Genomic DNA, 94,810 nt, shown 5'->3' with positions numbered 1-94,810 from the left:
GGCCATCGACCGGTTCATCCACCCACGCCCAGTCGAGAACCCATGGCTGCTCGTCGCGGCCGGGGTGATCGGATTCGCCGGCAACGAGATCGTCGCGATCTACCGCATCCGAGTCGGGCAGAAGATCGGCTCCGCCGCGCTGGTCGCCGACGGCGTCCACGCCCGTCTCGACGGCTTCACCTCGCTCTCCGTCGTTCTCGGCGCTATCGGTGTCCTCCTCGGCTTCCCGCTTGCGGATCCCATCATCGGCCTGCTGATCGCGATCTCGATCCTGATGCTGCTCTGGGGCACAGTGAAGTCCATCGGTGCACGCCTCATGGACGCCATCGCCCCGGACCTCTACTCCCGCGCCGAGCATGCACTCGAGCACACCGACGGCGTCCATGGCGTCCGCGACCTCCGGCTCCGCTGGATCGGACACCGCCTGACCGGCTCCGCGACCATCGAGGTCGACACCACCGACCTCAACGCGGCGTCGCACGTCGCTGGGCACGCGTCCGACCACCTGCACGAAGCGATCGGGAACGTCGACGCGTTCACGATCACTCCGACGAGCCATCACCACTGAGCATCACGAAAGGAAGCAGCATGTCCGTCGTCAAGATCAACGCGATCACCGTCCCCGAGGGCAAGGGGGCGGACCTCGAAGCCCGCTTCGTCGGTCGGAACCACGACGTGGAACAGCAGCCCGGGTTCGAGAGTTTCCAACTGCTCCGCCCCGTGCACGGCGAGAGCCGCTACTTCGTTGTCTCCACCTGGGCAGACGAGGACGCCTACCAGGCGTGGCGGGCCGGGCAGGCCGGCGCGCACCACGGCGGCAGTAACCCGGTCGCCACCGGTGCCGAGCTGCTTGAGTTCGAGACCGTCGTCCTCTGACACGAGGTGCGCTCGGAGCACCCGGGAGAAGCGCGGCACTTCGCCTACTTCTCCCGGGGCCCGGCCGCCATCGACGCGAGCACGAGCTCCGGCGAAGTAGTAGATCGGCACTCGTCAGTGCAAAGGGCTAGCTGAATGTCCGCCGGTCGTGCCAAGATGGTCCTGCGTTCATAGTGCGCGCCCACAGCCGGTCCTCTGGATCGGCTTTTTTCATGCCTGACCGCTCCGCTACTCTGAGACCCGCTCGGCACGCGTCTGCCCGGAATCTCCCCGGTGTCGTATCCGCTCTGTACGCTGACGCTCAAGACAGCACGAGGCTGTCTCCGGCCGGCACTTTCGGGACCGGCTTTTTTCATGCCCTGATCTGACTCGGGCATCCGGGGGAAGCGCTCAACGCTCCTGCCCGCCGTCGCACCTTGTTGCGCGTCGGCACTCTCATGCCCCCACCCGAAGCCGGGTGGGTTCTGGCCGCATCTGGCCAACCCCGAAGGAGGCATCATGCCCATCGCCGACACGGTGGACATGCTGATGGCATCCGGTGGTACCGCTGCCCTGACTGGCGTCATCGCCGTCGTCGGTGGCGTGCTCAGTGTCGTCCTGTCTAAGCAGGTCGTCGCACTGATCCAGCACGTCATCGATGTCATCGACGACCGCACGCTGGCCAGGGATCCCGAGCGCGCTCGCATCGTCGCAGAACTACGTCGAGCACGCCGCGGAACAGAAGTAACCGCCGGTTCAAAAAGCCCTCCCTCATTCGGTCAGGAGAGCTCCGTTGGTGAGGAGCTTCGTTCGGTGTCGTCGTTTTCGCTCCACTCCGCGTCGTGATCTCGTTCTGGCAGGCAATCGACGTCGTTTCGGCAGCGATCAGCAGGTTGGCCCGTGACCGGCACGTTCGTCGCGACGCGTGCGCCGCACGAGGAGCACAGCGATGTATCCGCCGGCAAGGGCAGCGATGACTTGCAGCGCGCTGACCGCCCCGCCGAGGCCCTGCAGGAGTGCGCCGATGGGGTCCTTTTCATTGACGGGTGCTGCGGCGATGAGGACGAGTGCGACTGCCAGGAATGGTCCGCGAAGGCGGCACGCTGCGGGCCTGCCCCATCGCGGTGTGAGACGGATCGCCAACGCGATCAGTGCCAGGGTGCCGCTGACTGCAACAGCCCACAGACCAAGTGGCGTCCCCACTTGCCTGGCCCATATTCCCGCCGCGACAACCGCCAGCGCGATGGCAATCCAACGCCAGGCGCGACGCGGCCGCACTCTCCTGCGCTTGGCTTCCCAGGTTCGACAACTTGTCACAGCGATACCTCCGGGGGTATCCTAAAGGTGTTGAGCGAGAGGAACTTCCGATGAGCGTTGCTGTGGATGCCACCCAGAAGCCGGTCTTGAATCGTCTGCGCCGTGCGCGTGGGCAGTTGAACGCGGTGATCGACGCCATCGAGAACGGCGGCAAGTGCCGTGACGTGGTGATCCAGCTCGCAGCCGTGTCCAGTGCGCTTGATCGTGCCGGATTCCAGATCATCTCGACTGCGATGCAGAAGTGCGTCACTGATGAGCAGGACGAGTCCGACCCGATGACGGTGGCGGAGCTCGAGAAGCTCTTCATGACCCTCGCCTGACCATTCAGGCCGGTCGTTCATCGACCCCGCCTGGATTAGTACCTAATCCGCTCGCGGCCGCCTGCTGGTCGCGAGCCTCATCGGTGTGCCCCGCGGGGCCCGAGCAGAAGGAGTCGACCATGTGTCGTGCAGTGACGTGCAAGAAGTGCGGGAAGGCGTCGTGGGCCGGTTGCGGCCAGCACGTGGACCAGGTGATGCGAGGTGTTCCAAAGTCGCAGCGATGCCAGGGGCACCAGAACGAACCGTCTTCGGGCGGGTTCTTCTCCCGCCTGTTCGGGAAGGCCTGATCATGGCGATCCCGGAGGTGTCGGTCGATGACCTCGACGTCCTCGTGGACCGGACGGTCCTCGATGTGCGGGAGCCGGATGAGTACGCCACAGGGCATGTTCCTGGCGCGCGGAACGTGCCGTTGGCGAGTGTGTGGGAGCGCGCTGACGAGCTGCGCACGGCCGGGCCGGTGCACGTGATCTGTCAGAGCGGTCGGCGCAGCGCGCAAGCCACGGAAGTGCTGTGGGCAGCGGGTGTTGAGGCGGTCAACGTGGTCGGTGGGACGTCGGCGTGGGTTGCGGCGGGGAAGCCGGTCGAGCACTGATGGAGCACCGGCATCAGCTCCTGATTCACGCGTTCGCGGAGGAGCCGGGTGTCCTCACGGCTGCGTTGCGAGTCGCCCGGCGCGCAGTGCAAAGCCTCGGATCAGACACGAGCGTGCAGGTCATCGTGCAGGGCGGCGCGGTTCGCGGGCTGGTGACGGATAGTGCGCATCTGGATGATCTGCTGACCACGATCGCTGGGTCCGGTGTCGACGTGTTGGCGTGTGCGAACAGCATGGAGCGTGTCGGTGTCGCAGCTGAGGCGCTATTGCCTGATGTGGGGACGGTGCCGGCGGCGGTGACGTACTTGACGCAGCAGCAGTGGGCTGGCGCTGCGTACGTGCGGATCTGATGCTGATCGGTGTCGCCGCGTTCGGGCTCTTCGTGGGCGCGGTCCTCGGCCTGGTCGGTGCGGGTGGCGCGATCATCGCCGTCCCGGCGCTGGTGTACGTGATCGGGGTGCCGGTCACGGAAGCGATGTCCACGTCGCTGGTGATGGCGGCGAGCTCCTCCGTCGCAGCTGTCCTCCCGAGGCTGCGGCACGGTATCAAGTGGCGAATTGCTGCGACGGTCGGTGCTGTCGGGATCCCGGCAGCGTTTCTCGGTACCGCGGTGAACGCGGCGCTGCCGCAACACGTGGTGCTCCTCGCGTTCGCGGCGTTGATGATCGCCGCGGGCGTCCAGATGCTCCGGCCCCGCCCGACCGCATCGGGCGAGCTCCTCGCGAGGGGTCGGTGGGTGTGGCGGGGGCTCCTGGTCGGCGTCGGGGTCGGGTTCCTCACGGGACTGCTCGGTGTCGGCGGCGGCTTCATCATCGTGCCGGCGCTGGTGCTGCTGCTGAACCTGCCGATTGGTGCCGCAATCGGCACCTCCCTGGTGATCACGATCGTCAACTCCATCGGCGGCGTCGCCGCGCACGCCGGGTCAGGATTTGTGGACTGGCCCCTGACGATCGCGTTCGCCGTCCCCGCGTTCGCAGCTTCCCTGATCGCGGCACGCTTCGCTGCCCGCATCAGCGGTAAGGCCCTGCAACGGGTGTTCGCAGCTCTCGTCCTCGCGATCGCCGTCCTCACCGTCGTCCGCACCGTGCTGACATGGTGAGCATGGGCCGTCGCATCATCCCCGGAGCGGCCCTGCTCACGGCGGTCGGGTTGCCCGCGGGATGCGCTCCAAGCGATGAGCTTGCCGTGCAGTACGGCGCCGGCGCTGGCGCCGAGGCGTTGGGGCAGCATCAGGTGATGACCCGGATCCCTGTTCCGGAGCGGGGCGCACCGGTCATGTTCTCCGCCCCGGAGGTGGGTGAGGAACCATCGACGCGGCGGCGTTCCCGCCCGGCGGTTCGTGGCCCAGCACGACGTCCCGTACCCGAATGTCCTCGATGCACGGGACGCGCCGGTCCGGACCGCCTTGCAGCGCTCGATCACAGCGAACGCGACCCCCACCACGGTGATCCTGGACCAGGACGGGCGCGTTGCCGCACGCATCCTCGGCGCCGCGACCAGCACCCAGCCCATCACCGCGATCGCCGCCGCATCATGACCGCGTTCTGACACCGCCCGCCAGTAACGCACGCCGGACCATCAACGCCGGACCGCCAGTGCGGCGACCTTCATCAGATCAGGAGCGCACCATGTCCAACTCTTCCCGTCACGACAGCGACGTCGTCGGTGTCACCCGCGGATCCCTGATCACGCTCGCGGTTGGCGCCGCGGTCTTCGCGGCTTCAATTGCCGCTGCCGGCACCATCTGCTTCGCCTGCTTCAATCCGGCTTTCCCCAGCTGAGCGAAGCCGGGGCCGCTGCACAAAAGAGGGGCTGCAATCCGACGCAATCGGATTCCAGCCCCTCTCGTTTGCTCACCTCGTCTGGTCAGGCGGTGGGCTCGGACGCCGGCTGTGCTGGCTCGAGGGCGCGGACTTGCGCGATGAGGTCCTCGAGCGCCGGCGCGGGCAGTGCGCCGGCTTGCCGGAACACCAGTTGCCCATCACGGAACGCCATCAGTGTCGGGATCGCTGTGATCCCCGCCGCTGCAGCGAGATCCTGCTCAGCCTCCGTGTCGACCTTGCAGAAGGTTACGTCCGCGTGCGTCTGGGATGCCTGCTCGAAGATCGGCGCGAACATCTTGCAGGGCCCGCACCACGAGGCCCAGAAGTCGACCAGCACGATGCCGCCGCCCTCGATCACCGGCTGCAACGTCGCCGCGGTCACCGCCTGCACGCTCACGCTGCGACCTCCTCATCGTGGCCCGGGCAGCGCTGCGCCGCCGGGACGTCCCACAGGGCGTCCTCGACGTGCTGGCCGCAGCCACCCCACGTCTCTTTCCCGCACTCGTCGCAGGTCACTCGAAAGCACATCACGGCTCCTTTCCGCTCGCCAAGATACCCCTAGGGGTATCATCAGGCAAGACTCCCGCGTGCAGCCGGTCGTCGAGCGCCTTATCTCGACAGGGTGGACAACATGATACCCCTGGGGGTATCGTCTGATTGGTTCCGATCGAAAGGGGAAGTCATGCTGCTGGAACGCTTCTACGACGAGGACCTCGCGCAGGCGAGCTACCTCATCGGATGTCAGGCCACTGGAGAAGCGGTGGTCGTGGACCCGCGCCGCGAGGTGCAGGTCTACCTCGACACCGCCGCGAAGAACGGCATGCGGATCGTCGCGGTCACCGAGACCCACATCCACGCCGACTACCTCTCCGGCACCCGCGAGCTCGCCCACGTCACCGGCGCCGAGGCGTACGTGTCGGGGGAGGGCGGCGTCGACTGGCAGTACGGGTTCGATGCGACCCGACTGTTCGACGGCGACGTCATCCAGGTCGGTAACATCCGGCTCGCCGCTCGGCACACGCCCGGCCACACTCCCGAGCACCTGGTGTTTCTCGTCACCGACGGTGCACTCACCGATGACCCGGGCTACCTCCTCTCCGGCGACTTCGTCTTCGTCGGCGACCTCGGCCGACCGGACCTTCTCGACGAAGCAGCAGGCGGTAAGGACACCCGCTTCCAGGGGGCGCAGGACCTCTTCGACAGCCTCAAGAACGTGTTGCTGGCGCTACCGGACCACGTGCAGATCCACCCCGCGCACGGCGCTGGGAGCGCCTGCGGGAAGGCGCTCGGGGCGATTGCGTCAACCACTGTCGGCTACGAACGCCTCTACACGTGGTGGGGTCCCTACCTTGCCGCCGACGACCGCGACGGGTTCGTCCGGGAACTCCTCGACGGCCAGCCCGACGCGCACGCCTACTTCGCCCGCATGAAGCGCGAGAACCGCGACGGCCCCGCTGTCCTCGGCCCGCTCCCGAACCTCGAAGCCGTCACCGCGCAGGATGCTGCCGCCCGTGCCGCCGATGGCGACGCGGTCCTGGTTGACACGCGTGCCGCTGCGGATGTTCGGGCCGGCACCGTGCCCGGCGCTCTCGCGATCCCCGCAACCGGCAAGACGGCCGCCTGGGGTGCATGGGCGATCGACCCCGAACGCGAGCAGCGGCCACTCCTGCTGCTCGTGGAGGACCACGAGCAGGCTGAGCACGTGCGGGACCACCTGATCCGCGTCGGCATCGACACCACCGCCGGCTACTTCACCTCCCTCGACGGCATCGAGACAGCACCATCCGAGACGATTGCACCGGACCAGATCGCGGACCTCGACGAACCGTTCCTCCTCGATGTGCGGGAGATGAGCGAGTACCACGCCGGCCACATCCCCGGCGCCACGCGCATCGGCGCGGGCCGTGTGCTTTGGGAAACCAGCCGGCTCCCGAGGGACCGCACGATCGTCAGCTACTGCCAGAGCGGCGCCCGCAACATCGTCGCCGCGCAGGCGCTGCGCCGTGCAGGATTCCCGGTCATCGAGGTCGATGGCAGCTACCTCGGCTACGCCCGCATGCAACAGCACGCCAACGCCGGAGCGGAACGGTAGGCGCACCCGACATTCAGCATCCGGTACCAGGCAGCCCCTCAGCTCTGACCCGCAACGGCGTCAGGGCTGAGGGGTTCTGTCGTGTGCGGAGCGCTTCGTCGCCGGTCTGCCGTCGAGGCGTGGTTGCTGCCGTACGGTGTCGAATCGTGTGCCGGCGCGCAGCACGACAGACTGGACGGTGGTGCGCCGAGGGCTGGTTAGCCCTGCAACTGACTGGGTGCGCCGGAACGGAGGTGCTGTGATCCTGGCTGCTGGCATTCCGAGCCCACCCGTTAACGGGTTCGCGATCGGACCGTTCGAGGTGCACTACTACGCACTGTGCATCCTCGTGGGCGTCGTCATCGCCTCCTGGGTCACCACAGCCCGACTCCGAGCCGTCGGCATCAACGGCGGCACCGTGATCGACATCGCGATCTGGGCCGTCCCGATCGCGCTCGTCGGCGGGCGGCTTTACCACGTGTTCACCCACCCCGGGGACTACTTCTTCCCCGGCGCGAACCTGTGGAACGTGATCGCGATCTGGGAGGGCGGACTTGCGATTTACGGCAGCATCCTCGCCGGCGTCCTCGGCGTCTGGATCGGCTGCCGCCGCACGAACACCCCGTTCGTTGCCCTCGTCGACGCGCTCGCGCCAGGGATGCTCTTCGCGCAAGCGTTCGGCCGTCTCGGCAACTACTTCAACCAGGAACTCTTCGGCGACCGCACCACCCTGCCCTGGGGACTGCAGATCCACACCAGCAGCCCAGCGTTCCCCGCAGGACTACCCGCCGACACCCTGTTCCAGCCACTCTTCCTCTACGAGCTGCTCTGGGACGCAGCCGGCGGTGCGCTGATTCTGCTGCTTGGCAAGCGCCTTCGACTGCCGCGGGGTGTTCCGATCGGGCTGTACTTCCTCTGGTACGGCGCCGGGCGCGCGTACCTCGAGACTCAGCGCCTCGACCCCACCGAGTTGGTCCTTGCGGGCATGAAGTTCAACACCATTGCCGCGATCACGTCCGCACTCGTCGGACTCGTCATCGTTCTCCTCGCCGTTCGGCGATCGCGACGACTGAATGACGGTTCTGGCCTGCTCATCGATGCAGCAGGCAAGAGCGCCAAGCCGCAGCCCGCGGACCACTCTCTGCGATGAGAGGGCCGCGCCCCGAGTAGCCAACTCGCGCGGAAGCATCATCGCCGGACGGTTCGCAGCCGGTTCGGGTCCTAGCCTGACTAGCTCTGGCTGAGGTCAACGGGCCCCGCTGACGGTGAGGATTGGCACTGTGGTGTGATCGGAACCGCACGGACGCCCAGGGGTAGGGAGGGACGCTGGTCCGATGTTCCTGCAGGTCGGTTTCGAATCAGACACGGATGCGCTCGCGTGGCTGCGCGACGGCTTCGAACCAGAGACGCCCATGGCAGCCCCTGGTTCGCACCAGCCGGACGATCACGCGTGACGCTGGCGCGCCGGGATTGAGCTGGAGGATCAGTCCGTCCAGACCGATGTTGCTCCGGCGTGGCCGATGATGATGACCTCGATCATCGAGACGACCCCAACGACGATCAGCAGCACCGGCCCGATGATGTTGATCGCGCGGACGGCGCCACGACCGGCGATGCGGTCGGTGCCGTACCGGTGCCACGCCCACCAGAGCACCAGAAACGCAAACACGGCGACCGACCACGGGAGCATCCCGTCAGCGAGTTCCGTGTGTCGTTCTAGGAGCGCAGTCTCCTTCTCCCGGTGCTCCAACCACTCACCTGACTGCGTCGCCAACGGCACGGACGCCAGCGCGACCAGGCCGATGATGGGCGCTCCGACAGCGAGCCAACGGCGCGCCCGCGGCCACACAGCGACGATGATTGCGGTGAGTGCTGCGACGGGAACCGCGACGGAGGTGAGGTGGACGAAGAGGGGATGCAGCGGGATCCCGCCGAACTGCCAGTCCATGGTGGCCTTTCACGGTCATCGGACGTGCCGAACGTCACGTCGGCAACTGTGCTTACTCAACCGGACGCCTCGCGGAACGGCCATACCCCCGCCGGTGTGACGTGAAATGGCTTCGTACGAGTTCTCACGTGAACGGCCCAGTCCGGGCCTGGTTCGCTGGTGGTCATGAGCCCTTCCGAGCCGCATGTCGGCGAAGCACACGTCGGGGATCTGTCGTCCCGTCTGAACTGGTTGCGCGCCGGTGTCCTCGGCGCGAATGACGGGATCGTATCGACTGCGTCGATCGTGGTCGGCGTTGCTGGCGCGTCGACGTCCGGCGCCGCGATCGCAACGGCTGGTGTTGCTGCCCTGGTTGGTGGTGCGATCTCGATGGCGCTCGGCGAGTACGTGTCGGTCAGTAGCCAGAGCGACAGCCAACGTGCGCTTATCGAGAAGGAACGCACCGAGCTGCGTGACGACCCGGAAACGGAACTCGAGGAACTCACGCAGCTCTGGCAGCAGCGCGGCTTGCAGCGTTCGACCGCCGCGCAGGTGGCTGCCGAACTCACCGAACGCGACCCGTTGGCAGCGCACCTGTCTACGGAACTCGGCATCGACGAGGACGCGGTCGTCAGTCCATGGCATGCCGCGTTCGCATCCGCAGGGGCGTTCGCGGTCGGTGCGATCCTGCCGCTGCTGGCGATCCTGCTACCGCCGGAGAGCATCCGGGTGCCGGTCACGTTCATCGTGGTCCTGATCGCACTCGCCCTCACCGGCGCGACCGGCGCGAAGATCGGCGGCGGCTCCATCCCCCGCGCCACAATCCGTGTCCTCATCGGCGGCGCACTCGCCCTCGCAGCGACCTTCATCATCGGCTCGCTCCTTGGCACCTCAGGAGCCGTCTAACACTGATCGTGCATCGAGGCACCACACTCCCACGCGACAGCCGCCGTGGAGGGCTCACGTCGACCTAATGATGAACCCGAATCATCGTGAGGTCGACGCCAGCTGCTCAGTCGAATAAGCGCAGTCGCCGTCGCCGTCGGATCCGGCACGGTGCCACGGCGGAGCTCCAGGTATGTCGAGGGCAGCGGCCATCACGCCGACGGCGGCGGCATGAGTGAGCGCCGCGATTCGCGCGTCGCGTTCGCGCTGCTGTGCACTCGACCCTGTCGCGCTGGGGAGCACCTGCCAGCCGGGTGGTAGCTGCCTTGAGACAGCGGCGGCAGCGGTGTCGACATCACGATCGACGCAGGTGAGCGGGACGGCGTTCTCCTGCGAGTCGCCGATCCGGGCGACCATGACGACCACCTGCACACTCATCACAGCAGTGTCACACGTTGCCAATCACGGGTGGTGGTGTCGGACGGTGAGCACGATGTTGCCGAACCGGCCCGGACGTTGGAACGCGCGTTGTGCGTCGGCGATCTGGTCGAGCGGGAACGTTTCGGCGACCAGCGGTCGGAGTTCGTCATGCTCGATTGCTGAGATGACCTGGGGAAACACATCGTCGGCCCAGGACGTTGTGCCGACGAGGCGGATGTCTCGAAGGTAGAGGCGGCGCAGGTCCAGCTCGACGATCGGCCCCGCGATCGCTCCGGATGTGACATAGGTGCCGCCGGAGACGAGCGCTTCGAGCACCGAACTGAATCCGGGACCAGCGACGTTGTCGATGACGACGTCGACGCGCAGGTCCCCGAGCGCTTCGATGAGGTCGGCGTCCCGATCGATGACGTCGGTGACGCCGAGATCACGCAGCGGTGCATGCTTCGATGCACTGGCGACAGCCACCACGTCAGCGCCACGACGAAGCGCAAGCTGGACCGCGGCTGACCCCACACCGCCCGCAGCGCCCGTGACGAGGACCCTGCTGCCCCGTCCAATGCCGGTGCGTTCGACCATGTTCTCCGCCGTGCCCGAAGAACACGGGATCGATGCCAGCTCCACGTCTGTCCAATTGGAATCAACGGGGAACGTTTCGGCGGCGGGTACGACCGTGTACTCCGCGAACGCACCGTCGCGGTCCGACCCAAACCACAGCGGTACCCCATTCCGGCGTTGGGTCAGCATGCACGAGCGCACGAGAACGCGGCGCCCCTGCAAGGTCGGCGCCACACCAGCGCCGACGGCTACGACAGTGCCGCAGCCATCGGCGCCTTGGATCAGTGGGAAGACCGTCGCTCCGTTGTACCCACCTGGCTGCTTCGCGCTGATCGGATGCGCATCCGCGGTGCCGCTGCGGACATCACGGCTGTACCAACCGAGCCGCGTATTGATGTCCGTGTTGTTCACTCCCGCTGCGCTGACACGGATCAGCACTTCCTCCGACCCGACAGGAGGAACCGGGACCTGCGTGACCTGCACCATCTCGGGACCACCAATACCGGTCGTCACGACGGCACGCATTGTCTGCAGCTCCGTCATGCTCCACTCCCTACCGGATGTAGTTGCGGATACCCATCGATCAGAGCCTGCGGAGCTGCGGCCGGTGGGGCGCTCTCTGTGGGCGGAGTCGAATCGTCGTAGCGGAGGAACACGACGATCCGATCGTTCGCTTGCCCGACGAAGAGCCCAACGGCACCGTCCTCCCACCCGGACAGATTCGTTGCCCCGGTGCTCTGCAACGCATCCGTCGCCCTCCCGGTGAGCGCTGGAATAGACCCCTTCGGGGCGCTGGGCCGGTCAGCACCCGCGGGCAGGCGAACGAGCGCGGACACGAATCGGCCGTTCCGAGACGCCGATGACCGTAGCCGTTCCGTACCCTGCGGCAGAGTGATACCAGTTCGGGCTTCCACCGTGCTCAGCGGAGTCGCCGTGCACAGCCCGATGCGTAGGCAGTCTCCAAGGGGTCCCGGGTGCGCTGCCCGAGCGACGATCACCCATCCACCGCCGATGAGCACCGCGACGAGGAGTGCGGACAATGCGGCGAACGCCACCATCAGCTGCACCACTGCGGCGGTCCGGGCCGTAGCCTCACGTCCCACCACGTGTTGAACTGGGGGGAGCTGCTGCACCCGTTCGAGCTCTCGGGCAGCAGCACGAGTGAGGTCAGGCAGAGGCGTGCGTGTTTCTTGGAGTGCGGCGCCTGGCGGGAGCGGTTCGACGGCCAGTGACGAGTCGCGGTGGAACCCACGCATGACAACGGCCCGCGCGGTCGCCTCCATGACGGTCGGCGCCTCGATGGCAACGACGCGTCCTGACTGGCTGACTCGAAACACGGGCATCCCACAACCCTCGCCGTTCCGCCGGAGCTGTGCGGCGACTGATACAGAAACGAAACACAGACACTGAGCTCGCTTTCTCGGCATCGCGACACCTGACGGCGAAGAAGATACGTACGCGCCGCCGCTCGCTGGTGCATACTGGTGGAGTCTTCGGACCCGGCAGTGGGGCTTGCCGAACCCAACCTCGACACTCGTCGACAACAGTCCCTATCTCAGCTGGTCGCGCTTGTGCGCGCCTGAGGTAGGGAGACGACATGGGACAAGCAGCATCGGACGGCCCGGTCGTCGTCGGCGTGCAGGCTGGTCAGGTACGCGACGTCGTCACGGTCGCAGCGCAGATCGCGGAACGCTTCTCTGTTCCTCTCGTATGCGTGACCGTCGACCCGGCGCTCCTGTCAGCCGGGAACCGAGCGGACGGGTCCGAGATCATCGAACCGATCGATCCAGACTCGGCGGACGCCAGGCCGACGGATCTTCCTGACGCGGATCGGGCAGTCATCGACCAGATCGCCGCTGTCCATTCAGCCGAAGTCACGGTGCTGACGAAGGTCGGCGATCCCGGGCGCGCACTGGCCGCGGTCGCCGAAGAGCACGACGCGTTGATGATCGTGGTCGGTACCCAGACCGGTCGGCGGCGGATCACGGAGTTCTTCAACGGGTTGGTCGCGGCGCGGCTTGCGCATCAGCAGCACCGTCCCGTTCTCGTGGTCCCCGTGGACCCGGTGGGGTTCGATGACCCGCTTCCGTGGGATGCGTCGTGAGTGGCGCACTGGTGCTCCTTCGGCACGGTGAGAGCACCACGAACCAGGCCGGGACCTTCACCGGCCTGGTCGACGTACCGCTCACCTCCCGCGGCGAGGAGCAGGCCCGACAAGCCGGCCGGCTTCTCGCCGCGCACCACGTGATCCCGGACCTGATCCTCACGTCGACGTTGCAGCGGGCCGTGCACACAGCGGACCTCGTCAGTGACGTCCTCGGCCGGGATATCCCGACTACCGCGGTGTGGGAGTTCAACGAACGCAACTACGGCGCGCTCACCGGGATGACCAAGGCGGCAGCTCGCGCTGCGCTCGGTGAAGTCGAGTACATGCGACTGCGCCGTTCCCGGGACGGCCGACCAGCACCGATGCCACTCCGGCAGTGGCTCACCCTTCGGCGGAGCCCAGCCCTGCGGGGCCTTGGCCGGGCGGCGGTCCGGCGGACGGAAGCACTCTCCGACGTCATCACCCGCATCCGTCCGGTGCTGCACGACCGGCTTTTTCCTGCGGTGGCTGCGGGGCGGATGGTGTTGGTCGTCGCGCACGGGAACTCGCTGCGGGCGCTCTGCGCCTGCATAGATGACCTGTCGGATGCGGAGCTGGCGGAGCTGAACCTGCCCACCGGGCAGCCCTTGCTGTACCGGCCGAACGGCGCCGGTTCGTTGCAGCCGCGGGGCGGGAAGTACCTCGACCCTGCATCACACCACGCCGCGGCGCTCGTCGCGGCAGAAGGCGGAACATGACCACCCGAACGGACACCCCGATGCCCGATGATCTGCTCCCACCCGACCCCGACGTCGATGTCTCCGACCCGCGACCGGTCACGCGGCCCGTGCACCTGCGCTGGCGCTACCTCGGCCTCGTCGCCGTTGGCGGTGCCGTCGGCACCGCGCTCCGCGACGTCATCAGCAGCCTCCTGCCAGCGGATGGTGGGGTGAGCTGGTCGATCTTCTGGATCAACATCGCCGGCGCGCTGCTGCTCGGTCTGCTCCTGGAAGCGCTCGCGCACCGCGGACCCGACCAGGGCCGCCGCCGCATCCTGCGGCTCCTCCTCGGCACAGGGGCCCTCGGCGGGTTCACCACCTACAGCACCCTCGCCGAGTCCACCTCCGCGCTGTTCTTTAACGGGCATGGCCTTGCGGGCACTGGGTACGCACTTCTGACCATCCTGTCCGGTGCGATCGCGACCGCCTGCGGGCTCGTCGTCGTGTCCTGGATCCGCCCCCGGGAGGTGCGCGCATGAGTCCGCTCTTGGTCCTCGCCGTCGCGTTCGGTGGTGGTGCCGGTGCCGCCGGCCGGTTCCTTCTCGACGGGCTCATCAACACGGGTCGGCAGTTCCGGCTCCCGGTCGGGACGTTGACGATCAACATCACCGGGTCGCTGCTGCTCGGCATCATCGTCGGCGCCGTCACCCACCTCGGTGCGGTGCCGGTTGCGGTCCTTGGCACCGGGGTGATGGGCGGGTACACCACGTTCAGCACCGCCAGCTTCGAAACCGTTCGCCTCGCCCGCAGCGGCCGGATCAACGCCGCCGCCCTCAACGGTCTCGGGATGCTCGTCGTCTCCGTCGCCGCAGCGATCGCCGGAATTCTCCTCGGCGGTGCCCTATGACCACACCAACTCCCGAATCGGAGGCCCTGATGCACTTCGGCGTCACGATCGAGATTCCCCGCGGCAGCGGCAACAAGTACGAAGTCGACCAGACCACCGGTCGCATCCGGTTGGACCGGGCCGTGTTCACCAGCATGGTGTTCCCGCAGGACTACGGCTCGATCGACGACACCCTCGGCGCGGACGGCGATCCACTGGACGCGCTCGTGCTCCTGCCCCGTCCCACGTTCCCCGGCGTCGTCATCGACGTCCGTCCGGTCGGGATGCTGCGCATGGTCGACGAGAACGGCGACGACAAGATCCTCACCGTCCCCAACGGCGACAACCGGTTCGACCACGTGCAGGACGTTGTCGACGTTCCCGAGCACACCCGGGCCGAGATCGAGCACTTCTTCTCCCACTACAAGGAGATCGAGCACGGCAAGCACGTCACCACCAACGGGTGGGCCGACCGTGCCGCCGCGGAAGCAGTCATCCGCACCGCGCAAGAAGCGCACACCCGGCACCCCTGACCGCGGCGCCTCACAGACCGCCGCGGGGAGGCAACTGGCGCCCAGTGATCGCCAGGAGGTCGTCCCTCCGCCTCCCCGCGGCCCAGCCCACACCAGCACTACTCGACGCACGACCCGAACGAAGGAGCGTCACCATGAACGACTACATCAGCGGCACCCACCACCACGGCACACCGCAGGGTGAGTACGTCACCCACCACAACCACCCGGTCGGTATCGAGTCGGTGCATGGCAGCCGCATCCTCGACTCCCGCGGCTACCCAACCGTCCGCGTGTCCCTCGAGCTCGAAGACGGCCGCACCGTCACCGGCGACGCCCCCGCCGGAGCATCCACCGGCGCGCACGAAGCCCGTGAACTCCGCGACGGCGGCACCGCGTTCGGCGGCCGCGACGTCACCCAAGCACTGCACATGATCGACACTGAGATCGCGGGGCTCCTCACCGGCCGATCCTGGATCGCGATCGGGCAGATCGACGCGGCCCTCGCGGAGCTCGACGGCACGAGCGTGTGCGCCCAAAAAGGCCGATCGATAGCGGGTCGGCTTTTCTCATGTCCACTCCAAGCCGTACACTGGAGCTGCCTCGGGTGAAGTGCGTCTCTTCCCCGGATGGCGACCAACCGCGATACGTTCGCCAACACGCAGCAGAACTGAGTAAACAGCCGGACCCCCAGGGCCCGGCTTTTTTCATGCCCAGAAGACGCCACGCACCCTGCGTCGTGCAACCACCACCGCTGAATGACGAAGCTGCGACCCATCCGGCCAGAGGCATAAAGCGCACGACCCTGTCGACACGCACCGACACCACGAACCCCCGCGCAACCCGCGCGGGTCTGGCCGGGCTCGGCCAACCCCTCAAGGAGGACAGCCATGCTCACGACGGAAACCGTCATCGAGATGGCGGCGAACTCCGGCGCCAACGCACCCACGCTGATCGCATGCGTCCTGTTCGTCTGGACCGTATCCAGCCACAAGCGCACCAAGCGGGTCGTGAAGATCCTCAACGCAATCGCGCGGGTCTTCAACCGCCGGAAGTAAAAATTGCGCCTGCCGAGTCTGCGGGGAGAGCTCTGTCCTAAAGACGTACCACAAACCTCCGATTCCGCTACAAGTAAGCCCGAGCACGTCGGACCCTGGCTCGGAGCGGCGAGCCTTGTTGCGAAACTCAGTCCCAGAATCTACGTGCCGCTACCGTGCCTGTCGGTCGAGTTTCGATACGTTCTTCCCATGGGTCACCTCCTCGGGTACGCGCGCGTGTCCACCACCGACCAGGACGCGTCGCTACAGATCGACGCGCTCAACGCTGCCGGCTGCTACCGAGTGTTCGTTGACACCATGTCTGGGTCGCCCCAGCACCGACCCGAGCTCGACAAGCTCCTCGACCGGCTCCGCCCCGGGGACACCCTCGTCGTCTGGCGACTTGACCGGCTCGGCCGGTCCATCCGGCACCTCATCGACCAGTTGCACGGCCTCGCCGAGCGCGGGATCGGGTTTCGGTCACTGCAGGAGACCATCGACACCACCTCGCCCGGTGGCCGGCTCGTGTTCCACGTCTTTGCTGCGTTGGCGGAGTTCGAACGGGATCTCATCAAGGAACGCACCAACGCCGGCCTCGCCGCCGCGCGAGCCCGCGGCCGCACCGGCGGCCGGCCGACACGGCTTTCCGCAGACCAGGTGCGCACCGCGCGACGGCTCTACGAGCAGCAGGACATGACCGTTGCGCAGATCGGCGACGTTCTCGGCGTCAGCCGCACCACCATCTACCGGGCTCTCGCCCGCCACGCTGAACCAGTCACCGCGAGGCGGTCCAAGCCCTCACCGAACCTGTAGCCAGCACTCGACGCGCGCGATTGAGCGCGACGCTGATCGCCGCGAAAACGACGACACAGAGCGAAGCTGCTCACAAGCAGAGCTGACTCAACGAGAACGGGCGGGACGACTAGTGGTCGTCCCGCCCGTTCTCCGTCGGCTTACGCCAGGCCCGCAGCCCTCAAGACTGCGAGCACTACCGGAGCCAGTTCGTGTACGAGACACGCGTACGCGAGCACCACTACCGCGTTCTCGTACGCGCCGCCATTACGGCCAACGTTGGACATGTTCGTACAGTCAGCGATACGATTGACACGTCCGATCAACTTTTTCAGCATGTTTTCCATGTTTGATTTCCTTGGTTTGACATTTATTGCGAAAATGATTCGGCCTCCCCGGCGTGCGCTAACACGTCGATTCCGGGAGGTCGTTTCATGTCCCCGAGGGGGGGCTTCTCATTCTACCGGGGACTCCTCCATCTGAGAGTGGGTGTGTAGAAGTTCCTCATCCCTTCCGTGTCGTGATCCCGTCCGGAGGCGCGGTCGATCCGCATGTACATGCCGATCGGTGGGCGAACCCACTGATTAAATTGGCTTCAGAAAGTATTACAAGCAAGTAGTTATCCACAAGAAAACTGGACCTTTAGGCCGTTCCGTGACTCCGGACGCCACGCTCCGCACTCTCACTGGAGGTAACGTCGGGGTGTACGCCGGCCGTCGCTCTGGGCTCGCTCCACTGCTCTGTAGACGGTCGCGCGAGCGACGTCGAACAGTTCGGCCAGCTCGGCTACGGTGTGCTTCGGTGCGCCATCCTCGTTGACCTCGCGTCGCATCGCGACCAGAGCCCGCTCCCGGTTCGGGGTCAACTTCGGGGGCCGGCCTTGCAGTCGGCCCTTCGCCGCCGCGACTCGCAGACTTTCCCTGGTGCGCTGGCGGATGAGGTCGGCTTCGAACTCAGCCACCATTCCGAGGACGTTAAACAGCAGTCGGCCCGCCGGTTCCCGGAGGTCGTACACGGCTCCACCGATGCTGAGCTTCGCGCCCCGATCGGTCAGGTCCGACACGATGCTCGTCGCATTGACAAGGCTCCGAGCCAGCCGATCAAGCTTCGTCACGACCAGCGTCGTGCCACCACAGCAGGCAGCTAGCGCCGTATCGAGACCGGGACGGTCACGATTCGTTCCCGAGAGCCCGTGGTCGACATAGATCCGTGACTCCGGCACGCCGAGCGCCGTCAGGGCCTCACGCTGCTCGGTGAGGTCTTGACCGTCCATCGAGCACAGGGCGTAACCAACGAGTTGTCCGTTCATGCCGGGGAGTCTCGCATGACGGCCGGTCACTGAGACGAGTTTCGGACGGGTCTATCGGACGGGCTCAGAACGGCGTGTCGCGAGTTTTCGAGAGTGTCCGGACGACGTTCGTCTTAGGGACGCCCACTCGGGGGCCCTTCCGCGCATAGAGGGTGTGCGGGTCCCCAGTGGCCCGTGGGAGCGCGACTGGCGTATCAGTCTGAGACTCGGTTCGCGAGCCACGTACAACAGTGGGTAGGCGTACTGCCTACCTCACAGAGAGGTAGTAACCCATGGAGAAGAAGAAGAAGGTCTTCGCGTTCAGCGTGGAGACGACTGTAACGGGGACGCCGCGGCCGCCACGCCGGCCGGCCACGTCGAGTGAAGTCGTCGCCGTTGTGAGTCTCGTGACCACGTTGGTGAGCATCGCCGTCACCGTGACGGCACCGCTCCTCACGAGCTGACCTCTGGGTACTCGCCGGGGCCCGCCTGTGGGGGACACGCTCTCCACAGGCGGGCCGCGGTTGAGGTCGGCTTACGCCGCCCGGCAGCTCGGGCACCGGTCCACATCCTCGGCCGAGCAGCCCCATGCGTAGGACTCGGCGTCACCACATCCGGTCGCACTTCCCCTATCGAGCGTCTCCAGCGGCGGCTACGTTCTTGGTATGGCTACCCGAGATGAGCTGCTGAACGAGGCGATGATTGCGCACCAGCGCCGTACGGACGAGCGCGCGCGAGAGCAGATAGAGGCTGAGCGTGAACAGGCGGCCCGCGCCGTTCGCTTTGTGGAGGACTACAAGGAGCAGTGGAACCACTACCTCGGCGAGAAGCTGTTCAGCTATGCGGCCGCGCCCCATGCGCAACGCGAGTGGTTCGTCTCCGGGCAGTCTCTGGCCGAATACGACCTCACCGAGTCGGGCGGTCTCCGGTACGAACAGCGGAGCACGCAGCAGAGGGCTGGAAAGTTCTTCGTTGCGACGTGGATCAGCAATGATGCTGTTCTCAGCCTGCACGTTGACGGGTTCGGCCAGCCGGAGGGGATGTTCGTCAACATCGATGGCTTTGCCCCACAGTCGGTCACCGACCTGGCCGATGTGGGCGAGGAGGTTTCGCGTCAACGGACGAGCAGCGCCCGCTCCTGACTCCCAGTCAGCGGGCCGGCTTACGCGTCACGCTGCCGACGTCGCTGACGTCGCTGACGAGACGTCTCTTCCTCGCCGAACGCTTTGAGCAGCACTTCCTCTAGCTCATGCGCAAGCTTCTGAGCTGACTCCGCGAAGGTCAGTTCAGCCTCGGGCTGTCCCACACGTTCGTCAGCCTGGTCGATGGTCGCGTCGCGGACGAGATGCTGTTTGTCCTTCGGAAGGAAGGTCGCGTACTCGTGAGCGCGATACTGGGCGGTCCGCACGTCCTCCAAGGTGGCCTTTGTGACTGCGATCGTGCCCCAGTCCCAGTCGATCCCGGCATCTGAGTAGGACATATTCGCGACCCCGACCAGTGTTCGGTGGTAGGCCCAGAGCGCGCGCGACGCCTCGTCGCGGCGCTTCCACAGGGCCAGCGTACGATTCGAACGTCCTGTGACGTAAGCGGCAGCGATGCCGCTTCCAAGGCCCGCGATGATCGCGACAGCGTACGTCCAGTAGTCCAAGCTGAGGGCGCTGGCGGCGACGGCGATTTGGTGCATGCAGAGACATTGCCAGAGTGACGGGGCGCTTGACTAGCCAACAGAACCCTGCTGCGCCCGACAGGTGGGGCACCAATTGACGTGCTCTGCTGCAGCACCAGGGCTCCCGCTTCCCAAGAGTCGAAACGAGCACGTAACACGCCGCCGTCGGGTGCAACTACCGCGAGCCAGTGCGGCGTCGGCAGCGCCTCGCGTCGTGGGGGTCGCACGTGCCATCGAGCACCCGATCGTTGCCTCCGCGCTGGACCAACCAGGCGCCGAGCAGCCCCGCCTGATGCAATGCATGAACCACGGACCCTGAGCGGGGGTATTCGGAAGGCTGCGGAGGCACCGCAGAGTCCCGCTTCGCACAAACCTCACGTCGTCCGCGGTAGTCCGCGCATAGATTGCGAGAAGCTTCGAACGCTTCGGGGTACCCCCTCCACGAACCTGGCCATCCTTCGGAGATGCACACTCCGCCCGGAAGGCGGACACAATGTCGACACCACCCCGCACCGTCCCGCTCATCAGCATCGCGGTCGCCGCCATGGTATTCGCGCACGTCGGTCTCGTCGTCGCGATGTCCGTGTTGTCGCCTCAGCCGTGACCCCTACTTCGCGCAGTGCGCGCGGCAGGTGCTCGGCCTGCTGCTGGCCAATCCACCGAAGTTGACGGGCTGAGCCTGGTGACCCGCGCCCTCGGTGAGCGTGCGGGTCATCAGCTCATCGCGGTGCGCTGGCGCCACCCGCCGCCACTGAGGTCGGGGCCGTCGGCGCCGTCGCGTCCCAGTGCCTCGTCATGTCTCCTGCCGTCGAAGCGTCGCCTGCGCATACAAACTGTCGCTCCGCCACAAGGCGACACTTTGCGCGCTCAGGCGACACTTTGAGGCTGCGCGCACACCTGCGCCTACTGCGGCATGTCGACGAACCGCGAGAACATCCCGTGGAACGCCACGGTGATGGTGTCCGTCGGTCCGTTACGGTGCTTTGCCACGATCAGGTCCGCCTCACCCTGACGCGGGTTGTCCTTCTCGTACGCCGACTCACGGTGCAGCAGGATGACCATGTCGGCGTCCTGCTCGATCGAGCCGGACTCACGGAGGTCGGAGATCGCCGGCTTCTTGTCGGCACGCTGCTCCGGACCACGGTTCAGCTGCGACAGGGCGATGACGGGCACCTGGAGCTCCTTGGCCATCAGCTTCAGGGCACGCGAGAACTCGGAGACCTCTTGCTGGCGGCTCTCGACCTTCTTGCCCGAGGTCATCAGCTGCAGGTAGTCGATCACCACGAGCTTCAGGTTGTGCTGCTGCTTGAGTCGACGGCACTTGGCGCGGATCTCGACGAGCGTCATGTTGGGGGAGTCGTCGATGAAGAACGGGGCGTCGTTGATGCGACCGCGGGTCTGCGCGATGGTGGTCCAGTCGCGGGAGTCCACGGTGCCCTTGCGCATGTTCTGCAGCGGCACGCTGGTCTCGGCGGAGAGCAGACGCATCGCGATCTCGGCGCGACCCATCTCGAGCGAGAAGAAGGCGGCGGTCTGGTCGTGCTTGATCGCGGCGGCGCGGCACAGGTCGAGCGCCAGCGTCGACTTGCCCAGTGCGGGGCGCGCGGCGACGATGATGAGCTGTCCGGGGTGGAAGCCGTTGGTCAGGCCGTCGAGCTGCGCGAACCCGGTCGGCACGCCCGTCATCTGGCCGTCGCGGCCCTTGGCGGCCTCGATCTCGTCGAGCGCGGCGGAGATGGCGTCGGTCAGCGGGACGTAGTCCTCGGTCTGCACACCACCGGCGACGTTGTAGACCTCGGCCTGCGCGCTGTTGACGAGGTCGGTGACCTCACCCTCAGACGCGTAGCCCATCTGCACGATGCGGGTGCCGGCGTCGACCAGACGACGGAGCACGGCCTTCTCGGCGACGATGCCGGCGTAGTAGCCGGCGTTCGCGGCGGTCGGCACCATGCTCGTGACGCTGTGCAGGTACTCGGCGCCGCCGGCACGGGACAGCAGGCCGGTCTTGGTCAGCTCGTCGGTGACGGCGATGACGTCGGTGGGTTCACCGTGCGAGTAGAGCGACAGGATGGCGTCGAAGATGACCTCGTGCTTGGGGACGTAGAAGTCCACACCGCGGGCGGTCTCGATGACGTCGGCGACGGCGTCCTTCGACAGGAGCATGCCACCGATGGTCGACTGCTCCGCGAGCATGTCGTGCGGCGGGGTGCGTTCCATGCCGCGGTCCGCGTAGTCCTGCGGTGCGGGCTCAAGATGTGCGATCGACACACGCTCTCCTCTGTTGACGACACGGACCTGAACCGGCGGGACAGCACCCACCGGCCGGAACCCGCACCCCTGTTTCTACCCCCGGCGACCGACATCCCCGAGTCGCTCGCCCAAGCTACGGCCCAGAGTTATCCCCAACAAACGGCCCTGTGGATAACTCTGTGGAGAGGCTGCGGAACACGCCGGAACGCTGTGTGGAGAACTGTGGACGAGCCTGTGGACAAAGTGGCGTGCGAACACACTTTCGACCACTTGACCTGGGGTTTTCTGTTGCACACCGTGTGTGGAAAAGTGGGGTTCAAGTGCCCCTTGAAGGTTCCGATTTGACACGTTTCCACTGTGTAAAACGACTTGACAAGCACCCCTCCTGTGGGAAGAGTTCTCGGCCCGTTCCCAGCAAGCGTGACCCCGTCTGAACCGTAACCAGCCAGCCCGAGTCGAGCCGCGCCTCCAGGCCCGTGACCATGTCGGCGACAGCCGTAGGACAAGCCGCGCGACCGCCCCCGGAACGCAACGACGGGCGGGCCTCCCGGAGGAGACCCGCCCGTCGTGGAGCGGAACGTCAGTGCTACTTGGCAGCGACGACCTTGAGCGAGATCACGGCAGTGATGTCCTCGCGCAGGCGCACGGTGGCCTCGTGGTCACCGACGGTCTTGATGGTCGCGGGGACCTCGACCTTGCGCTTGTCGAGCGAGCCGACGCCCTGCGCCTGGACGGCGTCAGCGACGTCGCCCGGACGGACGGAGCCGAACAGACGACCGTCCTTGCCGGCCTTGACCGACAGGGTGATGGTCGCGTTCTCGAGCTTCATCTTGAGGTCCTGTGCCTCTTCGATGGTGGCGAGCTCGCGCGCGGTACGCGCGGCACGGATCGACTCGACCTGCTTCTCGCCGCCCTTGGACCACGCGACAGCGAAGCCCTGGGGGATGAGGTAGTTGCGGGCGTAGCCGTTCTTGACGTCGACGACGTCACCAGCGGAACCGAGGCCGGAGACCTCGTGGGTGAGGATGAGCTTCGACATGTGTCGACCTCCGATCAGCGGCCGGAGCCGGCGTAGGGGAGGAGCGCCATCTCACGGGCGTTCTTCACGGCACGGGCGATGAGGCGCTGCTCCTGGACGGAGACGCCGGTGATGCGACGGGCGCGGATCTTTCCACGCTCCGAGATGAACTTGCGAAGGGTCGCAACGTCCTTGTAGTCGATGACGCCGACCTTGATCGACTTCGCGGGAGCAGCGTTCTTGCCGCCCTTGCCGCGAGGCTTCCGGCGGTCGCCGGTGCTCTTTCCAGCCATAGTGATTTGTCCTTAGAAGAAAAGTTGTGTGTCCGTCGGAACGCTGAGGATCAGAACGGGGTCTCGTCGTCGAAGTTGCCGCCGGGGGTGCTCCACACGTCGTTCGACTGTGCGTTGCCGCCACCCTGCTGGCCACCCTGGGGAGACCAGGGCGCGTCCGACTGACCGCCACCGTTGTTGTTCCAGTTGCCGCCGCCGTTGCCCGCGGGGGCGCTGGCGCCGCCGCCGACCTGGCCACGACCGCCGCCACTGCCACCCGCTGCACGGGTGATCTGTGCGGTCGCGTAGCGGAGCGACGGGCCGATCTCGTCGACCTCGAGCTCGATGCTCGTGCGCTGCTGGCCCTCACGGTCCTGGTAGGAACGCTGACGCAGACGACCCTGCGCGATGACGCGCGAGCCCTTCGTCAGCGACCCCGCCACGTGCTCGGCGAACTCGCGCCACACACTCGCGCGGAGGAACAGCGCATCGCCGTCCTTCCACTCGTTCGCCTGACGGTCGAACGTGCGAGGGGTCGACGCGATGGTGAAGTTCGCCACGGCGAGCCCGTTCTGCGTGTACCGCAGCTCGGGGTCCGCGGTGAGGTTGCCCACCACCGTGATGACGGTTTCGCCGGCCACGGGTTACTCGGCGCTCGCGGTCGCGGTTGCGGAGGCGTTGGCGGCCTTGCGGGCCGCGCGAGCCTCGTCACGCTGCTTCTGGGCGGCGACCTGCGCGATGCCCTCTTCAGCGCGGAGGACCTTCGTGCGGAGCACGGCCTCGGAGAGACCGAGCTGACGGTCGAGCTCCTTGGCGGCCTCGGGCGACGACGTGAAGTCGACGACGGCGTAGATGCCCTCGGACTTCTTCGCGATCTCGTAAGCGAGCCGGCGACGGCCCCAGACGTCCACGTTGTCGACGGTGCCACCCGCGTTGCGGATCACGGCCAGGAACTTGTCCAGGCTGGGAGCGACGGTGCGCTCATCGATCTCGGGGTCGAGGATCGCCATCAGTTCGTACTGGTGCATGCGGAACCCACCTCCTCTGGTCTCAGCGGCCCCGGGCGGTTCCCGGGGCAGGAGGGTTGATGCATGTGCCCCAGACCACGCAGGTGCGCGAGGGGCAACCTGGGTAGCCTACCGGACTGCCTGGAGGCGCGCCACCGGCCTGTGGAGAGCGGTCCGCCCGTCAGGCGGTCGCGTCCCAGGCGCCGGTGTCTCAGGCGCTGGCGTCGCCTCGGGCGCTCCACCACTCGCGCAGGCGCTCCTCGGCCGTCTCCGGCCCGAGGGGTCCTTCGTCCATCCGGGCCTCGAGCAGGAACCGGTAGGCCTCGCCCACGGCACGCCCCGGCGGGATGTCGAGGATCCGCATGATGTCGTCGCCGGTCAGGTCCGGACGGATCGACTCCAGTTCCTCCTGCTCGGAGAGGGTCTTGATGCGGTCCTCGAGGTCGTCGTAGGCGAACGCCAGCCGGTCGGCCTTGCGGCGGTTGCGGGTGGTGACGTCCGAACGGGTGAGCTCGTGCAGCCGTTCGAGCTGGGGTCCGGCATCACGGACGTAGCGGCGGACGGCGGAGTCGGTCCATGCGCCCTCGGTGTACCCGAAGAAGCGCAGGTGCAGCTCGATCAGGCGGGACACCGCGGCGATGGTGTCGTTGTCGAAGCGGAGCGCACGGAGTCGCTTCTTCGCCATCTTCGAACCGACCAGGTCGTGGTGGTGGAAGCTCACGGCGCCGCCGGGCTCGAGCTTGCGCGTCGCGGGCTTGCCGATGTCGTGCAGCAGCGCCGCGAGCCGCAGCACGGTGTCCGGGGGATCCCCGGCGTGCCGCTCGGCCTCGTACCCGATGGCCTGCTCGAGCACGGTGAGCGAGTGCTCGTAGACGTCCTTGTGGTGGTGGTGCTCGTCGACCTCGAGCCGCATCTCGGGCAGCTCGGGCAGGAACCGCTCGGCGAGTCCGGTGTCGACGAGCAGCCGGAGACCGGGGACCGGGTCGTCCGTGTTGAGCAGCTTGACGAGCTCGTCGCGGACCCGCTCGGCGGACACGATGTCGATCGACGCGACGAGCTCCTGCATCGCGGCCCGCACGTCGTCGTCGACGGTGAAGCCGAGCTGGGAGGTGAACCGTGCGGCGCGCATCATCCGCAGGGGGTCGTCGCGGAACGAGACGACCGCGGTCTGGGGCGTCCGGAGCCGTGCGGCGAGCAGGTCCTCGACGCCGCCGTGCACGTCGACGAGCTCGCGCGCCGGCAGCCGCAGGGCCATCGCGTTGACGGTGAAGTCGCGACGGAGCAGGTCGTCCTCGATGGTGTCGCCGAACGCGACCTCGGGCTTGCGGGTCTCGCCGTCGTAGACGTCGCTGCGGTACGTGGTGATCTCGACCTGTTCGCCGGCGACCCGTGCGGCGATGGTGCCGAACTGGCGACCGACGTCCCACGTGGCGCTCGCGATGGGCTCGACGATCCGCAGGATGTCGTCCGGCCGGGCGTCGGTGGTGAAGTCCAGATCGGTCACCGGACGGCCGAGGAACGCGTCACGGACGGGGCCGCCGACGAGGGCGAGTTCGTGTCCGGCGTCGGCGAAGGCCCGAGCGAGGAGGTCGACGGGCTCGGTGGTGGCGAGTGCGTCGAGTCGTTCGACGGCCTGGGCAACGGACTGCATGACGGTGCTCATCCTCCCAGATCGAGGCCCCGAGTTCTCCACAAGCCGCGCGCGCACGGGACCTGTTCATGGTCGCGCCTCATACACTCGTGCTCGGCCCGAACCGACCCCGTGGCCCGCTCCCCGTATGCAGATGCTCCGCACCACGCTCGCCGCAGCCGCGTCGACCCTCGTCGCGCTCGGCCTGGTCGTCGCGCCCGTCACCTTCGATCACGCCTCGGCGTCCACGGCATCCGCCGCCAAGAGCCAGGTGGCCGATCCCGCCGCCGCCGACGCGGGCAAGGCGACCATCTCCATCGCCCCGGCGAACCGAGGCGTCGTCCAGCGCGACCAGGACCTCACCCTCTCGGTCACCGTCACGAACGACACCGACGCGGCCCTGCCCGCCGGCACCGCCGAGTTCGACATCTTCCGCTCGGTGAGCACCCGCGACGTGTTGGCGAGCTGGCTGAGCGACACCACCACGACCGGTTACCTCGGCGCCCCGATGGACTCGGTCGACATCCCGGCGATCCCGGCGCACCGTTCGGTCACCATCGACTCGGTCGACATCGTCTCCGGCAACGTGGCGCTCGGCGGGTACTCCTCGTTCGGTGCCCGACGCATCGCTGCCGAGTACACGGCGGGCGACGCCTTCGCCGTGGACCGCTCGGCGATCACCTGGTACCCGGACTTCGAACAGGCCCCGGTCAGCGTCTCCGTCGCGATGCCGGTCACGGTGCCCAAGTCGACCGACGGCGTCCTCACCGCCCCGGTGCTGGCCGCCGCGACCTCGGTGGACGGCACCCTCACGCAACAGCTCGACGCGGCCGAGGACCACAACGTCGCCGTGGCCGTCGACCCGCGGATCATCGCCTCGATCCGGCTCCTCGGCGACAACGCCCCGTCGAGCGCGACCACCTGGCTGCAGCGTCTCGAAGCACTGCGCAACGAGACCTTCGCACTGTCCTACGCCGACGCTGACGTCACCGGCCTCCGCCAAGCCGGGTCAGACGGAATCCTCTCGCCGATCTCCCTCGACCAGTCCGTCGAGTCCGAGAACTTCCCCGGCGCCGAGACCCCGGCCCCGACACCGACGGCCACGCCGGGGCAGACCTCGTCCCCGGCACCCACCGAGACCTCGACCGACGGCGCCACGACCGGCGACGCCGCCGACCAGGCGCAGGAGACCCTGCCGACCACGGAGTCCCTGCTCGACTTCCCGTACTCGATGGACTCGATCGCCTGGCCGACCGAAGGCACCGTGTCCTCCGCCGACCTGCCCGCGCTCGAGCGTGCCGGCACGAAGACCACCATCGTCTCGAGCGGCAACACCTCGGCCGGTGCGGACACCACCATCACGGCGTCCGAGAAGATCGGTGACGACCACGTGCTCGTCTCCGACCAGTCGATGTCGTCGATGCTCCGCCGAGCCGCGGCCGCCACCGACCGGCAGACCTTCTCGTCGGCGATGTCCGAGCTCACCGCGACGCTGGCCACCTCGGCCCGTGCAGCCACCGCCACGGGCCCGATCCTGCTCACCCTCGGGCGCGAGTGGCCGTCTGACTCCACGCGGCTCAGCCAGGCGCTGGACGCCCTCGAGAGCACCGCCTGGGTCGCCCCGGCCGACCTCTCCACCGCTTCGAAGGCCGTCGCCGGGTCGCTCACGCTCGCCAGCGCGTCCACCGGCGAGGCCCGCATCGACCAGCTCCGGCGACTCGTGCGCGGAGAACAGGGGCTCTCCGCGTTCGCGACGATCCTCGACGACCCGAACCAGCTGACCGCGCCGGCCCGGCTCCGTCTGCTCGCGCTCGCCTCGAACGCGTGGCGCGACGACGACCAGGGGCTCGCCGCCGCGGTCGAGGCCCGCACGGCCGCCTGGGCGAAGACCACCACCGAGGTCGGCATCGTCGACTCGAGCAGCCTCACCCTGCTCGGCGACCGGTCGTCCCTGCCGGTGTCCATCCGCAACAGCTCCGACTACCCGGTCACGGTGCACCTGTCCGTGCAACCGTCCAACTCGGCGCTGCGGGTGGTCCGCAACGACATCGTCGTCGAGATCCAGCCCGACTCCTCCACCCGCGCCACCGTCCCCGTGCAGTCGGTCGCGAACGGCAAGGTCGAGCTGACGATGTCGCTCTCGAGCCCGACCGGCGTCGCCGTGGCACAGCCCGCGACCGTCGAGCTGAACGTGCAGGCCCAGTGGGAGACGGTCATCACCGCGGTCGCTGCGATCGCCCTGATCGGCATCTTCGGCTTCGGCATCTTCCGCAGCATCCGCAAGCGCATCCGCCGCCGAAACGGCGAGCTCGACGACGAGGACGACGACGACCCGAACCGCCCCCTGGCGGTCCAGCCGACGGTCGGGGGCACTCAGGCGGCCACCACCCGGCCTGGAGGCACGGATCACCCCTCCGGAGCGGCTCTCGCTCCCAGCGTGGCCGCGTCCACCGCCGGGGTGGCGACCGCAGCGCCGGGTGCAGCGCTGGCCGCGGCGCCGCCCGCGGCGGTGGACCAGGGCCCCCTGCAGGACGCCATCGCGCGCGCCGGAGCCGAGCCGGGCCTCCCGTCCGACGCCGCACGCAGCACCGTCGCGGACGACCGCGACCCCGAGGAGCCGACCATCAGCGCCAGCCAGCCCCAGCCCGACGTCGACGCCGAGCCGGTCGCCGAGCGCAGCCTCGGCCGGGCGAGCGCGATGCTCGCCGCCGGCACGATGCTGTCGCGCATCCTCGGCTTCGCGAAGACCTTCGTGCTGGCGTACGCGATCGGTCAGACGCAGTCACCGGCGGCGGATGCGTTCGCGGTCTCCAACCAGCTCCCGAACAACATCTACGCGCTGATCGCGGGTGGCCTGTTGTCCGCCGTGCTCATCCCGCAGATCGTCCGTGCGATGAAGCAGCACACCGACGGTGGCACGGCCTACGTCAACAAGATCGTCACGCTCGGCGGTTCCCTGTTCATCGTCATCGCCCTCGTGGCGACCCTCATCGCCCCGCTGCTCGTGCAGGTGTACGCGCAGACCGCTTCAGGCGAGGGCAAGGGGTTCACGCCCGGTCAGATCGACCTCGCGGTGGCGTTCGCGTTCTGGTGCCTTCCGCAGATCCTCTTCTACGCGATGTACTCCCTGCTCGGCGAGGTCCTGAACGCCAAGCAGGTGTTCGGCCCGTTCACGTGGGCGCCCCTCATCAACAACGTCATCTCGATCGCCGGGCTGGTGGTCTTCATCGCCATGTTCGGTGGCAGAGCCGCGAACTCCGGCGTCGACGACTGGACTCCGCTCAAGATCGCCGTCCTCGCCGGCAGTGCGACCCTGGGCGTGCTCGCTCAGGCCGCCTTCCTGCCGTTCTTCTGGCGCCGGGCCGGCCTGAGCTTCCGACCCGACTTCCGCTGGCGCGGCGTCGGCCTGAAGTCGACGGGCACGGCGGCCGGGTGGCTCTTCGCGATGATCCTCGTCACCCAGCTGGCGGGCATCGTGCAGTCGCGCGTCGCATCGCTGGGATCCGGTGCCGCGGGCAATGCGGTGCTGCAGAACGCGTGGCTGCTCTTCATGCTGCCGCACTCGATCATCACGGTCTCCATCGCGACCGCGTACTTCACACGGATGAGCCACGATGCCGAACGCGGCGACCTCGGCGCCGTGCGGAAGAACCTGTCGCTCTCGCTGCGGATCGTCGGACTGTTCACGGTCTTCGCCTCCATCGCACTGATGGTCGTCGCCGTTCCGTTCGGACGCATGTTCTCCAACACCTTCGACGGGGCACTGTCGATCGGCGCGGTCCTGCTGGCCTACATGCCGGGGCTCGTGCTCTTCAGCATGTTGTTCATCATCCAGCGCGTCTTCTGGGCGATGCACGACCACCGGACGCCGTTCCTCATGCAGTGCGTCCAGTCGGTGCTGTTCGTGATCGGCGCCCTCGCGGTCACCACGCTCCCGAACGAGGCGATCGGTGTCGCGATCGCAGCCTGCACCACACTCGCGGGCACCGCGCAGACGATCGTCGCCCTGGTGCTCGTCCGCAAGCGGCTCGGCGGCATCGAAGGACCGGTGGTCACCCGTTCGCACGTGCAGTTCGTCATCGCCGCGCTCATCGCGGGCGTCGCGGGACTCCTCGTCGTGAACTTCTTCGGGTCGTTCTCGGCGAGCGGCTTCGCGATGGCCGACTTCACCGGAGCGCTCATCACCCTCGTCCTCGCCGGCGCGGTGATGGCGGCCGTGTACTTCGGAGCCCTCGTCGTCGCGAAGAACGGTGAGATCGGCAACGCCGTCCGGTTGCTCCGCAGCAAGCTCGGCCGCTGATCCCAGCCGAGCACCACACGCTCACGGGCCGCGTGGAATGCCTCGCCGGTACGATGGGTTGACCCGGTCAGACGCAACGGAAGGGCAATCAGGCATGCGCCAGCTCATCATCATCGGTTCCGGCCCGGCCGGGTTCACCGCCGGCATCTACGCAGCGCGCGCAGAGCTCAAGCCGCTCATCGTCGCCTCCAGTGTCGAGACGGGCGGTGAACTCACCAAGACGACCGAGGTCGAGAACTTCCCCGGCTTCCCCGAGGGGATCCAGGGCCCCGACCTCATGATCAAGATGCAGGAACAGGCCGAGAAGTTCGGTGCCGAGGTCCTGTACGACGACGCCGTCTCCGTCGACCTCACCGGCAAGGTCAAGAAGGTCACCGTCGGCTCCGGCGAGACGTACGAGGCCCTCGCGGTCATCTACGCCACCGGCTCGGCCTACCGTCACCTCGGCCTTCCCGACGAAGAGCGCCTGTCCGGCCACGGTGTCTCGTGGTGCGCGACCTGCGACGGCTTCTTCTTCCGACAGAAGAACATCGCCGTCGTCGGTGGCGGCGACTCCGCGATGGAAGAGGCGACGTTCCTCACCCGCTTCGCCGACAAGGTGACGGTCATCCACCGCAAGGACTCCCTGCGTGCGTCGAAGATCATGCAGGACCGCGCGATGAACGACCCGAAGATCGAGTTCGCCTGGAACAAGGAAGTCACCGGCATCACTGGTGACTCCGCGGTCGAGGGCGTCACGCTCAAGGACACCGTGACGGGCGAGGAGTCCGAGCTCGCGCTGGACGGCCTGTTCATCGCGATCGGCAACGACCCGCGCACGCACCTGATCCACGGACAGATCGACATCGCGCCCGAGGGCACGATCGCCGTCCAGGGCCGCTCGTCGAAGACCAACCTGCCGGGTGTCTTCGCCGCCGGTGACGTCATCGACCCGACCTACCGCCAGGCCATCACGGCTGCGGGTTCGGGCACGGTCGCCGCGCTCGACGCCGAGAAGTACCTCGCCGAGCTCGACGACGCACTGACGGACGAGGCCGAGGGCGTCGCCCCGACCGAGCCCGCGATGGTCGACGTCATCGCCGCACGGGCCTGACCCGCCTCGGAATACCACGACGGCATCGCCGTTGTACCCCCTGAACGACTTCTCGAAGGAGCACACATGTCCAACGCCAAGGCTGTCACCGACGCCACCTTCTCGGACGAGGTCCTCAAGTCCGACAAGACGATCCTCGTCGACTTCTGGGCCGAGTGGTGTGGCCCGTGTCGCGCTGTCTCGCCGATCCTCGACCAGATCGCCGAAGAGCACGCCGGCAAGATCGAGATCGTGAAGCTCAACGTGGACGACAACCCCCAGTCGGCCATGAACTACCAGATCACGTCGATCCCGGCGATGAAGGTCTTCAAGGGCGGCGAGGTCGTCAAGACCGTCATCGGCGCCAAGCCGAAGCCCGCGCTCGAGGCCGACCTCGCCGAGTTCCTCGCGTAGGTCGCCCCAGCCGAACGGCCCCGCTCTCCCCGGAGAGCGGGGCCGTTCTCGTCCGGAGCCACCGGATGACGATCGGCCCCGTCGCGGAACCCTGGTTCCCCGGGCCGATGTCGTAGTGTGGCGGGAATGTCCCACTGAACGGAGCACTCGATGACGAACGGCAACAGCCTCGACCCCTGGTACGACTCCTACGCCCAGCGCACCGCCGGGCTGAGCGCCTCCGAGGTCCGAGCCCTGTTCGCCGTCGCCTCGCGGCCCGAAGTGGTCTCGCTGGCCGGTGGCATGCCGTTCGTCTCCGCGCTCCCCAGAGAGCTCGTCACGGGCTCCCTGGACCGTGTCATGACCGAGCACTCCGCCATGGCCCTCCAGTACGGCGGTGGACAGGGCCTGCGGTCCCTCCGCGAGCACATCGTGGACGTCATGAGCCTCGAGGGCATCCGGGCCAGCGCCGAGGACGTCGTGGTCACCACGGGCTCGCAGCACGCCCTCGACCTCGTCACCCGGCTGTTCATCGATCCGGGTGACGTCGTGCTCGCCGAGTCGCCGTCCTACGTCGGCGCGATCGGGGTCTTCCGGTCGTACCAGGCCGAGACGGTGCACGTGACGACGGACGAGCTCGGTCTCGTCCCCGAGGCGCTGCGCGAGGCGATCGCGAACCTCCGCACCCAGGGCAAGCGGATCAAGTTCCTCTACACGATCCCGAACTTCCACAACCCGGCCGGCGTCACGATGAGCCGCGAGCGTCGCATCGAGGTGCTCGACATCTGCCGGTCGAACAACATCCTCGTGCTCGAGGACAACCCGTACGGGCTCCTCTGGTTCGACGAGCCGGCGCCGCAGGCGATCCGATCGATCGACGAAGAGGGCGTGGTGTACCTCGGCTCCTTCTCGAAGACCCTCGCACCGGGCTTCCGCGTCGGCTGGGCCCTCGCACCCCACGCCATCCGCGAGAAGCTCGTGCTCGCCAACGAGTCGGCCGTGCTCGCGCCGAACTCCTTCGGCCAGTACGTCGTGAACGCGTACCTCGACGCGGCGGACTGGAAGGGCCAGGTCGACACCTTCCGGGGCATCTACGCCGAGCGCCGTGACGCCATGCTGTCCGCGCTGGGGGAGTTCCTTCCCGACCTGTCCTGGACCAAGCCGAACGGTGGCTTCTTCGTGTGGCTCACCCTGCCTGAGTCCCTCGACTCCAAGGGCATGCTGCCGCGCGCGGTCAAGGAGCTCGTGGCGTACACCCCGGGGACGGCCTTCTACGCCGACGGACGCGGAGGCGGACACATCCGTCTGTCGTTCTGCTACCCCACGCCGGAGCAGATCCGGGTGGGGGTCAAGCGCCTGGCCAACGTCGTCAACGACGAACTCGAACTCATCGAGACGTTCGGCCCGACGACCCGACCGAACACCGTGGTCCGCCAGACGTCGTCGGTCAGCGCACCGCCGCCGAACATCTCCTGATCAGCGCTTTTCCTCAGTGCTGCTCGCACAGCACCGCAGTTCCACACCGGAGGACCCCGCATGGCCGAGCTCACCCGTCGTCACGTCGTCGTCGTAGCCGGAGGCATCTCGCACGAGCGCGACGTCTCCCTCCGCTCCGGCCGTCGGGTCGCCGACTCACTGACCGGCTACGGCTGGCAAGTTGACCTGCGCGACGCTGACGCGATGCTCCTGCCGGCTCTCGCCGATTCACGCCCGGACGTCGTGTGGCCGGCACTGCACGGCGCCTCCGGTGAAGACGGGGCCCTGCGGGGCATCCTGGAGGCCGTGGACATCCCGTTCGTCGGCTCACGTTCGACGTCGGCCCGGTTGGCATGGGACAAGCCCACGGCGTCAGCACTGGTCGCCCGCGCCGGCGTCCGCACCCCTCGTTCTGTGACGCTCTCCCACGACGTCTTCCGTGAGCTCGGTGCCGTCGGTGTCCTCGAGGCCATCGCGACGGAGCACCCGGTGCCGCTCGCCGTGAAGCCGGCGCGAGGCGGGAGTGCGCAGGGCGTCACCCTGGTCGACGACGTCAAGGACCTTCCCCGGGCAATGGTGACGGCGTACACGTACTGCGACGACGTCGTGGTCGAGCAGCTCATCCGCGGCACCGAGGTCGCGGTAGGGATCATCGACACCGGAGACGGCCCCGTGGCGCTCTCCGCCGTGGAGATCGTGCCGCGGAACGGCATCTACGGGTTCGAGGCCCGCTACAACGCGGGGGAGACGACCTTCTACACGCCCGCGCGGCTCTCGGACGAGTTCGCCGGAGCAGCTGCGGAGGCTGCGGTCGCCGCGCACGCAGCTCTGGGCCTCCGCCACCTGTCCCGCGTCGACCTGATCATCGACGGGGCCGGGACGCCCTGGTTCCTCGAGGCCAACGTGCTCCCCGGGCTCACCGAAACGTCACTGCTGCCACAGGCGCTGTCGGCTTCCGGTTTCGATCTCGGCTGGACCTACGCGGAGCTCGCCGAGCAGGCGATCCGCGACCACCGCGCCTGACCCCGCGGCCGATGTTCCACGTGGAACACCGGCGCATCGTGTCGCTCCTGTTCTGCACGCGAGCTTCGATGTTCCACGTGGAACGTCGCTTCGCAGGCGAAGCGTTGTGTGGCGAGCAGACGGGCGCTCGGCGCGTCGGCCACGTTCCACCGGAACAGCACCAGGTGCCAGAGGCCCGGGGTCTTCCGCGATGGGTCAATCAAGCCGTTCGCCCCGACTTCGATGAGGCGGCCACGCACCGTCCATGACCGAGGCGTCCCGCCGGCCTCCGCGGTCCTCTGCCAACGAGCCAAGGCGTCCTCGAGGTCGATGCCGACTGCCCGCAAGGCGCTCACATCGCACAGGTCGACGATGCCGAATGCCTGGCCGTCGATCGCGACGATCTCCACCGCCTCGCGCTGGACGTCATTGTGGGCGATCATCGCGGAAGCTCGGGTCAACGGCCCGGTAGAACGTCCTTCGGACCGATGGCATGAAGGGCGAGCCGCAGTTGGTCACGACACCACCACCTCACCGGAGGCAGACCACGATAAGCCCTGTTGCAACCGCGCCCGGGCGAGCTGCGGAGCCGCTGAAGCCGCCGAAACGACCTGCCCATGTCCGCACCCGGACTAGCCGTTACAGGGGCTCAAACTGCCGCACAGAGCCGCGCAGCGATGGATTCAGCCCTCGAGGTCCCGTACGCCGAGCTCGCCGAGGATCCGATTGAGGTCGTCACCGTTCGCGAAGTCGATCGTGACGGAACTCTTGCGAGCACCGACTGCGATCTTCACCCGCGTGTTCAGGCGATCACCGAGCCGCTCAGCGAGATCGTTGAAGTGTGCCTGGCGCTTGGACGGCTCGGCCTTCGGCTTCGCCGGCGGCGTCTTCGCGGAGAGTTGCTGCGCGATCGCTTCAGCAGCACGGACGGACAGGTCCTCGTTGACGATCTTCTCGGCCAGGTACTCCATCGCCTCGGCGTCCGGGGCGGCGAGGATGGCACGAGCATGTCCGGCAGAGAGCACGCCTGCGGCCACTCGTCGCTGCACGGGGGAGGGGAGCCGCAGGAGTCGGATCGTGTTCGTGATCTGCGGGCGCGATCGACCGATGCGCTGTCCGAGCTGTTCCTGGGTGATCCCGAAGTCCGCGAGGAGCTGCTGGTACGCCGACGCCTCCTCGAGGGGGTTGAGCTGCGCACGGTGGAGGTTCTCCAGCAGTGCATCGCGCAGCATCGCGTCGTCGGGGGTGTCCTTCACGATCGCCGGGATCGTGCTGAGGCCGAGTTCCTTCGTGGCACGCAGACGACGCTCACCCATGATGAGCTCGTACTGGGGCTCGGTACCCGTCGCGCCGGGGATCGGCCGGACGACGATGGGCTGCAGCACTCCGATCTCACGGATCGAGTGGACGAGCTCCTGGAGCTCCTCTTCGCGGAACTCCTTCCGCGGCTGCTGCGCGTTGGGGATCACGTCGAGGGGGTTGAGGTTGGCAAGTCGTGCTCCCGGCACGGCCACCAGATCGTCGGCCGTCGGCGCGGATGCCGGCGAGCCTCCGGTCGGGAAGAACACGTCGACGGGACGGTCCTGCTGGTCGGTTGCTGTGGGGATCAGGGCGCCGATGCCTCGGCCGAGCCCGGTTCGCTTCGGTGCCATCAGTGCTTCGCTCCTCGTGCTGCGATCTCGGCGGCCGCCTCCAGGTAGGACAGCGACCCGGTGGAGTTCACGTCGTAGGCGACGACACTCTGGCCGTAGCTCGGTGCTTCGCTCACTCGGACGGAGCGGGGGATCATGGCCTTGAGCACCTGGTCGCCGAAGTGCTCACGGACGTCGTTCGCCACCTGGTTCGACAGGTTCGTGCGGCTGTCGTACATGGTCAGCAGGATCGTCGAGACCCGGAGATTCGGGTTGAGGTGCCGTTCGATCAGTTCGATGTTCCGAAGCAGCTGGCTCAGTCCTTCGAGCGCGTAGTACTCGCACTGGATCGGGATGAGTACCTCTTGTGCGGCAACGAAGGCGTTGATCGTCAGGAGGCCCAACGACGGCGGGCAGTCGATGAAGACGTAGTGGTAGGGCTCATCCAGCGACTGCAGGTACATGTCGAGTGCAGTCCGGAGGCGCTGCTCACGTGCCACCAGTGACACGAGTTCGATCTCGGCGCCCGCAAGGTGGATGGTGGCCGGCACACACCAGAGCGTGTCCGACTCGGGGGAGGCTTGCACGGTGTCGGCCATCGGTGCCTCATCGACGATCACGTCGTAGATGCTCGCGACCTCCGCTTGGTGGTCCACGCCGAGCGCCGTCGAGGCGTTGCCCTGCGGGTCGAGGTCGATCACCAGCACCCGAGCGCCGCCATGCGCGAGACCAGCGGCCAGGTTCACCGTCGTCGTCGTCTTGCCGACGCCACCCTTCTGGTTCGAGACGGTGATGATCCGTGTCTCGGAAGGCAGCGGGAACTGCTGCGTGGCGATCGCGCGCCGGCGACGGTTCAGGTCGGCGATCTCGCGAGCGAGCGGTGTCGACGCGTCGTAGTCGGTCGATGAACTCAACGAGTGCCTCTTCCCCGGTTCGATGTTTCACGTGGAACGCGGAGCCACTGGCGGCCGGATGTCCCGGCCCGAGCCGCAGCGTCAGTCAACTGTAGCCCGGAAGACGCGGGTGGTCTCGTCGACCACACCTTCTCCGAGCTCGAGCACCTCGACATCGGAGAGGCGCTTCCGGAGGATGACCTTGCGGGCCTTCTCGATCTCTTCGTCGACCCGCGCACCCTTCATCAGGATGAGCTGCCCGCCCGAGCGCACCAGGGGCACGGTGAGCGGGATGAGCTTCGACAGGGCACTCACGGCCCGTGCGGTGACCTGGTCGACGACGACGTCGTCAGCGACGTCCTCAGCACGCCCGCGGAGCACCGTGACGTTCTGCAGGCCGAGCCGATCGGACTCGGCACGAAGCCAATCCGTCCGACGCTCCATCGGCTCGATGAGGACGAACTCGACGTCCGGACGGGCGATCGCGAGCACGAGACCCGGCAACCCTGCCCCGGAGCCGACGTCGGCAACGCGACCACGGGCCTCCAGGAGCGGTGCAAGCAACGCCGAATTGAGGATGTGTCGTGTCCACAAGCGGGGGAGCTCGAGCGGGCCGATCAGGCCCAACTCCTCACCCCGACGCGCAAGTTCGTTCGTGAACGAGCGAGCACCCTCGATCTGGTCACCGAAGAGTGCTGCGGCCGCTGCAGGCTCAGCCTCGAGCACCGGTGCGGCCTCGGTCGGGACGGGTGCGTCCGTCATCGGGTGACGACCGTGTGGCGGTCCCGACCCTCACCCTCGGACTCCGAGTGGAAGCCCTTCTCAGCGACCAGGTCGTGCACGAGCTTGCGCTCGTAGGACGACATCGGGGGGAGCGCAGCCGACGACGAACCGGCTTCGATGCGCTCGACGGCGGTGTCCACGAGCCGCTGCAGCTCGTCAGCACGGGCGTCCCGCGAGCCGCCGACGTCGAGGATGAGCCGGCTGAACTCGCCGGTCTCTGCCTGCACGGCGATCCGGGTCAGCTCCTGCAGCGCCGTCACGGTGTCGGGCTTCGACAGCACTCGGAGTGCCTCGCCGTCATCGGTGACCGACAGGTACACGCGACCGGCGCGTTCCTCGATCTCGATGTCGCCGTCGAGGTCGCAGATGTCGAGCAGCTCCTCGATGTAGTCCGCCGCGATGTCCGCTTCGTCGCGGGCGTCCTCGATCTCGGTGTCCGTCGTCTCGGTGTCCGTCGCCTGGACGGCGGCTGCGGTGTCCTGCTCGGTCACTTACTTCTTCCCGTTCTTCTTCTGGCGCTGCTTGCCGACCGGCTGCTGACGCTGGGTGGTGACGCGCACGGGCTCGATCTCCGTCGCACCGGCACCCGCACCAGCCTCGGCGAGGACCGGGGTGGCGGTCCCGCGACGCTGTGCCTTCTTGGCCAGGCGGGCTTCACGGGCCAGTGCTGCTTCGGAGCCCGGCGTCGGCATGCTCCGGATGACGAAGTACTGCTGCGCCATCGTCCAGAGGTTCGAGGCCAGCCAGTAGAACATGACGCCGAGGGGGAAGCTCAGACCCGAGATCACGAAGACCAGCGGGAGGATGTACAGCATCATCTTCTGCTGGCGGTACATCGGAGACTCCTTGGTCTCCGGCGACATGTTCTTGGCGACGAGCTGCAGCTGCGTGATGAACTGCGACGCCGTCATCACGACGATCATGAAGCCCGCGATCGCACGGACCTCCCACCCGGACGCGTTCGTGAACGTCTCGTGCAGGGGAGCGCCGAACAGGGCCGCGTTGCCGAACGACGCCGCGAGGTCGTTCGTCAGCAGGCCGATGCCCGTCTTGTTGATCTGGGCCTCGTGCAGCACCGAGTACAGCGAGAAGAAGATCGGCATCTGCAGCAGCAGCGGCAGGCAGGAGCTGAGCGGGTTGGTCCCGGTCTCCTTGTAGAGCGCCATCGTCTCGCGGCTCATGGCCTCACGCGAGAACTGGTCCTTCTTGCCCTTGTACTTGTCCTGGATCTTCTTCAGCTGCGGCGCGACCTCGAGCATGCGGCGCTGCGACTTGATCTGCCGGACGAAGATCGGGATCAACGCCGCGCGGACGACGAACGTCAGGAAGATGATCGAGAGCACCCACGTGATGCCCTCGTTCGGGTCCATGCCGAGGTTCTCGAAGATCCAGTGGAAGCCGACGAGGATGGCCGAGACCACCCATTTGAGCGGCCAGAGGATCGTTCCGATGATGTCCATGGGGACGGCTACGCCTTTCGAGTGCGCTGGGGGAGCAGGACCGGCCGAACCGTTCCGACCGCGGGTTGCGGCTGCTGCGGGATCGGCGCGAGGACGAACCCGAACCGGTTGACGACGAACGGGTGACGGCGTTCCTTGACGTCGTCGATGCCGCCAGCAGCCCAGGGGTTGCAACGGGCGATGCGCCAGGCGCCCATGGCGGATCCGCGCACGACGCCGTACTGCTGGATCGCCTCGAGGGCGTACCGGGAGCACGACGGGTGGTAGCGGCAGACGTTGCCGTACAGCGGGGAGATCACAGCACGGTAGGCCCGGAGCACGACGACGCACGCGTTGCGTGGGAGCAACGCGATGACCCAGGCAAGCCGGGTCCACAGAGTGCGGTTCATGCTGCCTTCTCCACCCCGCGCGCGAAGGAGCGCGTGACGTCTTCGAGCAGGGTAGGCCATCCGGCCTGCGATGCGGCTGGCAGTACACGGACCACTACGTCGAAGCCCTGAGGGCACTCGACGAGCAGGTCGTGCGCGATCGCCTTGAGCCGCCGCCTGATCAGGTTCCGGGTCACGGCGTTGCCCACAGTCTTCGCGACGATGAAGCCGAACCGCGTCGGTCCGTTGCGATCCGCCGGCTGACGGACCACGGACACGACGACGTGCGCCGTGGCGCTCTTGCGACCACGACGCACGACGTTCCGGTAGTCATCCCCGCGCACGATGCGGTTGGCGCTGGCCAACACTGCGACGCCGGGGTCAGACCGAGGACCGGATCAGGCGATGAGCCTGATCAGGCCGAGAGCTCGGTACGGCCCTTGGCGCGACGCGCCGACAGGATGGCGCGGCCGGCACGCGTTCGCATGCGGAGGCGGAAGCCGTGCTTCTTAGCGCGGCGGCGGTTGTTCGGCTGGAAGGTGCGCTTGCTCATGATGTTCTCCACACGGCTGCTCGCGGCGAGCCGTCACGTATGTGTAGCCGTCCGGGTGTCGAACGACGCAGATGGGCGCGACCAAAGGGCCGCAGTCAACTGGTTAACGGTACGTGACAGCGGCGAGCAGGTCAAACCCCGCTCGGAGCGGTCGCGCCGTCGCCGCCGGGTCCGGCGCCCCTCGAGCCCATTCTCCACATTGGGGACAACTTCCGTTCGGTGGGACTCGGTCCGGTCCTTTACAGTGGTGTGATCGATCCCCCCGATGGCCGGTACGACAGGGAAGTACTCCTGTCGGACGGCTCGAGGTGGTCGTGGACAACACTGTGGACAACCCTGTGGGAACCTCCGCGGCAACGAGGCGTCGACGAAGCCCCCGGAGCCACCGACGATCCGCCGGCGACGACCTGGTCCCGAGTGCGGTCGCCGAGGACGCCACGGCATGTCCGACCCCGCAGGACGCACCCTCGTCCGGCAGCGAACGCACGACACGACCCCTGGAGACGAGCGCGACATGACGATGCCGGCCGACCCCGTCGAGGACCTCTGGTCATCCGTACTCGGACTCCTCGCCGAGGACCCCCGCATCACGCCGCAGCTCCACGGGTTCCTGAACCTCGTCGAGCCGAAGGGCGTGCTCGCCGGCACCCTGTACCTCGAGGTACCGAACGACCTGACCCGGGGCATGCTCGAACAGCGCATCCGCATCCCGATCACCGAGGCGGTCGCGCGCATCGGTGACGACTCGGTCGCGAACTTCGCGATCACAGTCAACCCCGACATGGCCTCGGAGCCGCGGGTGGACCCGAACGTCCCCGAGTACGCCGAGCCCGTGCAGGAAGCCGTCGAGCAGAGTGCCGCGCCGCGCCAGTACATCGAGGCGCCGTTCGTGCCGAGCCAGATCGACTCTCCCGGCACCAGCGGGCGCCCCGAGTCGCGGCTCAACCCCAAGTACAACTTCGACAACTTCGTCATCGGGTCGTCGAACCGGTTCGCCCACGCCGCAGCGGTCGCCGTCGCCGAGGCACCGGCCAAGGCCTACAACCCGCTCTTCATCTACGGGGACTCCGGGCTGGGCAAGACCCACCTGCTCCACGCCATCGGGCACTACGCCGAGAGCCTCTACCCGGGGATCCGCGTCCGGTACGTGTCGAGCGAGGAGTTCACCAACGACTTCATCAACTCGATCGCGAACAACCGCTCGAACCAGTTCCAGCAGCGGTACCGCGACATCGACATCCTGCTGATCGACGACATCCAGTTCCTGCAGGGGAAGGACTCCACGCAGGAGGCCTTCTTCCACACGTTCAACACGCTGCACGACCACAACAAGCAGGTCGTCATCACGTCCGACGTCGCGCCGAAGCACCTGACCGGGTTCGAGGACCGGATGCGATCGCGCTTCGAGTGGGGCCTGATCACCGACGTGCAGGCGCCCGAGCTCGAGACGCGCATCGCGATCCTCCGCAAGAAGGCACAGTCCGACCACCTGCAGGTGCCCGACGACATCCTCGAGTTCATGGCGTCGAAGGTGTCGAGCAACATCCGCGAGCTCGAGGGCACCCTGATCCGGGTCACCGCGTTCGCGAGCCTGAACCGGACGGCCGTGGACATGGCCCTGGTGCAGACGGTCCTCAAGGACCTGATCACCCTCGACGAGGACAACGTCGTCGCGCCGACGGACATCATCAACCACACCGCGGAGTACTTCAAGCTCTCCGTCGACGACCTGTACGGGTCGTCCCGCTCCCAGGCGATCGCCACGGCACGACAGATCGCGATGTACCTGTGCCGCGAGCTGACGAGCCTGTCCCTGCCCAAGATCGGGCAGCTGTTCGGCAACCGCGACCACACCACCGTGATGTACGCGAACAAGAAGATCACCGAGCTGATGAAGGAGCGTCGGTCGATCTACAACCAGGTCACCGAGCTCACCAGCCGCATCAAGCAGGACCGCCGCTACCGCTGAGATCGGCCCGTTCCCGGCCCCATCCACCATCTGAGACGGTTCCATGGGCCGGACTTCTCACAGTGTGGATAGCCTGTGGATAACTGTGGAGGACACGCCGCCCGGTTGTACACAGGTGAGGGGTCACCTGTGGAGACTGGGGATGGAAGTGGATAGATGAGATTCATTCATCCCGTTAACGCTCACACACCGCTCACAAGTCACAAGCGTGTAGTTCCCTACTGCGGAGCGGGATGCACAGGGTTATCCACAGTGTGCACAGGCGTTAACACCATTACTCCTGGTTAACGATCAATCTCTGCGGGACAACCTTGTGGACGGCGGGATGACAAGAAATCCGGCCCCCGTCCGCCTGTGCCAGAATGGGGCGGCCGGACAGTCCAAGCCGATCGACAGGGGTTCCAGCTGTGAAGTTCGAGGTCAACCGGGACGTCTTCTCCGAAGCCGTCTCCTTCGCAGTGAAGCTCCTCCCGCAGCGCACGACCCTCCCGATCCTCTCGGGCGTCCTGATCCACGCCGACGGAGATCGTCTGACGCTCTCGTCGTTCGACTACGAGGTGTCGGCGCAGACGTCCATCTCGGCCCAGATCGACGAGCCGGGCACGGTCCTGGTCTCCGGTCGACTGCTGAACGACATCGCGAGCCGGCTGCCGAACGCCCCCGTGTCGTTCACCACCGAGGACGCCAAGATCTCCGTCTCCTGCGGCTCGGCGCACTTCACGTTGCTGTCCATGCCGGTCGAGGAGTACCCGACCCTGCCGGAGATCGGGCCGCAGACCGGTGTGATCCCCGGCGACGCGTTCTCCGAAGCGGTGTCCCAGGTCGCCGTCGCCGCCAGCCGCGACGACGTGACTCCCGTCATCACGGGCGTGCAGCTCGAGGTCGGCGACAACGATCTCTCCCTCATCGCGACGGACCGCTACCGCGTCGCGGTCCGCACCATCGCGTGGGACTCCGGCCGAGTCGGCTCGGACCCCCTGCACGCACTGGTCCCGGCTCGCACCCTGCAGGAGGTCGGCCGCACGTTCGGTTCGGCGTCCACGGTGTCGGTGTCGATCAGCGGCAACTCCGACCGCGAGCTCATCGCGTTCCACGCCGACGACAAGACCGTGACGTCGTTGCTCATCAAGGGCAACTACCCGCCGGTCCGCCGGCTCTTCCCCGAGACCGTCAACGACCACGCGGTGATCAACACCGCGGAGCTCGTCGAGGCGGTCCGACGGGTCTCCCTCGTCCTGGAGCGCGAAGCGGCGCTCCGGTTCTCCTTCACGGTCGACGGGCTCACGCTCGAGGCGATCGGATCCGAACAAGCGCAGGCGTCAGAGTCGATCAGTGCGTTGTTGACCGGCGAGGAAACGGTGGTCTCGTTGAAGCCCGCCTTCCTCCTGGACGGACTGAACGCGGTGCACTCCGAGTTCGTCCGCATCTCCTTCACCAAGACGGAGAACCCCAACAAGCCGGGCCCGGTGCTGATCACCGGCCAGACTTCGCAAGAGGCCGCAGCGACCGATGGATACCGGTACCTGCTGCAGCCGAACCTGCTGCTGCGATAGGCGCAACAGGCAACCTGCGCTGGCGCACACCACCGGCAGCATCAGCGCGACCACGAACAGAAGAGGAAATCATGCACATCGGTCTTGTCGGCCTTGGTCGCATGGGCAACAACATGCGTGCCCGTCTCCGCAACGCAGGTATCGAGGTCACCGGGTACGACGCCAACCCCGCCGTCTCGGACGTCGCCGACCTCGGCGCCCTCGCCGCTGCCCTCCCGGAGGGCAAGCGTCTCGTGTGGGTCATGGTCCCGCACGGCAAGATCACCGACGACGTGATCACCGACCTGGCCGGCGTCCTCGGCGAGGGCGACCTGGTCATCGACGGTGGCAACTCGAAGTGGCTTGACGACACGACGCACGCCGAGCAGCTCGGTGCGCGCGGCATCCGCTACATGGACGTCGGCGTCTCCGGTGGCGTCTGGGGCAAGGACAACGGCTACGGCCTCATGGTCGGCGGTGACGCCGCGGACGTCGAGTTCGCGATGCCCGTGTTCGACGCCCTGCGTCCCGAGGGCCCCCGCGAAGAAGGCTTCTCGCACGCCGGCCCGATCGGCGCCGGCCACTACGCGAAGATGGTCCACAACGGCATCGAGTACGCGATCATGCAGGCGTACGGCGAGGGCTACGAGCTCCTCGAGGCCAAGGACCTGATCACCGACGTCCCCGCCGTGTTCGCCGGCTGGCAGCGCGGAACGGTCGTCCGTTCCTGGCTGCTCGACCTGATGGTGCTCGCGCTGAACGAGGACCCGAAGCTCGACGAGCTCGAGGGCTACGTCGAGGACTCGGGCGAGGGCCGCTGGACGCTGGAAGAGGGCATCGAGCTCGCCGTGCCGATGCCGGCGCTCTCGGCGTCGATCTTCGCGCGCTTCGTCTCGCGCCAGGGCAGCGCCTCGCCGACGATGAAGGCCGTCGCGGCGCTCCGCAACCAGTTCGGCGGTCACGCCGTCAAGAAGTCCTAGGACTTCCCGGGGGAACCCGGACTCGGCCCGCGTGCACGTCGACCATCTCCAACTGACCGACTTCCGGAACTACCGGGAGGCGGACGTCGACCTCGCACGCGGGCCGAACCTGTTCGTCGGGCGCAACGGACAGGGAAAGACCAACCTGGTCGAGGCGATCGGGTACCTCTCCACGCTCGGCTCGCACCGCGTCCCCACCGACGCGGCCCTCGTCCGTCAGGGATGCGACGCCGCGATCGTCCGGGCACGGCTCGCCCACGAGGAACGCAGCATCCTCGCCGAGGTGCAGATCAACCGCACCGGCGCGAACCGTGCGCAGGTGAACCGCTCCGCGATCAAGCCGCGCGAGCTGCCGCGCTACTGCACCAGCGTGCTCTTCGCGCCGGAGGACCTGGCGCTCGTCCGAGGCGAGCCGGCCGGTCGGCGCCGGATGCTCGACGAGCTGCTCGGCCAGATCGCGCCGCGGATGCAGGGCGTGCTCGCCGACTACGACCGCACGCTCCGCCAGCGGAACACCCTGCTCAAGTCAGCCCGTGCCACCGGCGCGAAGGCGAACGCCCTGTCGACGCTCGACGTCTGGGACGACCGGCTCGTCGGACTCGGCGCCGAGATCGTCGCGGCTCGTGACCACCTGACCCGGAGGCTCGCACCCTTCGTGGCCGAGGCCTACGCGACCGTCGCCGGCGAGCACCACGACGCCTCGATCACCGGTGTCCTGTCGATCCGTGGTGGCGACCCCGAGTCGGCGGCGGCCACCGATCCCGTCCTCGGGACCCCCGACGAGCCCGTCACGGTGGCGTCGGCGGCCGAGGCCTTCGCAGCCGCGCTCGAGCGACGTCGCCGGGACGAACTCGATCGCGGGCTCACCCTCGTGGGACCGCACCGGGACGACGTTCTGTTCCAGCTCAACGGGTTACCGGCACGGGGGTACGCCAGTCACGGCGAATCCTGGTCCTTCGCGCTGGCCATCCAGCTCGCGAGCGCCTCGATCCTGCGTGCGGAGTCGAACCTCGGCGACCCGATCATCATCCTCGACGACGTCTTCGCCGAGCTCGACGAATCGCGTCGAGAGCGACTGGCGAACGCCGTCGCCGACTACGAGCAGGTACTCATCACGGCCGCGGTGTTCGGCGACGTGCCCCCGAAGCTGGCGGCGCACACCGTGCGGATCGAGGCGGGCACGATCGTGACCGACGAGGCGGACGCGATCCGGGCCTCCAGTCCGGCGACGGATCGGACGGACGCCACCGACCCGACGGACGCCGCCGGCGCGACGGACCCGACCGACCCGACGGACGCCACCGGCAAGACGGACGCCACCGGCACAACGGACCCGACCGGCACCCCCGACCCGACCCCCGCCGGAGCCGACGCCTGATGCCGAAGCCCCGCAAGCCCACCGAGCCCTCGCAGGTGTACCGGCACCTGCGCGCGGTGTTCGGCGACCCGTCCAAGCGCGGCACCGATGCCCGCCGCCGCCGTGCCCGCGAGTTCGACGCCGACACCGTGCCGTACGGGCGCGGCCGCGAGCCGAAGGGCCTTTCCGACATCGTCGGTTCGCTCGCCCAGGAGCTCGGCTGGACGGAACCCCTCGCCCGTTCGGAGCTCTTCGTGGACTGGCCGAGCGTGGTCGGCGAGGAGCTGGCGAAGCACTCCCGGCCGGTCACCATCGAGGACGGCGCCCTGGTCATCCGGTGCGACTCGACGGCCTGGGCGACCCAGCTCCGACTCATGCGTGCGACGGTCACGACGACCATCGCGGAACGGCACCCAGAAGCCGGGGTCGAGTCGATCAGGGTTTCCGGCCCGGACGCCCCCACGTGGAAACGCGGCCCCAGGACGGTCCAGGGGCGCGGTCCTCGCGACACCTACGGCTGAGGCGACGAAATCATCCTGGAGTGCCAGAAAAGCCCGTCTGAGGGGCAGATGAGCCCTCGAAAGAGGGGGCTCTGCGGTAGACTGGGAGGTGCAGTGCGCGGGCGTTCCGCGCGCAGGCAGGAGCACGCTCGACATGGCAGCAGAATCTGAAGACGACCGGCAGAACCCGCTCGGCGCGGAGACCCCGCAGAGCGAACCGTCCTACGGCGCAGACCAGATTCAGGTGCTCGAAGGGCTCGAGGCCGTCCGCAAGCGCCCCGGTATGTACATCGGCTCGACCGGGCCCCGTGGTCTGCACCACCTGGTCCAGGAGATCGTCGACAACTCCGTCGACGAAGCCCTCGCCGGCTACTGCGACACCATCGACGTGAGCATCCGTGAAGACGGTGGCGTCCGCGTCGTCGACAACGGCCGTGGCATCCCGGTCGACGTCCACGCGGCCGAAGGGGTCTCGACCCTGCAGGTCGTCCTCACCGTCCTGCACGCCGGCGGCAAGTTCGGCGGTGGCGGCTACGCCGTCTCCGGTGGGCTGCACGGCGTCGGCTCGTCCGTCGTGAACGCGCTGAGCTCCGAGCTCGACGTCGAGGTCCGTCGGCAGGGCCACGTCTGGCGCCAGAGCTACACCGACGGTGTCCCCGTCGCGCCCGTCTCCCAGGACGAAGCGACGGACGAGACCGGCACGACGATCACGTTCTGGCCGAACGCCGAGATCTTCGAGTCCGTCGTCTTCGACTACGAGACCCTGCGCACCCGGTTCCAGCAGATGGCCTTCCTCAACAAGGGCCTGCGGATCAACCTGCGCGACGAGCGCACCCCCGAAGAAGGGGAAGAGGCGCGCAACGACACGTTCATGTACGAGCGTGGTCTCGCCGACTACGTCGAGTACATCAACGCGCAGAAGAAGGCCGACCTCGTCCACCCCGACGTCATCGGCTTCGAGTCCGAGGACCCGGAGCGCAAGATCGCGCTCGAGGTCGCGATGCAGTGGAACACCTCGTACCAGGAGAGCGTCCACACCTTCGCGAACACGATCAACACGCACGAGGGCGGCACCCACGAAGAGGGCTTCCGCGCTGCACTGACGACCCTCGTCAACCGCTACGCGCGCGAGACGAAGATCATCAAGGAGAAGGACGACAACCTCACGGGTGACGACATCCGCGAAGGGCTGACGGCCGTCATCTCCGTGAAGCTCGGCGAGCCGCAGTTCGAGGGCCAGACGAAGACCAAGCTCGGCAACACCGAGGCGAAGTCGTTCGTGCAGCGCGTCGTCGGCACCGAGCTGACGCACTGGTTCGAGAGCAACCCGACGCAGGCGCGCGACGTCGTCCGCAAGGCGATCCAGGCGTCGCAGGCACGTCTGGCCGCCCGCAAGGCGCGTGAGACCACCCGCCGCAAGGGGCTGCTCGAGTCGGGCGGCATGCCCGGCAAGCTCAAGGACTGCCAGTCGAAGGACCCGACGGTGTCGGAGATCTTCATGGTCGAGGGTGACTCCGCCGGTGGTTCCGCAGTGCAGGGCCGCAACCCGATGACCCAGGCGATCCTGCCCCTGCGCGGCAAGATCCTGAACGTCGAGAAGGCCCGGCTCGACCGCGCCCTCGCCAACCAGGAGATCCAGTCGATGATCACGGCGTTCGGTGCCGGCATCGGTGAGGACTTCGACCCGGACAAGGCCCGGTACCACAAGATCGTGCTGATGGCCGATGCCGACGTCGACGGCCAGCACATCACCACGCTGCTGCTCACGCTGCTGTTCCGCTACATGCGTCCGCTCATCGAGCACGGCTACGTGTACCTCGCGCAGCCGCCGCTGTACCGCCTGAAGTGGTCGAACTCGGCGCACGAGTACGTGTTCAGCGACCGGGAGCGCGACGCCCTGATGCAGGCGGGCCTCGCAGCCGGCAAGCGCATCCCGAAGGACAACGGGATCCAGCGCTACAAGGGCCTCGGCGAGATGGACTACAAGGAGCTCTGGGACACCACGATGAACCCGGACACCCGCACGCTCCTGCAGGTCACGCTGGAGGACGCGGCTGCTGTGGACAGCGTCTTCTCGACGCTGATGGGTGAGGACGTCGACGCACGTCGCCAGTTCATCCAGCAGAACGCCAAGGACGTCCGCTTCCTCGACATCTAACGGCCAGGAGGCGCGGCGTGAGCCGCGTCGACCAGTCCTGACCACCTGTGGTCGCGCCCGGCGCGACCAACGGAACCACAGCCTCCAGGCTGTCCAGAAAGGGAACGAAGCCACATGGCTGACGACAACGAGAACGGCGCCGACGAGCTGCCCGAGATCGTCCACGGCGACAGCGGGGACATCGTCGTCTCCGGTGACCGCATCTCGCAGGTCGACCTGCAGCTCGAGATGCAGCGCTCGTACCTCGACTACGCGATGTCGGTCATCGTCGGTCGTGCCCTGCCGGAGGTCCGCGACGGCCTCAAGCCGGTGCACCGCCGTGTGATCTACGCGATGTTCGACGGCGGCTACCGCCCGGACCGTGCGTTCTCGAAGTGCTCCCGCGTCGTCGGTGACGTCATGGGGCAGTTCCACCCGCACGGTGACTCGGCGATCTACGACGCCCTCGTCCGCCTGGTGCAGCCGTGGTCGCTCCGGTACCCGCTCGCGCTCGGCCAGGGCAACTTCGGTTCGCCGGGCAACGACGGCGCCGCCGCCCCGCGGTACACCGAGACGAAGATGGCACCGCTCGCGCTCGAGATGGTCCGCGACATCGACGAGGACACCGTCGACTTCCAGGACAACTACGACGGCCGCACCCAGGAGCCGGCGATCCTGCCGGCCCGGTTCCCGAACCTGCTCGTCAACGGCTCGGTCGGCATCGCGGTCGGCATGGCCACGAACATCCCGCCGCACAACCTGCGCGAGGTCGCCGAGGGTGCCAAGTGGGCGCTCGACAACCCCGATGCCACCCGCGAAGAGCTGCTCGCCGCGCTCATGCAGCGCATCAAGGGCCCGGACTTCCCGACCGGTGCGCAGGTGCTCGGCACCAAGGGCATCCAGGACGCCTACCGCACCGGCCGTGGCTCGATCACGATGCGGGCCGTCGTCTCGGTGGAGGAGATCCAGGGTCGCACCTGCCTCGTCGTCACCGAGCTGCCGTACCAGGTCAACCCGGACAACCTGGCGATCAAGATCGCCGAGCTCGTCAAGGACGGCAAGCTCGCCGGTGTCGCCGACATCCGTGACGAGACCTCCGGTCGCACCGGGCAGCGCCTGGTGATCGTGCTGAAGCGCGACGCCGTCGCCAAGGTCGTGCTGAACAACCTGTACAAGCACACCCAGCTGCAGGAGAACTTCGGCGCGAACATGCTCGCGATCGTCGACGGGGTGCCCCGCACCCTGCCGCTCGACGGCTTCATCTCGGCGTGGGTCGCGCACCAGGTCGACGTCATCGTCCGCCGCACGCAGTTCCGTCTGCGCGAGGCCGAGAAGCGCGCCCACATCCTGCGCGGCTACCTGGCCGCGCTCGACGCCCTCGACGAGGTCATCGCGCTCATCCGTCGCTCGCCCGACGTCGAAGAGGCCCGCACCGGCCTGATGGACCTGCTGTCCGTCGACGAGATCCAGGCGCGCGCGATCCTCGAGCTGCAGCTCCGTCGTCTCGCCGCCCTCGAGCGTCAGAAGATCCACGACGAGGCCGAAGAGCTCGAGCGCAAGATCGCCGACTTCCAGGACATCCTCGGGTCGGAGAGCCGTCAGCGCTCGATCATCCGCGACGAACTGAGCGAGATCGTCGACCGCTTCGGCGACGACCGCCGTACCGAGATCATGTTCGGCTACGACGGCGACATGTCGATGGAAGACCTGATCCCCGAAGAGGAGATGGTCGTCACCATCACCCGCGGTGGCTACGTCAAGCGCACGCGCAGCGACCAGTACCGCTCGCAGCATCGCGGTGGCCGAGGTGTCCGTGGCGCCCAGCTCCGCGCCGACGACATCGTCGAGCACTTCTTCGTCACGACGACGCACCACTGGCTCCTGTTCCTCACCGACCAGGGCCGGGTCTACCGCGCGAAGGCGTACGAGCTGCAGGAAGCCGGCCGCGACGCGAAGGGCCAGCACGTCGCGAACCTCCTCGCGATGCAGCCCGACGAGCAGATCCAGCAGGTGCTCGACATCCGCGACTACGAGGTCGCGCAGTACCTGGTCCTCGCGACCGAGCACGGCCTGGTGAAGAAGACCGCGCTCACCGAGTACGACACGAACCGCACCGGCGGCATCATCGCGATCAACCTGCGCGACGGCGACAAGCTCCGCCAGGCGCTGCTCGTCGACGAGCACGACGACCTGCTCCTGGTGTCCCGCCAGGGCATGTCGCTCCGGTTCACGGCGACGAACGACACCCTGCGTCCGATGGGTCGCTCGACCTCGGGCGTGAAGGGCATGTCCTTCCGCGACGGCGACTCGCTGCTCGCAGCCCGGGTCGTGTCCGACGACGGCTACGTCTGGGTGATGACCGAGGGCGGCTACGCCAAGCGCACCGCGGTCGACCAGTACCGCGTGCAGGGCCGTGGTGGTCTGGGCATCAAGGTGGCCAAGTTGGCCGTCGACCGAGGCGATCTTGTGGGCGCTCTCATCGTCGGCGAGGACGACGAGGTGCTCGTCGTGCTGCAATCGGGCAAGGTGGTAAGGTCAGCCGTGGCCGAGGTCCCTGCCAAGGGCCGTGACACGATGGGCGTCGTCTTCGCGAGGTTTGCGGAGAACGACCGGATCATCGCGGTGGCCCGGAACACCGAGCGGAACCTGGACGACCAGGACGACGCCGAGATCGAGCCCGCGGGCCCGGTGGAGACGGTCAGCCCTGCCGAAGCGGCCCCGGATTCCACTGATCCCATCGACACCGAGCCCGTCGCAGACGAGGCCGGAGAGGACCAGTCAAGCAATGAGTAGTGTCGCCGAGAAGCTCCAGAAGAAGGCGAAGCGACCCGTCGGCACCCGCCAGGTGCGGTTGCGACTGGTCTACGTCGACTTCTGGTCGATGGTGAAGCTCAGCTTCCTCATCGCCCTGGCCGGCAGCATCGTGATCGTGGTCGCCACGGCACTGGTGTGGGTCATCCTGAACCAGACGGGTGTGTTCACCCAGGTCGACGCCCTGTTGAAGGACGTCACCGGGCAGAACAGTTACTCGATCATGGACCAGTTCTCGCTGGGCCAGGTCCTCGGGTTCTCCATCGTCGTGGGCATCCTCAACGTGGTCGTCGGCACCGTGCTCGGCGCCATCGTGAGCGTGCTCTACAACCTCAGTGTGCGGATCACGGGCGGTCTGCTCGTGGGCTTCACGAACAACTGACACACCCGGGCCGGGTGGGCCCACTGCTCGATTTCGTTCCGGCGGGATCGTACGGTAGGCTTTCATCCGGTCTGAGGGGCTATAGCTCAGGCGGTTAGAGCGCTTCGCTGATAACGAAGAGGTCCAAGGTTCAAGTCCTTGTAGCCCCACCAGTTCTCCGGAACAGCACGACAATTCCATCCCGTCGCCGATCACCTCGGTGGCACTCGGGGCCTTAGCTCAGTTGGTAGAGCGCCTGCTTTGCAAGCAGGATGTCGGGAGTTCGATTCTCCCAGGCTCCACTCCCTCTGCACGAGTGCTGCTTCGCTCGTTCCTCGCTACGCCGGTCTCGGTCGTCGTGTTTGTCTGCGTGCCTTCGGCGACGCGCCGCTTCGCGGTGGCTGGGTCCGCCGCTCCTGATCGCTTTGGTCAAGTGGTCACGACATCCGCGTCATCGTCTTCGAGTGGTCACGACTTGCCGCGTGCGTGGTGGCGTGGTGGCTGGAACTGTCGTCTGCGGGCCGTCTGGACGACAGGTTGCGACCTCTCGGCGGCGTTCCCGGGGCGCGTGGCGTGACTGCGCGGCCGACGGGAGGCGCGGGGCCAGGCCGGCGCGGGCCTCCAGGCCGGTGGTTGGGCGCGCTCAGGGCACGCGGCGTGTGGGGCGACAGATGCCAGCCCGAGAACGACGAAGGGCCCCGGCAACAGCCGGGGCCCTTCGTACGAACCGGGAGGTCAGGCGGCGGGCTTCTCCGCCGTGTCGGCGTCGTCGGCGACCCACAGGTCGTCGTCGGCGCGGAGCGTCTGGTACGCGGCGTACGCAGCACCGGCGACGGCGACGACGCCGACGATGATGAGTGCGACTCCGCCGAAGCCGAGACCCTTCTTCTGCTGCGACGGGACGTACTTCGCCGCGGCCTTCTTCGCGCTCTTGCTCTTCTTCTGCGCGTTCTTCACGATCTTCTTGACCCGGGGGTCCTTCGCGAGATCGGTCACGCTGAGCACCGAACCAGCGGTCGAGACGAGTCCGGGGACCACCTCGGACTGGAACTTGTGCGAAGCGCTCTGCGCTGCCGAGGTGGCAGCGTGCACGCCGGTTGCGAACGCGGGACGGATCCCGTTGTCGATCGCGTTCTGCACGCGGGGTGCGATGTCCTTGCGAGCTGCGTCCGCGGCGTTCGACCGGGCCTCAGCCAGGATCGCGTTCGCGTGCTCGAGGACCTTGCGCTGCTCGCCGAGGAGCGAGGCGGTCTGGCCCTTGAGCTTCTTGATCTGCTTCCGACGCTTTCGCGGGATCTCGATCGTCGTCATCTGGTACCTCCATCGGATCGGCGTGCCCCCATCCTGCCACCACACTGCCTGACAGGTCACGGAACCGCAGCTGTGCAATCCGTCCGCGGTCAGGAGTACATGCGAGAATCGGAACATGTCTCTGCACACCGCTGTCGCAACGATCCACACCAACAAGGGCGACATCCGCGTCAACCTGTTCGGCAACCACGCACCGAAGACCGTCAAGAACTTCGTCGACCTCGCCACGGGCCAGCAGGAGTGGACCCACCCCGGCACGGGCAAGGTCTCGACCGACAAGCTCTACGACGGCGTGATCTTCCACCGCATCATCAAGGACTTCATGATCCAGGGCGGCGACCCGCTCGGCCAGGGCATCGGTGGCCCGGGTTACCGCTTCGACGACGAGATCTCCCCGGAGCTCACGTTCCAGAACCCCTACATCTTCGCCATGGCGAACGCCGGCATCCAGGGCGGCCGCGGCACCAACGGCTCGCAGTTCTTCATCACCACGGTGGCGACGCCGTGGCTGCAGGGCAAGCACACCATCTTCGGTGAGGTCGCCGACGACGAGTCCCGCGCGGTCGTCGACGCGATCGAGGGTGTTCCGACCGACGGTCGCGACAAGCCCGTCGAGGACGTCGTCATCCAGAGCATCGACGTCGAAGGCGTCTGACCCTCACGTGACCGACCAGGCGTACAACCCGAACAACACCTGCTACCGGCATCCGGACCGGCAGAGCTTCGTCCTCTGCCAGCGCTGTGGGCGGACGATCTGCCCGGAGTGTCAGACGCCGGCGGCGGTTGGGGTGCACTGCCCGGAGTGCGTGCGTGAGCAGCGCGCACAGTTCGCAGCGAACCGCCGAGCGTCCGGAGCCCCGAGTGGGTTCACGGTCGCTCGGCGGCGCTTCGCCATGCTCGACCAGAAGGCCACGGTCGTCATCATCGCGATCTCGGTCGTCATCTGGCTGCTCGACCAGGTGAGCGGGCGGGCGCTCACGAGTTGGCTCGCCTTCTACACGCCGGCCATCGGCACGCAGCCCTGGCGGCTCGTGACCGGGTTGTTCGTGCACTCATCGTTCCTGCACATCGCCTTCAACATGTTCGCCGTCTTCATCTTCGGACGGATCCTCGAGAACATGCTCGGGACGTGGCGGTTCCTCGCCCTCTACTTCCTCGCGGGACTGGGCGGTGATCTCGCCGTGGCGTGGCTGACTCCCGGGACCCCGGTGGTCGGTGCCTCCGGAGCGATCTTCGGTCTGTTCGCCGCGTTCTTCATCATCCAGCGCAGCCTGGGCTACAACGCAGTCCAGCTGCTGGTGGTGATGGGCCTCAACCTCCTCATCGGGTTCCTGCCCGGGACGCAGATCTCGTGGCAAGCGCACGTCGGTGGGATCGTCATCGGCTTCGTGACCGGGTACGTGTTCTCGAAGACGCGCAACGTGCGGAAGCGAGGGCTGCAAGCCGGACTCTTGATCGCCGAGGGCGTTGTGCTGATCCTGGCGATCTACGCCGCGTTCATCAGCATCGGTGGCCTCGGCGTGTGGGGCGTCTGACAGATCCCCTCGAACGCCCCGTCGCACTCCGGCGGGGCGTTCGTCGTTCCCGGGGCACACACCGCTCCTGCTCATCCACAGCTCTCCACAGCGTCCCCGGGAGTTATCCACAGGTGTGGAGAAGTCGGTGAGTTACACCAGTGTGATTATCCCCACTGTGGACTCAGCTGTGGATAACTCCGGGGTGCGGGTGTGGATGACCGTGTGGAGAGTGGGGAAATGTGTGGAGAACGGCCGGATCATCGAGGATCTGCGTTCCTCTGGTGCTCGACCTTGTGGAGAACGACAACGCCCGCCGCACCTTGCGGTGCGACGGGCGTCGAGAGAACAGCGGGCTGGAGGTCAGCGCCACCGGGTGGTCATGAGGAAGCCGACGAACATGATGCCGAAGCCGATCACGATGTTCCACGAGCCGAGGCTCGGAACCGGCAGCGTGGCGTTCGAGATGTAGAAGACGATCACCCACACCAGACCGATGAGCATGAAGCCGAACATGACCGGCTTGAACCACACCGGGTTCGGGGCGTCCCCCGCGGTGTCGACCGAGTCAGCTCGGGTCGTCCGGGCGGGCTTGGTGCGGTCCTTGTCCTTGGCCATGGCCGGTATCCTACCGTGACCACGTGTGTGGATCGGCCCGCGGACCGCCGCACACATCCCCCACGAGTACGGTGAACCGCCATGACCAGGATCCTCGTCGTCGACAACTACGACAGCTTCGTCTACACGCTCAACGGGTACGTGCAGCAACTCGGCGCCGAGACCGACGTCGTGCGCAACGATGCCTTCCCCGAGTCCGAGATCGCCGACCGGATCGCCGAGTACGACGGCGTGCTCCTGTCCCCGGGTCCGGGAACGCCAGCTGCTGCGGGCGTCTCGATCCCCACGGTGCACGCGGCCATCGCTGCCGAGACCCCCCTGCTGGGTGTCTGCCTGGGGCACCAGGCCATCGCTGAGGCCCTCGGTGCCACGGTGACGCACGCCGAGGAGCTCATGCACGGCAAGACCTCCGAGGTCGACCACGACGACAGCGCGCTCTTCGCCGGTGTCCCGCACCCCTTCACGGCAACGCGGTACCACTCGCTCGCCATCGTCGACGGCACCGTCCCCGACGAGCTCACCGTCACCGCGCGCACCGAGGGCGGGGTCATCATGGGCGTCCAGCACCGTGCGCACCCCGTGTTCGGCGTGCAGTTCCACCCGGAGTCGGTCCTGACCGAGGGCGGCTACCGCATGGTCGGCAACTGGCTCGAGACCACCGGCCTGACCGGAGCCGCTGCGCGCGCCGCTGACCTCGGGCCACTCATCGCCACGCACCGCGCCTGACGCACCCGTCTGCCGTGCGCGGACCTGGCGATCACGCTCGGGGCTGTGCCGTCCGACCGGTCGTGGGCGCGGCGGACGGATCAGCGTCCGTCGTCACCGTCGCCCTTGTCGCCGCTCGGGGTCGGGTTCTTCGCCGGCTCGTTCGGTGCCGCGCAGTAGGCCAAGGTGACGGTGCTGCCCTGGGCGATGTCGCCCTGCGGGGTGCTCTGCTGGGTGACCAGGCCGCCGGTGCACGAGTTCGACGGTGCCGGAGCGACCGTCAATCCGAGTTGCTCGAGGGACGCCTTGGCTTCGGTGTACAGCTGGTTCGTCACGTTCGGCAGCTGCACCTTGCCGTTGGAGACCGTGAGGTTCACCGCGGAGCCCTTGGTCTGGATCGAGCCTGACGCCGGGTCGGAGCTCATCACGGTGCCGGAGGGGACATCGGGCGAGTACCCGGACGTGATGGCGCCGAGCGTGAAGCCCGCACTGTCCAACGCCTGCTGTGCTGCTGCCTGTGACTGGCCGCTCAGCTCGGGGATGGCAACGGGTTCCGGACCCGAGGACACGATGACGTTCACGCTCTGGCTGCGTCCGACGTTGATCCCTGAGCCGGGGTCGGTGCGGATGACCGTCCCCTTGTCGACGTCGTCGGAGTTCTCCTCGACCTGGACCGCCTTCAGGTCGCGCCTCTCCAACGCGGCGGCGGCGGCGTCGTAGGACAACCCGGCGACGTTCGGCACCGAGACCGAGGACGACACCGGCGGCTTGCCGGGCTGCAGGTTCGCCACGAAGAAGACGACCCCGACGACGACGGCGACCGTCAGCAGGACGCCGACCCAGATCCACGCGACGGGCGGGCGGTTCTGCGTGCGCTGCGGACGGTGTTCGGCGGTGTCGTCGTCGAGCTCACGGAAGGCCGACGCGGCGTTCGAGGTCATGCGCGGATCGACCCCGAACAACACCGTCGAGGCATCGTTCGCGGCGTTCTGCTGCAGCTTCTTCGTCGATGCCGGGACGTGCCCGGCTGCGGCCTGCTGCAGATCCGAGCGGAACTCGGCGGCGTTCTGGAACCGGCGGGTGCGGTCCTTGACGAGGGCGTGGAGTGTGACCGCGTCGAGCGCCGGGGAGACCGCGGGGGTGATGGTGGACGGCGCGACGGGCTGCTCGCTGACGTGCTGGTACGCGACCGCGACCGGGGTGTCACCGAGGAACGGCGCGCGACCGGTGAGGAGCTCGAAGAGCACGACGCCGGTCGAGTACAGGTCGGTCCGGGCATCCACGGTCTCGCCGCGGGCCTGCTCCGGGGAGAAGTACGACGCGGTACCGAGGATCGACGTGGTCTGCGCGACCGTGGCCGAGGTGTCGGTGATGGCCCGCGCGATGCCGAAGTCCATGACCTTGACCTGGCCGCTGTGCGTGACCATCACGTTGGCCGGCTTGATGTCGCGGTGCACGACGCCCGCCCGGTGCGAGTACTCGAGCGCCGTGAGGATGCCCTCGGTGATGCGAACGGCCTCGTCCGGGGCGACGGCACCCTCGGCGATGATGTCGGAGAGCGGCCGCCCCTCGACGTACTCCATCACGATGAAGGGGACCTGCACCTCGGCACCCGACGGCTCGGACACCGTCTCTTCGCCGGCGTCGTAGACGCGGACGACGGTCGGGTGCGCCATGCGCGCAGCGGCCTGGGCTTCCTGGCGGAACCGCGTGCGGAAGACCGGGTCGTTCGCGAGGCTCGGCTTGAGGAGCTTCACCGCGACCTTCCGGCCGAGGCGGGTGTCGTTGCCGAGGTGCACGGTCGCCATGCCGCCTCGACCGATGACGTCACCGATCTCGTAGCGATTCGCGAGGAGCGTGATCCCCGCGGTCACACCTTCTGGCACGTACTCCTCCGTCTGTCGGTCCGGGCTAGTGTACGGCAGCCCCACCTGGTGGGAGGCTGGTCACCGCGCGCTCGACCGAACCGTTACCGAACGGTGTCGACAGTCCCCGTCCGGGGGGCGTTCAGTTCGGGTCCTGCGGACCCTGGCTGGGGTTGTTGCCCTCGGTCGGGTCGGTGGTCGGCTCGTCGGTGGCCTCCCACGTGGCGCTCGTGGTGGACGAGCTCGGCGAGGTCAGGTCGCCGCACTTCGCCGTGTACGAGAGCGAGATCGTGCCCGGTTCGGCGCCCGTGACCTCGATCGAGGTCGTGGTCACGGTGCCGGTGGACTGGTTCTTCCCGTCGGTGCCGTTGTTGATCGTGTAGTTGTACCCGCTCAACGAGTGGCCGGCCGGGCACGCCGTGAAGGCGTTCCACGAGAACGTCACCTTGCCGTCCGACGAGACCGTCCCGGCGGTCGGGGCATCGGGTGCGGTCGTGACGGTCGGCACCGCGGTGTACGCCTTGATGGTCACGAGCGTGCCGGGTTCGAGGTTGCCGGTGGGGTCGAGTGACTGCACCGTGCCGACCTGACCGGCGTTGGCAGCCGGGTCGCCGTCGACGATCGTCGCCTCGAGCCCGAGCTGCTGCAGGCGCGCCTGGGCCTCCGTCGCCTGCACGCCGGTGTAGTCCGCCAGGGACACCGTCACCCTGCTCGGTGAGGGCGTGGGGGTCGGCGTCGGCGTCGGGGTCCGGCTCGGTTTCGGGGAACTCGAGCTCTTCGTCGGAGCGGGCTCCGGGTCGCCTGCACCGTTCAGGGCGACGGCTCCGATGACGGCTGCGATGGCGAGCACGACGACGACACCGACGACCCACCAGATCCAGGCGCGCTTCTTCTTCGGCTCGTCGGAATCGTCGGAGACGGGCGAGCCGGGGGTACCCGCGCCACCGGCCACCGCGCCGGCCTGGGTGCCGATGAGTGCGGTCGCGGCGTCGTTCCCCTGGCCCTGCGGCGGGTTGAACGCGACGGTGCCGTTCTGCGCGATCGCGGGGACGGCCACGGTGGCTGCGGCCACGTCACCACGACGGAGCGCCTGTGCGGCACGGGCGAGGTTGGCGGCCGTCGCGGGACGGTCGGCGGGCTTCTTCGCGATGCACGAGATGACCAGGGCCGAGACGGGCTCCGGGATGTCCCCGGGCAGCGGCGGCGGCTGCTCGTTGATGTGTGCCATCGCGATCGCGACCTGCGACTCACCGGTGAACGGACGACGACCCGCCAGGGCCTCGTACGCGACGATGCCGAGCGAGTAGATGTCGGTCGACGGCGAGGCGGGGTGGCCGCTCGCCTGCTCGGGCGACAGGTACTGCACCGTGCCCATCACCTGACCGGTCGCGGTGAGCGGGACCTGGTCGGCGATGCGGGCGATGCCGAAGTCGGTGATCTTGACGCGCCCGTCGGGCGTGATGAGCAGGTTGCCGGGCTTGATGTCGCGGTGCACCAGGCCGACCGCGTGCGCGGCCTGCAGGGCGTTCGCGGTCTGCGCGACGATGTCGAGCACCTTGTCGACCGGGAGCGTGTGCTCGCGCTCGATCATGGTCGACAGGGCCTCGCCGGGGACGAGCTCCATCACGAGGTAGGCGCTGCCGTCCTCCTCGCCGTAGTCGAAGACGTTGGCGATGCCCTCGTGGTTGACGAGGGCAGCGTGCCGGGCCTCGGCGCGGAAGCGCTCGAGGAAACCGGGGTCACCGAGGTACTCGTCCTTGAGGATCTTGAGTGCGACGGTTCGGCCGATGACGAGGTCGGTCGCCTGCCACACCTCGCCCATGCCGCCGATGGCGACCCGGGAGGAGAGCTGGTACCGCCCACCGAAGGTGAGTCCGCTGGTGGGTCTCATTTGTTCAGCACCGCCTCCATGACTTTCTTCGCGACCGGGGCCGCGACCGTGTTGCCGACTCCGGACTGCCCGAGCCCGCCGCCGTTGCCGACGACGACCGCCACGGCGACCTCCGGGTCCTTGGCGGGGGCGAACCCCGTGAACCAGAGCGTGTAGGGATCGCCGGTGCCACCTTCGGCCGTGCCGGTCTTGCCGGCGACGTCGACACCGTCGATCTTGGCATTGGTACCGGTCCCCGCGTTCACGACGCTCTGCATGGCCTCGGTGAGGTCAGCGGACTCGGAGGGTGACAGCGGATCACTGTACTGCTTCGGGGAGAAGGACTCGACCGTCTTCAGGTCGCTCGTGGTGATCGAGTCGATCAGCGACGGCTGCATGACCTTGCCACCGTTCGCGATGCCGGCCGACACCATCGCCATCTGCAGCGGGGAGACTCGGACGCTGGCCTGGCCGAAGGCGCTCAGCATGAGCTGGGCCGTCGAGTCGACGTCGGGGTACTGGCTCGCGGTGGCAGCCATCGGGACCTCGATCGCGTCGCCGAAGCCGTACTTGTCGGCCATGCTCTTGATCGCGTCGTACCCGAGCTTCTGGCCGAGTTCCGCGAAGGGGATGTTGCAGGAGTACTGGATGGCCGTGCGGAGCTTGACCTTGTCGCCACCGCCGCAGGTGCCACCCTCGGCGTTGTTGATGTAGGAGCTCGTCCCGGGCAGCTGTAGTCGCGACGGGTTCGGGAACGTGGAGTCGAGGTTGTACTTGCCGCCCTCGAGTGCCGCGGAGGCCACCACGAGCTTGAACACCGACCCGGGCGTGTACAGGTCACCGCCGATGGCGCGGTTCTGCAACGGGGCGGTGTCGGCGCCGAGCAGGGCGTCGTACTGCCGCTTGACCTCGGCCGTGTCGTGCGAGGTGAGCGAGTTCGGGTCGTAGCTCGGCTTCGAGACCATCGCGAGGATCTTGCCGGTCTTCGGCTGGATCGCGACGACGGCACCGCTGTTGGTGCCGAGTGCGTCGTACGCGGCCTGTTGCACGTCGGGGTCGATGGTCAGGTTGACGTTGTCGCCCTGGACGTCCTGGCCGGTGAGGATCGAGTTGAGGTTCTGGAAGAACGAGGCGTCGGAGTTGCCCGACAGCACGGTGTTCTCCGCGCTCTCGATGCCGGTGTTGCCCTGCCCGATCGTGAAGTACCCGGTCACCGCCGAGTACAGGTCGCCGTTCGTGTACTTCCGCTGGTACTGGTACTGGTCGTCCACCGGGGTCGACTCGGCGATCGGGCTGCCGTCGACGAGGATCGCGCCACGCTTGGTTGAGTAACTGTCCAAGATGGTTCGGGAATTCCGGGAGTCGGCGCGCAACGAGTCGGCTGCGAAGAACTGGATCGACGTCGTCGACACGAAGAGTGCGACGAACATGAGCACGATGACGGTCGAGACACCGCGGAGCTGTCGGTTCATCGACGACGCTCCTTCCTGGTCCGCCCGCTCGCGGCGGGCAGCGCGCCCTGCTGGACACGCTGTTCGGCGGGGATCGAGTCGGTCAGGCGCAGCAGCATCGCGGCGATGATCCAGTTGGCGATGAGTGACGAACCACCGGCGGCCATGAACGGCGTCGTCAGGCCCGTCACCGGGATGATCCGGGTGATGCCGCCGACGACCACGAACACCTGCAGGGCGATGATGAAGCCGAAGCCGACACCGAGCAGCTTGCCGAAGTCGTCCTGCGCCATGAACCCGACGCGGATGCCACGCGATGCGAACACGATGAAGAGGGCGAGGATCGCGAAGACGCCGATCAGGCCGAGCTCCTCACCGAGCGACGCGACGATGTAGTCGGCGTTGGCGACCGGCGTGATGTACGGCCTGCCCTGCCCGAGCCCGGTTCCGGTGATCCCGCCGTTCGCGAACCCGAACAGGCCCTGCACGAGCTGGTAGCTCGCCTGGGTGTCGCGGCTGAAGACCTCTTGGTTGAACGGGTCGAGCCACTGTTCGAAGCGGCCGCGCACGTACTCCAGGACGCTCTGCGCGACGAGGGCACCACCGATGAACAGCGTGAGCCCGATCGCGACCCAGCTGACGCGTGCCGTGGCGACGTAGATCATCACGAGGAACAGGCCGAAGTACAGCAGGGCGGTGCCGAGGTCGCGCTGGAACACGAGGACGGCCATCGCGGCGCCCCACATCACCAGGATCGGACCGAGGTCACGGGCACGCGGGAACGTCATGCCGAGGAACTTCTTGCCGACGATCGACAGCGAGTCGCGGGCGGTGACGAGGTACCCGGCGAAGAACAGCGCCATGGTGATCTTCGCGAGTTCACCGGGCTGGAACGAGAACGGGCCGATCTTGATCCAGACCCGCGCGCCACCGATGTTCGTGCCGATGCCCGGCAGCATCGGCAGGAGCAGCAGGACGATCGTCAGCGCCATGAAGATGTAGCGGTACCGCTGCAGGAACCGGTGGTTGCGGACGGCGACGAGCGTGATGATCGCCAGGACCATCGCGAGCATCGTCCAGACGATCTGCTTCACGCCGATGGCGTCCCAGCCGGACAGGCCGTTGTGGACGTCGATGCGGTAGATCTCGGCGATGCCGATGCCGTTCAGGACGAGCGCGATCGGCAGGATGAACGGGTCGGCGTTCTTCGCCACGACCCGCAGCACCACGTGCATGACGAGTGCGAGGCCGAGGATGCCACCGCCGACCCAGAGCACCGACTGGTCGAACAGCCGGCCCTTGGTGCCGAGCTGCACGAGCACCATCGCACCCGCGCAGATGCCGCACGCGATGACGAGCAGGAAGAGCTCGAGGTTCCGCGCGCGGGCGGGCTCCCGGAGCTTGATCGTGATCGCCTGGGTGAAGGACTGGGCGGCCGTGGCGTTGCTCATCGCGGGCTCCGCGTCGGGTTCGGCGACGGTGATCGGGTCGGCGAGGGCGACGGTGACGAGCTGACGTCCCCGTCCCCACCGGTGCCGGCCTGGTCCTCGCCGGTCGCGGCGGCCTTGCGCAGGCGGTCGACGATGTCACGCGCGTCGGTGAGGGACTGCGCGTTGATCGTCGAGCGGACGTTCTCGCGGGTGTAGTCCGGCAGCGACGAGACCGTGATGTCGGTGTCCTCGTACACGTCGGACAAGGCCAACGGCCCGATCGACTGCTGCACGCCCTTGTAGATCGCGACGGTCCCGCGGTCGGTGCCGACGTAGTAGTGGTCCTGCGTGATCCGCCAGCCGATGAACACCGCGCCGACGAGCACGGCGACCGCGACCACGAGCGCGACGGTCCAGGAAACCCGACGGCGGATGCGGCGTCGGCGGTCCTCGGCGATGAGCTCGGCGAAGAACTGGTCGGACTCGGGCTCGAAGTGCGAGTCCTCGGGCGCGGTGGTGACCTTGAGCGGGTGCAGCAGGATCGTGGGGAGGCGGATCGGCTTGCGGCCGGTCGACGCCTCGAAGGTGAGCGGTGCCGCAGCGGAGCCGACCGTGGTGGCCGCGTCGTCGTCGTCCTCGGGTTCGGTGTCCGTGACGTCCATCACCACGACGGTGACGTTGTCGGGGGCGCCGTGGTCGAGCGTCTCCTTCACCAGGCGCTGCGTGACCTGGTTGGCGTCCATGTTCGAGGCCAGGGCGTGGCGGATTCGCTCTTCGGCCAGGTACGAGGACAGGCCGTCGGAGCAGAGCAGCCAGCGGTCGCCCGGCTGGATGTCCATGATCGCCGTGTCGACCTCGGGTGCTGCGTCGACGTCACCGAGCACGCGCATCAGCACGGAGCGACGCGGGTGGACCGCGGCTTCCTCCGGCGTGATCCGGCCGCTGTCGACGAGACGCTGGACGAAGGTGTGGTCGGACGTGATCTGCTGCAGCTCGCCGTCGCGGTGACGGTAGATGCGGGAGTCACCGATGTGCGCGATCGCGATCTGCTCGCCGACGCGGATCATCGCGGACACCGTGGTGCCCATCCCGGTGAGCTCCTGGTGCTCGAACACGGTCTCGGTGATCAGCTGGTTCGCCGCGATGAGTGCCGACTGCAGCGCGAACTCGGCGTCGTGCGCCGACGGGAACTCGCGGTCGACCTCGCGGATGCGCCGGATCGCGATCGCCGAGGCGACGTCACCGCCGGCGTGGCCGCCCATGCCGTCCGCCACCGCGAACAGGTGCGCCCCGGCGTAGCCGGAGTCCTGGTTGTTCGCGCGGATGCGCCCCACGTGGGACACAGCGGCGCTCAGCGTGCGAGCGGTCATGCCGGGTTACCGCCGCAGCTCGAACGTCGTCGTCCCGATCGTGATGGGCGTGCCCTCTGCCACGAGGACGGGAGCGCTCACCTTCTGACCGTTGACGAAGGTGCCGTTCGTGGACTCGAGGTCGGTGAGGAGCCAGCCGTCGGCGCGGAGGTCGAGGCGGGCGTGGTTGGTCGAGGTGTAGTCGTCACGGATCACGACGTTCGACTCGCTCGAACGTCCGATCGTGATGGGGCCGCCACCCAGGGGCATCTCCATGCCCTCGCGTGCACCCTCGGTGATGACCAGGCGGGACGCGGCCGGCGAGGCGGGCCGTTGCGCACCGCCGGGTTGCCCGATCACGTCGGTGAACGCACCGCTCGAGGCGGGGCCGGGGGCCGCCGCCGCCGGGACGGTGGGGGTGCTCGGTCCGGACGGCGCCGACTTGGGATCGGTCGGGATCGTGCGGACGCGCTGGCCGAAGAGATCGCTGCGCAGGGCGAACACGATCACGAACACGAACAGCCAGAGCACCGCGAGGAACGCGAAGCGCAGGACGAGCAGGGTCAGGCCTGTGGTCATCGAGCACCTCCGTCGTTCTCCGGGATCACCCGGAACACCATACGGGTACGACCGATCTCGATGGTGGAGTCCGGCTCGACGATCGCCTGCTGGAAGTGCTGACCGTTCAGCTTCGAGCCGTTCGTGGAGCCGAGATCGGTGGCCTGGGCGTGCTTGCCGTCCCACAGCACCTCGACGTGCTTCCGGCTCGTCCCGGTGTCCGCGATGGTGATGTCGGCGTCGCTGCCGCGCCCGATCACCGTGCGCCCGCGGTGCAGTCGGTGTCGCTGCGAGCCGATGTCGAGCACCGGGATCCAGGCCACGTCGCGCTGCACGGTGGTGGAGTCGACCTGCAGGATGCCCGTCGAGAGCGTGCCGTCCTGCTGGAGCCGGATGGTGACCGGGCCGGAGAACGAGTAGTTCTGCGCGACGGCGTGTTGGTGCACCATCTGGGTCAGTTCGTCGATGAGCGGGCGACCGACGTCGTTCATACGTGTGAAGTCCGGCGGTGCCAGGCGCACGGTGAACTCGTTCGGCACGAGGATGCGCTCGCGGGAGACCACTGCAGCCTTCGTGTCGAGCTCGCGCCGCAGGGCGCTCGAGATCTCGACGGGCTGCACCCCGGAGCGGAAGGTCTTCGCGAACGCGCCGTTGACGGCGCGTTCCAACCCTCGCTCGAAGTTGTCCAGCAGGCCCATGCGTCTCCCGTGTCGTCGGTCGTCAACCACTGCATGGTAGTGGTTGGCGTTGACACCCGTCTGTGCGTGGTAGTGTTTCGGGGCTGGCGCGAGTGGCGGAATTGGTAGACGCGCACGGTTCAGGTCCGTGTGCTGGAAACGGCGTGGGGGTTCAAGTCCCCCCTCGCGCACCAGGCGAAGAACAGGAAAGGCCCCGGAGGAATCCGGGGCCTTTCCTGTTTCTCGGGCGCGGGCAGGGGCCGGCCGTCGACGCGTGTGGCCTCAGGCCCGGTCGGCGTCCGTCGTGTGGTCGGCATCCGGCCTGGAGGCACGGCTCGGCCCCGACACGCCGGTCCCGTCGAACCCGTGGTCGGCTCTCCGGGCCTGCTGCGGGGTGAAGAACGGGCGCGCGCTGGGCAGGAAGAGCAGGATCGCGGCGACGACCGACAGCGCGATCGTCAGCACCGCGAGTTCGCCGCCGGTCAGGCTCAGGACCGCGCGGAAGGCCGCGACGACGACGAGCACGATGCGCGCGACGCGGGAGCCTCCGGCCATCCGGAACACCGCCCACGTCACCAGGGCCCAGAGCGCCAGGGCGACGATCCCGGCGAGGACCGGTGCCTGGCCGACCGCGGCGTCCGTCGCGAAGAACTGGAGCACGGTGGCGACGATGCAGGCTGCCACCCACACCAGCCACAGCACGAAGGACACGGTGACCACCTGCGGTCGGTCCGGTCGTCGGAGGATGAACGTCCTGGTCATGCTGCACCGCCCTCTGCCGCTCCCTGGTGCGGCACGTCGAGCGTACCGAGCGGACGGAGTCCTGCCGAGGTGCCCCGCTACGGTGACCGGGTGACCGACGAACGCACGACCGTCCCCCGTCCCGGTGTCGACGTCCCCGACGACCGCGGTCGCATCGGACTCGACGCCGTGGGCCGTGCCCTCGACCGCAACCCCGACGTCGTCGTGCGGGACGTCGAGGTGGTGTCGAACGGCTGGCACGTGCTCCGCCGCACGACCCTCGACGTCCGGCGCCGTGACGGTCGGTGGGACCGGCAGCAGCGCGAGACCTACGACCGCGGCAACGGTGCGACGGTGCTGCCGTACGACGCCGAGCGCGGCACCGTCCTGCTCACGCGGCAGTTCCGGTGGCCGGCGTACGTGAACGGACACCCGGACGGCATGTTGATCGAGGCCGCTGCGGGACTGCTCGACGAGGACGACCCCGAGACCGCGGTGCGGCGTGAAGCGGTCGAGGAGCTCGGCATCCGGCTCGGTGCGCTCGAGCACCTGGGCGACGTGTTCATGAGCCCCGGTTCGGTCACCGAGCGGGTCCACTTCTACCTCGGCGCGTACACGCCGGCCGACCGGGTCGAGGCCGGTGGCGGCGTGGAGGACGAGGGCGAGGACATCGAGGTGCTCGAGGTGCAGCTCGACGAGGCGCTCGCGATGGTGGCGGACGGTCGGATCGCCGACGGCAAGACGATCATGCTGCTGCAGTGGGTGGCGCTGCGGCGGGTGTCACCCCGACAGGGCTGACCCGTCCAGGCCCACCGCTCGCGCGATCGTCGTGCGGACCAGGCCCTCGCGGGTCGGGCGGTCGAGGTAGTCGACCAGGGCGTACCCGTTGGTGGCGTCGACGAGCGCGAAGAGCAGGCGTCCGACGCCGTCCGGGTCGTCGGTGTGCAGCACCCCCGCGCGCACCCCGTCGACGACGACCGTGGTCGCGAGGAGCTGCCAGTCGTCCATGACGTCCCGTGCCGCGGTCGCCAGTGCCGCGTTCGTGCGGCCGATGCTCCACGCGTCGGCCCACAGGGTGGCGACGTCGTCGCGGGCGGGATCGGCGATGCAGTCGAGCAGGGTGCGGAGGCCGGAGACGGGGTCGGGCGCAGCGGCGACGATCGCGCGGACCTCGGCGACCTCGGCCACCGCGACGGTGCGGAACGTCTCGCCGACCAGGTCCTCCATGCTCGGGCGGTAGTGGGCGACGAGCGAGGGCGCGACCCCGATCACGGCGGCGACCCCGCGGAGCGTCACCGCCGCGAGGCCCTCGGCACGCGCCAGGTCGACGGCGGCCGCCGTGATCTGGGCTCCGCGTTCGGCCGGGCTCAGGCGCCGGCGGGCCGGTGTCGACGGCATCGTCCCACCGTATCCGCGCGTCACGCGCCCTCGACCACGAAGGCTGCCCAGAGGTCGGCCCGGGTCGAGAAGACGGAGAGGTCACGGTCGAGGAGCCGACCGGCGTGCTCCACCCGGGCGCGGGCGGTGTGCCGGTGGATGCCGAGGACCCGTGCGGTGCGGTCGTACTCGCAGTTCTCCTGCAGCCAGGTCCGGACGGTGCCCGTGAGCTCGGTGCCGGCCGTGCGGTCGTGGTCGAGCAGCGGGGCGAGGAACGCGCGGGCGACGGCACCGGCGTCCACGTCGACGTGGGCGAGGTGGGCGAGCACCCCCTCTCGGGCGAGGTCGCCGAACTCGGTGGTGCCCGGGCGTCCTTCACGGCGTCGGTCGAGCGCCTGCACGGCCTCGGTGCGGGCGCGTCCGAACGACCGGTACGCGGCGCCGTCGGACAGGCCGGCGCGCAGGTCGAAGCGGTCGACGAGTTCACCGACGATCCCGGTGTCGTCCGCGTTCACGCAGAGGAACAGGGCGTCGTCGACCGCGAAGAACAGGTGCCCCGGACGGTCCTGCACCCACAGTTCGAGCAGGTCCACCACGGTGTCGAGGTCGTGGTCGGGGACGTCGACGGCCGCGATCCGGACGGGTTCGGCGGGCAGCGGCCCCCACACCTCGCGTGACGTCGCCTGCACCACCTCGGGTTCGCCGACGGACAGCATCGTGAGGAGTCCGGTGCGCAGGAGTCCGCGGGCACGGGCGAGCTCGCGGTTCTGCTGCAGGGCGAGGCCGGCCAGGGCGATCACGGCCGTGACGACCTCGCGTCCGGCCCGGTCGAGGGCTCCGCCGTTCGCGATCGCGAGGACGCCGCTCAGGTGCCCGCCTCTGCCGAGCGTCTGCAGGGTGTACCCGACGCCCCGGTCCGTGGCGACCGGCAGGCTCGCTCGCTGCCCGGAGCGCAGCAGCCGCAGCGCCTCGGTCCGCAGGAGGTCGAGGTCGGCAGCGGGCAGCCCGTCGGCGGGGTGTCCGCGGTCGAGCCGCCCGGAGACGTCGAACAGGCCGACCCACCCGTCGAGCTGCCGGGACAGCTCGGCGATGGTCGCACCGAGTCCGTCCGGTCGCATCGCGGCGAGCGAGATGGCCCGCTGCGCGGCGAGGGCCCAGGCACCGCGTGCGTTGGCGTCCCGCGCGACCGCTTCGGCGTTGGCCTGCGCGACCGCGATGAAGGAGGTCTCGTAGGGCACCTCGAACAGCGGCAGTCCGTTCCGGGTGCAGGCGGCGACCAGGGCGTCGGGGGTGCCGGCCCGGACCACCTCGGTGCCGAACCCGAGCGCCACGACACCGCCGTCGACGAGCCGCCGGACGTAGGCCTCGGCGACGTCGTCGCGCACCTCGGCCTCGGCACCGAACTGCGTGCCGGTCGTGAGCAGTCCCTGTCCTTCGGCGAGGAACGGCGTCGGGTCCTCGAGGTCCGAGCTGTGCAGCCAGGACAGCGGGGCATCGAGGGCGTGCTCGTCCGCGTCGGTGAGCGGGCGCAGGTGGAGTTCACGCCGGTGCAGCAGGGAGCGCAGCGTTGCGGGCATGCGGTCACCCTATCCACCGGGTCGATCTGCCCGGGGGCCGATGTACGCCGTGGACAGTACGAGTGTGCGGTGGTGGCTCCTACCATCGCGGCATGTCCTCCACCGCAGCGTCCGCGACCCGAGCGACCACCGGCGGCCCCTCGCTGCCCCAGGAGCGACGGCTCGTCACCGCAGTCCCCGGCCCGCGATCACAGGAGTTGCTCGCCCGGAAGGCCGGTGCCGTCGCGGCCGGGGTCGGGGTCGCCGTGCCCATCGCCGTCGTCGCGGCCGGTGGCGGCGTCGTGGTCGACGCCGACGGCAACTCGTTCGTCGACCTCGGGTCCGGGATCGCCGTGACGTCGGTCGGCAACGCCCACCCCGGCGTGGTCGCTGCGGTCACCGAGCAGGTCGCCGCCTTCACGCACACGTGCTTCACCATCGCCGCCTACGACGGGTACGTCGCCGTCGCCGAGGCACTCAACCGTCTGACCCCCGGCGACCACGAGAAGCGGACGGCGCTGTTCAACTCCGGGGCCGAGGCCGTCGAGAACGCCGTCAAGATCGCCCGGAAGCACACCGGTCGGCAGGCCGTCGTCGTCTTCGACCACGCCTACCACGGCCGCACGAACCTGACGATGGCGCTGACCGCGAAGAACCAGCCCTACAAGAACGGCTTCGGACCGTTCGCACCCGAGGTCTACCGCGTCCCGATGTCGTACCCGTTCCACGACGGGCTGTCGGGGCCCGAGGCGGCGAAGCGTGCGATCGGCCAGATCGAGAAGCAGGTCGGAGCTCTGAACACCGCTGCGGTCCTGATCGAACCGATCCAGGGCGAGGGCGGCTTCGTCGTCCCGGCACCGGGGTTCCTCACCGCACTGTCCGAGTGGGCCACCGCCAACGGCGTCGTGTTCATCGCCGACGAGGTGCAGACCGGGTTCGCCCGCACCGGCGCGATGTTCGCCAGCGAGCACGAGGGGATCGTGCCCGACGTCGTCACGACCGCGAAGGGCATGGCCGGCGGACTCCCGTTGTCCGGTGTGACCGGGCGTGCGGCGATCATGGACTCCGCCCACGTCGGCGGCCTCGGCGGGACGTACGGCGGCAACCCGATCGCCTGCGCCGCAGCCCTCGCGGCCATCGACGCCTTCGAGCACGATGGACTCGTCGAGCGCGCCGGGGCGATCGGCACGGTCCTGCTCGACGCCCTGCGCAGCGCGCAGGCCGACGACCCCCGCATCGGCGACGTCCGCGGCCGCGGTGCGATGGTCGCGATGGAGCTCGTCGACCCGGCCACCGGTGATCCCGACCCCGGGCTCACCGGACGGGTGGTGCAGCACGCGTTCGAGCACGGCGTCATCGCCCTCACGGCCGGCACGTACGGCAACGTCGTGCGCTTCCTGCCGCCGCTGTCGATCGACGACGTCCTGCTCCGCGACGGCCTGACCGTCGTCCTCGACGGGCTGGCCGCGTCGTGAGCGCGACGATCCCCGCCACAGCGTGGCCCAGCGTCCCCGACGCCACCGGACCAGCCGCCGAACAGGCGGTGCTCGACCGCGTCCCCACGGGCCTCCTGGTCGACGGTGCCTGGCAGCCGGCGGCCGACGGCGGTACCTTCGCCGTCGTCGACCCTGCGACCGGCGAAACACTCCTGCACATCGCCGACGCCTCGCCCGAGGACGGCCGGAAGGCGCTCGACGCCGCCGTCGCCGCACGGCACGGCTGGGCGACCACGCCCCCGCGGCAGCGCGCCGAGGTGCTGCGCCGCGCCTTCGACCTGCTGCAGGAGCGACGCGAGGAGTTCGCGCTCCTGATGACGCTGGAGATGGGCAAGCCCCTGGCCGAGGCCCGCGGCGAGGTCGCGTACGGCGGCGAGTTCCTCCGCTGGTTCTCGGAGGAAGCGGTCCGGATCGGCGGTTCGTACGGCACCAACCCCGAGGGGACCGGCCGTGCCACCGTCTCGCACAAGCCCGTCGGACCCGCGTTCCTGATCACACCGTGGAACTTCCCGTTGGCGATGGCGACCCGCAAGATCGCACCGGCGCTCGCCGCAGGCTGCACCGTCGTCGTGAAGCCAGCCGAACTGACGCCGCTGACCACCCTGCTGTTCGCCGACCTGCTCGTCGAGGCGGGTGTGCCCGCCGGCGTCGTCAACGTCGTCCCGACCACCCGGGCCGCCGACGTCTCCGCGCCCGTGATCGCCGACCGCCGCCTGCGCAAGCTGTCCTTCACGGGTTCCACGCCGGTCGGACGGACACTGCTCGGCCAGGCGGCACAGAACGTGCTCCGGACGAGCATGGAACTCGGCGGCAACGCCCCGTTCCTGGTGTTCGCCGACGCCGACCTCGACCTGGCGGTGGAGGGCGCGCTCGCCGCGAAGTTCCGGAACACCGGCCAGGCCTGCACCGCCGCGAACCGGTTCCTGGTGCACGAGGACGTCGCCGACGAGTTCACCCGCCGGGTCACCGAGCGGGTCGCCGCGATGCGGGTCGGCCGGGGGACCGAGGACGGCGTGGCCATCGGGCCGCTCATCGACGCCCGAGCCGTGGACAAGGCGCACCGCCTGGTCACCGACGCGGTCGAGCGCGGGGCGACGCTCCGGACCGGCGGACACCCGGTCGACGGGCCCGGCACCTTCTACGCACCGACCGTCCTGACCGACGTGCGACCCGGCAGCGCGATCCTCGACGACGAGATCTTCGGGCCGGTGCTCGCCATCCGCACGTTCCGCTCCGAGGACGAGGCCGTGGCCGCCGCGAACGACACCGAGTACGGTCTGGTCGGCTACGCGTTCACCGAGGACCCGGCACGCGGGCAGCGCCTGATGGAGCGGCTCGAGACCGGGATGCTGGGGCTGAACACCGGGGTCGTGTCGAACGCCTCGGCCCCGTTCGGCGGCGTGAAGCAGTCCGGCCTCGGTCGCGAGGGCGGCGGCGAGGGCATCGCCGAGTACCTCGAGACCATGTACACGCTCACCCCGGACCCGTTCCGGCACACCGACAGCACCACGACCGCACAGGGAGCAGCTCGATGATCGAGAAGGACGTCGTCGTCATCGGAGCCGGTGTCGCCGGTCTCACCGCCGCGAACCGCCTGCGGGCCGCCGGCCTGCGGGTCGCCGTGCTCGAGGCCCGCGACCGCGTGGGGGGCCGCACCTGGACGAACGACATCGACGGGGTGACCCTGGAGATCGGCGGGCAGTGGGTCTCGCCCGACCAGACCGCACTGCTCGAGACCCTCGACGAGCTCGGCCTGCAGACGTACGACCGGTACCGCGAGGGCTCCAGCGTCTACGTCGACGCCGACGGCACCCGGACCGAGTACACCGGCGACATCTTCCCCCTGCCCGAGGCCACGGCGAACGAGATCGAACGGCTCGTCGCCGTCGTCGACGAGTACGTCGCGAAGGTCGACCCGGCTCGCCCCTGGGAGACCCCGGACGCGGCCGCCCTCGACGAGGTCTCGTTCCGCGCCTGGCTGCACGACCTCAGCCCGGACCGGGTCGCGACCGACAACGTCGAGCTGTTCATCGCCGGCGCGATGCTCACGAAGCCCGCGCACGCGTTCTCGGCGCTGCAGGCCCTGCTGATGGCGGCGTCCGCCGGGAGCTTCACCAACCTGGTCGACGCCGACTTCATCCTCGACAAGCGGGTCGTCGGCGGCATGCAGCAGGTGTCCCAGCGGCTCGCCGAGCGCCTCGGCGACGACGTGCACCTGAACGCCCCGGTCCGGACGCTGCGGTGGGGCGACGACGGGGTCGTCGCGCTCGCCGACGGCGGCATCGAGGTGCACGCCCGACAGGCACTCGTCGCGGTCCCGCCGCCCCTGTACTCGCGGATCTCGTACGAGCCGCCGCTGCCCCGACGCCAGCACCAGCTGCACCAGCACCTGTCGATGGGCTTCGTGATCAAGGTGCACGCCGTCTACGACCGTCCCTTCTGGCGTGCGGCGGGCCTGTCCGGCACCGCGTTCAGCCCGTACGAGGTCGTGCACGAGGCGTACGACAACACCTCGCACGGTTCGGAGCAGGGGACCCTGGTCGGGTTCGTCTCCGACCAGCACGCGGACGACCTGTTCGCGCTGTCGACCGAGGAGCGCCGGGCCCGGGTGCTCGCCTCGCTGGCGCACTACTACGGCGACGAGGCCCTGTCGCCCGTCGTCTACTACGAGAGCGACTGGGGCACCGAGGAGTGGACGCGCGGCGCCTACGCGGCGAGCTTCGACCTGGGCGGGCTCGTCCGCTACGGCGCCGACCAGCGCGCCGCGGTCGGTCCGATCCGGTTCGCCTCGAGCGACCTGGCCGGGCAGGGCTACCAGCACGTCGACGGTGCCGTGCGCATCGGTCGTGAGGTCGCCGAGGAGATCCTGGCGGTCGTTCCACAGCCCACTGCGGCACGGTAATCACCTCGGCGGGTTACGGCTGGGTGCCCCGTCCAGGCGCCGACGCGTACCGTCCGGGCCATGAGTGACGCAGCGAACGGGTCCAGCGACCCCACCAAGGACCAGGAGCAGTACACCGAGGACCTGCCGGACGGGTCACCCACGGGCGACGCGACGGAGGACCCGCAGCAGGACAGCGACACGGACTCCGGCGGCGAGCCCGCCGACCCGCAGCAGTAGCGGCGACCCACGGACGGACGGGAGGCGCGGTGCCAGCTGGCACCGCGCCTCCCGTCCGTCGTGGGGCCGGCTGCAACACACCGGCGTCTTGATCGGACGCCGTCACGTCAGCGAGACGCCGCCGGATTCGGCGGCGTCTCGCGGAGACGCCGGCGTCTCCGCGTCGGTCAGCCGATGCGGATCAGCTTCTTGTTCACGAACTCGTCGGCCCCCAGGGGGCCGAGCTCGCGGCCGAAGCCGCTGCCCTTGACGCCACCGAACGGCAGCTCCGGGCTGTCCGCGCCGACGATGTTCACGTAGACCATGCCGGCCTCGATCCGGTCGGCGACCCGGAGTGCCTGGTCGGCGTCGGTGGTGAACAGGTACGAACCGAGGCCGTACGGGGTGTCGTTGGCCAGGGCGATCGCCTGGTCCTCGTCGGCGACGCGGTACACGGCGGCGACGGGGCCGAAGAACTCCTCGCGGTAGGCGTCGTTGTCCGGTGTGACGTCGGTCAGGATCGTCGGCAGGAAGGCGTTGCCCTGGCGGTCGCCGCCCGTGACGACGGTCGCACCCTGCTCGACGGCGGCAGCGAGCTGTTCCTGCAGCCGGTCGGCCGCGGCCGGGGACGACAACGGACCGAGTTCGGCACCGGGCACGCTCGGATCGGTCGGTTCGACCGCCGACATCGCCGCGGTGAACTTCGCCAGGAACTCGTCGTACAGGCCGTCGACCACCAGGAACCGCTTCGGGGCGTTGCAGACCTGGCCGTTCCCTTCGAGCCGGGTGGTGACGGCGGACTCGACGACGGCGTCCAGGTCGTCGGTGGACAGCACGATGAAGGGGTCGGACCCGCCGAGTTCGAGCACCACCTTCGTCAGGTTCCGGCCGGCGATCTCGGCGACCGCGGCACCGGCGCGCGCCGAACCGGTGAGCGAGACGCCCTGCACGCGCGGGTCGGCGATGACGTCGGCGACCTGGTCGTTCGTCGCGAACACGTTCGTGTAGGCGCCGTCCGGGAAGCCGGCATCGTGGAAGATCCGCTCGATGGCCAGGGCGGACTCCGGGCACTGCGGTGCGTGCTTGAGCAGGACGGTGTTGCCGATGACCAGGTTCGGTCCGGCGAACCGGGCGATCTGGTAGGCGGGGAAGTTCCAGGGCATGATGCCGAGCACGACGCCGATGGAGGCCTTGCGGATGAACGCGGACCCCTCGGACCCGTCAGCCAGGGTGATCGGCTGGTCGGCCAGGAACGCCTCGGCGTGGTCCGCGTAGTAGTCGTAGATGTCGGCGCAGAAGTCGACCTCGCCCTCCGCCTGGTCGATCGGCTTCGCCATCTCGCGCACGATCGTGGCGGCGAGCTCGGCGTGCCGCTCCCGGTACAGGTCCGCGACCCGGTGGAGCAGGGCCGCGCGGTCGGCGACCGTCGTCGTCCGTGACCACTCGGTGTGGGTGCGGTCGGCGGCTGCGACGGCATCGTGCAGCTCCGCGTCCGTGATGGTCGGGTAGGTCTCGAGGGTCGTGCCCGTGGTGGGGTCGGTGACGGCGTACATGGCGTCCTCTCGTGGTGGCGGTCAGGCCTGGTCGGTCAGCTGCTTGTTCACACCCGTGACGGGCTGGTTCTCGTCGAAGCCCTTCGGTGCGACCCGGAAGCCCTTCGTGATGACGAGCAGGTAGACGAACCCGATCGCCGCCCACACTCCTCCTGCGATCAGGGCGTCGGCATGGAGCTGTGACCAGAGCACCCCGGTCAGGAGCATCGCGACCCCCGGCAGCACGATGTAGCGCCAGCGGTCGCCCGCCGTGTGACGGCGCCCGTTCCGGATCGCGAAGTGCACGATCACGGTGGCGTTGACGAAGGTGAACGCGATGAGCGCGCCGAAGTTGATGTAGGCCGCGATCGTGTCGAGTGAGAAGCTCATCGCCAGCAGGGTGACCGCGCCGACGAAGACCACGTTGAACACCGGGGTGTGCGTACGGGGGTGCACGTAGCCGAAGACCCGCTTCGGCAGCACGTTGTTCCGACCCATCACCATGAGCATGCGGGCGACGCTGGCGTGCGACGCGAGACCCGAGGCGAGTGCGGCGACGAACCCGGCCGACACCAGGACCGCCTGGAACACCGGACCGCCGACGAGCAGGCCGATCTGGGGGAGCGGGTCGTCGGTGAACTCGCCGAACGGTGCGTTGGTGGGGAAGCGGAGCTGGGCGAAGTAGGCGGAGACCAGGAAGATCGCGCCGCCGAGCAGGACGGTCAGCATGATCGCCTTCGGCATGATGCGGATCGACTTCGCCTCTTCCGTGTACATCGTCACGGCGTCGAACCCGATGAACGAGAAGCACACCACCGTCGCCCCGGTGAGCAGGGCCGACATCGTCACGCCGTCGTGGACGAAGGGTTCGGCGCTGACGATCGTGCCCGCACCGGCACCGTGGGTGAGCTCGATCACGGTGAAGACCACGAACGCGATCATCGCCAGGACCGCACCGATGAGCAGCACCATGTTGAGGTTCGACGTGCCGCGCATCGACAGGCAGATCACCGTCGTCACGAACACCGTGTACACGACGACGGTCACCCACGGGGGCAGCCCCGGGAACACCTGCTCCAGGTAGAGCCGGATGATCAGGGCGTTCACCATCGGCAGCAGCAGGTAGTCGAGCAGTGACGCCCAGCCGACCATGAAGCCGAGGTTCGGGTGCATCGACTCCCGGACGTACGTGTACGCGGAACCGGCCGCGGGGTAGACGCGCACCATCTTCCCGTAGCTGATCGCGGTGAGCGCCATGATGACGAGGGCGATGAGGTACGCGCTCGGCACCGCGCCGTCGGTCTGCCCGGAGACGATGCCGAAGGTGTCGAACACGACCGTCGGGGTCATGTAGCCGAGGCCGAGTCCGACGATCGCCCAGAGCCCGAGGCTCCGCTTCAGCGACCCGCCGCGCACCGGTGCTGCCGGCGCGGTGACCGCGATCGGTGATGCCATGTGACTTCCCTGCTCTTCGGGGCCGGGCAGCGTCGCCCGGATCAGTTCGGAGCACCATACCGACGGGTCGGCAGTGGGCGGACCGGCCGCGGTGTACAGGTGATCGGCACCCGCTGTACACCGCGGCAGTGGTTCAGGCCACCGGTTGCTGCTGCGTGATGCAGTGCAGCCCGCCGCCGCGCGCGAACACCTGTCGCGCGTCGATCGAGCGGACCCGTCGGCCCGGGTACGCCTCGGCGAGGATGCCCCTGGCGCGGTCGTCAGCGACCGGGTCGCCGAACGCGCAGGCGATCACGGCACCGTTCACCACGACGTGGTTCACGTAGTTCCAGTCCACCGGTCCACCGTCGTCCGACAGCGTCGAGGGGGCGGGCAACTCGATGATCGTCGCGTCGGTCGCCTGCTCGAGCGCTCGCCGGATCTGGGGCATGACCAGGTGGTCCGGGTGGCCCGCATCCGGCTGGGCGTGCAGCAGGACCGTGCCCGGGTCGGCGAAGGTCGCCACCATGTCCACGTGGCCCCGGGTGCCGAAGCCGTCGTAGTCGCGCGTCAGACCGCGTGGCAGCCAGATCACCCGTGTGGCGCCGATCGTGCGCGCCAGCTCCAGCTCGACGCGCTCCCGGTCGGCGTACGGGTTCCGGCGCGGGTCGAGCTGCACCGTCTCCGTCACGAGCACAGTGCCGGTGCCGTCGACGTGGATCGCCCCGCCCTCGTTGACGAGCAACGACGGGATCCGTGTGGCTCCCGCAGCACGGGCGACCGTCGCGGCGACCTCGGCGTCACGCGTCCAGGTCGACCACGGGTTCGCCCCCCAGCCGTTGAAGACCCAGTCGACTGCGCCGAGTCGCCCGGTGTCGTCGTCGACGACGAACGTCGGACCGATGTCGCGCATCCAGAAGTCGTCGAGGGGCGCCTCGAGCACGTCCACGCCGGACGACAGCAGGCGACCGGCATCCGCGCGAGCGACCGGGTCCACGACGACGGTCACCGGCTGGTGCTCGCTGATCGTGTTGGCCGTGGTCGCCCACGCCGTGCGCGCGGCCTCGGCACTCGCCGCGTCGTCGCCGAGCGTCAGGCCGGGGCGCGGGAACGCCATCCAGGTGCGTTCCTGCGGAGCCGTCTCGGGAGGCATCACCCACGTCATGCGCGCGCCTCGCGCCCGGCGGTGGCCGGTTCCACGGCCAGGGCCGCGTCGATCGCGTCGCGTGCGCCGTACGCGTGGCGTTGCTCGTCGACGGGGTCGACGAGTCCGGCGTACAGGTCGGGTCGCCGGGTCAGGTAGAAGGGGAACAGCCGGAGCCACTCCGTCCGGGCGTCGAGGTCGAGGTCGGCGACGAGCACCACGCTCGCGTCACGGGGCGCCTCGACGAGCACCCGGCCGAACGGGTCCGAGATGAAGGACGAGCCGTAGAACGTGATGTCGCCCTCGTCACCCCACCGGTTCGGCACGACCATGAACTGCCCGGCGGTGATGCCGTTCGCCACGATCACCCGCTGCCAGATCGGCGCGGTGTCGAAGTCGGGGAAGGTCGGTTCGGAGCCGATCGCCGTCGGGTACACGAGCACCTCGGACCCGGCGAGGCCGTAGGAACGGGCGACCTCGGGGAACCACTCGTCCCAGCACGTCGGCAGCCCGAGGCGCACGCCGAGTCCGGCGGGCTCGTACACCGGGAAGGCGTCGTCGTCCGTCCCCGGGCGGAAGTACGTGTCCTCGTGGTAGCCGGCGCTGATCGGGATGTGGGTCTTCCGGGTCCGGCCGACCAGGGTGCCGTCGGGCGCGACGAGGATCGCCGTGTTGTACCCGCGCGGGTCGTCGGGCTGGTCGTCGTCGTCCGGCCGCTCGTAGAGGGAGGCGTGCACGAACACCCCGTGCTGGATCGCCTGGGCACGGGCGAAGGCGACGGTCGGACCGTCCTGCAGCGACTCGGCGAGGTCCTTCGGGGTCCCGCTCGCCGGGGAGTCGCCCGGGTAGCGGCGCAGCGTCAGTTCGGGCAGGAACACCGCGGTGGCTCCGTGCGCTGCGGCGGTCGCGATGCCGTCGGCGAGCTGGGCCCGGTGCTCGTCCGGGTCGGGGAGCCACCGCACCTGCACGAGGGCGACGCGGAGGGACCGGCGGGGTGCGCCGGTGTCGGCGTGCAGCGGCGACGGGAGCGAGGGTGCGGTGACGACGTCCATGCGCCATTGTTGATCACACGATCAATTGACGCAAGACCCCGGTTTCGACCCTCGAATATCAGTATGCTGGTCTCGGGTTCCGTGTCGTCGCCGGGACGCGCGCCCGGGCAGAGAAGAAGCCCACCACTGCAGCAACAGTGGTGGGCTTCGATTTGTCCTCCGAGTGGAGAACGAGGGACGAACTGGGTCCCGAGCCTGAAACTCGGAGCCAGTGTAACGCGCTCGTCGAGCGAGTTGCATCCCTCGGCCTGCGCTTCTCGTGTCCGCCGGCGCTGACACGAAGGTGGTCCGATGTCGAACGACACCGAACCGCGTCGCGGCCGTCGAGTGCCGTGGTTGGGGATCGCGAGGGTCAGCTGATGATGTTGACCGCGCGCGAGATGACCAGCGCCAGCAGGATGAACCCACTGAGCGCCTGGTAGGCCATGATCATCTTCGCTCGGACGGTCATCGGCATCGTGTCCGTCGGGCTGAACGCCATCATGTTCGTCATCGCCACGTAGAGGTAGTCGAGGTAGACCGGCCGCCAGTCCGCGGTCTTCGGGTCGGTCTCCTGCGGGAACTGGAAGTCCGCCTCGGCACTCGCCCACAGCTCGGGGCGACGCCGTGCCACCGGACCCCCGCGGTCGAGCTCCCAGTAGACGAGCCCGAACACGATGATCGTGCTCACCCAGACCTGCAGTGCGGTGAGCAGCACGGCCGCACCGTCCGCGTGCCCGCCGAGCAGCTCGGTGATGGTCCGGATGACGGTGAGCTGGCTGGCGACGGTGAGCAGGGCCGCCAGCGCGAACGACAGCCAGCGTGACCAGGTGGTCTCGCGCGTCAGACGCCGCGGGTTGAAGACGATGAGCGGGGCGAGCAGCAGGACGCCCAGGACGGGCACCACCCACGACGGGAAGAACAGCACCTCGTCGGGCAGGAACAGGCTCAGCGCCAGGTTCACCAGGACCGCGACGGCGACCGGTGCCCGGTGTTCGTGTCTCTGTCGGGTCCTCGTCGGGGTCACGGAGCGAGTGTCGCACGGGCCGACACCCGCGGGGGTGTGGCGCTCAGGGCGTGGACAGCGGGTCGGCGAGCGAGAGCGGCTCGACCTGGGTGCCGAGCAACCGCCCGGCTGCCCGCAGCCCGGACAGCAGCGCACCGTGCACGGTCGCCGGGTCGTCGCTCCAGGTGGCCTCGCCGGCGAGCTGCACCCGGCCGGACGGGGTGCCGAGCAGGTCGTGGTCGTCGGGTGACGCCCCGACGTGCAGGTACGAGTACGAGCCCCGCGAGAACGGGTCCTCGGCCCACCGGGTGATCCGGAACGCCTCGGGCCGGGGGACGGACGCGCCGAACATCTTCCGCAGCGCCACCACCCCCTCGTCGACGACCATGGCGTCCGGCAGGGTTTCGAGCCGACGGGCTCCGGCACCACCGACCAGGGCGGCGAGCACCGGCGCACCGGTCACCCGGGACATGTCGTACCAGGAGTGCCAGTCGACCCCGGCAGGCCCCTGCTGCCGGACCACCCACGAGTCGCCCCAGAACCGTGAGGGGAACCGCAGGAACACCTTGTCGTAGGTGCCCATCCCGAGCCGGTCGAGCGCTCCGGTCACCGGCGCGGACAGGGGCGGAGTGAACACCACGTCGCCGGCCTGCAGCACCCCGAGCGGCACCGTGACGACGACCTGCCGGGCGACCACGGTGGTGCCGTCGGTGAGTCCCACCGTCACCGAGTCGCCGGCCTGGGTCACCGACCGCACGACCGACGACAGCCGGACGTCGAGACCCTCGGCCAGCGCGCGGGCGTACTGGGCGTAGCCGCCGGGGAACACCACCTCGTCACCGGGGACGTGCTCCTCGTCGAGGCCGTGCGCGTCGAGGACGGTCACGGGGGCACCGCAGAGGTCCTCGGAGCGGTGGGCCGTGTACTCGCGGACCCGTGCGGCCCGGTCGCCCTGCCACTGCAGCGACCGCAGCACGGTGTCGACGGCGGCCGCGTAGGTCGAGGGCGGGGGCGCTTGCGCGACGACGGCGTCGAGGGCCGCGTCGACGGTGTGCAGGTCCGCGACGAACGCCGACGTGTCCTCGGCGGAGAGTGCGTCGCCGGACGGGCCGTGCCAGGCGATCGGCCGGCCGTCGAACTGGAAGCTGCCGACCGTGAACTCCACGGTGTCGATGCCGAACGCCGACGCCAGGGCCCAGAGCGGGTTGCCGTCGACCCCGTGGATCCACGAGGCGCCGAGGTCGACCGGAACCCCGAGCGACGAATCGGTCCAGGTGCGCCCGCCGATCCGGTCGCGGGCCTCGAGCACGACGACCCGCTGCCCGCCGAGTGCGAGCGCCCGGGCGGCGGCGAGCCCGGCGATCCCCGCCCCGACGACCACGACGTCGGCGTCGAGACCAGCAGCCATCAGTGTCCTCCGGTCAGCGGTGCCATCAGCCGGGCCGCCAGACTCGGCCGCCCGGTCAGCGCTTCCTCGCGGTCGGCCAGGTCGGTCGCGACGAGTCCCGCGTTCGCCCCGAGGAACCGCAGCGGCTCGGGCTCCCAGTCGGGCGACCGGTGGTTCACCCACGGCAGCGCGGTCAGTGCCGTCGACTCGCCGCGCACGAGGTCGGCGAGGGTCCGTCCGGCCAGGTTCGTCGTCGAGAGACCATCACCGACGTACCCGCCGGCGCTGCCGACGTGGCCGTCCCAGGTCACCGAGGCGCACCAGTCACGCGGCACCCCGAGCGGTCCGCCCCACGTGTGGGTGACCGGGGCGTCCGCGACGACGGGGAACAGGTCGACCAGGGCCCGCCGCAGGTGCTCGAACACCCGCGGTACCCGGTCGTACCCGGGCGTGATCGCGGACCCCCAGTGGTAGCGGGCTCCGCGGCCGCCGAACGCCAGCCGGTCGTCGGCCGTGCGCTGCCCGTACACGAGCAGGTGCCGGTAGTCGGAGAACGTCTGCCCGTGCTCGAGTCCGATGCGCTCCCACGCGGACGCCGGCAGCGGGGCCGTCGCGATCATGAGCGAGTACAGCGGCAGGATCCGCCGCTTCGTCTGCTCCAGCTGGGCGCCGTACCCCTCGACCGCGATCACCACGGCGCCCGCCGTGACGGTGCCGCGCGACGTGACCACACGCCCGCGATCCCAGGACGAGACGGGCGTGTGCTCCGCGATCCGGACGCCACGGGCCTCCAGGGCGGCCGCGAGGCCACGCACCAACGCGGCGGGCTGCACGCGCGCGCAGTCCGGGGTCCACGCGACAACCGCCGATCCGGCGGCGTCGCCCGCTCGAGCGGGCCGCCACGTCATGTCGTCGCCCCATGCCGCGGAGGACGCGACCTCGTCGTGGGCGGCGCGTTCCTGCACGGCGGAGCGTGCGTACAGGACGGTCCCGCCCTTCACGTAGTCGCAGTCGACCTCGGCTTCGGCCGCGGCGCGGCCGACCTCGTCGACGGTGTCGCGCATGGCGGCCCGGAGCGCCAGCGCGGCGTCGCGCCCGTGCTGCTCGGCGATCGCGGAGGCGGCCCGCGGGAACAGCGCCGAGCACCAGCCGCCGTTCCGACCGGACGCGCCGAAGCCGGCGATCTCGCGTTCCAGGACGACGATCCGGAGGCCCGGGTCGGCCCGGTGCAGGTACCACGCGGTCCAGAGACCCGTCAGTCCACCGCCCACGATCACGACGTCGGCCGTCGTGTCGCCGTCGAGCGGCGGCCGGGGCGTCAGGTCGTCGCGTCCGGTGGACGCGAGCTGGTCGAGCCAGAACGAGACGCCCCGGTAGAGGCCCACGGTCAGATCTTCGTCCAGGCCTCGGACAGGACGCTCCGCAGGATCGACGTCATCTCGCGGAACTCCGGCTGCCCGATGGTCAGCGGCGGTGCGAGCTGCACGACGGGGTCACCGCGGTCGTCGGCCCGGCAGTACAGCCCCGCGTCGAACAGTGCCTTCGACAGGAACCCGCGCAGCAGCCGCTCGGACTCGTCGTCGTCGAAGGTCGTCTTGGTGGCCTTGTCCTTGACGAGCTCGATGCCGTAGAAGTAACCGTCACCGCGGACGTCCCCGACGATCGGCAGGTCGAGCAGGGTGTCGAGCTCGGCGCGGAAGAGCGGGGCGTTCTGCTGCACGTTGGCGAGCAGCCCCTCTTCCTCGAAGATGTCGAGGTTCTCCATCGCGACGGCGGCCGACACCGGGTGCCCGCCGAACGTGTAGCCGTGGTAGAAGGTCGTGTCCCCCTTGGAGAACGGCTCGAACAGGCGATCGCTGATGATCGTCGCGCCGATCGGGGAGTACCCGGAGGTCATCGCCTTGGCGCACGTGATCATGTCCGGCACGAAGCCGTAGGTGTCGCAGGCGAACATCGTGCCGATCCGGCCGAAGGCGCAGATGACCTCGTCCGAGACGAGCAGCACGTCGTACTCGTCGCAGATCTCGCGCACCCGCTGGAAGTACCCGGGCGGCGGGGTGAAGCAGCCGCCGGAGTTCTGCACCGGCTCGAGGAACACCGCGGCGACGGTGTCGGGGCCCTCGAACTCGATCATCTCGCGGATCCGTTCCGCCGCCCAGAAGCCGAACTGCTCCTCGGTGCCCCCGGGGAAGCCCATCTCCTCGGCGCGGTACGAGTTCGTGTTCGGTACCCGGAAGCCACCGGGGGTCAGGGGCTCGAACATCTCCTTCATCGCCGGGATGCCGGTGATCGCCAGGGCGCCCTGCGGGGTGCCGTGGTAGGCGACCGCACGGGAGATCACCTTGTGCTTCATCGGCTTGCCCTGGAGCTTCCAGTAGTACTTCGCGAGCTTGAAGGCGGTCTCCACCGCCTCGCCGCCGCCGGTGGAGTAGAAGACCTTGTTGAGGTCACCGGGGGCGTGCTCGGCCAGCCGGTCGGCGAGCTCGATCGCCGCGGGGTGCGCGTAGGACCAGATCGGGAAGAAGCTCAGCGTCTCCGCTTGCTTCGCGGCCATCTCGGCCAGGCGCTTCCGCCCGTGCCCGGCGGCGACGACGAACAGGCCGGACAGCCCGTCGATGTACCCCTTGCCGTGGCTGTCGTAGACGTGGTGGCCCTCGCCGCGCACCATGATCGGCACGTCGGCGCCGGCCTGGTTCGCACCGTGCCGGGCGAAGTGCATCCACAGGTGGTCCCGGGACTTCCGCTGCAGGTCGGCGTCGTCGACCGGTGCGAACGGGTCGTACGAGCCGAGGCGGGTGGGCTGTTCGGTCTTCTGGTCGGAGATGGTCATCGCGTTCCCCAGTCGTAGAGCTGTTTGCGGAGTTGCAGGTAGACGAAGGTCTCGGTGCCGGCGACGCCCGGGATGGCCCGGATGGTGCCGTTGAGCAGTTCGATCAGGTCGTCGTCGTCCTCGCACACGACCTCGACCATCAGGTCGAAGCTGCCGGCGGTCATCACGAGGTAGTCGACCGCCGGCAGCTGTTCCAGGGCATCGGCGACGGTTCGGGTGTCGCCGCTGACCCGGATGCCGATCATCGCCTGGCGGTGGAAGCCCAGTTGCATCGGGTCGGTGACCGCGACGATCTGCATGACGCCGGTCTCGGTCAGCTTCTGCACGCGCTGTCGGACCGCCGCTTCACTGAGACCGACGGCCTTGCCGATCTCGCCGTACGGGCGGCGCCCGTCCGCCTGGAGTTGTTCGATGATCCGCTTCGAGGTGTCGTCGATCGGTCCCGGACGTCGTGGTGCTGCCGCCATGCCGGACAGCATGGCAGCGAGGTTCGGGGTGCGCAAGGGATTCCGTTGTGAACACCGTGTTTCGCGACGATTTCCGTTGTTACGGTTCTCCACAACCTCCGGATCCTTCTTCCGCGCCGCCGGAATCCGTGTCAGTATCACCGCCATGCTGGACGCACAGAGCACGGCGACGGCGGACACCGACACCCGGGTCCTGCGGAACTTCGTCGGGGGTGCCTCGGTCGAGTCGACCGCCGACACCACGTTCGACCTGGTCGACCCGACCGACGAGCACGTCTACGGCACGTCCCCGGTGTCCACCCCCGCCGACGTCGACGCCGCCTTCGGCGCGGCCGCGTCCGCGTTCGAGACCTGGCGCCGCACCACCCCCGGCGAACGGCAGCTCGCCCTGTTCCGGATCGCCGACGCGATGGAGCAGCGGGCGTCGGAGTTCGCCGACCTCGAGTCGCTCGACACCGGGAAGCCCCGCGCCACCCTGGTCGAGGACGAGATCCTGCTCTCCGTCGACCAGATCCGCTTCTTCGCCGGGGCCGCCAGGAACCTCGAGGGCCGGAGCGCCGGCGAGTACCTGGCCGACCACACCTCGTTCGTCCGGCGTGAACCCATCGGTGTCGTCGCCCAGGTCACCCCGTGGAACTACCCGCTCAACATGGCGGTGTGGAAGTTCGCGCCGGCGCTCGCCGCGGGGAACACCACCGTGCTCAAGCCGAGCGACACGACACCCCTGTCGACCCTGCTGCTCGCCGAGGTCGCCGCCGAGTTCCTGCCGCCGGGGGTCCTGAACGTCGTCGTGGGGGACCGCACCACCGGCGCCGCGATGATCGACCACCCCACCCCGCAGCTCGTGTCCATCACCGGGTCCGTCCGGGCCGGCGTCGCGGTCGCCCGTGCGGCCGCCGGTGACCTCAAGCGCACCCACCTGGAGCTCGGCGGCAAGGCACCCGTGATCGTGTTCGACGACGCCGACATCCCCTCGGCGGTGGCCGGGATCGTCGCCGCCGGGTTCTTCAACGCCGGCCAGGACTGCACCGCCGCCACCCGGCTGCTCGTGCAACAGGGCATCCACGACGAGTTCGTCGCGGCGCTCGCAGCAGAGGCACGCGTCAATGCGAGAACCGGGTCGGACGGTCACTACGGCCCCGTCAACAACGCGAACCAGCTCGCGCACGTGCAGTCGTTCCTGGACACGCTGCCCGACCACGCGACGATCGAGCTCGGCGGCGCACGACAGGGTGACCGCGGGTACTTCCACGAGGCCACGATCGTCGCCGGCCTGCGCCAGGACGACCGTGCCGTGCAGCAGGAGATCTTCGGCCCCGTGCAGACCGTGCAGCGGTTCTCGACGGAACAGCAGGCCCTGACGTGGGCGAACGGCGTCGAGTACGGCCTGGCGAGTTCGGTGTGGACGACCGACCACGCGCGTGCCATGCGCTTCGCCCGCGACCTGGACTTCGGCTGCGTGTGGATCAACACGCACATCCCGATCGTCGCCGAGATGCCGCACGGCGGGTTCAAGCACAGCGGGTACGGCAAGGACCTGTCCCAGTACGGCTTCGACGACTACACCCGCATCAAGCACGTCATGTCCTACATCGGCTGAGGCCGACCACCCCCTGGAGGCACCATGGCAATGACCGGAACGTTCGCCGAATCGGGAGCCGATCTCCGGCTCGACCAGATCACGAAGTCCTTCCCCGGCCACACCGCGGTGGACAGCCTCGACCTGACGGTGCCCGCCGGCTCGTTCTTCGCGTTGCTCGGCCCGTCGGGCTGCGGCAAGACGACGACCCTGCGGCTCGTCGCCGGGCTCGAGGAACCCACGAGCGGCACCATCACCATCGGCGGCCAGGACGTCACCGACACGAAGCCGTACCAGCGGCCCGTCAACACGGTGTTCCAGAACTACGCGCTGTTCCCGCACATGAGCGTGCTCGACAACGTGGCGTTCGGGCTGAAGCGGCGCCGGATCCCGGACCCGATGACGAAGGCCACGGAAGCGCTGCGGCTCGTCGAGCTCGAGGGGTCGGCGTCGAAGCGGCCCGCCCAGCTCTCCGGCGGCATGCAGCAGCGCGTCGCCCTGGCCCGCGCGATCGTGAACCGGCCGGCCCTGCTGCTGCTCGACGAGCCCCTCGGCGCCCTCGACCTGAAGCTCCGCCACCAGATGCAGCTCGAGCTGAAGACGATCCAGGCCGAGGTCGGGCTCACGTTCCTGCACGTCACCCACGACCAGGAAGAGGCGATGACGATGGCCGACACGGTCGCCGTCATGAACGGCGGCCGGATCGAGCAGATGGGCAGCCCGCAGGATCTGTACGAGCTGCCGCGCACCGCGTTCGTCGCGAACTTCCTCGGCCAGTCGAACCTGCTCGAGGGCGAGGTCCGCGGCACCGACGCCGGCCTGCTCGTCGTCGCCACCGCGGCCGGCTCCATCGCGGTGCCGGCCGACCGAGCCGTCGCCACGACCGGTCGCGTCGTCGTCGGCGTCCGGCCCGAGAAGCTCAAGATCCGCACCGCCGAACCGACCCCCGAGGCCGGACGGAACATCCTCGGCCCCGGTCGGGTCGTGGACGTCTCGTTCTCCGGCGTCAGCACCCAGTACCTGGTCGACGTGCCGGGCGCCGGGCGCGTCTCGGTGTTCGCGCAGAACTCGAAGGGCGGGCCGCGGATCGCGACCGGCACCGAGGTCTGGCTCACGTGGGGCGTCGACCACGGTTTCGGCCTGGAGGCGCACCCCGCGTCCGACGCGACCGTCACCACCCAGGACGACCCGGGCCTCCAGGCCGTCCCCGCCACGGCAGGATCGCTCGCGTGACCGGCGCGGTGCCCGGTCCGGACCTGCTGCGGGGGCTGACGTCGGCCCGCGTGAGCCGACGCGGCCTGCTGGCCGGCGGCGGGGCTGCCGCGCTGGCCGCCCTGCTCACCGGCTGCAGCATCAAGGGCTCCGCCGCCGCCGGCGCCGAGGACACCGTCGACTGGGCGGCGTTCTGGAAGGACGCGAAGGCGACCGGCACCCTGAACTTCGCGAACTGGCCGCTGTACATCGACTCCGACCACGGCAAGTCCGAGTCCCTGGCGCTGTTCAAGCAGGAGACGGGGATCGCGGTCGACTACCAGGCGGTGATCCAGGACAACGCGACCTTCTACGCGACCGTCTCACCGATCCTGCGGGCGCACGGTGCGACCGGCTACGACCTCGTCGTCATGACGAACGGGTTCGAGCTGACCCAGATGATCAAGAACGGGTTCGTGTGCGAGCTCGACCACTCGCGGCTGCCGAACTTCGCCGCGAACGCCTCGGACTCCGTCAAGGACCCCATCTACGACCCGGGCAACAAGCACTCCGTCGTCTGGCAGACCGGGTTCACCGGGCTCGCCTACAACCCGAAGTACACCGGGCGGAAGATCACCTCGCTCAAGGACCTGCAGGACCCGGCCTTCAAGGGCCGCATCGGGCTGATGAGTGACAACACCGAACTCGGGTCGCTCGGACTGCTCGCGCTCGGTATCGACCCGGAGACCTCGACGCCCGCCGACTGGCGGAAGGCCCAGGCCTGGCTGCGCGAACTGCGGCCGAGCGTCACCGGCTTCTACGACCAGAGCTACATCAACCGGTTGGAGAACGGCGACACCTGGATCACCCAGGCGTGGTCGGGCGACGTGTTCCAGGCGCAGCAGTCCGGGTTCCCCGACCTGGAGTTCGTCACGCCGGAAGAGGGGCAGATGACCTGGCACGACAACATGCTCATCCCACGGCAGGCCGCGAACCCGGTGTCGGCGGTCGAGTGGATGAACTTCTACTACACGCCGAAGGTCGCCGGGATCGTCGAGGACTGGGTCAACTACGTCTGCCCGGTGCCCGCGGCCGAGGACTACGTGCGGGACGAACTCGACGACGCCACCGTGGCGGACAGCCCGCTCGTGTTCCCCTCTGCGGACGTGTTGGAGCAGTCGCACGAGTTCCGGGTGTTCGAGAACTACGACGAGTACTCGGAGTGGAACGGCATCTTCAACGCGGTGGTGCAGTCGTGAGCGCGGTCGGAGTGGCGCCGGGGCTCGCTCCCGGTGGTTCCGCCGGCCCGGCGCCGGTGCGGCGGGGACGCCGTCGGAGCACACCGTTCTTCCTGGCGCTCGTCGGCACCGCGTACCTCTGCGTGTTCTTCGTCATCCCGCTGGTGTCCGGGCTGATCGTCTCGCTCATGACCGGCAACCCGGACGACGGCTACACGTTCACCTGGAACTTCGGGATCTACGGCTCGCTGTTCGTCGACCCGCAGGTGCCCTACCTGACGTTCCTGCTCCGGTCGCTCTGGTACGGCGCCGCCGCCACGATCGCCTGCATCGTCGTCGGGTACCCGGTGGCGTACTTCATCGCGTTCCGGGTGTCCCCGCGGTGGAAGAACCCGCTGCTCATGCTCGTGTTCATCAGCTTCCTGGTGTCGTTCATCATCCGGACCGACATGTGGGCGTTCGTGCTCGCGTCGCAGGGCCCGGTCGTCACGACGCTGCAGGCGCTCGGGCTGGCCGGCAAGGACTTCCACATCCTCGGCACCGGCGGCGCGGTGATCTTCGGCGACGCCTACAACGACCTGGCCTTCATGGTGCTGCCGATCTACGCCGCCCTCGAGCGCATCGACCCACGACTCGGCGAGGCCGCGAACGACCTGTACGCCGGCAAGTTCCGGGCGTTCTGGCACACCACGCTGCCGCTGTCCCGCTCGGGCATCTTCGCCGGGGTGCTGCTCGTCTTCATCGACAGCGTCGGCGACCCGGTGAACTCGGCCCTGCTCGGCGGCACGAACACGTACACGATCGGTCAGGCGATCCAGGACGCCTACTCCGGCAACCAGCAGTACAACGTCGCCGCAGCCCTGTCGACCGTGCTCATGGTCGTGCTCGGCATCATCCTGTTCATCTACGCCCGCGTCTCCGGCACCGACGACCTCGAGGACCTCGTATGACCGCCGTCGCACCGTCCCGATCCGCCGCCGCTCCGGCCTCGCCCGTGACCGGTTCCGTCGCCGGCCGTCCGCGTCGTCACGGGGTGAACCGTCGTGGGCCCTGGCTCGCCATCGTGTACTGGGTGACGATCGCGATCACCCTGGTGCCGATCGTCTACATGATCGTGTACTCGTTCAACGACGCCCCCACCAACCGGCTGTCGTTCGCCTGGAACGGGTTCACGACCTACTGGTACGCGAACCTGGTGAACGTTTCCGGGCTCGGGGCGGCGTTCGTCACCTCGGTGCTCGTCGCGTTCCTGGCCGCGATCATCTCCGTCGCGATCGGGCTGCCCCTCGCGCTGGCGCTGGAGCGGTACCGGTTCCCGGGTCGCGGAGTGGTGAACACCGTCGTGTTCGCCGACATCGCTGCGCCGTCGATCGTCGTCGGTTCCGCGTCGCTCTCGTTCTTCCTGTCGGTGGGGCTCGGCACCGGGTTCCTGACCGTGCTCATCACGCACGTGGCGTTCGACGTCGCCTACGTGGTCGTGGTGCTGCGGGCTCGGATCGCGGGGACCTCGAGGGCGCTCGAAGAGGCCGCGGGTGACCTCGGGGCGACACCGTTCCAGGCCTTCCGGCTCGTCACCCTGCCGCTGCTGGCGCCGGGCATGCTCGCCGCCGGGCTGCTGGCGCTGGCGATGTCGATCGACGACTACGTGATCACCTCGTTCGTCGCCGGGCCCGCGGTCACCTTCCCGCTGTTCGTCTACGGCGCCGCGAAGGCCGGGATGCCGCCGCAGGTGCTGTGCTTCGGGACGCTCGTGTTCGCGGTGGGGCTGCTCGTCGCGCTGCTGAACGGGGCGCTCAACCGGCGGCTGGCGCGCACGCGGGGGTAGGGCACCGCGCGCCGGCGCTCCGGCGCTCTGGTGCGAGGTTCCGTACTCGGTGCGAGCCCGCGCGCCTCGCACCGAGTACGGAACCTCGCACGGGGTGACGAGGCCGGCGTGATCAGGACGCAGTGTCGGCGAGCTGCGGGCCGAGTGACCGGCGTCGGGCCTGCAGCACGGGGTTGACGGTCGCAACGAGCATGATCAGCAGGCCGATCGCGATCACGAACGGCACCGGCCGGAGTGGGGTCGCGGGCGGGCACCGGCACGGTGTCGGGTGCGTAGTGCGCGCTTGTAACCGGGCACGGTGCTTGGAAGCTCGCACGGGGTGAATAGGTGCGCACGGTGCGGACGGGAGGCGCGTGGCGGACTGGCGCCGTGCCTCCAGACTGCGGGTGGTGCGTCCACAGCACGGTGCGGCCTTCGCGGGCCGGTGCGCGATCGGCGCGAGTCGCACGGTGCGGGGTGCGTCGGCTGGTGCGGGGTTGCGTGCGTGGTGCGCGCTTGTAGCGGCGCACGGAGCGTGGAACCTCGCATGGGGTGGCGCGAGTCGCACGGTGCGGGCGGGAGTGCAGTGGACGTGACAACCGGTGGACGGGAGTGTTACGGGCACGAGTCGGGCGGTGTGCCGCGGTGCGTGCCACAGGGCACACGCGTAGGTTCCAGCCATGAGTGCAGAGCTGACGCTCGGCGCCGAGGAAGAGCTGCACCTCATCGACCTCGAGTCCGGCCGACTTTCCGCGAAGGCCCCGCGCCTTCTGCCCAAACTGCCCACCGACCGCTTCGGCGCCGAGCTGCAGCGCACGACGATCGAGACGAACACCCCGGTGGTGCGGACCCTCGACGACCTGCGGCGGGTGATCGTCGACCTGCGCAGTGAGCTCAGCGCCGCGATCGCCCCGGCCGGCGTCACCATCGCCGCCGTGGGCACCGCGCCGAGGTCGGAGTACGCCGACTTCGAACTGAGCTCCGGCGGTCGGTACGGCCGGATGCAGGAGCAGTACCGGATGCTCGTCGACGAACAGCTCATCTGCGGCCTGCAGGTGCACGTCGGGGTGAGCGACCGCGACCTGGCGGTGCTGATCGCCCAGCGGGTGGCGCCGGTGCTCCCGGTGCTGCTCGCCCTGAGCGCGTCGAGTCCGTTCTGGAACGGGCAGGACACCGGGTACGCCTCGTTCCGCAGCATCATCTGGCAGCGGTGGCCGTCGGCCGGCAGCTTCGGTCCGGTCGAAGACGCCGCCGAGTACGACCGGGTGCTCGACGACCTGATCGCCTCGGGCGTGATCGCCGACAAGAAGATGGCCTACTTCGACGTGCGGCCGTCGTCGCACGCACCGACGCTCGAACTCCGGGTCTGCGACGCGACCCCGGTGGTGGACGACGCCGTGCTCATCGCCGGACTCTTCCGCGCCGCCGTGCGCAAGGCCGAGAAGTCGGTCGTGTCGGGCGCCGAGTGGCATCCGCGCAGCGAACCCCTGCACCGTGCGGCGATGTGGCAGGCCGCCCGCTCCGGCTTGAGCGGGGAACTCGTCGGCCTCGGACAGCACCCCGAACGCCTGCCCGCCGAGGTCGCGGTGCGCCAGCTCGTGTCCCGCCTGCGGCCGGAGCTCGAGGAGCTCGGTGACTGGGGAACGGTGACGGAGCTGCTCGACGCGACCCTGGCCCGCGGCAACTCCACCGACCGGCAGCGCACCGCGTACGCCGAGCGCGGGGAGATGGACGACGTCGTCGCCCTGGTGGTGGAGGACACCGCGGGGCTCCCGTCCGGACGCGATGAGGACCCCGTGGTCCCGATCCACGGGTACCGCGTCCGCGCCGGCGACGAGGCGGTCGGCCCCGGTGCACGCCCTCGTCCCGCGTTCCGTGACCTGGCGGCGTTCTTCGACGGCTGGGACGCCGAGACCGCGATCGAGCGCTGCACCGCCCGCGACGTCTGGACCCGTGAGCACCACGTCGGCTTCGTGGTGGACGGCGGGGCGCAGGAGTTCGGCTGCGACCTGGTGCCCCGGACGATCAGCGCGTACGAGTGGTCACAGCTCGAGCGTGGCCTGGGGCAGCGCGCCCGCGCGATCGAGCTGTTCCTGCGTGACGCGTACGGCGAGCGGCGGATCGTGGCCGACGGCGTGCTGGACGCGGACCACTTCGTCGGCGCGAAGGGCTGGGACCCGGACGCCACCCGGCTGCCGGCGACCGCCGTCCGTGCGCCGGTGCTCGGGTTCGACCTGGTGCGCAACGAGTTCGGCGGCTGGCGGGTGCTCGAGGACAACGTCCGCTCGCCCTCGGGCGTCGCGTACGGCATCGCCCTGCGCGAGCTGATGGACGACGTCGTGCCGGACGCCCCGCGGCCGGCGCACCTGCGCGACCCGCACGGCGTGACCGACCGCCTCCGCCGGACCCTCTGCGCGAACACCTCCGCGGTGACGGGCGCGACCGACCCCGTGATCGCGCTGGTCAGCGACGGCCCCGCCGCCGGCGCGTGGTTCGAGCACCGCAGGCTGGCCGACGGGGCCGGGTTGCGCCTCCTGTCCGGGTCCGACCTGGACGTCCGTGACGGACGCGTGGTCGACGCGACGACGGGCGACGTGCTCGACGGGCTGTACCTGCGGATCGACCGCGACGTCAGTGCGCTGACCGCGGAGCACGCTCCCGACCTGGGTGCGCGGATCCTCGACGCGGCGGAGGCAGGACGCGTCTACCTGGCGAACGCGCCGGGCAACGCGCTGGTCGACGACAAGGCGATGTACGTCACCGTGCCGGACCTGATCTGGTACTACCTGGACGAGAAACCCCTGCTGGCATCGGTGCCGACCTACCGCACGAGCATCGAGGTCGAACGGCTGTCGGTCCTGGACCGCGTCGGGGAACTCGTCACGAAGCCGGTCGATGGCGAGGGTGGACGCGGGGTCCTGATCGGACCGAGCGCGAGCGCCCCCGAGGTTGCCGAGCGACGGCGCGAGATCGCCGCGGACCCCGCCGGGTGGGTGGGGCAGGAGGTGGTGCAGCTGTCCTCGCACCCGACGATCGGACCCGCCGGTCTCGACCCGCGGCACGTGGACCTGCGGGCCTTCGTCTACGCGACGGGGACCGGACCGGACGACGTGCACCTGGCCGACGTCGCCCTGACGCGCGTCGCGCCCGAGGGCAGCATGGTCGTCAACTCGTCGCAGGGCGGCGGCGCGAAGGACACGTGGATCGTGGGGAACGCCCCGGCGGACACCGACCCCGCCCCGGCGGACACCGAGGGAGAGCGCTGATGTGTGGACTCGCGGGCGAGATCCGGTTCGACGGCCGAGCGCCGGACGTCGGGGCGGTCGCCCGGATGACCGGCTGCATGACGCACCGCGGCCCGGACGGCGACGGTCTGTGGGCTCGCGGCCCGGTCGCGCTCGGGCACCGACGGCTGTCCATCGTCGACCTGTCCACCGCGGGCGCGCAGCCGATGGTGCTGGCCGAGGCCGGACTGACGATCGCCTACAACGGGATGGTCTACAACTACCGGCAGCTCCGCGACGAGCTGCACGGCAAGGGGCACCGGTTCGCGTCGACGTCGGACACCGAGGTCATCGCCCTGGCGTACGCCGAGTGGGGCACCGCGTTCGTCGACCACCTGATCGGGATGTTCGCCATCGCCATCTGGGAGCACGGCAGCGGCCGACTCGTGCTGGCGCGGGACCGGCTCGGCATCAAGCCGCTCTACGTCGCACCCGTCCCGGGCGGCCTCCGGTTCGCGAGCTCCCTGCCCGCGATCCTGGCGGGGGACGGCGGCGCGAGCGGCACCGGCACCAAGGAAGTCGACACGTCCATCGACCCCGTCGCCTTCGCCTCGTACATGAGCTTCCACTCGATCGTCCCCGCGCCCCGCACGATCCTGGCCGGCGTCGGCAAGCTCCCGCCGGCGACCGTCCGGGTGATCGAGCCCGACGGCACCGCGCACGACACCGTCTACTGGGAGCCCCGTTTCGAGCGTGACCCCGCCCGGGCCGACTGGTCCGAGCGGGACTGGGAGCAGGCGTTCATCGGCTCGCTCCGCACCGCCGTCGAGCGCCGGATGGTCGCCGACGTCCCCGTCGGGGTGCTGCTCTCCGGCGGGATCGACTCCTCGCTCGTGGTCGGGCTGCTCGCCGAGGCCGGGCAGCAGGACCTCGCCACGTTCAGCATCGGGTTCGAGGCGGCGGGCGGTGAGTCCGGCGACGAGTTCGAGTACTCCGACCAGGTCGCTGCGCACTTCGGCACCGACCACCACCGCATCCACATCCCCTCGTCGCGCCTGCTCGACGGCATCGACGGTGCGGTCGCCGCCATGAGCGAGCCGATGGTCAGCCACGACTGCGTCGCCTTCTACCTGCTGTCGCAGGAGGTCTCGCAGCACGTCAAGGTGGTGCAGTCCGGCCAGGGCGCCGACGAGGTGCTCGCCGGGTACGACTGGTACCCGCCGCTCGCCGACGTGCCGCACGACCAGGCCGCCGAGGCGTACCGATCCGTCTTCATGGACCGCCGCTGGCCGGCGCTGCAGGCCCTGCTCGGGGAGCGGTGGAAGAGCGACGACGACACCCCGTCGGCCTTCGTGGACCGCCAGTTCGCACGGCCGGGCGCGGAGACGAGCGTGGATGCCGCGCTCCGCAGCGACACCACGATCATGCTCGTCGACGACCCGGTGAAGCGCGTCGACAACATGACGATGGCGTGGGGGCTCGAGGCCCGCGTGCCGTTCCTGGACCACGAGTTCGTCGAGCTCGCCGCCGCGATCCCGCCGTCGATGAAGCTCACCGACGGCGGCAAGGGCGTGATGAAGCGCGCCTCGCGCGGGATCGTGCCCGACGCCGTCATCGACCGCAGCAAGGGCTCGTTCCCGGTCCCCGCCATCCGGCAGCTCGAGGGCCCGTACCTGGAGCGCGTCCGCGACGCGCTGCACGCACCCGAGGCGCGGGAGCGCGGGCTCTTCGACCCCGTCACCGTCGAGCGGATGCTGCAGGACCCGAACAGCACCAGGACCGCGATCGGCGCGAACGC

At 68.8% G+C, this 94,810-nt stretch carries 92 protein-coding genes and 3 tRNA genes (1 of these 95 only partly in view); 53 read left to right on the top strand and 42 right to left on the bottom strand.

The window, feature by feature from the left end; genetic code table 11:
* The 9 genes from DEJ00_RS11075 to DEJ00_RS18535 form a co-directional block, all read left to right on the top strand.
* Nucleotides 1-568: cation diffusion facilitator family transporter (locus DEJ00_RS11075; protein WP_146247943.1), on the top strand; the 568-nt coding region annotated here is incomplete at its 5' end.
* Nucleotides 569-588: 20 nt separating this feature from the next.
* Nucleotides 589-876: an antibiotic biosynthesis monooxygenase gene (locus DEJ00_RS11070; RefSeq protein WP_111057361.1), complete on the top strand. Its 288-nt coding sequence runs from the start codon at nt 589-591 to the stop codon at nt 874-876.
* Nucleotides 877-1,374: 498 nt separating this feature from the next.
* Nucleotides 1,375-1,701 carry a hypothetical protein gene (locus tag DEJ00_RS11065; RefSeq protein WP_111057360.1) on the top strand — a complete coding sequence of 109 codons (327 nt, stop codon included), beginning with the start codon at nt 1,375-1,377 and terminating at the stop codon, nt 1,699-1,701.
* 521 nt (nt 1,702-2,222) lie between these two features.
* Nucleotides 2,223-2,492, top strand: a complete 270-nt coding sequence (locus DEJ00_RS11060; RefSeq protein WP_111057359.1) for a metal-sensitive transcriptional regulator — start codon at nt 2,223-2,225, stop codon at nt 2,490-2,492.
* A 289-nt stretch (nt 2,493-2,781) separates the two neighbouring features.
* On the top strand, nt 2,782-3,084 hold the full coding sequence (locus tag DEJ00_RS11050) for a rhodanese-like domain-containing protein (protein ID WP_175351003.1): 303 nt from the start codon (nt 2,782-2,784) through the stop codon (nt 3,082-3,084).
* 113 nt (nt 3,085-3,197) lie between these two features.
* A complete protein-coding gene (locus DEJ00_RS11045) occupies nt 3,198-3,434 on the top strand; it encodes a DsrE family protein (protein ID WP_333781364.1) in 237 nt (78 codons plus the stop codon).
* Nucleotides 3,434-4,183 (top strand): sulfite exporter TauE/SafE family protein, encoded by a 750-nt coding sequence (locus DEJ00_RS11040; RefSeq protein ID WP_111057356.1) that lies wholly within the window; start codon nt 3,434-3,436, stop codon nt 4,181-4,183. The genes DEJ00_RS11045 and DEJ00_RS11040 overlap by 1 nt, the downstream gene beginning before the upstream one ends.
* 240 nt (nt 4,184-4,423) lie before the next feature.
* A complete protein-coding gene (locus tag DEJ00_RS11035) occupies nt 4,424-4,621 on the top strand; it encodes a hypothetical protein (RefSeq protein ID WP_111057355.1) in 198 nt (65 codons plus the stop codon).
* Between the two features lie 91 nt (nt 4,622-4,712).
* On the top strand, nt 4,713-4,865 hold the full coding sequence (locus tag DEJ00_RS18535) for a hypothetical protein (protein ID WP_181440154.1): 153 nt from the start codon (nt 4,713-4,715) through the stop codon (nt 4,863-4,865).
* Nucleotides 4,866-4,950: 85 nt separating this feature from the next.
* On the opposite strand, the gene trxA (DEJ00_RS11030) is transcribed toward DEJ00_RS18535, so the two are convergent.
* Nucleotides 4,951-5,304: a thioredoxin gene (gene trxA, locus DEJ00_RS11030; protein WP_111057354.1), complete on the bottom strand. Its 354-nt coding sequence runs from the start codon at nt 5,302-5,304 to the stop codon at nt 4,951-4,953.
* A gap of 285 nt (nt 5,305-5,589) precedes the next feature.
* Here trxA (DEJ00_RS11030) and DEJ00_RS11025 point away from each other — a divergent pair, with 285 nt between their 5' ends.
* Entirely contained in the window at nt 5,590-6,999 is a 1,410-nt protein-coding gene (locus DEJ00_RS11025; RefSeq protein ID WP_111057353.1) for a rhodanese-like domain-containing protein, read from the top strand.
* A gap of 238 nt (nt 7,000-7,237) precedes the next feature.
* Entirely contained in the window at nt 7,238-8,128 is an 891-nt protein-coding gene (gene lgt, locus DEJ00_RS11020; protein ID WP_258373646.1) for a prolipoprotein diacylglyceryl transferase, read from the top strand.
* 333 nt (nt 8,129-8,461) lie between these two features.
* On the opposite strand, the gene DEJ00_RS11015 is transcribed toward lgt, so the two are convergent.
* Nucleotides 8,462-8,926 carry a DUF2231 domain-containing protein gene (locus DEJ00_RS11015; RefSeq protein ID WP_111057352.1) on the bottom strand — a complete coding sequence of 155 codons (465 nt, stop codon included), beginning with the start codon at nt 8,924-8,926 and terminating at the stop codon, nt 8,462-8,464.
* 165 nt (nt 8,927-9,091) lie between these two features.
* Between DEJ00_RS11015 and DEJ00_RS11010 the strand changes: the two genes are divergently transcribed.
* Nucleotides 9,092-9,811: a VIT family protein gene (locus tag DEJ00_RS11010; RefSeq protein ID WP_111057378.1), complete on the top strand. Its 720-nt coding sequence runs from the start codon at nt 9,092-9,094 to the stop codon at nt 9,809-9,811.
* Nucleotides 9,812-9,892: 81 nt separating this feature from the next.
* Here DEJ00_RS11010 and DEJ00_RS11005 read toward each other — a convergent pair whose 3' ends face one another.
* Together DEJ00_RS11005 and DEJ00_RS11000 are read right to left on the bottom strand one after the other, a co-directional pair.
* Nucleotides 9,893-10,228: a hypothetical protein gene (locus tag DEJ00_RS11005; RefSeq protein WP_146247942.1), complete on the bottom strand. Its 336-nt coding sequence runs from the start codon at nt 10,226-10,228 to the stop codon at nt 9,893-9,895.
* A gap of 24 nt (nt 10,229-10,252) precedes the next feature.
* Entirely contained in the window at nt 10,253-11,329 is a 1,077-nt protein-coding gene (locus DEJ00_RS11000; RefSeq protein WP_246328679.1) for a zinc-binding dehydrogenase, read from the bottom strand.
* 1,054 nt (nt 11,330-12,383) lie between these two features.
* Here DEJ00_RS11000 and DEJ00_RS10995 point away from each other — a divergent pair.
* From DEJ00_RS10995 to DEJ00_RS10965, 8 genes are all read left to right on the top strand, one after another.
* Entirely contained in the window at nt 12,384-12,890 is a 507-nt protein-coding gene (locus DEJ00_RS10995; RefSeq protein ID WP_111057350.1) for a universal stress protein, read from the top strand.
* Nucleotides 12,887-13,630: a 2,3-diphosphoglycerate-dependent phosphoglycerate mutase gene (locus DEJ00_RS10990; RefSeq protein WP_111057349.1), complete on the top strand. Its 744-nt coding sequence runs from the start codon at nt 12,887-12,889 to the stop codon at nt 13,628-13,630. The genes DEJ00_RS10995 and DEJ00_RS10990 overlap by 4 nt, the downstream gene beginning before the upstream one ends.
* Nucleotides 13,627-14,130: a CrcB family protein gene (locus DEJ00_RS10985; RefSeq protein ID WP_181440153.1), complete on the top strand. Its 504-nt coding sequence runs from the start codon at nt 13,627-13,629 to the stop codon at nt 14,128-14,130. The genes DEJ00_RS10990 and DEJ00_RS10985 overlap by 4 nt, the downstream gene beginning before the upstream one ends.
* The gene (locus DEJ00_RS10980) at nt 14,127-14,498 is read left to right on the top strand and encodes a CrcB family protein (RefSeq protein ID WP_111057348.1); all 372 of its coding nucleotides are present in this window, start codon (nt 14,127-14,129) and stop codon (nt 14,496-14,498) included. The genes DEJ00_RS10985 and DEJ00_RS10980 overlap by 4 nt, the downstream gene beginning before the upstream one ends.
* Before the next feature lie 29 nt (nt 14,499-14,527).
* Nucleotides 14,528-15,010: an inorganic diphosphatase gene (locus tag DEJ00_RS10975; RefSeq protein WP_111057347.1), complete on the top strand. Its 483-nt coding sequence runs from the start codon at nt 14,528-14,530 to the stop codon at nt 15,008-15,010.
* 134 nt (nt 15,011-15,144) lie between these two features.
* The gene (locus DEJ00_RS10970; protein ID WP_246328678.1) at nt 15,145-15,600 is read left to right on the top strand and encodes a hypothetical protein; all 456 of its coding nucleotides are present in this window, start codon (nt 15,145-15,147) and stop codon (nt 15,598-15,600) included.
* Nucleotides 15,601-15,879: 279 nt separating this feature from the next.
* Nucleotides 15,880-16,047, top strand: a complete 168-nt coding sequence (locus tag DEJ00_RS18530; protein ID WP_175349937.1) for a hypothetical protein — start codon at nt 15,880-15,882, stop codon at nt 16,045-16,047.
* Between the two features lie 189 nt (nt 16,048-16,236).
* A complete protein-coding gene (locus DEJ00_RS10965; protein ID WP_111057346.1) occupies nt 16,237-16,839 on the top strand; it encodes a recombinase family protein in 603 nt (200 codons plus the stop codon).
* Nucleotides 16,840-17,500: 661 nt separating this feature from the next.
* Here DEJ00_RS10965 and DEJ00_RS10960 read toward each other — a convergent pair.
* Nucleotides 17,501-18,127 (bottom strand): recombinase family protein, encoded by a 627-nt coding sequence (locus DEJ00_RS10960; protein ID WP_111057345.1) that lies wholly within the window; start codon nt 18,125-18,127, stop codon nt 17,501-17,503.
* Between the two features lie 272 nt (nt 18,128-18,399).
* On the opposite strand from DEJ00_RS10960, the gene DEJ00_RS18525 reads away from it, so the two are divergent.
* Both DEJ00_RS18525 and DEJ00_RS10950 read left to right on the top strand, forming a co-directional pair.
* Entirely contained in the window at nt 18,400-18,570 is a 171-nt protein-coding gene (locus DEJ00_RS18525) for a hypothetical protein (protein ID WP_165901308.1), read from the top strand.
* A gap of 201 nt (nt 18,571-18,771) precedes the next feature.
* Nucleotides 18,772-19,248 carry a hypothetical protein gene (locus DEJ00_RS10950; protein WP_111057343.1) on the top strand — a complete coding sequence of 159 codons (477 nt, stop codon included), beginning with the start codon at nt 18,772-18,774 and terminating at the stop codon, nt 19,246-19,248.
* 20 nt (nt 19,249-19,268) lie between these two features.
* Here DEJ00_RS10950 and DEJ00_RS10945 read toward each other — a convergent pair whose 3' ends face one another.
* The 7 genes from DEJ00_RS10945 to DEJ00_RS10915 all read right to left on the bottom strand — a co-directional run bounded on the left by DEJ00_RS10945 (nt 19,269) and on the right by DEJ00_RS10915 (nt 25,970).
* Nucleotides 19,269-19,790: a hypothetical protein gene (locus tag DEJ00_RS10945; RefSeq protein WP_111057342.1), complete on the bottom strand. Its 522-nt coding sequence runs from the start codon at nt 19,788-19,790 to the stop codon at nt 19,269-19,271.
* A gap of 885 nt (nt 19,791-20,675) precedes the next feature.
* Nucleotides 20,676-22,040 carry a replicative DNA helicase gene (gene dnaB, locus DEJ00_RS10940; protein ID WP_027466900.1) on the bottom strand — a complete coding sequence of 455 codons (1,365 nt, stop codon included), beginning with the start codon at nt 22,038-22,040 and terminating at the stop codon, nt 20,676-20,678.
* A 568-nt stretch (nt 22,041-22,608) separates the two neighbouring features.
* Complete coding sequence (gene rplI, locus DEJ00_RS10935; protein ID WP_027466901.1) at nt 22,609-23,061, bottom strand: 50S ribosomal protein L9; 453 nt, start codon at nt 23,059-23,061, stop codon at nt 22,609-22,611.
* A gap of 14 nt (nt 23,062-23,075) precedes the next feature.
* On the bottom strand, nt 23,076-23,333 hold the full coding sequence (gene rpsR / locus DEJ00_RS10930) for a 30S ribosomal protein S18 (protein ID WP_017887834.1): 258 nt from the start codon (nt 23,331-23,333) through the stop codon (nt 23,076-23,078).
* Nucleotides 23,334-23,383: 50 nt separating this feature from the next.
* Nucleotides 23,384-23,953, bottom strand: coding sequence for a single-stranded DNA-binding protein (locus DEJ00_RS10925; protein ID WP_027466902.1), 570 nt, complete (start codon nt 23,951-23,953; stop codon nt 23,384-23,386).
* 3 nt (nt 23,954-23,956) lie between these two features.
* Nucleotides 23,957-24,340 (bottom strand): 30S ribosomal protein S6, encoded by a 384-nt coding sequence (gene rpsF, locus DEJ00_RS10920; protein WP_027466903.1) that lies wholly within the window; start codon nt 24,338-24,340, stop codon nt 23,957-23,959.
* A gap of 190 nt (nt 24,341-24,530) precedes the next feature.
* Nucleotides 24,531-25,970, bottom strand: coding sequence for a CCA tRNA nucleotidyltransferase (locus DEJ00_RS10915; RefSeq protein ID WP_111057375.1), 1,440 nt, complete (start codon nt 25,968-25,970; stop codon nt 24,531-24,533).
* A gap of 127 nt (nt 25,971-26,097) precedes the next feature.
* Between DEJ00_RS10915 and DEJ00_RS18705 the strand changes: the two genes are divergently transcribed.
* From DEJ00_RS18705 to DEJ00_RS10890, 5 genes are all read left to right on the top strand, one after another.
* Complete coding sequence (locus DEJ00_RS18705) at nt 26,098-30,249, top strand: DUF6049 family protein (protein WP_220038863.1); 4,152 nt, start codon at nt 26,098-26,100, stop codon at nt 30,247-30,249.
* Between the two features lie 94 nt (nt 30,250-30,343).
* Nucleotides 30,344-31,342 carry a thioredoxin-disulfide reductase gene (gene trxB / locus DEJ00_RS10905; protein WP_071248620.1) on the top strand — a complete coding sequence of 333 codons (999 nt, stop codon included), beginning with the start codon at nt 30,344-30,346 and terminating at the stop codon, nt 31,340-31,342.
* A 66-nt stretch (nt 31,343-31,408) separates the two neighbouring features.
* Complete coding sequence (gene trxA, locus DEJ00_RS10900; RefSeq protein ID WP_017887828.1) at nt 31,409-31,735, top strand: thioredoxin; 327 nt, start codon at nt 31,409-31,411, stop codon at nt 31,733-31,735.
* Nucleotides 31,736-31,885: 150 nt separating this feature from the next.
* On the top strand, nt 31,886-33,190 hold the full coding sequence (locus tag DEJ00_RS10895; protein ID WP_071248622.1) for a PLP-dependent aminotransferase family protein: 1,305 nt from the start codon (nt 31,886-31,888) through the stop codon (nt 33,188-33,190).
* Nucleotides 33,191-33,250: 60 nt separating this feature from the next.
* Nucleotides 33,251-34,213, top strand: coding sequence for a D-alanine--D-alanine ligase (locus tag DEJ00_RS10890; protein WP_111057341.1), 963 nt, complete (start codon nt 33,251-33,253; stop codon nt 34,211-34,213).
* On the opposite strand, the gene DEJ00_RS18520 is transcribed toward DEJ00_RS10890, so the two are convergent.
* The 9 genes from DEJ00_RS18520 to rpmH form a co-directional block, all read right to left on the bottom strand.
* The gene (locus DEJ00_RS18520) at nt 34,168-34,635 is read right to left on the bottom strand and encodes a hypothetical protein (protein ID WP_181440152.1); all 468 of its coding nucleotides are present in this window, start codon (nt 34,633-34,635) and stop codon (nt 34,168-34,170) included. The two genes, DEJ00_RS10890 and DEJ00_RS18520, sit on opposite strands and share 46 nt — an antisense overlap.
* A 240-nt stretch (nt 34,636-34,875) precedes the next feature.
* Nucleotides 34,876-35,844: a ParB/RepB/Spo0J family partition protein gene (locus DEJ00_RS10880; protein WP_111057340.1), complete on the bottom strand. Its 969-nt coding sequence runs from the start codon at nt 35,842-35,844 to the stop codon at nt 34,876-34,878.
* The gene (locus tag DEJ00_RS10875) at nt 35,844-36,737 is read right to left on the bottom strand and encodes a ParA family protein (protein ID WP_027466910.1); all 894 of its coding nucleotides are present in this window, start codon (nt 36,735-36,737) and stop codon (nt 35,844-35,846) included. Before DEJ00_RS10875 ends, DEJ00_RS10880 begins: the two co-directional genes overlap by 1 nt.
* Nucleotides 36,738-36,818: 81 nt before the next feature.
* Nucleotides 36,819-37,478 (bottom strand): 16S rRNA (guanine(527)-N(7))-methyltransferase RsmG, encoded by a 660-nt coding sequence (rsmG, locus tag DEJ00_RS10870; protein WP_051597032.1) that lies wholly within the window; start codon nt 37,476-37,478, stop codon nt 36,819-36,821.
* Nucleotides 37,475-37,990 carry a R3H domain-containing nucleic acid-binding protein gene (locus tag DEJ00_RS10865; RefSeq protein ID WP_027466912.1) on the bottom strand — a complete coding sequence of 172 codons (516 nt, stop codon included), beginning with the start codon at nt 37,988-37,990 and terminating at the stop codon, nt 37,475-37,477. Before DEJ00_RS10865 ends, rsmG begins: the two co-directional genes overlap by 4 nt.
* Nucleotides 37,991-38,959 (bottom strand): membrane protein insertase YidC, encoded by a 969-nt coding sequence (gene yidC, locus DEJ00_RS10860; protein WP_071248633.1) that lies wholly within the window; start codon nt 38,957-38,959, stop codon nt 37,991-37,993.
* A gap of 8 nt (nt 38,960-38,967) precedes the next feature.
* On the bottom strand, nt 38,968-39,348 hold the full coding sequence (gene yidD, locus DEJ00_RS10855; RefSeq protein WP_111057339.1) for a membrane protein insertion efficiency factor YidD: 381 nt from the start codon (nt 39,346-39,348) through the stop codon (nt 38,968-38,970).
* Nucleotides 39,345-39,695, bottom strand: a complete 351-nt coding sequence (rnpA, locus tag DEJ00_RS10850) for a ribonuclease P protein component (RefSeq protein WP_027466914.1) — start codon at nt 39,693-39,695, stop codon at nt 39,345-39,347. Before rnpA ends, yidD begins: the two co-directional genes overlap by 4 nt.
* Nucleotides 39,696-39,742: 47 nt before the next feature.
* Nucleotides 39,743-39,880: a 50S ribosomal protein L34 gene (gene rpmH, locus DEJ00_RS10845; RefSeq protein WP_022889115.1), complete on the bottom strand. Its 138-nt coding sequence runs from the start codon at nt 39,878-39,880 to the stop codon at nt 39,743-39,745.
* A 514-nt stretch (nt 39,881-40,394) separates the two neighbouring features.
* On the opposite strand from rpmH, the gene dnaA reads away from it, so the two are divergent.
* The 10 genes from dnaA to DEJ00_RS10795 all read left to right on the top strand — a co-directional run bounded on the left by dnaA (nt 40,395) and on the right by DEJ00_RS10795 (nt 51,829).
* Complete coding sequence (gene dnaA / locus DEJ00_RS10840) at nt 40,395-41,849, top strand: chromosomal replication initiator protein DnaA (RefSeq protein WP_027466915.1); 1,455 nt, start codon at nt 40,395-40,397, stop codon at nt 41,847-41,849.
* A 407-nt stretch (nt 41,850-42,256) separates the two neighbouring features.
* Complete coding sequence (gene dnaN, locus DEJ00_RS10835) at nt 42,257-43,402, top strand: DNA polymerase III subunit beta (RefSeq protein WP_027466916.1); 1,146 nt, start codon at nt 42,257-42,259, stop codon at nt 43,400-43,402.
* Between the two features lie 71 nt (nt 43,403-43,473).
* Nucleotides 43,474-44,361, top strand: coding sequence for a phosphogluconate dehydrogenase (NAD(+)-dependent, decarboxylating) (gnd, locus tag DEJ00_RS10830; RefSeq protein WP_071248639.1), 888 nt, complete (start codon nt 43,474-43,476; stop codon nt 44,359-44,361).
* A gap of 31 nt (nt 44,362-44,392) precedes the next feature.
* Nucleotides 44,393-45,739 (top strand): DNA replication/repair protein RecF, encoded by a 1,347-nt coding sequence (gene recF / locus DEJ00_RS10825; RefSeq protein ID WP_111057338.1) that lies wholly within the window; start codon nt 44,393-44,395, stop codon nt 45,737-45,739.
* Nucleotides 45,739-46,239 (top strand): DUF721 domain-containing protein, encoded by a 501-nt coding sequence (locus DEJ00_RS10820; protein WP_111057337.1) that lies wholly within the window; start codon nt 45,739-45,741, stop codon nt 46,237-46,239. Before recF ends, DEJ00_RS10820 begins: the two co-directional genes overlap by 1 nt.
* 133 nt (nt 46,240-46,372) lie before the next feature.
* Complete coding sequence (gene gyrB, locus DEJ00_RS10815; protein ID WP_071248645.1) at nt 46,373-48,376, top strand: DNA topoisomerase (ATP-hydrolyzing) subunit B; 2,004 nt, start codon at nt 46,373-46,375, stop codon at nt 48,374-48,376.
* Nucleotides 48,377-48,490: 114 nt separating this feature from the next.
* Nucleotides 48,491-51,148: a DNA gyrase subunit A gene (gene gyrA / locus DEJ00_RS10810; protein WP_027466921.1), complete on the top strand. Its 2,658-nt coding sequence runs from the start codon at nt 48,491-48,493 to the stop codon at nt 51,146-51,148.
* On the top strand, nt 51,141-51,548 hold the full coding sequence (locus tag DEJ00_RS10805; RefSeq protein ID WP_027466922.1) for a DUF3566 domain-containing protein: 408 nt from the start codon (nt 51,141-51,143) through the stop codon (nt 51,546-51,548). Before gyrA ends, DEJ00_RS10805 begins: the two co-directional genes overlap by 8 nt.
* A gap of 75 nt (nt 51,549-51,623) precedes the next feature.
* Nucleotides 51,624-51,700 (top strand) — tRNA-Ile (locus DEJ00_RS10800).
* Nucleotides 51,701-51,756: 56 nt separating this feature from the next.
* Nucleotides 51,757-51,829: transfer RNA gene (locus tag DEJ00_RS10795), tRNA-Ala, on the top strand.
* A gap of 433 nt (nt 51,830-52,262) precedes the next feature.
* Here the strand turns inward: DEJ00_RS10795 and DEJ00_RS10790 are convergent.
* The gene (locus tag DEJ00_RS10790; RefSeq protein WP_051597033.1) at nt 52,263-52,838 is read right to left on the bottom strand and encodes a hypothetical protein; all 576 of its coding nucleotides are present in this window, start codon (nt 52,836-52,838) and stop codon (nt 52,263-52,265) included.
* Between the two features lie 115 nt (nt 52,839-52,953).
* Here DEJ00_RS10790 and DEJ00_RS10785 point away from each other — a divergent pair, with 115 nt between their 5' ends.
* Complete coding sequence (locus DEJ00_RS10785; protein ID WP_027466924.1) at nt 52,954-53,493, top strand: peptidylprolyl isomerase; 540 nt, start codon at nt 52,954-52,956, stop codon at nt 53,491-53,493.
* A gap of 238 nt (nt 53,494-53,731) precedes the next feature.
* Nucleotides 53,732-54,373, top strand: a complete 642-nt coding sequence (locus DEJ00_RS10780) for a rhomboid family intramembrane serine protease (RefSeq protein WP_309148141.1) — start codon at nt 53,732-53,734, stop codon at nt 54,371-54,373.
* A gap of 342 nt (nt 54,374-54,715) precedes the next feature.
* Here the strand turns inward: DEJ00_RS10780 and DEJ00_RS10775 are convergent, their stop codons facing one another.
* Nucleotides 54,716-54,970 (bottom strand): cell division protein CrgA, encoded by a 255-nt coding sequence (locus DEJ00_RS10775; protein WP_027466926.1) that lies wholly within the window; start codon nt 54,968-54,970, stop codon nt 54,716-54,718.
* Between the two features lie 81 nt (nt 54,971-55,051).
* On the opposite strand from DEJ00_RS10775, the gene DEJ00_RS10770 reads away from it, so the two are divergent.
* Nucleotides 55,052-55,696 (top strand): aminodeoxychorismate/anthranilate synthase component II, encoded by a 645-nt coding sequence (locus DEJ00_RS10770; RefSeq protein WP_111057335.1) that lies wholly within the window; start codon nt 55,052-55,054, stop codon nt 55,694-55,696.
* Nucleotides 55,697-55,776: 80 nt separating this feature from the next.
* Here the strand turns inward: DEJ00_RS10770 and pknB are convergent, their stop codons facing one another.
* The 7 genes from pknB to DEJ00_RS10735 all read right to left on the bottom strand — a co-directional run bounded on the left by pknB (nt 55,777) and on the right by DEJ00_RS10735 (nt 64,896).
* Nucleotides 55,777-57,561 carry a Stk1 family PASTA domain-containing Ser/Thr kinase gene (gene pknB, locus DEJ00_RS10765; protein ID WP_258373643.1) on the bottom strand — a complete coding sequence of 595 codons (1,785 nt, stop codon included), beginning with the start codon at nt 57,559-57,561 and terminating at the stop codon, nt 55,777-55,779.
* A 121-nt stretch (nt 57,562-57,682) separates the two neighbouring features.
* Nucleotides 57,683-59,431, bottom strand: a complete 1,749-nt coding sequence (locus DEJ00_RS10760) for a serine/threonine-protein kinase (RefSeq protein ID WP_111057333.1) — start codon at nt 59,429-59,431, stop codon at nt 57,683-57,685.
* Entirely contained in the window at nt 59,428-60,882 is a 1,455-nt protein-coding gene (locus tag DEJ00_RS10755; protein ID WP_027466930.1) for a penicillin-binding protein 2, read from the bottom strand. Before DEJ00_RS10755 ends, DEJ00_RS10760 begins: the two co-directional genes overlap by 4 nt.
* Nucleotides 60,879-62,312, bottom strand: a complete 1,434-nt coding sequence (locus DEJ00_RS10750; RefSeq protein WP_111057332.1) for an FtsW/RodA/SpoVE family cell cycle protein — start codon at nt 62,310-62,312, stop codon at nt 60,879-60,881. Before DEJ00_RS10750 ends, DEJ00_RS10755 begins: the two co-directional genes overlap by 4 nt.
* Nucleotides 62,309-63,661, bottom strand: coding sequence for a Stp1/IreP family PP2C-type Ser/Thr phosphatase (locus DEJ00_RS10745; RefSeq protein ID WP_111057331.1), 1,353 nt, complete (start codon nt 63,659-63,661; stop codon nt 62,309-62,311). The genes DEJ00_RS10750 and DEJ00_RS10745 overlap by 4 nt, the downstream gene beginning before the upstream one ends.
* Nucleotides 63,662-63,667: 6 nt before the next feature.
* Nucleotides 63,668-64,219, bottom strand: coding sequence for an FHA domain-containing protein (locus DEJ00_RS10740; RefSeq protein ID WP_110861913.1), 552 nt, complete (start codon nt 64,217-64,219; stop codon nt 63,668-63,670).
* Nucleotides 64,216-64,896 carry a DUF3662 and FHA domain-containing protein gene (locus DEJ00_RS10735; RefSeq protein ID WP_110863674.1) on the bottom strand — a complete coding sequence of 227 codons (681 nt, stop codon included), beginning with the start codon at nt 64,894-64,896 and terminating at the stop codon, nt 64,216-64,218. Before DEJ00_RS10735 ends, DEJ00_RS10740 begins: the two co-directional genes overlap by 4 nt.
* A gap of 86 nt (nt 64,897-64,982) precedes the next feature.
* Here DEJ00_RS10735 and DEJ00_RS10730 point away from each other — a divergent pair.
* Nucleotides 64,983-65,069 (top strand) — tRNA-Leu (locus DEJ00_RS10730).
* 88 nt (nt 65,070-65,157) lie between these two features.
* On the opposite strand, the gene DEJ00_RS10725 is transcribed toward DEJ00_RS10730, so the two are convergent.
* Nucleotides 65,158-65,637 (bottom strand): hypothetical protein, encoded by a 480-nt coding sequence (locus DEJ00_RS10725; protein ID WP_146247941.1) that lies wholly within the window; start codon nt 65,635-65,637, stop codon nt 65,158-65,160.
* A gap of 90 nt (nt 65,638-65,727) precedes the next feature.
* Between DEJ00_RS10725 and DEJ00_RS10720 the strand changes: the two genes are divergently transcribed.
* Nucleotides 65,728-66,414: an NUDIX domain-containing protein gene (locus DEJ00_RS10720; RefSeq protein WP_111057373.1), complete on the top strand. Its 687-nt coding sequence runs from the start codon at nt 65,728-65,730 to the stop codon at nt 66,412-66,414.
* Here DEJ00_RS10720 and DEJ00_RS10715 read toward each other — a convergent pair.
* The gene (locus DEJ00_RS10715) at nt 66,397-67,014 is read right to left on the bottom strand and encodes a TetR/AcrR family transcriptional regulator (protein WP_111057329.1); all 618 of its coding nucleotides are present in this window, start codon (nt 67,012-67,014) and stop codon (nt 66,397-66,399) included. The two genes, DEJ00_RS10720 and DEJ00_RS10715, sit on opposite strands and share 18 nt — an antisense overlap.
* Before the next feature lie 20 nt (nt 67,015-67,034).
* Complete coding sequence (locus tag DEJ00_RS10710) at nt 67,035-68,570, bottom strand: PucR family transcriptional regulator (RefSeq protein ID WP_111057328.1); 1,536 nt, start codon at nt 68,568-68,570, stop codon at nt 67,035-67,037.
* 92 nt (nt 68,571-68,662) lie between these two features.
* On the opposite strand from DEJ00_RS10710, the gene gabT reads away from it, so the two are divergent.
* From gabT to DEJ00_RS18515, 4 genes are all read left to right on the top strand, one after another.
* A complete protein-coding gene (gene gabT / locus DEJ00_RS10705; protein ID WP_111057327.1) occupies nt 68,663-70,024 on the top strand; it encodes a 4-aminobutyrate--2-oxoglutarate transaminase in 1,362 nt (453 codons plus the stop codon).
* Between the two features lie 68 nt (nt 70,025-70,092).
* On the top strand, nt 70,093-71,580 hold the full coding sequence (locus tag DEJ00_RS10700) for an NAD-dependent succinate-semialdehyde dehydrogenase (protein ID WP_111057372.1): 1,488 nt from the start codon (nt 70,093-70,095) through the stop codon (nt 71,578-71,580).
* A complete protein-coding gene (locus DEJ00_RS10695) occupies nt 71,577-72,947 on the top strand; it encodes an NAD(P)/FAD-dependent oxidoreductase (protein ID WP_111057326.1) in 1,371 nt (456 codons plus the stop codon). The genes DEJ00_RS10700 and DEJ00_RS10695 overlap by 4 nt, the downstream gene beginning before the upstream one ends.
* 60 nt (nt 72,948-73,007) lie before the next feature.
* Nucleotides 73,008-73,166: a hypothetical protein gene (locus DEJ00_RS18515; RefSeq protein WP_155896911.1), complete on the top strand. Its 159-nt coding sequence runs from the start codon at nt 73,008-73,010 to the stop codon at nt 73,164-73,166.
* A 167-nt stretch (nt 73,167-73,333) separates the two neighbouring features.
* Here the strand turns inward: DEJ00_RS18515 and DEJ00_RS10690 are convergent, their stop codons facing one another.
* The 9 genes from DEJ00_RS10690 to DEJ00_RS10650 all read right to left on the bottom strand — a co-directional run bounded on the left by DEJ00_RS10690 (nt 73,334) and on the right by DEJ00_RS10650 (nt 83,988).
* On the bottom strand, nt 73,334-74,698 hold the full coding sequence (locus tag DEJ00_RS10690; protein WP_111057325.1) for an NAD-dependent succinate-semialdehyde dehydrogenase: 1,365 nt from the start codon (nt 74,696-74,698) through the stop codon (nt 73,334-73,336).
* 21 nt (nt 74,699-74,719) lie between these two features.
* Nucleotides 74,720-76,132, bottom strand: coding sequence for an APC family permease (locus tag DEJ00_RS10685; protein ID WP_051597034.1), 1,413 nt, complete (start codon nt 76,130-76,132; stop codon nt 74,720-74,722).
* Nucleotides 76,133-76,265: 133 nt separating this feature from the next.
* Nucleotides 76,266-77,276 carry an agmatine/peptidylarginine deiminase gene (locus tag DEJ00_RS10680; protein ID WP_111057324.1) on the bottom strand — a complete coding sequence of 337 codons (1,011 nt, stop codon included), beginning with the start codon at nt 77,274-77,276 and terminating at the stop codon, nt 76,266-76,268.
* Nucleotides 77,273-78,307, bottom strand: coding sequence for a nitrilase-related carbon-nitrogen hydrolase (locus tag DEJ00_RS10675; RefSeq protein WP_111057323.1), 1,035 nt, complete (start codon nt 78,305-78,307; stop codon nt 77,273-77,275). Before DEJ00_RS10675 ends, DEJ00_RS10680 begins: the two co-directional genes overlap by 4 nt.
* Before the next feature lie 352 nt (nt 78,308-78,659).
* Complete coding sequence (locus DEJ00_RS10670) at nt 78,660-79,313, bottom strand: DUF1345 domain-containing protein (protein ID WP_111057322.1); 654 nt, start codon at nt 79,311-79,313, stop codon at nt 78,660-78,662.
* 43 nt (nt 79,314-79,356) lie between these two features.
* On the bottom strand, nt 79,357-80,700 hold the full coding sequence (locus tag DEJ00_RS10665; protein ID WP_111057321.1) for an NAD(P)/FAD-dependent oxidoreductase: 1,344 nt from the start codon (nt 80,698-80,700) through the stop codon (nt 79,357-79,359).
* The gene (locus DEJ00_RS10660) at nt 80,700-82,064 is read right to left on the bottom strand and encodes an FAD-binding oxidoreductase (RefSeq protein WP_111057320.1); all 1,365 of its coding nucleotides are present in this window, start codon (nt 82,062-82,064) and stop codon (nt 80,700-80,702) included. The genes DEJ00_RS10665 and DEJ00_RS10660 overlap by 1 nt, the downstream gene beginning before the upstream one ends.
* Before the next feature lie 2 nt (nt 82,065-82,066).
* Nucleotides 82,067-83,509, bottom strand: coding sequence for an aspartate aminotransferase family protein (locus DEJ00_RS10655; RefSeq protein WP_111057319.1), 1,443 nt, complete (start codon nt 83,507-83,509; stop codon nt 82,067-82,069).
* Nucleotides 83,506-83,988: an Lrp/AsnC family transcriptional regulator gene (locus tag DEJ00_RS10650; RefSeq protein WP_035809531.1), complete on the bottom strand. Its 483-nt coding sequence runs from the start codon at nt 83,986-83,988 to the stop codon at nt 83,506-83,508. The genes DEJ00_RS10655 and DEJ00_RS10650 overlap by 4 nt, the downstream gene beginning before the upstream one ends.
* Nucleotides 83,989-84,121: 133 nt before the next feature.
* Here DEJ00_RS10650 and DEJ00_RS10645 point away from each other — a divergent pair, with 133 nt between their 5' ends.
* The 7 genes from DEJ00_RS10645 to DEJ00_RS10615 all read left to right on the top strand — a co-directional run.
* Entirely contained in the window at nt 84,122-85,576 is a 1,455-nt protein-coding gene (locus DEJ00_RS10645) for an aminobutyraldehyde dehydrogenase (protein ID WP_111057318.1), read from the top strand.
* Nucleotides 85,577-85,606: 30 nt separating this feature from the next.
* Complete coding sequence (locus DEJ00_RS10640; protein ID WP_027466951.1) at nt 85,607-86,788, top strand: ABC transporter ATP-binding protein; 1,182 nt, start codon at nt 85,607-85,609, stop codon at nt 86,786-86,788.
* A complete protein-coding gene (locus DEJ00_RS10635) occupies nt 86,785-88,005 on the top strand; it encodes a PotD/PotF family extracellular solute-binding protein (protein ID WP_220038862.1) in 1,221 nt (406 codons plus the stop codon). The genes DEJ00_RS10640 and DEJ00_RS10635 overlap by 4 nt, the downstream gene beginning before the upstream one ends.
* The gene (locus DEJ00_RS10630) at nt 88,002-88,934 is read left to right on the top strand and encodes an ABC transporter permease (RefSeq protein ID WP_111057317.1); all 933 of its coding nucleotides are present in this window, start codon (nt 88,002-88,004) and stop codon (nt 88,932-88,934) included. Before DEJ00_RS10635 ends, DEJ00_RS10630 begins: the two co-directional genes overlap by 4 nt.
* On the top strand, nt 88,931-89,809 hold the full coding sequence (locus tag DEJ00_RS10625) for an ABC transporter permease (RefSeq protein WP_027466954.1): 879 nt from the start codon (nt 88,931-88,933) through the stop codon (nt 89,807-89,809). Before DEJ00_RS10630 ends, DEJ00_RS10625 begins: the two co-directional genes overlap by 4 nt.
* Nucleotides 89,810-90,468: 659 nt before the next feature.
* Nucleotides 90,469-93,054 carry a carboxylate--amine ligase/circularly permuted type 2 ATP-grasp protein gene (locus tag DEJ00_RS10620; RefSeq protein ID WP_111057316.1) on the top strand — a complete coding sequence of 862 codons (2,586 nt, stop codon included), beginning with the start codon at nt 90,469-90,471 and terminating at the stop codon, nt 93,052-93,054.
* Nucleotides 93,054-94,810: the 5' portion of an N-acetylglutaminylglutamine amidotransferase gene (locus DEJ00_RS10615; RefSeq protein WP_111057315.1), read on the top strand. 55 nt of this gene lie beyond the right edge of the window; the window shows 1,757 of its 1,812 coding nt (coding positions 1-1,757); its start codon is at nt 93,054-93,056; its stop codon lies beyond the right edge, outside the window. The genes DEJ00_RS10620 and DEJ00_RS10615 overlap by 1 nt, the downstream gene beginning before the upstream one ends.

The organism is Curtobacterium sp. MCLR17_039 (assembly GCF_003234745.1).
Lineage (GTDB): Bacteria > Actinomycetota > Actinomycetes > Actinomycetales > Microbacteriaceae > Curtobacterium > Curtobacterium flaccumfaciens.
The sequence above is the reverse complement of the archived record's forward strand: the minus strand, read 5'-3'. Positions and strand labels throughout refer to the sequence as shown.

What these genes read in the sequence shown, in the direction of transcription:
- DEJ00_RS10970 (WP_246328678.1), top strand. Translation starts at nt 15,145, where the DNA reads ATGAACGACTACATCAGCGGCACCCACCACCACGGCACACCGCAGGGT.
- gnd (WP_071248639.1), top strand. Translation starts at nt 43,474, where the DNA reads ATGCACATCGGTCTTGTCGGCCTTGGTCGCATGGGCAACAACATGCGT.
- DEJ00_RS10960 (WP_111057345.1), bottom strand. Translation starts at nt 18,127, where the DNA reads ATGAACGGACAACTCGTTGGTTACGCCCTGTGCTCGATGGACGGTCAA.
- DEJ00_RS10780 (WP_309148141.1), top strand. Translation starts at nt 53,732, where the DNA reads ATGCTCGACCAGAAGGCCACGGTCGTCATCATCGCGATCTCGGTCGTC.
- DEJ00_RS10645 (WP_111057318.1), top strand. Translation starts at nt 84,122, where the DNA reads ATGCTGGACGCACAGAGCACGGCGACGGCGGACACCGACACCCGGGTC.
- DEJ00_RS18515 (WP_155896911.1), top strand. Translation starts at nt 73,008, where the DNA reads ATGAGTGACGCAGCGAACGGGTCCAGCGACCCCACCAAGGACCAGGAG.
- DEJ00_RS10750 (WP_111057332.1), bottom strand. Translation starts at nt 62,312, where the DNA reads ATGAGCAACGCCACGGCCGCCCAGTCCTTCACCCAGGCGATCACGATC.
- gyrA (WP_027466921.1), top strand. Translation starts at nt 48,491, where the DNA reads ATGGCTGACGACAACGAGAACGGCGCCGACGAGCTGCCCGAGATCGTC.
- rpsF (WP_027466903.1), bottom strand. Translation starts at nt 24,340, where the DNA reads ATGCACCAGTACGAACTGATGGCGATCCTCGACCCCGAGATCGATGAG.
- trxB (WP_071248620.1), top strand. Translation starts at nt 30,344, where the DNA reads ATGCGCCAGCTCATCATCATCGGTTCCGGCCCGGCCGGGTTCACCGCC.
- DEJ00_RS10650 (WP_035809531.1), bottom strand. Translation starts at nt 83,988, where the DNA reads ATGCTGTCCGGCATGGCGGCAGCACCACGACGTCCGGGACCGATCGAC.
- DEJ00_RS10805 (WP_027466922.1), top strand. Translation starts at nt 51,141, where the DNA reads ATGAGTAGTGTCGCCGAGAAGCTCCAGAAGAAGGCGAAGCGACCCGTC.
- DEJ00_RS11005 (WP_146247942.1), bottom strand. Translation starts at nt 10,228, where the DNA reads ATGAGTGTGCAGGTGGTCGTCATGGTCGCCCGGATCGGCGACTCGCAG.
- DEJ00_RS11050 (WP_175351003.1), top strand. Translation starts at nt 2,782, where the DNA reads ATGGCGATCCCGGAGGTGTCGGTCGATGACCTCGACGTCCTCGTGGAC.
- rpsR (WP_017887834.1), bottom strand. Translation starts at nt 23,333, where the DNA reads ATGGCTGGAAAGAGCACCGGCGACCGCCGGAAGCCTCGCGGCAAGGGC.
- DEJ00_RS10915 (WP_111057375.1), bottom strand. Translation starts at nt 25,970, where the DNA reads ATGCAGTCCGTTGCCCAGGCCGTCGAACGACTCGACGCACTCGCCACC.
- DEJ00_RS18530 (WP_175349937.1), top strand. Translation starts at nt 15,880, where the DNA reads ATGCTCACGACGGAAACCGTCATCGAGATGGCGGCGAACTCCGGCGCC.
- DEJ00_RS10995 (WP_111057350.1), top strand. Translation starts at nt 12,384, where the DNA reads ATGGGACAAGCAGCATCGGACGGCCCGGTCGTCGTCGGCGTGCAGGCT.
- DEJ00_RS10625 (WP_027466954.1), top strand. Translation starts at nt 88,931, where the DNA reads ATGACCGCCGTCGCACCGTCCCGATCCGCCGCCGCTCCGGCCTCGCCC.
- DEJ00_RS10880 (WP_111057340.1), bottom strand. Translation starts at nt 35,844, where the DNA reads ATGGCACCGAAGCGAACCGGGCTCGGCCGAGGCATCGGCGCCCTGATC.
- DEJ00_RS10760 (WP_111057333.1), bottom strand. Translation starts at nt 59,431, where the DNA reads ATGAGACCCACCAGCGGACTCACCTTCGGTGGGCGGTACCAGCTCTCC.
- gyrB (WP_071248645.1), top strand. Translation starts at nt 46,373, where the DNA reads ATGGCAGCAGAATCTGAAGACGACCGGCAGAACCCGCTCGGCGCGGAG.
- DEJ00_RS11010 (WP_111057378.1), top strand. Translation starts at nt 9,092, where the DNA reads ATGAGCCCTTCCGAGCCGCATGTCGGCGAAGCACACGTCGGGGATCTG.
- DEJ00_RS10695 (WP_111057326.1), top strand. Translation starts at nt 71,577, where the DNA reads ATGATCGAGAAGGACGTCGTCGTCATCGGAGCCGGTGTCGCCGGTCTC.
- DEJ00_RS10665 (WP_111057321.1), bottom strand. Translation starts at nt 80,700, where the DNA reads ATGGCTGCTGGTCTCGACGCCGACGTCGTGGTCGTCGGGGCGGGGATC.
- DEJ00_RS10755 (WP_027466930.1), bottom strand. Translation starts at nt 60,882, where the DNA reads ATGAACCGACAGCTCCGCGGTGTCTCGACCGTCATCGTGCTCATGTTC.
- DEJ00_RS11060 (WP_111057359.1), top strand. Translation starts at nt 2,223, where the DNA reads ATGAGCGTTGCTGTGGATGCCACCCAGAAGCCGGTCTTGAATCGTCTG.
- gabT (WP_111057327.1), top strand. Translation starts at nt 68,663, where the DNA reads ATGTCCTCCACCGCAGCGTCCGCGACCCGAGCGACCACCGGCGGCCCC.
- DEJ00_RS10895 (WP_071248622.1), top strand. Translation starts at nt 31,886, where the DNA reads ATGACGAACGGCAACAGCCTCGACCCCTGGTACGACTCCTACGCCCAG.
- DEJ00_RS10655 (WP_111057319.1), bottom strand. Translation starts at nt 83,509, where the DNA reads ATGACCATCTCCGACCAGAAGACCGAACAGCCCACCCGCCTCGGCTCG.
- DEJ00_RS11000 (WP_246328679.1), bottom strand. Translation starts at nt 11,329, where the DNA reads ATGACGGAGCTGCAGACAATGCGTGCCGTCGTGACGACCGGTATTGGT.
- DEJ00_RS10890 (WP_111057341.1), top strand. Translation starts at nt 33,251, where the DNA reads ATGGCCGAGCTCACCCGTCGTCACGTCGTCGTCGTAGCCGGAGGCATC.
- DEJ00_RS11070 (WP_111057361.1), top strand. Translation starts at nt 589, where the DNA reads ATGTCCGTCGTCAAGATCAACGCGATCACCGTCCCCGAGGGCAAGGGG.
- DEJ00_RS10735 (WP_110863674.1), bottom strand. Translation starts at nt 64,896, where the DNA reads ATGGGCCTGCTGGACAACTTCGAGCGAGGGTTGGAACGCGCCGTCAAC.
- DEJ00_RS10745 (WP_111057331.1), bottom strand. Translation starts at nt 63,661, where the DNA reads ATGACCGCTCGCACGCTGAGCGCCGCTGTGTCCCACGTGGGGCGCATC.
- DEJ00_RS10945 (WP_111057342.1), bottom strand. Translation starts at nt 19,790, where the DNA reads ATGCACCAAATCGCCGTCGCCGCCAGCGCCCTCAGCTTGGACTACTGG.
- DEJ00_RS18525 (WP_165901308.1), top strand. Translation starts at nt 18,400, where the DNA reads ATGGAGAAGAAGAAGAAGGTCTTCGCGTTCAGCGTGGAGACGACTGTA.
- DEJ00_RS10790 (WP_051597033.1), bottom strand. Translation starts at nt 52,838, where the DNA reads ATGACGACGATCGAGATCCCGCGAAAGCGTCGGAAGCAGATCAAGAAG.
- DEJ00_RS18535 (WP_181440154.1), top strand. Translation starts at nt 4,713, where the DNA reads ATGTCCAACTCTTCCCGTCACGACAGCGACGTCGTCGGTGTCACCCGC.
- rplI (WP_027466901.1), bottom strand. Translation starts at nt 23,061, where the DNA reads ATGTCGAAGCTCATCCTCACCCACGAGGTCTCCGGCCTCGGTTCCGCT.
- DEJ00_RS10785 (WP_027466924.1), top strand. Translation starts at nt 52,954, where the DNA reads ATGTCTCTGCACACCGCTGTCGCAACGATCCACACCAACAAGGGCGAC.
- DEJ00_RS10770 (WP_111057335.1), top strand. Translation starts at nt 55,052, where the DNA reads ATGACCAGGATCCTCGTCGTCGACAACTACGACAGCTTCGTCTACACG.
- DEJ00_RS10820 (WP_111057337.1), top strand. Translation starts at nt 45,739, where the DNA reads ATGCCGAAGCCCCGCAAGCCCACCGAGCCCTCGCAGGTGTACCGGCAC.
- DEJ00_RS10620 (WP_111057316.1), top strand. Translation starts at nt 90,469, where the DNA reads ATGAGTGCAGAGCTGACGCTCGGCGCCGAGGAAGAGCTGCACCTCATC.
- DEJ00_RS11025 (WP_111057353.1), top strand. Translation starts at nt 5,590, where the DNA reads ATGCTGCTGGAACGCTTCTACGACGAGGACCTCGCGCAGGCGAGCTAC.
- DEJ00_RS10725 (WP_146247941.1), bottom strand. Translation starts at nt 65,637, where the DNA reads ATGACCAGGACGTTCATCCTCCGACGACCGGACCGACCGCAGGTGGTC.
- DEJ00_RS10985 (WP_181440153.1), top strand. Translation starts at nt 13,627, where the DNA reads ATGACCACCCGAACGGACACCCCGATGCCCGATGATCTGCTCCCACCC.
- DEJ00_RS11040 (WP_111057356.1), top strand. Translation starts at nt 3,434, where the DNA reads ATGCTGATCGGTGTCGCCGCGTTCGGGCTCTTCGTGGGCGCGGTCCTC.
- DEJ00_RS10950 (WP_111057343.1), top strand. Translation starts at nt 18,772, where the DNA reads ATGGCTACCCGAGATGAGCTGCTGAACGAGGCGATGATTGCGCACCAG.
- DEJ00_RS10690 (WP_111057325.1), bottom strand. Translation starts at nt 74,698, where the DNA reads ATGTACGCCGTCACCGACCCCACCACGGGCACGACCCTCGAGACCTAC.
- dnaA (WP_027466915.1), top strand. Translation starts at nt 40,395, where the DNA reads ATGACGATGCCGGCCGACCCCGTCGAGGACCTCTGGTCATCCGTACTC.
- yidC (WP_071248633.1), bottom strand. Translation starts at nt 38,959, where the DNA reads ATGGACATCATCGGAACGATCCTCTGGCCGCTCAAATGGGTGGTCTCG.
- rpmH (WP_022889115.1), bottom strand. Translation starts at nt 39,880, where the DNA reads ATGAGCAAGCGCACCTTCCAGCCGAACAACCGCCGCCGCGCTAAGAAG.
- DEJ00_RS10680 (WP_111057324.1), bottom strand. Translation starts at nt 77,276, where the DNA reads ATGACGTGGGTGATGCCTCCCGAGACGGCTCCGCAGGAACGCACCTGG.
- rsmG (WP_051597032.1), bottom strand. Translation starts at nt 37,478, where the DNA reads ATGACGGACGCACCCGTCCCGACCGAGGCCGCACCGGTGCTCGAGGCT.
- DEJ00_RS10685 (WP_051597034.1), bottom strand. Translation starts at nt 76,132, where the DNA reads ATGGCATCACCGATCGCGGTCACCGCGCCGGCAGCACCGGTGCGCGGC.
- trxA (WP_017887828.1), top strand. Translation starts at nt 31,409, where the DNA reads ATGTCCAACGCCAAGGCTGTCACCGACGCCACCTTCTCGGACGAGGTC.
- DEJ00_RS11065 (WP_111057360.1), top strand. Translation starts at nt 1,375, where the DNA reads ATGCCCATCGCCGACACGGTGGACATGCTGATGGCATCCGGTGGTACC.
- DEJ00_RS10975 (WP_111057347.1), top strand. Translation starts at nt 14,528, where the DNA reads ATGCACTTCGGCGTCACGATCGAGATTCCCCGCGGCAGCGGCAACAAG.
- DEJ00_RS18520 (WP_181440152.1), bottom strand. Translation starts at nt 34,635, where the DNA reads ATGATCGCCCACAATGACGTCCAGCGCGAGGCGGTGGAGATCGTCGCG.
- DEJ00_RS10965 (WP_111057346.1), top strand. Translation starts at nt 16,237, where the DNA reads ATGGGTCACCTCCTCGGGTACGCGCGCGTGTCCACCACCGACCAGGAC.
- DEJ00_RS10980 (WP_111057348.1), top strand. Translation starts at nt 14,127, where the DNA reads ATGAGTCCGCTCTTGGTCCTCGCCGTCGCGTTCGGTGGTGGTGCCGGT.
- DEJ00_RS10710 (WP_111057328.1), bottom strand. Translation starts at nt 68,570, where the DNA reads ATGCCCGCAACGCTGCGCTCCCTGCTGCACCGGCGTGAACTCCACCTG.
- DEJ00_RS11015 (WP_111057352.1), bottom strand. Translation starts at nt 8,926, where the DNA reads ATGGACTGGCAGTTCGGCGGGATCCCGCTGCATCCCCTCTTCGTCCAC.
- DEJ00_RS18705 (WP_220038863.1), top strand. Translation starts at nt 26,098, where the DNA reads ATGCAGATGCTCCGCACCACGCTCGCCGCAGCCGCGTCGACCCTCGTC.
- DEJ00_RS10740 (WP_110861913.1), bottom strand. Translation starts at nt 64,219, where the DNA reads ATGACCACAGGCCTGACCCTGCTCGTCCTGCGCTTCGCGTTCCTCGCG.
- yidD (WP_111057339.1), bottom strand. Translation starts at nt 39,348, where the DNA reads ATGAACCGCACTCTGTGGACCCGGCTTGCCTGGGTCATCGCGTTGCTC.
- DEJ00_RS10715 (WP_111057329.1), bottom strand. Translation starts at nt 67,014, where the DNA reads ATGCCGTCGACACCGGCCCGCCGGCGCCTGAGCCCGGCCGAACGCGGA.
- DEJ00_RS10675 (WP_111057323.1), bottom strand. Translation starts at nt 78,307, where the DNA reads ATGGACGTCGTCACCGCACCCTCGCTCCCGTCGCCGCTGCACGCCGAC.
- DEJ00_RS10775 (WP_027466926.1), bottom strand. Translation starts at nt 54,970, where the DNA reads ATGGCCAAGGACAAGGACCGCACCAAGCCCGCCCGGACGACCCGAGCT.
- DEJ00_RS10640 (WP_027466951.1), top strand. Translation starts at nt 85,607, where the DNA reads ATGACCGGAACGTTCGCCGAATCGGGAGCCGATCTCCGGCTCGACCAG.